Here is a 110,221-nt window from a genome sequence, read left to right as displayed (position 1 = left end):
GCTGCTGCGCTTCTGGATGCAGGCGGTGCGCGTGCGGCCCCCCTCGTCGGTGGCGCAATTCACGTTTCAATTGTCCGACTGGCTGGTGCGCCCCCTGCGCCGCGTGGTGCCGGGCGTGGGCGGGTATGACTGGGCCAGTCTGATCGGCGCCTTCCTGATCGTGCTGCTGGCCAGCTCGGTGCTGTTTATTTCCGGCTATCCCGTCGAAGTGGTGCTGCTCAAGTCGCTGCAACGCTTCCTGCAATGGATACTCTACGGTTTCATGGCCTTGCTGATCATCGAAGCCATCTTCAGCTGGGTCAACCCGCATGCGCCGCTGGCGCCGTTTGTAAGGGCCCTGAACGAGCCGCTGCTGCGCCCGATCCGCAAGGTCGTGCCGCTGGTCGGCAGCCTGGATTTGTCGTTGCTGGTCGCGCTGATCCTGCTGCAGATCGCGCAGGTGCTGGTGGGGATGATTATTGTGGTGCGATGATGGTGGAGTAGGTCGGGTTAGCGTAGCGTAACCCGACATCAGCACTTGCCATGCCAATGATGTTGCCGGATGACGCGCGGGTTACCGCGCTCATCCGAGCTACATATTAATAGCGGTAACCGAACGCCGCTTCGAACTGGTCGGCGATGCTCTCTGGCGTAAACACGTGGTTTTGCGCGCCCTGGGTGGCGATCTTGATGGCGCCCAGCAGGCTGGCCAGGCGGCCGCTGGTTTCCCAGCCCAAGTCGTTGGTGATGCCGAACAGCAAGCCGGCACGGTAGGCGTCGCCGCAGCCGGTCGGGTCCAGCACTTCCTTGGCGGTCACGACAGGAATGTCGATGCGCTTGCCGTCCGTATAGATTTCCGACCCTTTTTCGCCACGCGTGACGATCAGCGCTTCCAGGCGGCCGGCGATGTCCGGCAGGGTCAAGCCCGTGCGTTCCATTAACATTTCCATCTCATAATCGTTGGCCGACACATACGTGGCTTTGTTGATGAAGTCGATCAACTGTTCGCCATTGAAACGTGGCAACTGCTGGCCCGGGTCGAACATGAAGGGGATGCCCAGCTCGGCCAGGTCGGCGGCGTGCTTGAGCATGCCCTGGTCGCCGTCCGGCGAAATGATGGCGACCTTGGCCGGGCCCGCGTTGGCGATCGGGTTTTCATGCGCAAACGACATGGCGCCCGGGTGGAAGGCATTGATCTGGTTATTGTCCGCGTCGGCCGTGACGAAGCACTGCGCGTTGTAGCTGTCGGCCTTGATCAGGATGTTGGCGGTGGAAATGCCCAGCTTTTGCAGGCGCTCCAGGTAGGCGGCGCTGTCTTGCCCCATGACGCCGACGATGCGCGGGTCGCCGCCCAGCATTTTCAGGCTGTAGGCGATATTGCCCGAGCAGCCGCCGAACTCCGTGCGCATGGTGGGCACGAGGAAGGACACGTTCACCTTGTGCAACTGGTCGGCCAGCAGCGATTCGCCGAAGCGGCCGGGGAATTGCATGATGGTGTCGGTGGCAAGCGAGCCGCAGATCAGCGATGTTTTGGTCATGATAGTGTCTGTTAAGGGTAAAAGATGGCGATATGGTAGCCAGACGCCGTGAGCTGGTCTAATGCAAAATACAGTTTGATGGTTTGTTCCGAGCGCGGCGCAAAGCCCTTGTTCACGTCGATATTGGCTGGCAGATAGTCGCGCGGCGCGATCACGCGGCGCAAGACGGGCTTGTCGTTGGCGTCGTTGAGGATCAGTTCGATGCTGGGCCAGGCTTGCACGCTGCGGCTCTGGTTGCGCAGCAGCGAGACGTAGGAAAAGGTTTGATCCTTGATGGTTTGCAATTCGCCTTGCTCGATGGCCAGCGCCTCGATCTGCGCCGGCAAGTCGACCTGGCAGCCGCTGAGCTTGCACAGCGCGACCAGGGTCGGCTTCCACTGCGGGAATTGCGCCGCCAGCGGATTGCGGAAGGTGGTCATTACTTGCAGGAATAATAGCAGCAGCAGTACTGCCGAGCCGGCGGCCGTGGCCATGCGCAAGGCCTTGCCGCTCTGTTCACGGCGCCGTCCCAAGGTCACAAAGGCAGGCTCGTCGTCGGCTGGCGGCAGGACAGGTTCTTCCTGCTCTTCGGCTGGTTCCGGCGCGACGGGTGCGGCGGGCAGCGCTTCGAACGAGTGGTCGGCCAGCGTCGGTTCACGGCGCGCGGGCGCGGGCTTGTCCAGGCTGACTTTCTCGGTCGCGGGCAGCGCCGGCGCGGCGCCAGTTTCCAGATTCGGTTCGCGGCGGCTGTCGCGCAAATACGTGGCGAAGGCGGGCACGTCATCGACCTGGCGGCGCTTGAAGGGCGCCACCGGCTGGGGCAACGGTGCTTCGGGCAGCTTTGCCGGGGTTTCTTCAGGTTCAGGTCTATCGAGCGGTATGTCGAGCGGTGCGGCGGCCGGTACCTCTTCGGGCAGGGCCACGTCGAGGTCCAGCTCGATATGCTCACCATTGTCTTCATCGTCCTTGAGCTGCGCCGTTTCCGGCAAGATGCCGAACGGGTCGAACGAGGTGTCGAAGTCGAGGGAATAAATGGGTTCGTCGTCCGTGGCGGACGGCAGGCTGTTGTCGGCCGGATAACTGGCCGGCAGCGGGGTGGCAGTGCCGGGGGCCGATGTTAAAAACGGCGATGCCGCGGCCGGATCGACCAGCGCGGCATTGCCGTCAAACACTTCCCTGCACGTGCCACAGCGCACGATGCCCCCACGTAACTTCAATTGGTCAGCAGCGACCCGAAATATCGTGTTGCAATGGGGGCATTTGGTGGCGAGGGCCATTGCTGTGCTTATGCACCTTCCGCGCGGGGCGCAGGCGCTTGCGTTGCACCCAGGCGGCCATGCAGCGCCACCCAGCCGTCTTGCTCGGCCCACACGCCCAGTTGGATGAACGGTGCGTAGGCAGCGGCCACTTCTTCCGCCTGGCGTGCCAGCACGCCGGACAGGATGAGCGCGCCGCCATCGGCGACACGGCCGGATAGCATCGGCGCCATCAGCTTCAATGGGCTCGACAGGATGTTGGCGACGACGATGTCAAACTTGGCCGTGGCGTGTGCCGACGTGGCAAACGTGTCTGGCAAGAAATATTCGATGTCGCACTGGTTGCGTTCGGCATTGTCGCGCGCCGATTCGATCGCCTGCGGGTCGATGTCGACGCCGGCCACCGTTTGCGCGCCCAGCTTCTTGGCCACCATGGCCAGGATGCCGGAACCGCAACCGTAGTCGAGCACGGTCTTGCCTGGAGCGGGGTTCGCTTCCAGCCATTCCATGCACAGACGCGTGGTCGGATGGCTGCCCGTGCCGAAAGCCAGGCCAGGGTCCAGTTCCAGGATCAGGCCGTCAGGATCCGGTGCCTCGTGCCAGCTGGGCACGACCCAGATATTCTTGCCGATGTGAATCGGCGCGAATTGCGATTGGGTCAGGCGCACCCAGTCCTGCTCTTCCACGGGGCGCATGGTGAAGGCGGGCACTTCCGTCATGCCGACAGCCTGGGCTGCGGCGGCCACGATGGCGGCCTGGTCGGCGTCGACGTCGGTCAGCGCCACCACGCGGCTGCGTTCCCACGCCGCTTCCTTCGGTTCCATGCCGGGCTCGCCAAACAGGGGCTGCTCGGCATCCGTGCCTTCATCGGCGTCTTCCACCGACACCGACAGGGCGCCCGCTTCCATCAACGCGTCGGACATGGCCTCGGCGTTGTCACGGGCGATTTCGATGACGATTTCCGTCCAGCTCATGCGCCCGCCTTGATTTCGGACTTCTTGGCGATGCTGGGGCTGCCGCCATTCAGGTTCTTGCCCAGGTCCGGCATGTCGGCCAGTTTCTGTTCCAGATAGTGAATGTTGGTGCCGCCTTCGATGAAGCGCGCGTCGATCATCAGTTCGCGGTGCAGGGCGATATTCGTGTTGATGCCTTCGACCACCATTTCGGACAGGGCGATCTGCATGCGGCGGATCGCTTGCTCGCGCGTAGCGCCGTAAGCGATCACTTTGCCGATCATCGAGTCGTAGTGCGGCGGCACGTAGTAGCCGGCGTAGGCGTGCGAGTCGACGCGGATGCCTGGGCCGCCCGGTGCATGCCACGACACGATCTTGCCTGGCGATGGCGTGAACTTGAAGGGATCTTCGGCATTGATGCGGCACTCGATGGCGTGGCCAGACAGCAAGACGTCACGCTGGCGGAAACGCAGTTTTTCGCCGGCGGCGATGCGGATCTGCTCTTGCACGATGTCGATGCCGGTGATCATCTCGGTGACCGGATGTTCCACCTGCACGCGGGTGTTCATTTCAATGAAATAGAACTCGCCGTTTTCGTACAGGAATTCAAACGTGCCGGCGCCGCGGTAGCCGATCTTGCGGCAGGCTTCGGCACAACGGTCGCCAATTTTCTCGATCAGCTTGCGCGGGATGCCCGGCGCTGGTGCTTCTTCGATCACTTTCTGGTGGCGGCGCTGCATGGAGCAGTCGCGCTCGCCCAGCCAGACGGCGTTCTTGTGTTCGTCGGCAAGGATCTGGATTTCCACGTGGCGCGGATTTTCCAGGTACTTTTCCATATACACTTCAGGGTTGCCGAAAGCCGTGCCGGCTTCCGTCTTCGTCATCGCCACGGCGTTGATCAGGGCCGCTTCCGTGTGCACCACGCGCATGCCGCGGCCGCCACCGCCACCGGCGGCCTTGATGATGACCGGGTAGCCGATCTTGCGGGCAATTTGCACGATCGCTTTCGGATCGTCGGGCAACGCGCCTTCCGAGCCCGGTACGCACGGTACGCCGGCCTTGATCATGGTTTGCTTGGCCGATACTTTATCGCCCATCAAACGGATCGATTCGGAGCGGGGACCGATGAAGACGAAGCCCGATTTCTCGACGCGTTCGGCGAAGTCGGCATTTTCCGACAGGAAGCCATAGCCTGGGTGAATCGCTTGCGCATCCGTCACTTCAGCGGCGCTGATGATGGCGGGCATGTTCAGGTAGCTCAGGGACGACTGTGCCGGGCCGATACAAACGGATTCGTCGGCCAGCTTGACGTATTTCGCGTCCTTGTCGGCTTCGGAGTGGACTACAACCGTTTTAATGCCCATTTCGCGGCAGGCGCGCTGAATACGGAGGGCAATTTCACCACGGTTGGCAATCAGGATTTTTTCAAACATGGTAGGTTCGCGTATGTCTGTGAGAGCCGGCGAGCCGGCGAAACAACAAGTGTGAGGGGCTAAAACTGCAAACGGCCGTTGCCGGCCGTGTGGACTGGGTTTTAGCCGATCACAAACAAGGGTTGACCGAATTCGACCGGTTGGCCGTTTTCGACCAGGATCTGGGTCACGACACCGGCTTTGTCGGAGTCGATTTCATTCAGGAGCTTCATCGCTTCGATGATGCACAGGGTATCACCTTCCTTGACGGTAGCGCCCACTTCAACATAGGCGGCGCTGCCAGGAGCGGACGAGCGGTAGAAGGTACCGACCATCGGCGACTTGACCACATAGCCCGTTGGCTCGGCGGCGACCACGACGGCGGCTGCCGTAGCGGGAGCGGCGGCTGGCGCGGCTGGCTGGTATTGGGCTTGCATGCCTTGCGGCTGCATCATGACCATCTGGTTTTGCGGCATGGCCGACGATTTGACGATGCGAACCTTGCTTTCGCCTTCGGTAACTTCCAGCTCTGCGATATCCGATTCGGCGACCAGGTCGATCAAGGTCTTGAGTTTTCGTAGATCCATGTAAAACCCCTAGGAATGTAGTTTGTTTTTTGAGTGATGCGGTGATGTCCAAGAACCTATCGCCGCGCTAAATGCGTGCAGATCGCGTAGATTAACGTTTTTTAAGCGCAAAGTCGATGGCAAACCGATATCCATCGATACCCAGCCCGCAGATCGTCCCCTGCGCGATCGCGCTGAGAAATGAGTGATGTCGAAACGTCTCGCGTTGATAAATATTCGAGATATGGACTTCCACGAACGGGATGGCGACCCCGGCCAGCGCATCGCGCAAGGCAACGCTGGTATGGGTCAGGCCGCCCGGATTGATGACGATGGCATCGATCCCTTCCGCTCGCGCGGCATGGATGCGGTCGATCAGCGCGCCTTCGTGGTTGCTTTGAAAGCAGACCAGGTCGGCGCCGGCCGCCATGGCTTGCGCCATTGCTGCCTGCTCGATATCGGCCAAGGTGCTGGCGCCGTAGACCTCAGGCTCGCGCGTTCCCAGCAAATTCAGGTTGGGACCGTTGAGCAGAAGGAGGTTTTTTGCCATGTATGGAAGACCGTTTTAGCGAAAGTTCCGCATTTTGCCGCCAAAGATACGCATTGGCAAGAGAAAAAAGCACGCTCCGAATTTACAATTTATCCAGATCGGCGCGCAACTGATCAAATTTTAAGCGGCCCAGATAGGTCTTTTTGACTTCGCCATCGGCGCCGATCAGCACCGTAAAGGGCAAACCGCCCGTGGCATTGCCAAAATGGCGCGACAGGTCGGTACCGCTCATGCCGGACACATACACGGGATAGGCGATCTTGACCTTGCTGGCAAAGGTGGCAATATTGCTGGCCGAATCGATGCCGATGCCGATCACCTGCAGGTTTTTCGCCGCATAGTGGCCTTGTACTTCGGATAACTCCGGCATTTCTTCCACGCAAGGCGGGCACCACGGCGCCCAGAAATTGACCAGCAAGTTTTTGCCTTTCCATTGCGACAACGCTTGCGTGGCGCCGGCCGCGTCCGGCAGGGACAGCGCATACAGTTCGTTGACGGGGCCCGTCGCGCCAGGCGCGATGGTGCTCGTCAGCGGCCCCGCTTCTTTGGCTTTTTCCTTGCTCAAACCGACGTAAGCGCCCATGCCGCCAAACATCAGCGCCACGATGGCGCAGGCGATCCAATTCTTTTTTGTCATAACTTTATCTATATCAATGTTAGTCGGCAGCCGGCACGCCATCGGCGAGGCTGGCGGCCAGCAGGCTGCGCAGCCCGGCGATGTCGGTGCGCAGCACCTTGCCGTCCGCCTTGGCTTTCAGCGCGCCGCGCATATCGTCGAGTTCATACATGGCCGCGTGCACGCCTTCGTTTTTCCACAAGAAACTGGCTGTCTCGACCGCATCATAACGCGCTCCCTTGAAATGCGGGCTTTCCGACATATCGAGCACGACATTTTTATTCAGCAGGAAGATGTGGATTTCCTTGGCGCTCTCGGCAAACAGCTGCAAATAGATCTCGTCGTGCGGGCCGGCCGTGCCATTGAGCACGGGACCGCTGAGCAGGGGGTGAAATTGTTGCAACGCTTCCATCACCTGCAGCGCGATCGTGCGCAGCTGGAACAGCCGTGCCGGCTGGCTGTCGGCCAGGAACAGGGCATTGTATTGCCGCACCTGCTCCTCGATCATGTCGTTGTCAGGCAGGATATTGGGCCGGTTCGGCGCGTCGCCGAGGACTTGCCGCGCCGCCTTGCGCTTGGCGCTGCCATAGTCGGCGCCGTCCTGCGCCACGAGGCGCGCGGCAGCGGCGGCGATTTCCAGGCGCAACTGCGCGCTATCGTCAAATGCATCGTTCGTCATGAGCGAGATGATACTCCGAAGCGGAAAAAGTCATGGCGTCAGGTAAAATCCTGCACTTGCTGTTTTTTATCTCACCGTCTTACTTACTTAAGCGTGCGCCTTTCGCACTGATCACATGCATATTCATATTCTCGGCATTTGCGGTACCTTCATGGGCGGCCTGGCTGTCCTGGCCAAGGAAGCCGGCCATAAAGTTACCGGTTGCGATGCCAACGTGTATCCGCCGATGAGCACCCAGCTGGAATCGCAGGGAATCGAACTGATCCAGGGTTTCGATCCGGAACAGACCAAGCTGAACCCGGACTTGTATGTGATTGGCAATGTGGTCTCGCGCGGCAACCCGCTGGTGGAAGAAATCCTTAACCGCAGCCTGCCGTATGTGTCCGGCCCGCAATGGATCGGCGAACACATCTTGCGCAACAAGTGGGTACTGGCCGTGGCCGGCACGCATGGCAAGACGACCACCTCGGCCATGCTGGCCTGGATACTCGAAGACGCGGGCTACGCGCCGGGCTTCCTGATCGGCGGCGTGCCGATGAACTTTGGCATTTCCGCCCGCCTCAGCGGCACAATCGACGGCAAGAGCGCCGATTCCGACTTCTTCGTCATCGAAGCGGACGAATACGACACGGCCTTCTTCGACAAGCGCAGCAAGTTCGTGCATTACCACGCGAAGACGGCCATCATGAATAACCTGGAATATGATCACGCCGACATCTTCCCCGATCTGCACGCGATCGAGACGCAATTCCACCACCTGGTGCGCACCGTGCCCGGCATCGGCCGCCTCGTGTTCAACGGCGACGAAGCGTCGCTGCAGCGCGTGCTGGCGCGCGGTTGCTGGAGTGAAAAGGAAAGTTTTGGTCAAGATGCCAATTGGCAACTGCAAGAACAGGCCGACGGCAGCTTCGATGTGTTCTTCAATGGCAAGCAGGAAGGCCATGTGGCGTGGGCGCTCACGGGCAAGCACAACCGCAGCAATGCACTGGCGGCCATCGCCGCCGCGCGCCACGTGGGCGTGCCCATTGCCCAGGCGTGCGCCTCGCTGGCCACGTTCGAGAGCGTCAAGCGCCGCATGGAAGTGCGCGGCGTCGTCAACGACATCACCGTGTACGACGATTTCGCGCACCACCCGACGGCCATTGCCACCACCGTGGGCGGCCTGCGCCAGAAGGTAGGCAGCGGCACCCGCATCCTGGCCGTGCTGGAACCGCGCTCGAACACGATGAAGCTGGGCGCCATGAAAGATGCGCTGCCGGGCAGCCTCAAGGATGCCGACCTCGTTTTCGGTTTCGGCAGCCAGCAAGCGCTGGGCTGGAGCCTGGGCGATGCGCTGGCGCCGCTGGGCAAGATTGCCAGCGCCTACGAAGACATCGATACCCTGGTGGCGGCCGTGGCGGCAAGTGCGCGTCCTGGCGACCAGATCGTGGTCATGAGCAACGGCGGCTTTGGCGGCGTGCACCAGAAATTGCTGGAGGCCCTGGGCCGATGATTCTGTACCTGCATGGATTTCGCTCGTCGCCCCTGTCGATGAAGTCGCGCTTGCTGGCCGCACAGATGCAGGCGCTGGGCCGCGAAGCACAGTGGCTGTGCCCGCAATTGCCGGCTTCGCCGAAACTGGCCATCGCACTGGCCCTGTCGCTGGTCAAGGATGTGGCGCCGGCCGAGCTGACGATTATTGGTTCGTCCCTGGGCGGCTATTACGCCACCTGGCTGGCCGAGCAGCTCGGTTGCCGCGCCGTATTGCTCAATCCTGCCATCGTGCCCCTGATCGACCTGGAGCAGCATGTGGGCGTGACGACGGAATTCCATTCGGACAAGCCATTCGAGTTCAAGCGCGAATACATCGACGAGCTGCGCACGTTTGCCGTAGAGAAAATTACTGAGCCGCAACGCTATTTCCTGATTGCCGCCACCGGCGATGAAGTACTCGACTACCGCGACATGGTGGCGCATTATCAGGGGGCGCGGCAGTTGGTCATCGATGGCAGCGACCATGGCATCAGCGAATTTGCCGACTACCTGGCGCCCGTGCTGGCCTTTTGCGGCATCGATGCGGACGCTGCCCAGTGAGGCCGGGTTCGCTACGGCAGGCGCAATGGCATGCGCACGTGAACGCTGTCAATGCGCCGCCGGCCTTGCGCCACTGGCTGACGGGCGGGGGTTCGCTGACGGCCAAGCTGAAAGCGCATAGCCAGGCATTTCGCGTGCAATGTTTGCATCAAGAAACGGCACGTTGCCTGAGCGACGAGGCCGCCATCATCGGTTTGCACCGCGCGGGCCGCGTGTGGGAACGTGAAGTGCTGTTGCGTTGTGATGACAGACCGGCCGTGTTTGGCCACACCGTCGTGCCCATGCAGGCGACGGCCACGGACTGGCCCTTGTTTTCCGCGCTGGGCGAGCGTTCGCTGGGCACGACCCTGTTTGGCGACCGCATGGTACGCCGCGGTGAGCTGGAATTTGCCCGCTTGCGCGCCGGGCATCCGCTGGTGCAGCGGGCGCAGGCGGCGCTGGTGCGGGAAGGGCGGCGCGCCGACGGGCAGGCGCTGTTTTTTGCCCGCCGCTGCCTGTATCAGCGTCACCAGGGCTTGCTGCTGGTAACGGAAGTATTTTTGCCGGCGGTGCTGGAGTTGACGTCCGTCACTCGCACCGTTGCAACCGACACATTAATAAACAAAGCATAACAATGAATCTATTTTTTGAAGAATCCGGCGATTTCAAGGTCGGCACGGTCCTGTCGCAAGCGGGTGAAGCGTACCAGGTCGAAATGGCCAGCGGCAAGCGCACCAAGGTCAAGGTCAAGGACGTGCTGTTGCAATATGAAAAGCCGGCCCCGGCCGAGCTGCTCGAGCAAGCCAAGGCGGTTGCCGCCGAGATCGACCTCGATTTCCTGTGGGAAGTGGCGGGCGAAGACGAGTTCGGTTTTGCCGAGCTGGGCGCCGAGTATTTCGGCCACGCACCGTTGCCGCCGGAAGCGGCCGGCCTGATCCTGGCCCTGCATTCGGCGCCCGTGTATTTCTACAAGAAGGGCCGTGGCCGCTACAAGGCGGCGCCGGAAGCATCCTTGAAGGCGGCCCTGGCCGGTATCGAAAAGAAAAAGCAGCAGGCGCTGGTGCAGGCGGGCTATGTGGAAGAGCTGAAACAGAACCGTCTGCCCGCCCCGATGCAGCCCATGGTGCTGCAACTGCTGTTCAAGCCGGACAAGAATACGATTGAATACAAGGCGCTGGAAGCGGCGTGCACGGAATTGCACACGACACCGCCGCGGCTGATGCTGGCTGTCGGTGGTATTGCTTCACCGAAAGACTTGCACCTGTCGAAGTTCCTGTTTGAAAATTTCCCGAAAGGCGCCGGTTTCCCGAGCGTGCCCGTGCCGTCCGTGACGGCCAAGCTGCCGCTGGCCGACGTGGCCGCCTTCTCGATCGACGACGTGACCACGACCGAGATCGACGATGCCTTCTCCGTGCAGCCGCTGCCCGATGGCACCGTGAAAGTGGGTATCCACATCGCCGCGCCGGGCCTGGGCATCCGTCCGGAAGACGTGATCGACAAGATGGCGCGCCAGCGCATGTCGACCGTCTACATGCCGGGCGACAAGATCACCATGCTGCCGGACGAAATCGTCAACGCGTTTACCTTGGCGGAAGGCACGACGTGCCCGGCCCTGTCGTTGTATGCGACCCTGGATCCGAAAGCGGACTGGGCCGTAGTCAGCACGCAGACGCGCGCCGAGCTGGTGCCGATTGCCAGCAATTTGCGCCATAACCAGCTCGACGACCTGGTCAACGAGGAAACCCTGGCCAGCGGCGAAGGCGAGTATCCGCACAAGGCCGATTTTGCCGTGCTGTGGCAATGGGCGCAGCAGCTGGAACAGGGCCGCATGAAGAAACGCGAAGCGTTTGGCCTGAAGCCGGAACAGAATAACCGTGTCGATTTCAACTTCTATGTGGAAAATGACATCGTCACCGTGGCGCGCCGCAAGCGTGGCGCGCCGCTCGACAAGATCGTCGCCGAGCTGATGATTTTTGCCAACAGCACCTGGGGCAAGATGCTGCATGACCATGGCGTGCCCGGCATCTATCGCAGCCAGGGTGGCGGCAGCGGCAATAGCTGGGCGGCAAAGATGCAGGTGCGCATGGTTACCCATGCGGCGCCGCACCAGGGCCTGGGCGTCGATCAATACGCGTGGAGCACTTCGCCCCTGCGCCGCTACACGGACCTGGTGAACCAGTGGCAAATCATTGCCTGCGCCGAGCATGGCGTGACGGCGCCGCTGGTGGCCCCGTTCAAGCCGCGTGATGCGAATCTGTTCGCCATCGTTTCGGCGTTTGACGCCGCGTATGCCGCGTATGGCGATTTCCAGTCGAACATGGAACGCTACTGGTGCTTGCGCTGGCTGCACCAGGAAAACGCGCGCCAGGTCGATGCCGTCGTCCTGAAAGACGAGATCCTGCGCCTGGTCGACATTCCGCTGGTCATCAAGCTGCCGGGCATGCCGTCGGTGGCGCGCGGCGCCCAGGTGAAACTGGACTTGCTGCGCTGGGATGAGGTTGACCTGAGCATCGAAGCGCGCCTGCTGGAAATCGCCGCCGTGCCCGATGCGGCGGCCGATGCCGAGCTCGACTACGAGGAAGAGCCGGGCGACGATGCTGCGGACGAGGGCGACGTGGCGGCCGAGCCATCGCCGGAAGCGGCGAACCAGGTCAGCGACGCCGATGCGGAAGTGGCGGAACTGGCCAGCGAAGACGTGGTCAGCGAGCCCGAGGTCAAATAAGGCGCCAATCAGGCTGCAAAGGCGGTGCTGAAAATTGTTGCCGGCACCGTCCTTTGACGTAGAATTCAGCCATCTTGTATGGTGTGTTTGTTGCGAACTGGGTTGCGCGTGAAGTCTTTCCGAGAGAATCGTTTCCTGATGATAGCCGTGGCGGTATCGCTGCTGGCCCACGGCGCCTTGCTGGCGATGCATTTTGTCGCCCCGGCCCCGCAGCGGGCCGTCGCCACCGATCCCGGCCTGGAAGTGATCCTGGTCAACGCCAAGCATGCGAACAAGCCGCTGAAGGCCGATGCCCTGGCGCAAGCCAACCTCGACGGTGGTGGGCAAGCCGACAAGGGCCGCGCCAAGTCGCCCTTGCCCGACATGCGCAAGGTGGAAGAGGGCGACAGCGTCAAGGCCAGCGCCCGGCGCATCGCCGAACTCGAGCAGAAGCAGCAGGAACTGCTGACGCAGGCGGCCAGGCCGACGCTTTACAGCGCCGCGCCCGTCACGGAAAAGGACAAGCCCAATCCCCTGGCCACCGGCTCGGACTTGATGGAAAGCAGCAAGGCCATCGCCCGCATGGCGGCCGAGATCAGCCAGACCGTGGAAGACCAGAACAAGCGCCCGCGCAAGACCTTCATTACGCCCAGCACGCAAGAGGTCGGCTATGCCATGTATTACAAGACCTTGCAAAAGCGCATCGAGGAAATCGGCACCCTGAATTTTCCGCAAAAGAATGGCCGCAAGATGTATGGCGAACTGGTCGTCTACATCCCCATCTTCCAGGATGGCACGATTTACCAGAAGGAAGGCGGCGCCCGCGTGGAAAAAAGCTCGGGCAATCCGGCACTCGATGCGGCGGCCCTGGCCATCGTGCGCCGCGCGGCGCCGTTTGGCCGTTTCCCACCGAACATGTTGTCGAGTGACAAGGATGACCTGTGGGTGGTGATTACCCGCTTCAAATTTACGCGTGAAGAAAAAATGGAAGCTAACCTGACTGGCGGCAGCAATTGAACAAGCAAGCAATGAATCCTGATCAATATTGTGTCTTCGGCAATCCCATCGCCCACAGCAAGTCCCCCCTGATCCACGCCGCGTTTGCCCTGCAGACGGGCGAGCCCATCGTCTATGACCGCCGGCTGGCGCCGCTCGACGGCTTTGCCCTGGCGGCCCGCACGTTTGCCGCCGAGGGCGGCAAGGGCGCGAACGTGACGGTGCCCTTCAAGCTGGACGCGTGCGCGCTGGCCACCGAGCTGACGCCGCGCGCGCAAGCGGCCGGTGCCGTCAACACCCTGCGTTTCGATGGCGACACGATTCTTGGCGACAATACCGATGGCGCGGGCCTGGTGGCCGACATCGTGCGCAACGCCGGCGTGAAGGTCGCCGGCAAGCGCGTCCTGCTGCTGGGCGCGGGCGGGGCCGCGCGCGGCGTCGTGCTGCCCTTGCTGGAACAGGGACCGCAGGAAATCTTCATTGCCAACCGCACCGTGGCCACGGCCGAGGCGCTGGTGGCGCAGTTTGCCGACGCGCTGGCCCACCCCGGCCAGCTGTGCGCCGGCGGCTTCACGCAGCCCGAAGGCGTTTTCGATATCGTCATCAATGCCACCTCGGCCAGCCTGGCGGGCGACTTGCCGCCCGTGCCGCCCGGTATCTTCGGCAGCCACACCCTGGCGCTGGACATGATGTATGGCGCCCAGCCCACCGTCTTCATGGACTTTGCCGCGCAGCATGGCGCGCACGTGCGCGACGGCCTGGGCATGCTGGTGGAGCAGGCGGCCGAAGCGTTTTACGTGTGGCGCGGCGTGCGGCCGCAGACGCAGGACTTGCTGGCGCAGCTGCGCAGTGCCCTGTGAGCGCCGGCAAGAAGGGCGCCCGCAAAAGCGGTAGCCGCTACGGCTGGATCAAGTGGCTGTTCATCGTCCCCGTGCTGGCCTTTATCGTCGTGCAACTGTATTTCTTCCTGCAAATCTGGTGGTGGGTCGACCATAATCCGTCCAGCACGGCCTTCATGCGCGAACAGTTGTCTGTCTTGCAGGATAAAAATCCCAAGGCCACGATCAAGCACACGTGGGTGCCGTACAACCGCATCTCGAACAACCTGAAACGCGCCATCATCGCTTCGGAAGACGCGAATTTTTCCGAGCATGAAGGGGTGGATTGGGAAGCCTTGCAAAAGGCGTATGAAAAAAACAGCAAGAAGCAGAAGGTCGTGGCGGGCGGCTCCACCATCACGCAGCAGCTGGCGAAGAATCTGTTCCTGTCCGGTTCGCGCAGCTATGTGCGCAAGGGCCAGGAACTGATCATCACGTACATGCTGGAAAACCTGATGGAAAAGGAGCGCATTTTCGAGATTTACCTGAACGTGGTGGAGTTTGGCACGGGCACCTTTGGCGCCGAAGCGGCCGCGCGCCACTATTACCGGGTCAGCGCGGCGGGCCTGAGCGCGGGACAGGCGGCAAAACTGGCCGTGATGCTGCCGAATCCCCGCTTTTACGACCGTCACCGCGATACGGGCTACCTGAACCGGCGCACGGGCGTGATCCTGCGCCGCATGGGGGCGGCGGAATTGCCTTGATGGCAGCGGGCTTTCTTTTCATAAAGTTAAAGCTGCCTGATTGGCACTATTGCGGCGCAGCATCTTAATCGTCCCCCCTTGGTGCAACGCCGCACTTTTTCCGTGAAAAAGCGGTGCCGGGGGTGGTCGTGAAAAGGCCTTTGCGGGTACACTTGCGCTGTTTTCATTTTTGGCGCCAGCGCCAGCACATCACGATAACCCCACATCCGGCTGAGAGCGCGCATGATCAATGTCTTTGTATTACAGAATGGCCGGCTCAACCAGGTGCCGATCGACAGCCGCGCAGACCTCGAAAATGCCGAACCGGTGTGGGTCGACCTGACCGACCCTACCGATGATGAACGGGCCTGGGTCAAGGCCATCTATAACGTCACCCTGCCGGGCGAAGACGAAGTCAAGGATATTGAAGCGTCGGCCCGCTATTACGAAGCGGAAAACGGCGACTTGCACCTGCGCACGGATTTCCTGCGCGAAGAGGACGACGGCCCGTCGCGCGTCATCACCGTGGCTTTCATCCTTGCCCGCAAGATTTTGTTTTCCATGCATACGGACGACTTGCCCGTGTTCCGCCTGGTGCGCATGCGCGCCCGTTCGCGGCCAGGCTCGATTGCCGACTACATGGACGTGCTGCTCGACCTGTACGCCACCGATGCCGAATACTCGGCCGACGTGCTCGAAGGCATCTACCAGAACCTGGAAGAAGTCAGTACGCGCGTGTTGCAAAAGGAATTTACCGATGCGCACGCGGCCGAAGCGCTGAATGCGATTGCCCATGAGGAAGATTTGAACGGCCGTATCCGCCGCAACATGATGGATACGCGCCGCGCCGTGAGCTTTCTGATGCGCGGCCGCTTGCTTAATTCCGAGCAGTTCGAGGAAGCGCGGCAGATTTTGCGCGACATCGAATCGCTGGACGGCCACACCTCTTTTCTGTTCGACAAGATCAACTTCCTGATGGATGCCACCGTCGGTTTCATCAACATCAACCAGAACAAGATCATCAAGATCTTCTCGGTGGCCAGCGTGGCCTTCCTGCCGCCGACCCTGATCGCCAGCGTGTACGGCATGAACTTCAAGCTGATGCCGGAGCTGGAATGGTCGTTCGGCTATCCCTGGGCCTGGGGCTTGATGATTACCAGCGCCATCGCGCCTTTCCTGTACTTCCGCCACCGCGGCTGGCTGAAATAAGCCGTATCGCAGCGTCGCCGGGGCGCTTCCGCGCCCCGGTTGCAGCACGAGCGCAGCAATTTCAAAAATCGGCGATAATCACTGGTACTGCGTGGTATTGAATTGGTATTGTGTATTTGCTGATTCATGCCTGCCGCGTGCTGTGCAGAAAAGTATCGTCATTCAGACATTTTCTGCGTGGTAGCGTCCGCCTGTTCCACCTATGATCGTTACGATGCCGGCCTTGGCCGGCTGGCCGCCGCATTTCCCGTCACCATTGCTTTCTGGAGAGTCCATGCCTGATACCGCCACCACCCCACCGCGCTTTACCCATCTGATCAGCGACTGCGATGGCGTGCTGATCGACAGCGAAGCCGTGGCCCTGCAAGCGCTGCTGGAATTGCTGGGGCCGCGCCTGCCGAACCTGCCCGAGGGCGTCACCCTGCAAGGCTTGATCGAGCCGCGCCTGGGCCAGCGCCTGGTGCCGCTGATGCAGGATATCTACAAGGAACTGGGTTTGCCGCAATTGCCGGCCGACGAGATCATGGCCATCGGCAATGCCGTCGATGCGGCTTGCGACGCGCAATTGCGCGCTGTGCCCGGCGTGGCGCAGGCGCTGGCCGCCATTCCCCTGCCCAAGGCCGTCGCTTCGAACAGCGTCAGCGCGCGCGTGCTGTCGGCGCTCGAGCGCACTGGCATGGCGCCGCTGTTCGACAAGCGCGTGTTTACGCCCGACCTGGTCGGCCACGCCAAGCCGCATCCGGGCGTCTACCTGGCGGCGGCTGCCGCCTTTGGCGTGCCGCCAAGCCAGTGCTTGGTGCTGGAAGACAGCGTCACGGGCGTGACGGCCGCCGTGGCGGCGGGCATGACGGTATTGGGATTCATCGGCGGCGGGCATATCGCGCCCGGCCAGGAAGCGCGCCTGAAGGCAGCCGGCGCGCATGTCGTGTTCAGCGACATGGCCAAGCTGCCGGCGCTGGTGGCCGCGGTGATGGACACCGCGACCGTATAAAACGCTTAGGCGAGAGCGGCAAACACCTTGCGCGCGGCGGCGATGGTGGCGTCGATGACGGCGTCATCGTGCTGCGCCGAGACGAAGCCCGCCTCGAAGGCGGCGGGCGCGAAGTACACGCCTTCGTCCAGCATGGCGTGGAAGAAGGCGTTGAACTTGCTGCGGTCCCCGGCCATCATTTCCGCGTAGCTGGTCGGCGGCGTTGCGCTGAAATAAATGCCGAACATGCCGCCGATGTAGTCGGCGCAGAAGACCACGCCCGCTTCTTTGGCGGCGGCGGTCAGGCCTTCGGCCAGGCGCTTGGCCGTGGCGCCCAGCTGCTCGTAGAAGCCCGGCTGCTGGATCAGTTTCAAGGTGGCCATGCCGGCCGCCACGGCGACCGGGTTGCCCGACAAGGTACCGGCCTGGTAGACGGCGCCCAGCGGCGCCATGTTGTGCATCAGCGCCGCGCTGCCGCCGAAGGCCGCCACCGGCATGCCGCCGCCGATCACCTTGCCCAGCGCCGTGAGATCGGGCTTGATGCCGTACAGCGCCTGCGCGCCGCCCAGGGCCACGCGCAAGCCGCACATGACTTCGTCGAAAATGAGCAGGGCGCCGTGCTGCGTGCACAGCTCGCGCATCGCCTGCAGGAATTCCGGCGTGGCTTTCACCAGGTTCATATTGCCGGCCACCGGTTCGACGATGACGCAGGCGATTTCCGCGCCGAAGCTGTCGAAGGCGTCTTTCAGCTGCTCGACGTTGTTATAGTCGAGCACCAGCGTGTGCTTGACGAAATCTTCCGGCACGCCGGCCGACGTCGGGTTGCCGAAGGTGAGCAGGCCGCTGCCCGCTTTCACCAGCAGCGAATCGGCGTGACCGTGGTAGCAGCCCTCGAACTTGACGATCTTGTCGCGTCCCGTGGCGCCGCGCGCCAGGCGCAGGGCGCTCATGGTCGCTTCCGTGCCGGATGACACCAGGCGTACCTGCTCGATCGACGGTACCAAACGCGTGATTTCCTCGGCCATCAGCACTTCGCCTTCCGTCGGCGCGCCGAACGACAGGCCCAGCGCGGCCGCATCCTGCACCGCTTTCACCACTTCCGGATGGGCGTGGCCGACGATGGCCGGGCCCCAGGAGCCGATGTAGTCGATATAGCGCTTGCCGTCCGCGTCCCAGAAGTACGGACCTTCGGCGCGCGTGATGAAGCGCGGTGTGCCGCCCACGGAGCGGAAGGCGCGCACGGGCGAATTGACGCCGCCTGGCGTGGTTTTTTGTGCGCGGGCAAACAGGATGTCGTTCTGTGAAGTCGTCGTCATGATAATCGTGCCTTGAAAGTGGATCGTTGTCTGTGTCGTCTGGTCTTATTGGGCGCCGCGCTGGCGCTGCTGCCGGAACAGCCGGTTCGGCACCAGCTTGCCCATGCCGTGGCGCTGCGCGTGGGCCAGGGCGCCGGCAGTGAATTCCTGCGCCGCCACGACCACCTGCGGCACATCGTCTTCGTTTTCCGCCAGGGCCAGCAGGGCGGTGGCCGCTGCCGACAGGGTGCTGCCGGCGCCGTTGAAGATGCCGGGCAGGTGCTGCCATTCGTCGTGGCGCACCACGCCGTCTTCGCCGAACAGGGTATTGGCGCGCAACTTGCCTTCGGCCGTGCCGGACTTGCTGGCGTCGGCCGGCATGCCGGTGACGAGCACGTATTCGCAGCCCAGGGCCACCAGGTAGTCGACGTCGTTTTGCAGGGTGTCGTCCGGATCGGCGTCGCGCCAGGTCTCGGCCAGGCGCTCGAGTTCCACCGGCGAGAGCACCAGCAGGGTCGTTTGCGGAATCAGGAGCTGGCGCACGGCCGTCAGGATGTCTTCGTCGTCCATGCCCTGTTCCGGCAGCGCCGAAATGAAGGGATCGAGGATCAGCGGCACGTCCGGATAGTCGGAGACGATTTCGGCGATGGCCGTGACGTTTTCCACGCTGCCCAGCGCGCCGATCTTGATGGCGGCCACGGACATGTCTTCCAGCAGCACGCGCGCCTGGTCGGAAACCCAGTCCGGGTCGACCGCCTGTACGTCTTCCACGCGGGCCGTATCGCTGATCAACAGGCCCGTGGTGACGGACAGGCCATGGCAGCCGAAGGCTGAAAAGGTGGCCAGGTCGGCCTGGATGCCGATCGCGCCGACCGGATCGGACACGCCGAAGCTTAATATGAGGGGAGAAGTTTGGTTTTGCACGGCGGGTAGATTAAGATACCTAATTCAGCATTTTACTTGATTGAAGGGTGGCAGAACGTGAGTAGCAACGAAACAACGCAGCAATTCCAAACGTGGATGTGTCTTATTTGCGGCTGGGTTTATGATGAAGCGGCCGGCTTGCCCGACGAAGGCATCGCTCCCGGCACGCGTTGGGCCGATGTTCCGATGAACTGGACCTGTCCTGAATGCGGTGCGCGCAAGGACGATTTCGAGATGGTGGCGCTGTAATCAATCGGGTTCACGGGATGCCGCTGCCGCACGCAGGTATCGCGGCTGCCTGTGCTATGGTATGAAAAATTGTCGAATAATCACATGACGCGATCGTTCTTGCCCGAGGCGCCGTCCGATGCCGTGTGCGCGAGCGTCACGATACTCGTCATCGACGACAGCGCGACGATACGCAGCGCGGCCGCGAAGATCCTGGGCGAGGCCGGCTATCGCGTGGTGGTGGCGGAAAACGGCTTCGAGGCCCTGGCCAAGATCGCCGACTGCCAGCCGGCGCTGATCGTGTGCGACATCGTGATGCCGCGCCTGGACGGCTACCGCACCTGTGCGCTGATCAAGGCCAGCGCGGCGTATCACGCCACGCCGGTGCTGATGCTGTCGTCGAAGGAAGGTTTGTTCGACCGCGCGCGCGGCGCCATGGCAGGCGCCAGCGCCTGCCTGGTCAAGCCGCTGGCGCGCGAGGCCCTGCTGGAGGCCGTGCGGCTCCACCTGGCCGGGCATTTTGAGTAGTGGTTTATTGATTACAACGCAGCAAGGAAGCAGATGGCCATACACACAATTCTGATCGTCGATGACTCGCCGACAGAACGCTACTACCTGAGCGAGATGCTGGTGCGTGCCGGTTATGCCGTCCTCACGGCGCAGGACGGTGCCGACGCGCTGGCGCAGCTGAAGCAGGCCAGGCCCGACCTGATCCTGATGGACGTGGTGATGCCCGGTGCGAATGGCTTCCAGATCACGCGCGCCATCGCCCGCGATCCGGAACTGCAGGACGTGCCGGTGATTATCTGTTCGAGCAAGAGCCAGGAAACGGACCGCATCTGGGGCTTGCGCCAGGGCGCGCGCGATTATCTGGTCAAGCCGGTGGTCGAAGCCGAGCTGCTGGCCAAGATCGCCGCGCTTTCCTGAGCATGCACACGATGCCAGGTCACGGCGTGCCTACAGCGGCCTTTCCGCCCGCCGCTGCCGCCATGCCATCTTTCGAGACGGGCGCGCGGCAGGGGCGCTTGCGCCAGTATCAGCTGCAATTGATCGAGCGGATACAGGTCGCGCGCAGCGGCGCGCTGGCGGCGCGCAAGGAACTGGGCGTGATGCTCGGTGGCCGGCCTTGCCTGCTCGACCTGACGCAGCTCGGTGAAATCGTCATTGCCGCCGGTGTGCAGGTCCAAGGCGTGCCGCTGGCGCAGGACTGGTACCTGGGCCTGGCGGCCATGCGCGGACGCCTGACGGGGGTCGTCGACCTGGCCCGCTACATGGGCGAACCGGCTTGCGCGCCCGGCAATCACTGCCGCATCATCACGTTTTCTCCGCGTCTGGGCCTCAATTGCGCCTTGCTGGTCGAGCGCGTACTGGGCTTGCGCCAGCTGCGCGCGATGCAATCGGTACCCTTGCCGGATACGCAGCCGTCCTGGGCCGTGCAGACGCTGCGCGACAGCAAAGGGCAGCAGTGGCTGCGCCTGGACCTGGCGCAGCTGGCGCAATCGGAACGCTTCCTCGATGCCGGCTTTGGCGGCCTTGCCGTCCACAAGGATATTGGCTGATGGGCGCCAATTCTCCCATCCTGGCCGCTGGCATGCCCGAAGCGGAGCACGCGCCCGGCGAGCCGGCATCGGCGGCCGACCTGCCGCTGCGCCTGCGCGACGCGCTGGGACGGCGCAAGTCGCTGGCCAGCGCGCCGGTCAGCGACTTGAAGCTGCCGCTGATCGGCCATTTGCCGCTGCAAAAACAATTGAGCATCCTGTCGACGGTGATGGCCCTGAGCCTGGCCGCGAGCCTGCTGTTCGTGGGGCTGAACACGCGCAGCGGCAATATCGCCTCGGCGCAGACGCAGCTGGCCAGCGATGCGCTGATGCATTCGCAGCGCATCGGCAAGGCCGCGCCGAACGCCGTGCAAGGCAATCCGGAAGCGTTCCGCCAGCTCGAGGAAAGCCGCAATGAACTGAACCAGGATTTCCGCCTGATGCTGCGCGGCGGCACGTATCACGGGCGCGATATAGGCGAGTCGCGTTCCGCCCTGCTGGCGGCGGTGGCCGACGCGCGTAAAAAATGGGCCAGCAGCGACCGCGCGGCCAGCACCATCTTGCGGCTGAAACCGGAGCTGGGCGAATTCGACAAGACCTTGCAGCAGTTGAACGCGCTGTCGCCGGCGCTGCTGGCGCAGACCGAGGAAATCGCGGCCTTGAAGGTGCAGCGTGGCGGCAATGCGCGCGATCTGGCCGTCATCGGCCGCCTGATGATGCTGAGCCAGCGCATGAGCCGCAGCGCCAGCGAGTTCCTCTCGTCGGGCAGCATCAGCTCGGAAACGGCGTTTTCACTGGGGCGCGACACGACGTATTTCCGCACCGCCGTCGAAGGCCTGCTCAATGGCAGCGTGTCGCTGCAGCTGGCGCCCACGCGCGACGCCGAACTGCGCGACCGGATGGTGGCGCTGAAAGCCAGTTTCGACACGTACCAGAAGCTGGTGTCGTCGATACTCGACCGCCTGGACAAATTCAGTTCGGCGAAAAGCGCCGAGCAGCTGATCTTCAACGAGAACGAAGACCTGCGCCAGCGTTTGACCTTGCTGCAGCAAATGTATCACGTGAACCAGGAAACCCTGGGCGTCGCTTTCTGGATGATGGTCGGCGGCGTGCTGCTGACCCTGATCGCGGCGGCCGGCATCGGCAGGGTGCTGCTGCAGGACTCCGTCAACCGCACGCGCGACGCCGAGCGGCGGCGCCAGGAAGCGGAAATCCGGCGCCTGCAGTCGCAGGAAAAAGAGGAAGTGGCGAAGGCCAGGAATGAGCAGAACCAGGCGGCCATCCTGCGCCTGATGAACGAATTGCAGAAGGTGGCCGACGGCGACCTGACGGTGCAGGCCACCGTGTCGGAAGACATCACGGGCGCCATCGCCGATTCCGTCAATTACACGGTGGAGGAATTGCGCGGCCTGGTGGGGCGGGTGACGGCGACGGCCGAACAGGTGAACCGCGCTTCGACGCAGGCGCAAAGCATCTCGAGCAAGCTGCTGATCGCGTCGCAGCAGCAGTCGCGCGAAATCCAGGGCGTCAGCGCCACCGTCGTCAAGATGGCCAATGCGATTACCGACGTGTCGAAGTCGGCCAGCGTCTCTGCCGACGTGGCGCGCCAGTCGGTGGCGGCGGCGCAGCAGGGTTCGACGGCCGTGGAAAACGCCATCAAGGGCATGCATGAAATCCGCGAGCAGATCCAGGATACGTCCAAGCGCATCAAGCGCCTGGGCGAATCGTCGCAGGAGATCGGCGAGATCACCGAGCTTATTTCCGACATTACCGAGCAGACCAACGTGCTGGCGCTGAACGCCGCCATCCAGGCCGCATCGGCCGGCGAGGCGGGGCGCGGCTTCTCGGTCGTGGCAGAGGAAGTGCAGCGCCTGGCCGAACGCTCGGCCGCCGCCGCCAAGCAGATCGGCGCGCTGGTGCGCACCATCCAGGCCGATACCCAGGATGCGACGCGGGCGATGGAAACGTCCACGCAGGGCGTGGTCGAGGGCGCGCGCTTGTCCGACGCGGCCGGCGCGGCCTTGAACGACATCAGCCAGGTATCGAAACACCTGGCGGAACTGATCCAGGGCATCTCGTTCGCCACCGGTACGCAGGCCGGTTCGGCCAGCGGCGTGGCCTTGAATATCCAGCATATCCTGAGCGTGACGGAGCAGACCCAGGACGGCACGCAGCAAACGGCGCAGTCGATCCACAAGTTGTCGATGCTGGCACAGGAACTGAAAAATTCGGTGTCGCGCTTCCGCGTCGCCGCCTGAACGCCGCGCCAGTCCAGGGCGAATTCTTTACCGAGGCATGCATGAGCACACCAGATAGTCCACAGCAGTCCAAGCCGTTCGACAGCGAGCCTTTGTCGTGGGTGATGGTGGAAATCCGCGAAGCGCTGAGCCGCTCGAAAACAGCCCTGTTCGAAGCGGGTGGCCGCGAGCGCGAGGAACGCGCCACGGCCCTGCAGCATGCGCGCTCGCACTTGCACCAGGCGCATGGCGCGCTGGTGATGGTGGACGTGGCCGGCGTCATCCTGCTGACGGACGCCGCGGAACTGGCACTGGCGCGCTTTCGCGACGGCAGCCTCGAATACACGCTGGACCATGCGCAAGTGGTCGCCGAACTGTATCAAGCCTTGAGCGAATACCTGGAAGACCTGGTGGCCGGCACGCCGCCGCAGCCGGCGCGTTTGTTCCCCTATTACCGCGATCTGCAAACCATGCTGGGCGCCGAGCGCATCCACCCGGCCGACCTGTTTTTTCCGCCTGCGTCGACGCTGGAAGGGAATGCCATCGCGCTGGCGGAATCACCCCCGGTGCCCGATTACCCGGCATGGCGCGGGCGCTTTGAAAAGTCTTTGCTGCCCTTCCTGAAGGCGCAGGATGACGCAACGCGGCGCCAGCATGCTGGCGACTTGCACGCCACCTTGACCCTGGTGGCCGACGCGCAGCAGGACGCGCCGGCGCGCACCTTCTGGTTCGCCATGCAGGCGTTTGCCGGGCTGGCGGCCAGCGGCGAGGGCATGGGCACGCTCAACGTCAAGCAGTTGTTTGGCCTGATCAATCTGCAGTTGCGCCGCCTGGCGCAGGGCACGGCCAGCCTGCCCGAGGCGATGCTGCGCGACGCCCTGTTCTTCATCGCCGCCGCACGCGAGCCGACGCCGGAGGCACGCCAGCTGCGCGCCGCTTTCGCCCTGGAAGGCATGCTGCCGGCCGACGTGGAAACGCGGCGCTACGGCCAGGTCGACCAGGATGCCTTGCAAGGCGCCCGCACGGCGCTGGCGCAGGCGCGCGCCAGTTGGAGCCGCCTGGCGCAAGCCGACCTTGATCCTGCCCTGGGCACGGATTTCGACGAGGCGCTGCAACAGGTGGCCGCACATGTGGATACGCTGAAGCAGCCGGCCCTGGCCAGCCTGCTGCGCGAATGCGCGGCCGTGGCGCGGCAAGCCGTGGCCAGCGGGCGCAGTGGGGCCCTGGAAAATGAAATCGGCATGGCGCTGCTGTTTGCCGACACGGGCCTGGAGCAGCTGCGCCGCCTGCCCGACGATTTCGCGGGCAATGCGGAAACCATCGCCGCGCGCCTGCAGGCGCTGCTGGCTGGCGAAGCGCCGCCGCCCGTCACGGCGGGCGAGCTGTCGCGCCAGATTGAACAGGGCCAGACGGTGGCCGCGCTGGCCGAGGAAATGAAGACGGGCTTGCGTCAGGTGGAAAAGGTGCTCAACGCGTATTACGCGGATGCGGCGGGTGCGGGGACAGGGACGCTCGATGGCGTCGCGCCCGTGCTGGAGCAGTTGCAGCAGCAGCTGGCCGGGCTGGGACAGGAAGACGCGCGCGCCGCCGTGTTGCAGGTCGATGCGGCCGTGCGGCAACTGGCCGGTGCCGACGCCAAGGCGGATGCCAATGCGGAGGCGCGCGCCGAGGCGCTCGACGAGATCGCGCAAAATGCCAGCGCGCTGGGCTTTTTTGCCGATATGCTGGGCCGCAACGCGCAGGCGGCCAGCGGGCGTTTCCATTTCGATGCGGCCGCCGGCACCTTCCGCGCGCTGCCATTTGAAAAAGTCGCCGCCGCCGGCCCCGTGCCCTTGCTCGACCAGGCATTGGCGCCCGCCGCGCCTGCCGGCATCGATGCCGTGCCGGCGGTGACCGATGTCGACGCGGAGATGCTCGACATCTTCATCGCCGAAGCGCGCGAAGTGCTGGCCTTCATCGACACCACCCTGGCCCTGCCGCGCGAGCAGGCCGCCAGCGGCGACCACCTCGCCATGCTGCGCCGCTCGTTCCATACCCTGAAAGGCAGCAGCCGCATGATCGGCCTGGCGCAGTTTGCCGAAGCGGCCGGCGCCATCGAGCGTGTCATGAATACCTGGCTGGCCGAGGCGCGCCCCGTCAGCGACGACTTGTTTACCTTGCTCAATTACGGCTGGTACCAGCTCAGCGAATGGGTGGCCGAACTGGAAGGCGGCGCTGGGCGCGAGCGCGAGGCCGGCATGCTGCTGATGGCGGCCGAGCGCGTGCGCGAAGGCGGTCCGTTCGAACTGCGCAAGCCTCGCTCGGCATCGGTATCGGCCGCGCCCGTGGCCAGCAATGGCAATGTGATCGGACTTCCCTTGGCCACGGCGCCGACGCTCCACGAAGCGCCGGACGATCACCTCAAGCACGTGGGCGAACTGCGCATCAGTCTTCCCTTGTACAACATCTACCTGGCCGAGACGGATGAATTGCTGCGCGTGCTCACGCGCGATTTCGGCGAATGGCGCCATGAACAGCGTGCCGTCAGCGCGGAGGCGCTGCAAGCCGTGCATACCCTGGCGGGGACGTCGGGCACGGTGGGCTTCCAGTCCCTGCGCGACCTGGCGCACGCGCTTGAAACGGTGATTGAAACGGTGGTGCCGCCGCTGGCCGGCTTGCGCGCCGAACAGCACGACGTGCTGGAACAGGCCACGCAGCGCATCGGGCAAATGCTACAGGCCTTCGCGCTGGGCGACCTGGCGCCAACGCAGCCGGACATGATCGAAGCGCTCAACACCCTGTGGCGTGCCTTGACGGCGCCGCCCGGCGAGAGCAAGGAAGAGCGGCTCGACGCCCTGTTCGCGGACGCTTACGCCAGCATCGTCGGCGCGCCGGCGCAGCCCGCCGAGCCGGTCGCTGAGGTCCCGCTGCCGCAGCTCGAGACGCTGTTCGAGGCGACGTATGCGAGCATCGTCGCCGACGCGCTGCAGCCGGAGGCTGCCGACGTGCCGGCACTGGTGCCGGCGCAGGACACTGGCGCCAGCGACGACCTGTTCGACGCCGGTTTCGAGCACGCACCGCCATTGGAGCATGCGGCGCCGGAAGCGCCGGCGCCCGCCATCATGCCGGCCGATGCGGCCGCGCTGCTGGCGGCCAGCGCCGGCATCAGCGATGAACTCGACCTCGATCTCTTGTCCGTCTTCCTGGAAGAGGGCGCCGACTTGCTGCCGCAGATCGGCGAGGCGCTGCGCAGCTGGCAGCAGCAGCCGCACGACAGCGGCCAGGCGCAGATGCTGCTGCGTACCCTGCATACGGTCAAGGGCAGCGCGCGCATGGCCGGCGCCATGCGCCTGGGCCAGCATGCGCATGAAATCGAGACGCATATCGAAAACATGCTGCACGCGGGTACCGCCACGCCGCAGGCCTTCGAGGAATTGCTGGCCCATTACGACCATGCGCTGCACCTGTTCGAGCAGCTGCAGCAACCGTTGCTGCCCTTGCCGGGCATGGAAGACACGCCGCCCGCCGAACCGAAGGCGGCGCTGGTGCGCGTGCGCGCCGATATCCTCGACCGCCTGGTAAACCAGGCTGGCGAAGTGTCGATCACGCGCTCCAAAATGGAAAATGAAGTGGGCGTGCTCGGCGCTTCGCTGTCCGAGTTTTCCGACAACCTGGCGCGCTTGCGGCGCCAGCTGCGCGAAGTGGAAATGCAGGCCGAATCGCAGATCGCCTCGCGCATGGCCGTCGGTAGCGAGCGCGAATTCGACCCGCTCGAATTCGACCGCTTTACGCGCCTGCAGGAACTCACGCGCATGATGGCCGAAAGCGTCAACGACGTGGCCTCCTTCCATGAAAACCTCAGTCACAGCGTCGATGCGGTGACGGACGACCTGGTGCTGCAGGCGCGGCTGACGCGCGAGCTGCAGCGCGACCTGATGCAGATACGGATGGTGCCGTTTGCCAGCATCGCCGAACGGCTGTTCCGCGTGGCGCGGCAAAGCGCCAAGGAAGTCGACAAGCGCGTCAACCTCGACATCCGCGGCGGCGGCGTGGAAATCGACCGCAGCGTGCTCGAACGCATGGCCGCGCCGTTCGAGCATTTGCTGCGCAACGCCATCGTGCACGGCGTCGAGCCGCGCGACGCGCGCCTGGCTGCGGGCAAGAGCGAGACGGGCGAGCTGCTGGTGCAGGTCAGCCAGCAGGGCAACGAAGTGGCGATCGCTTTTTCCGACGATGGCGCGGGACTTGACCTGGAACGCATCCGCGCCAAGGCGCACGGCGCCGGCCTGGTGGCGACGGACGCGCCATTGACCGACGCGCAGGCGGCCGAACTGATTTTCACGCCCGGTTTTTCCACCGCCGACAGCCTGACGGAACTGGCCGGGCGCGGTTTTGGCATGGATATCGTGCGCTCCGAAGCGCTGGCCCTGGGCGGGCGCGTGGAAACGCTGACGCAGGCGGGCCTGGGCATGCGCTTCACCATCCACCTGCCGCTGACCCTGGCCGTCACGCAAGTGGTGCTGCTGGCGGCCAGCGGCAAGACGTATGCCTTGCCATCGGTGCTGGTGGAGCAGGTGCTGCACCTGAAAGGCGAACAGCTGGAGCAGGTGCGGGCGGCCGGGCGCATCGAGTCGCACGGACAGTCGCTGGCGCTGCACCACCTGTCGGCCATGCTGGGCGAGACGCCGGCGGCGCAGGCCACGCAGCGTTATGCGCCCGTGCTGTTGCTGCGAAATGGCAATGACAGGCTGGCCTTGCAGGTCGATGACGTGGTGGGCAACCGCGAAGTCGTGGTCAAGCACGTGGGCCCGCAACTGGCGCGCATGCCGGGCATCGCCGGCGCCACGGTGCTGGGCACGGGCGATATCGTGCTGATCCTGAATCCCGTGGCGCTGGCGCAGCACTTGGAACACCATCCGGAACTGCTGTCGCAATATGCGCTGGCCAGCAGCGAGCAGCATGCCGCTTCCAGCGCGCTGGCCACGCCAGCCGTGCGCGTGATGGTGGTCGACGATTCGCTGACGGTGCGCCGCGTGATGCAGCGCCTGTTCGAGCGCGAAGGCTACCAGGTGCTGCTGGCCAAGGATGGCCTCGATGCGCTGGAACAGCTGCATGCGCTGGAACCGGCCGCCATGCCGGCCCTGCTGCTGGTCGACGTGGAAATGCCGCGCATGGATGGTTTTGATTTGACGCGCAATGTGCGCAGCGATGACAAGACGCGCGCCATCCCCGTCATCATGATCACCTCGCGCAGCGCCGACAAGCACCGCGCGCACGCGTTCGAGCTGGGCGTGAATGCGTATTTCGGCAAGCCGTTCCAGGAGGAGGAATTGCTGGCGGAGGTGGGGCGGTTGTTGAGCGACGGCGTGGCGTAACCGGCGCCAATGCCAACAATGTTGTCGGATTACGCGGGGCCTTGCCCCGCTAATCCGACCTACGCCTGTTGACTGACGGCGTAACCCGACATCACCGTAATGCCAATCAATTACCCGATTACGCCACCACCTTCACCACGGCATAGCGCTCAAGGGTCTCCTTGCGCGCCTCGTCGTGCTGCACCAGCGGTTCCGGATAATCGCGTCCCAGCACGATGTTTTTTTGCTCGAGCAGCATGCGGGGCACGAGCCAGGGCGCGTGGATTTCCTTGTCGCCCAGCGCCTTCAGCTGCGGCAGGTAGCGGCGGATGAAGCGTCCGCTGGCATCGAATTTTTCCGACTGCGTGACGGGATTGAAGATGCGGAAGTAGGGCTGCGCGTCGCAGCCCGACGACGAAGCCCATTGCCAGCCGCCGTTGTTCGATGCCAGGTCGAAGTCGTTCAGGTGCAGCGCGAAATACGCTTCGCCACGGCGCCAGTCGATGCCCAGATCCTTGATCAAAAAGCAGGCCGTGACCATGCGCAGGCGGTTGTGCATATAGCCCGTCTGGTTCAGCTGCGCCATGGCCGCGTCCACCAGCGGATAGCCGGTGCGCCCCTCGCACCAGGCGGCAAACGCGGCATCGGCGTCAGGCCCCGTTTCCCAGGCGATGGCGTCGTAGGCCGGTTTGAAGGCGCCGCCTTCCACATGCGGGTTCTGGTACAAAATCATGGCGTAGAAATCGCGCCAGATCAGTTCTGCCAGCCACACGGGCGCGCCATCGCCGCCACCGCCCCTGTCCATCAGGTCGACGATGGTGCGTACCAGGTAGCGCAGCGAGACGGTGCCGAAGCGCAGATGCATGGATAAATACGACGGTCCCTTCAGGGCGGGGAAATCGCGCGCCACGTCATAGCGGTCCACGCGCGGCAGAAAATCCTCGAACAGTTGGCTGGCGCCCGCCATGCCGGTGGGGATGGCCAGTTCGGCCAGGTTGCTGGCCTCGAAACCAAGTTCGCCCAGGGTGGGCAGGGGCGCCGGCGTGCCGGCGCGCGGCGGCGCCAGGCTGGCCGCATGCGGCTCGATATCGAATGGCGCCAGACAGCCGGGTTCGGCGCGCATTTTCTTCAGCCAGGCATTCTTGTACGGCGTGTAGACGGTGTAGGGCTTGGCCGAGAGCGTCAGCACTTCGTCCTTTTCAAAAATCACCTGGTCCTTGAAGCTGAACCACAGGCGCGCGTCATGCGTGAGCGCGGCGGCCACCGTGGCGTCGCGGGCGATCGCTTGCGGCTCGTAGTCGTGGTTGGCAAAGATGGCGTCGGCGTTCAATTCGGCGGCCAGGCGCGGGATGGCCTCGGCCGCGTCCGCGTGCAGCACGATCAGGTCGCCGCCGAGCTGGCGCAGCTCATTGGCCAGCTCGGCCACGCTGGCGTGGATGAAGTCGACCCGCCGGTCGCGGCGCGGTAGCGCAGCCAGGATGGCGGTGTCGTAGACGAAGACGCAATGCACGGCCTGGCTCTGGCGCAGGGCGTGATGCAGTGCAGCATGGTCAAACGCGCGCAGATCGCGCCGGAACCACACCAGGGAAGTCTTGATTGTCATTATTTCGCGTGTTCAGGGTCAAAGATAGGCTATTTTTTGCCGCCAACAGGGCTTTATGGCCGCTCGCGTCATGCCTTTGGCGTCGCTGCGGCGGTAATTCAGTGTAAACTAGCGGGTATGTTCGCGGTACTTTATGTGCGACAGCGATTTTGCAATCAATTTTACAATTGGCATTGAAATGCGCCGGCAGGCATAGCGAACTGATCATTAATTTACAAGATAACAAGAATAACGCCTGGCACCACGGTGCGCGCCGCCCAAGATTCGCGGCAGCTTGCGCCAGGCGTACGATAGCGGGGTAAGCGAGACTTGCCAGCAAGCCCACAGAGAGAGCATCGCGTATGAAAAAGAGTAAAATCGACCAGACTCTACCAGGACATCGTCTGATGCAGGGTGTGGGAGAACCGGCCGCGACCGGTTCCTCCACCCTGAATCTGGCCAACCATTTCCTCATTGCGATGCCGGCGATGCAAGATCCGATCTTCGGCGGCACGGTCGTGTACGTGTGTGAACACAATGAAAACGGCGTGCTCGGCGTCGTCATCAACAAACCCACCGACATGACCATGGAAGTGCTGTTCGACCGCATCGACCTGAAACTGGCGGCCGGCAGCGACACGCCCATCATCAACGAACCGATCATGTTCGGCGGCCCCGTGCAGGACGACCGCGGTTTCGTGCTGCATACGCCGGGCGCGCGCTATTCCTCGTCGCTGACGGTGACCGATGAAGTGGCGTTTACCACGTCGATCGACGTGCTCGAAGCCGTCGCCAAGGGCGATGGTCCCGAGCGCATGCTCGTCTCGATCGGCTACTCGGGCTGGAGCCCTGGCCAGCTGGAAGACGAGATCGGCCGCAACGGCTGGCTGACGGTGGGCGCCTCGGCCGACATCCTGTTCGATTTCCCCATCGAGCAGCGCTACGTGGCGGCCATCAAGCTGCTCGGTATCGATCCTCTCATGCTGGCATCGGAAGCCGGACACGCATGAGCGGTGACGCCATCGACACCATCCTCGCCTTCGATTTCGGCTTGAAACGCATCGGCGTGGCCATCGGCAATACCATGATTTGCCAGGCCAAGCCGCTCAGCGTGATCACGGCCACGGCGAACGAGCCGAAGTTTGCCGCCATCGATAGCCTGATCAAGGAGTGGGGCGCGAGCCGCATCGTGGTGGGCTTGCCCAGCCATCCCGATGGCACGGAACACGAGATGAGTGCGCGCTGCCGCCGTTTCGCCAACCAGGTGCATGGCCGCTTCAACCTGCCCGTGGAACTGGTCGACGAGCGCTATTCCTCGGCCGTCATCGCCGCCAAGCGCGGCGAAGTCATCGACGACCGCGCCGCCGCCATTATCCTGCAACAGTATTTCGACGCGAATTATTAATCTGACCCTAGACTCCCTCCCTGAATGATTAAGAACTCTATGCCGCATCCTACGAATCCATCCCAACTCGACGCCGAGGCCCTGTACGGGGTCTTGCTGCAGCAAGTGCAAAGCGGCCTGGCGGGCATCCCCAACGTGGCCATCGTCGGCATCCATTCGGGCGGCGCCTGGCTGGCCGAACGCCTGGCGCGCGACCTGAAACTGCTCGACCGCCTGGGCGTGCTCGACGTCTCGTTCTATCGCGACGACTTCGCCCAGAAGGGCCTGCATGCGGACGTCAAGCCGACGCAGATCAGCTTTGACGTGGCCGGCGCCACCATCCTGCTGGTCGACGACGTGCTGTACACGGGCCGCACCACGCGCGCGGCCATCAATGAATTGTTCGACTATGGCCGCCCGGCCAAGATCATGCTGGCCGCCCTGGTCGACCGCGGCGAACGCCAGCTGCCGGTGGCCGCCGATTTCGTGGCCGCCTTCACTGCCGTGCCGCCGGGCCAGGCCCTGGTCCTGAAGCAAGCCGACGATGGAAAATTCACGCTCACCATAGATACCCACCATGCTTAATCCGCAACTGAATAAACACGGCGAACTGCAACATCTGCTGACGATTGAAGGCTTGCCGAAGTCTATCGTCAACCACATCCTCGACACGGCTTCCTCGTTCGTCGGCATTTCCGACCGCGACGTGAAAAAGGTGCCGCTGATGCGCGGCAAAAGCGTTTTCAACCTGTTCTTTGAAAACTCCACGCGCACCCGCACCACCTTCGAGATCGCCTCGAAGCGCCTGTCGGCCGACGTCATCAACCTGAACATCCAGGCTTCGTCGGCCAGCAAGGGCGAGTCCCTGCTCGACACCATCGACAACCTGTCGGCCATGCATGCCGACATGTTCGTCGTGCGCCACGCGCAGTCGGGCGCACCCTACCTGATCGCCAAGCACCTGATCGACACCAAGCAGCCGCACGTCCACGTCGTCAACGCGGGCGACGGCCGCCATGCGCACCCGACCCAGGGCTTGCTCGACATGTACACGATCCGCCACTACAAGAAGGATTTCACCAACCTGACGGTGGCCATCGTGGGCGACATTTTGCACAGCCGCGTGGCCCGTTCCGACATCCACGCGCTGACTACCCTGGGCGTGCCGGAAGTGCGCGCCATCGGTCCGCACACCCTGCTGCCGGGCGGCCTGGAGCAGATGGGCGTGCGCACCTTCACCAACATGGATGAAGGCTTGAAAGGCGTGGACGTGATCATCATGCTGCGCCTGCAAAATGAACGCATGAGCGGCGCGCTGCTGCCGTCGGCGCAGGAATATTTCAAGAGCTACGGCTTGACGCCCGAGCGCCTGGCGCTGGCGAAACCGGACGCCATCGTCATGCATCCGGGCCCGATGAACCGCGGTGTGGAAATCGATTCGGCCGTGGCCGACGGTCCGCAGGCGGTGATCCTGCCGCAGGTGACGTTCGGTATCGCCGTGCGCATGGCGGTGATGAGTATTTTGGCTGGTAATCAGGGCTGATAGCCCAAGGACGAGTAAGCAAGCATGACGACACTACATATCAAGAACGGCCACCTGATCGACCCTGCCAACGGCATCGATGGCTTGCAAGACCTGTTTATCGCCGATGGCAAGGTGCTGGCCGTGGGCAGCGCCCCGGCCGGCTTCAAGGCTGACACCACGTTCGACGCGGCCGGCCTGGTGGTTTCCCCCGGCTTGGTCGACCTGTCCGCGCGTCTGCGCGAGCCGGGCTACGAATACAAGGCGACCCTGGAATCGGAATTGCAGGCGGCGCTGCAAGGCGGCGTCACGAGCCTGGTCTGCCCGCCCGACACGGACCCCGTGCTGGACGAACCGGGCCTGGTGGAAATGCTGAAATACCGCGCCAAGACGCAGAACAAGGCCCACGTGCACCCGCTGGGCGCACTGACCATGGGCTTGAAGGGCAAGTCGCTGACGGAAATGGCGGAACTGACGGAAGCGGGCTGCATCGGCTTCGCGCAGGCGGAAGAGCCGATCGAAGACACGACCGTGCTGCTGCGCGCCATGCAGTACGCGAACACCTTCGGCTACACGGTCTGGCTACGTCCGCAAGACCCGCATATCGGCCGTGGAGGCATCGCCCACAGCGGCCCGCTGGCGTCGCGCCTGGGCTTGTCCGGCGTGCCCGTGATGTCCGAAACCATCGCGCTGCACACGATTTTTGAATTGATGCGCGCCAGCCGCGCGCGCGTGCACCTGTGCCGCATCTCGTCGGCGGCAGGCCTGGAACTGATCCGCGCGGCGAAAGCCGAAGGTCTCCCTGTCACCTGCGATGTGGGCGTGCACCATGTGCACCTGACGGACGCCGACATCGGCTTCTTCGATCCGAACGCCAGGGTCACGCCGCCGTTCCGCAGCCAGCGCGACCGCGATGCGATCCGCGCCGGCCTGTTCGATGGCACGGTCGACGCCATGTGCTCGGACCATACGCCCGTCGACGACGATGAAAAACTGCTGCCGTTCGGCGAAGCGTCGCCCGGTGCCACGGGCCTGGAACTGCTGCTGTCGCTGGCCCTGAAATGGGCCGACGACTACGCACTGGAGCAGCCGCAAGCGGGCGCACGTCCGCTGGCGCGCGCCGTGGCCAAGGTCACGGCCGACGCGGCCCGTGTCGCCGGCATCCCGGCCGGCAGCCTGGCCGTGGGCGAAGCGGCCGACATCTGCGTCTTCGATCCCGCCGCGCGCTGGACCGTGTCGTCGGCGTCGCTGGCCAGCCAGGGCAAGCACACGCCTTTCCTCGGCTATGAGCTGAGCGGCATCGTCAAGGCGACCATCGTTGCCGGACAGGTGGCGTTTCAGCGTTAATTGCCGCTAGTGCACCAGCGAAGGTGTCGAAGCCGGGGTCAGACCCGCCGGGTCTGACCCCAGATTTTGCTTGGGGTCGAGAGCCTTATTTAATTTGTTGGTGTCATTTGAAACTTCTGCTTACCTACCGCCTCGCGCGCATCGCCATTCACCTGAGCTGCGGCATGGCCAAGAGCGCCGTGCTCTTTCCCTGGCTGGACCTGGAGGGACGCAATCGGCGCATCCGCCGCTGGTCGACGCAGCTGCTCGACATTTGCGGCGTGCACGTGGCGCAGCCGGCCGACAGCGTGCCGGCGCTCGACCATGCGATGGTGGTGGCGAATCACGTTTCGTGGCTCGACATCTTCGTCATCAACGCCGTCCACCCTTGCCGTTTCGTCGCCAAGGCGGAAATCCGCGCCTGGCCGATCCTGGGCTGGCTGGCGGGGCGCGCGGGCACCATCTTCATTTCGCGCGGCAGCAAGCGCGATCTGCGCTTGATCTTCCAGGGTCTGGTGGATAAATTGACGGCGGGCGAGCGCATTGCGTTCTTCCCCGAAGGCACGACCGCCGCGCAAGGGCAGATCCTGCCGTTTCACGCCAATCTGTTCGAGGCGGCCATCGACGCGCAAGTGCCGGTGCAGCCGTTCGCGCTCGTGTATGTCGATGACAAGGGGGCTTTGCATCACGCCGTAGACTTTATCGGCGACATGAGTTTTGCGCAAAGCATGGTGGCGATCTTGAGCGGCCCGCCCATCACGGCGCGCCTGACCTGCCTGGCGCCGGTGGCGACGCTGGACGCGCACCGGCGCGAGCTGGCGGCGGCAACGCAGGCGGCCGTAGCCGCTACGCTGCCGTTGGACAAGGCCGCTTAATTCTTCACATGCAGCCAGCGCGCGTGTGCGGCGCGGGCCAGGTAGTCGAGGATAAAGCCTAAAATCCCGATCAGCACGATGGCGGCCATCAGTTCCGAATACGCGAGGCGGTCGCGCGTGTCGAGGATGAAGTAGCCGAGGCCCGCCGACACACCCAGCATTTCCGCCGGCACCAGCACGATCCAGATGATGCCGATGGCCAGGCGCACGCCTGTCAGAATGTCGGCCGTGATGCCCGGCAAAATCACCTTGAAGACGATTTCGCTGCGCGTTGCCGACAGGCTGCGCGCCAGCAGCAGCCAGTTCGGATCGAGCCGCGCCACGCCGGCCGCCGTATTGAGCAAAATCGGCCAGACGGCCGCAAACGCCAGCAGGAAGTATACGGGCGCGTCACCGACGCCGAGCACCATCACGGCGATCGGCATCCACGACAGCGGCGAAATCATGCGCAGCAACTGGAACAGCGGCATGGCCGCACCGGAAAAGCTCTTCGACATGGCCACCAGCACACCGAGCGGCACGCCGATGACGATGGCCAGTCCCAGGCCCACGGCCACCCTTTGCAGGCTCAATACCACGTGCAGCCAGATATCCGCTCCGCCCACCATCTCCCTGAACGCCAGTGCCGTGGGCAAGGGCGCAAAAGCGGTGGCGATGGGCGTGGATTTCTCCAGCGCCGTCACGCCCATGGACCACAGCAGCAAGGCACAGGCCAGCCCCACGAGGGGCAGGCCGAACTTCGTGAACAGCTTGCTCGCCATCGTCAGACCGCCACGGTTTCGCTGCGCAGCAGGTTGGCCGGCAAGCCGAAGGCGGCAGGGCCGCCGACCGCCGTGATGGCCTTGCGCACGAAGCGGTCATCGACCAGGTCGCGCGCGGCGAACTTCGGATCGAGGTTGGCCAGGAAGCGCGTATCGCCTTCGACCTTGGTGCGGCCGATGGCGCGCACCAGTTCTTCCGTGTACGAGGCGAACGGATACGGCTGGAAGTCGATGCGGCGCTGCTGCCAGTTCTTGTGCACGATCAGGCCCTGCTTTTCGTAGCCGGCGTAATCGGTGGTGGCCAGCACCTTGGTCAGCACCTGCAGCGGATGCGGCGTGTAGCGGTGTTCGCCCACGTTCGACAGCAGCTTGGCCGTGTCGACCTGGTTCGTGCGCGTCCACAGCTGCGCCTTGACGATGGCGTTGGTGACCTTTTGCGCCCATTCGGGACGCGTATTGATGTCGCGCTCGGACAGGAATGTGACGCAGCATGCATGGTTTTTCCACACGTCGCCCGAGAAGCGCAGGATCTTGCCGATGCCGGCGTTTTCCGCCGCCGCATTGAACGGTTCGGCCACGATGTAGCCGGCAATCGACTTGCTGGCCAGGGCGGAGACCATTTCGGCCGGCGCCAGCACGATCAGGTTGACTTCATTCGGCTTGATGGCCGCGTTGCGCGCGCGCGTGACCGGCGTCAAACCATTCGAGGACAGGATTTGCTGCAGCAGGATGTTGTGGATCGAGTACCAGAACGGGATGGCGACCGTGCGCCCGCCCAGGTCGGAAACCTTGTTGATCTCGTTGGCCACCGTCAGCGCGGACCCGTTGACGTGGTTCCAGGCGACGACTTTCGCGGGGAACTTGGCGCCGTAGCGCACCCACAGGGTGGCCGGCGACAGCAGGTGAATGACGTTGACCTGGCCGGCGACGAAGGCTTCGATGATCTGCGCCCAGCTGCGGAACAGCCGCGGCGTTTCCGCTTGCAAGCCTTCCGCTTCGAACAGCTTGCGGGCGTGGGCGACGAGCAGCGGGGTGGCGTCCGTGATGGGCAGGTAGCCGATTTTCACGGGCTGGTCGTCGCCCTTCGGTCCTTGCTGGGCCATGGCGTCGCCGGCGAACAGCAGCGGCGAGGCGACGCTGGCCGTGGCCAGGGCCGACATGCGCAGGAAGTCGCGCCGCGTCAGGCCGCAGTCGCAATCGGACGAGGCGCAGATGTGCAGGGGTTTGTTGTGGTCTTCGAATGTCATGGGAATGTTCCGGTCGATTAATTGGGAGCAAAGGCGGGCGCTTGATCCTGCTTTTGCAGCGCCTGCAGGGCGTCGAGGATGTCCATCTTGAGGGCGATGACGTCGGCGCTGTGGCCGATCCGTGGCTGGTCGATGGCGACGGGCCATTCGCGCACGATGTTGCCCGGCTTGCCGCCCATGAGCAAGATGCGGTCGGCCACGAGGATCGCTTCATCGATATCGTGCGTGACGAGCAGCACGGCCGTGTGCCAGCGGTGCACGACGTCGACCAGCAGCGATTGCATCTCGGCGCGCGTGATGGCGTCGAGCGCGGAAAATGGTTCGTCGGCGAACAGCAGTTCCGGTTCGCGTGCCAGCGCACGGGCCAGGGCCACGCGCTGCGCCATACCACCCGACAGCGCGGATGGATACAGCTTTTCGCGCCCTTTCAGACCGACCGCTTCGATGGCTTGCGCCACGCGCGCCTGGTGCGCCTCGCGCGTGAGCTGCGGCTGGTGCTTGAAGTCCAGGCCGAAGCCGGCATTGCCCGTGACGTTCAGCCAGGGTAGCAAACTGGCTTGCTGGAAGACGAGGGCGCTGCGCGGATCCGGTTCGCGCATGGGAGCGTCGAGGAACTGGATCTCGCCAGTCGATGGCGGCTGCAAGCCAGCCAGCACGCGCAGCAGGCTCGATTTGCCGCAGCCGCTGCCGCCCAGCAGGCAGACGATTTCGCGCTTGCGCACGCCGAGCGAGACGTGCTGGAACACGGGCGCCGTACCGGGGTAAGCGTAACTGAGATCCTGCGCCTGCAAGGCCCAATCGGCAACGCTCATGCCTGCGCTCCCGCTGCCTTGGCGGCCTGCTGGCTGTCGAACAGCTGCAAGGCCGCCTGCAACTGCGTCAGGCTGGGAGTGACGATGGGGATGAACGACGATTCGCGCCAGCGGCGGGCAAAGCCCTGCTGCTCGGCGTTCAGATAGGCGCGCCCGCCCATGGCTTGCAGTTCCAGCATCAGCGCCTGCTGCAGCACGTCGGCCAGCTGTATGCGCAGGCGGAACATGGCTGGCGCCTGCGTCTTGAAGCGGCCATCGTGCACGCCGGCCAGCAGGGTAGCGACGGCGCTTTCCAGTGTCGCTTGCAGCGCTTCGATACGTGGCGTGAGCTGGTTGCGCGAGCCGGCGGAAATTTGCGCCGCCTTTGCCAGGCTGGCGCGCGCCAGGCCGATCGACAGGCCGCACTGCATGCCGAGGAACGATGGACGCACCTGCGGCAGCCAGGCTGGCGCATTGTCGCTGATGATGTCGGCGGCCGGGATGTGCACCTGCGCCAGCTTGACGGATGCCGTATTGCTGCCGCGCAGGGCGATCAGGTCCAGGTCGTCGCTGCGCGTGACGCCTGCGCTGCCGCTGTCGAAGGCGATGATGACGGGTGGCGCGCCGTCGTTCGGCGCCACGGCGGCCGCCGCGACAAAGCCCGCCTTGCGCAAGTTCGTCACCCAGGCCAGGCCGCCGTCGACGAGCAAGCCGTCATCGTGGCGCGCGCCCGTGATTTGCAGCTGCTCGATACCGGACAAGAATTTCATGGCGTTCGACAGGCCGCTGGCGCCTGCCTGCGTGCCTGCCAGCAGGCCGGGCAAGCGGCGCTCGGCCAGGGCGCGGTTCTCGCTTTGCAGCAGGAATTCGATGAAGCAGCGCTGGCCCCAGAAGACAAAGGCCGCCGTCACCGATTGCTCGGCCACTTTGGCGATGGCGTCGATGGCGTCGCGCACGTCGCCGCCCGCGCCGCCGTATTCCTTCGGCACGCCGATGGCCAGCAGCTTGTCGCCGGCGAGGGCAGGTAAAACGGTTTCAGCCAGTTCCGGTGATTGGTCGAGCTGGTCGGCATGCATGTGCAGCCAGTGAGTGAGGTTCGCCATGTCAGACGGCGCCAGGCAGGTAGGGCGTCAATTGCGGATTGACGGGCGTGCCAGCCAGGCTGTTGGAGAAATTGCACAGGGTGGCCAGGCTGATGCCCAGCACGACTTCCAGCGCTTGCTGTTCGTTGTAGCCGGCGGCCAGGAAGGCTTGATATTCGCTGTCGGCCACGGCGCCGCGCGTGGCGATGACGGCCGTGGCGAAGGCGGCGACGGCGTCCAGCTTGGCGTCGTTCGTCGGCTGGCCGTGCTGCAGGGCGCGTACCGTGTCGGGCGTCTGGCCCGCTTTTTTCAGCGAGATGGCGCTATGGCCGGCGATGCAGAAATCGCAGCCATGGATGCGCGCGGCCGTGATTTGCACCACTTCGCGTTCCATTAACGTCAGGCTGGCGCGCGCATTGATGCCGGAGACGGTCAGATAGGTTTCCAGTGCCAGCGGGGCATTGGCCAGCACGCCGATCAGGTTGGGCAGGAAGCCATTGTTGGCGATGGCCTTTTCCACGAAGGGGCGGCTATCGGCCGGGGCGGTATCGAGAGTGTGCAGCGTCAGACGGGACATGGGGTACCTTGCTAAGTTAGTAAGTCACCCGGCCATTATATCGGCCATGCCGTGCACGCAACAGACGTCAGCGTCGTCCTTTTGTGCTCGTTCGTCTGCGATTGTGCGATCCTTGATTTCAGCTGGCGCTTAGCTGGTCAGCTGGCGCAATCGCTGGTCGCGCCGGTAGGCGCCCGGCTGCTCGCCCGTGACCCGCTTGAAGGCGCGCGTGAAGGCGGCGTGCGAGCGGTAGCCCACCAGTTCGGCCGCGCGTTCCACGGAGGCGCCGTCGTGCAGCCGGCGCGCGGCGATCTTCATGCGCAGCAGGAGCAGGAACTGGGCCGGCGAGTGGCCGCTGGCGCTGGCGAAATGCTTGCAGAAGCTGGCGCGCGACATGCACGCCGCCTTGGCCATGTTCTCGATCGACCAGTCGGCGGCGGGCGTGTCGAACATGCGTTCGAGCAGCGGCGAAAATGCGGGCTGGTGCAGCAGCGACAGCAGGCCGGCCGCCACCTGCTCGCCCTGGGCCACATGGCGGATCAGGTAAAAGAACAGCAGCTCGACCAGGCGCGCGATCAGCGGCGACGGCTGTTCCGGATCGCCGCCTGCTTCCGCCAGGATCAGGTCGAACAGGGCGGCGGCCGCGCTGAAGGCGGGCGCGTCGCCGCGTATCAGCAGATATGGCGGAAACGAGTCGACGATCAGCGCGGAGAGGGCGCCGCGAAATTGAAAGAAGCCGCAGGCCAGCGCCGTCGCCGGCTGCTCCGTGGGCGTTTGCAGCGGCAGCATCGCTTGCGCGCTGACCGCCTGCAGCGGGTCGCTGTGGGGGCTGAGAAAGTGCGGCAAGTCGCGCAGCAGGAAGACGCCGTCGCGCGGGCCGAGCGCGATCGGCGCCGCCCCGTCGAGGTGCAGATAGCAGTGGCCATCGAGCACCAGGTGAAAGCTGCCCAGTTCCCGGCCCGCCGTGGACGCGCGCCAGCGGCCGCAGTACTGGCCCACATGCAGGACGGCGGTGTCGAGTTCCAGGCTGCCGAGCAGCCAGCGCGCCAGTCTGTCGGTATCAGGATGCATGGGATGGCAAAAGCAAAAGCTCCATCATACGGGTCAGGCGCGGCATAGCCAACGACCGATTTCGACTAAGCATATGCGCGCCATGGTTGCTACTTAGCGTTTGCCGCTGTGCTGCTGGAACGTGGGGCAGTCGACCTGCAGCAGCGAGCGGTCTTCCAGGCACACGGCCGACAGTTTTCCGCCCCACACGCAGCCGCTATCGAGGCCGATCAGGTGCGGCCGCAATTGCAGTCCCAGCGCCGACCAGTGGCCGAAGACGATGGTGTCGCCGGCGCTGCGCCGGCCCGGCACGTCGAACCAGGGCAGCAGGCCGGAACCGGGCGGCGGGCTGCCGCTTTCCTTCATCTTGAAGTCCATCACGCCGTCCGGCGTGCAAAAGCGCAGCCGCGTCATGGCATTGACGATGCAGCGCAGCCGGTCGGCGCCCTGCAGGTCGTCGCGCCAGGCGGCCGGCTCGTTGCCGTACATGGTGCGCAGGAACGCCACCCAATCGTCGCTGCGCAGCATGGCAGATACTTCCTCGCTCAGGGACAGGGCCTGGGCCGCGCTCCATTGCGGCAGCAAGCCCGCATGCACGAGCACATGGCCATCGTGTTCCAGTGCCAGTGGCCGCTGGCGCAGCCAGTCGATCAATTCCGCGCGGTCGGGCGCATCGAGGATTTCAGCGAGCGTGTCGGACGCATGCTCGGGGCGGATGCCGTTGGCCACGGCCAGCAGGTGCAAGTCATGGTTGCCCAAGACGCTGTCGGCCAGGCCCTGCCGCGCCAGCGCGTGAATGTGGCGCAGGGTGGCCAGCGAGGCCGGGCCGCGATTGATCAAGTCGCCCGCGAACAGCAGGCGGTACGGACCATCCGCTGCCGCCTGGATCCGTTCGATCAGTTCGACGGTTTGGTCATGGCAGCCTTGCAGATCGCCGATAAAATAAGTTTTCATATGTGCCGGGGTGAAGTGGACTACGCGCCTGCATTATAAGCATGCAGGCCTTTGGCGTTGGGGCATTTCTGGCAAGTGCCCGATTGCACGCATGGCCGGCGGGAAGAAAAACACGGGCGCCGATTATTCCGCATGGGGAGTTGATTCTGCTGCATGTCACGCTGCCCCTATATCGGCAATAATCGGCCGGCATGCCACACAGGCATGCGGGAATGCCATGTTATTCATGGTTATTCATTTTCCATGTGTGCTTCCCGTATATTCTTCATTGAATCTTAATGTTGCTCCGCTAAATAAAGCGGTGAGCATAATGAAATTGACGATAGATTATGCAATGGTGCGCAAATGTTTATGCAATGTAGTATATTCCACGTGATTTTATTATTTAAATGAATATAAAGGATGTCCCAATGGATTTGTCTACGATGACGATGCTGGAATTGCGCAAACTGGAAGATAATGTCAAACAGGAATTGAACAGCCGCGAGCGCGAAGACTTGAACAAGGCGCGCGAACAGATCATGGCCATCGCGCAGCAGGCGGGCATTCCGCTGAAACAGCTGATACTCGATGGTTTGCACCCGCGCACGGGCAAAGTCGCTGTGCGTTACCGCCATCCTGACAATGCGACCGAACAATGGACAGGTCGTGGCCGCCAGCCGCTGTGGGTCAGGCAGTGGGTGGAATCGGGCAAGTCGATCGATCTGCTGCGCGTATAATTCGGTATGCTCTTGGCGCAGTAGCAAGCTGCCAGCCGCGCGCTGCACCTTGCCAGGAACCTTATTGACCCTACTTATACCGGCCACACCATGCTTCCATTGTCCCAAACGATCTTCAAGGCCTACGATATTCGCGGCATCATCGCTAAAACCCTCGATGCCAGCGTGGCGCACAAGATCGGCCAGGCATTTGGCCAGGCCGCCCTGGCCAAGGGCGAGCAGCGGGTCGTGATCGGCCGCGATGGCCGTTTGTCGGGACCGGAATTGACGGCGGCGCTGGCGCAGGGCTTGCAAGCGGCAGGCGTCGACGTGATCGACCTGGGCGTGGTGGCCACGCCGATGGTTTATTTCGGCACGAATGTGCTCGACACGCGCTCCGGCATCATGGTCACGGGCAGCCACAATCCACCTGACTACAATGGCTTCAAGATGGTGCTGGCCGGCGAAGCGATCCACGGCGAAGCGATCCAGGCGCTGTACCACAGCATCGTCGCGCACGACGGCAGCGCCAGCGCCAGGGACGTTGCCAATCCGGGCAGCTATGCCACGCACGATATCCGTGCCGCCTACCTCGAGCGCATCCTGGGCGACGTCAAGCTGGCGCGCCCGATCAAGATCGCCGTCGATTGCGGCAATGGCGTGGCCGGCGCGTTCGCGGGCGACCTGTTCCGCGGCATGGGCTGCGAAGTCATCGAACTGTTCTGCGAAGTCGATGGCAATTTCCCGAACCACCATCCGGACCCGGCGCATCCGGAAAACCTGCAAGACCTGATCCGCTGCCTGGCCGAGACGGATGCGGAAATCGGCATCGCCTTCGACGGCGACGGCGACCGCCTGGGCGTGGTCACCAAGGATGGCCAGATCATCTACCCTGACCGCCAGATGATGCTGTTTGCCGCCGACGTGCTGACCCGCCACCCTGGCGCGCAGATTTTGTACGACGTGAAATGCACGCGCCACCTGGCGCCGTGGATCAGCAAGCATGGCGGCGTGCCGCTGATGTACAAGACGGGCCACTCGCTGGTGAAAGCCAAGCTGCGCGAGACGGGGGCGCCGCTGGGCGGCGAAATGAGCGGCCATATCTTCTTCAAGGACCGCTGGTACGGTTTCGACGACGGCATGTACTCGGCCGCGCGCCTGCTGGAAATCCTCACGCGCGAAGCCGACCCTTCGGCTTTGCTGAACTCCCTGCCGCAGTCCGACAGCACGCCGGAACTGCACTTGGAACTGAAGGAAGGCGAGAACGTCGCGCTGATGGACATGCTGCGCCGCGACGCCGTCTTCCCCGGCAATGAACAGATCATCACCATCGACGGCTTGCGCGTGGAATACGCGGACGGTTTCGGCCTGGCCCGCTCGTCGAACACCACGCCGGTGATCGTCATGCGCTTCGAAGCGGAAACGCCGGCAGCCCTGGCGCGCATCCAGGGGCAGTTCAAGAGCGTGATCCTGGCCGCCAAACCTGACGCCGTACTGCCGTTCTGACAGCATGGCCGCTCAACCTGGCGCACAGGCGCCCTTGAAAATCCTGCTGGTGCGCGTGTCTTCGCTGGGCGACGTGCTGCATAACCTGCCGATGGTGGCGGACATCGCCCGCCATTTCCCGAACGCGACCATCGACTGGGTGGTCGAAGAGGGCTACACCAGCCTGGTGCGCCTGAACCCGCGTGTCAATACCATCTTCCCGTTCGCGCTGCGGCGCTGGCGCAAGAGCCTGGGCAAGAAAGAGACGCGCGCGGAAATCGCCGCCTTCTTCCGCAGCCTGCGCCAGACGCACTACGATTATGTGTTCGATACCCAGGGTTTGCTCAAGACGGGCATCATCATGGGCGCCGCGCGCCTGGCGCCGGGCGGACAGAAGGTCGGCCTGGCCAATGGCAGCGAAGGCTCGGGCTACGAAGGCATATCGCGCATTTTTCACACGAAAAGCATTCCGCTCGATCCGCGCACGCATGCGGTAGCGCGCGGCCGCCTGGTGGCCGCCGCGGCGCTCGGCTACACGGCCGACACGCCGGCCGATTTCGGCTTGCCGGAAGTGCCAAGCAGCGAGCCGCGCCCGGACTGGATGGGGGCAGCACCCTACTGCGTGTATTTCCACGGTACGGCGCGCGACGCCAAGAAATGGGCGCCGGAAAACTGGATCGCCCTGGGCCAGGCGCTCGCACCGATGCCGATTTTGCTGCCCTGGGGTTCGCCCAAGGAAAAGGCGGAAGCGGAACAACTGGCGGCCGGATTACCGAACGCGCGCGTGCTGCCGAAGCTGTCGATGGGCGACGCCACCCTGCTGGCGCGCCACGCGGCGCTGGTGGTCGGCGTCGACACGGGTCTGACGCACATCGCGGCCGCCTTTGTGCGCCCGACGGTGGAAGTCTATGCCGATTCGCCGCTGTGGAAAACGGAAGGCAACTGGTCGCCGAAAATCATCAACCTGGGCGATAAAGGCGCGCCGCCCGGCGTGCCGGAAGTGCTGGCCGCGGCACGGCGCCTGCTGGCAGACTATCCTCCCGCCTGACTTTAACATTCAATCATCATGCGACTTCTTTATACCCTTGCCTGGTGGCTGGCCTTGCCCCTGGTGCTGGCGCGGCTGTGGCTGCGCGGACGCCAGGAACCCGGCTACCGCCAGCACTGGGGCGAGCGCCTGGGCTTTTACGGGCGCCAGCCGGCGTCTGCTACAAACACCATCTGGCTGCACGCCGTCTCCGTCGGCGAAACGCGCGCGGCCGAGCCGCTGATCGATGCGCTGCTGGCCGCCTGGCCCGCGTGCCGCATCGTTCTCACGCACATGACGCCGACGGGGCGCGCGACAGGAAAATCCCTGTTCGCCAAACACGGCGCGCGCCTCGTGCAAAGTTATCTGCCCTACGACACGGGCGCCATGCCGGCCCGTTTCATCCGCCATTTCGCGCCGCGCATCTGCATCCTGATGGAGACGGAAGTGTGGCCGAATCTGATCCACCAATGCAATCGCTACAAAGTGCCCGTGGTGCTGGCCAATGCGCGCCTGTCGCAGCGCTCGCTGGGCAAGGCGCAGCGCCTGGGCAAGCTGATTGCCGATGCGGCGCGCGGCATCACCCTGGTGGCGGCGCAGACGCAGGACGACGCCGATCGCGTGCGCCAGCTGGGCGTGCAGGACGTCGTCGTCACGGGCAGCATCAAGTTCGACGTCGTCGTGCCCGAGGCGGCACTGGCGACGGGCACCTGGCTGCGCAACGCCATCGGCCAGCGTCCCGTGCTGCTGTGCGCCAGCACGCGCGAAGGGGAAGAGCAGTTGATCCTCGATGCGTATATTCGTGCCAGCTTGCCGGCGAATGCGCTGCTGCTGATCGTGCCGCGCCATCCGCAGCGTTTCGACGAGGTGGAAAAATTGATCGCGGCGCAGGGCCTGACAGTGCAGCGCAGGTCCGGCCTGGCGCAGGATGCAGCCGTTGCTGTGGGCACGCAAGTGCTGCTGGGCGATTCGATGGGCGAGATGTTTGCGTATTACGCGGCCTGCGATTGTGCTTTCGTCGGCGGCAGCCTGCTGCCGCTGGGCGGGCAAAACCTGATCGAGCCCGCGGCCTTGGGCAAACCCGTGCTGATCGGCCCCCACACCTTCAATTTCGCGCTGGTGACCGAGCAGGCGATCGCCGCCGGCGGCGCCACGCTGGTGGCGGATGCCGATGCGCTGATGGCGCAGGCATCGGCCTTGCTGCAGGATCCGGCGCGTTTATCTTCCATGGGAGAGCGGGCGCTGGCGTTTGCCAACCAGCAGCGGGGGGCCACGCCGCGCACTATCGCGGCCATCAAGCCTTTGCTGCCGTGATGGGCACGCGGCCAACAATGGCGTCGGATTACGCGCGCTGCGCTAATCCGACCTACGTGACTGTAGGTCGGATTAGCTCGTAGAGCGTAATCCGACAGGCGCCTACGTAAACAGCACAGGCAGCTCTTGCGAGCGCTTTCTGAGCGCTTGCTTGGCGCCATCGTAATCGGGATAAATCGATTCCACGGTGGCCCAGAAGCGGGGGCTGTGGTTCATTTCCAGCAGGTGCGACAGCTCGTGTGCCACCACGTAGTCGATCAGTGGCAGGGCGAAGTGGATCAGGCGCCAGTTCAGGCGGATCTTGCGCTCGATGGTGCAGCTGCCCCAGCGTGTGCCGGCCGACGACAGGGATAATGAATCGTAGCGCACGCCCAGCTTGTCCGCATATACGTTCAGGCGCGCCTCGAACAGCTGGCGCGCTTCGTGCTGGAACCAGCCTTTCACTTTTTCCTTCAATTGCTGTTCGCTGCCCGTGGGCGTGACCCATACGTGCAGCTCATTCGTCTCGCGCTGGAAGCTGGCGCGGTGGCGCGGCGCCTGGTGCAACCGCAAGGTGATCTCGCCACCGAGGTAGGGCAGCACGGCGCCATCGACCCAGGCCACGGGCGGGCGCTGCTGGCGCTGCACCTTGCGCTCGCCCCGTTCCAGCAGCTTCGAGACGATCCAGCTTTGCTTGGCGCGGATGGCGTTGTCGATTTCGGCCAGGGTGACGCGCTTGGGGGCCGTCACGCGCAAGCCGTTATCGTCGATCATGAAGCCGATGGAACGGCGCGTGGAGCGGCGCAGCGCGAATTCAACGAGGTGGCTGCCCAGCTGCAGCTGGCGCAATGGCGGGCCATCGGCGCTGCGTGGCGGGGAAGGCAGGGGAGGCGGGGCGGGACGAACGATGGGCGGCGCGGGCGCCACTACCGGTGGCGCCACGGGCGGCGCTGGCGGTGCCGTGGGGCGCACCGCCGGGGGCGTGCTGGTCGAGACGTCATGCGCGAACAAATCCAGTTGCTGGTCGCCGACCTTGATGGTCTTCATCTGCTGGCGCAGCGTCGGCTCCTGGATGACCGCGCTGATGCCGTCTAGCCAGCGTTGTAGGCGTGAGGCGAAATGACGCGCATTTCTGATTCTATCCAATTTTCCACCTGTTGCATCATGCTGTCCGGGGTTTGCCCTTCCGGCGAAATCGGTTTGCCTATCGAGACGGTGATCAGTCCCGGGCGTTTGAGGAATGACTGCTTGGGCCAGCACTCGCCTGAATTGTGCGCAATCGGCACCACCACGGCGCCCGTTGCAATGGCCAGGCGCGTGCCGCCGCTTTTGTACTTGCCCGCCTGGCCCACGGGAATGCGGGTCCCTTCAGGGAACATGATAATCCATTGGCCATCGGCCAGCCGGCGCTTGCCATGCGCGACGACGCTCTTGAACGCATGCTTGCCCTGTTTGCGGTCGATGGGGATCATGCGCAGCAGCGCCATGGCCCAGCCGAAAAAGGGGATGTACAAAATCTCCTTCTTGAACACATACACGAGCGGGCGTGGCAGGCTGGGAAGCAAGAAGATGGTTTCCCATGCCGACTGGTGTTTCGACAGCACGATGGCCGGCGCGTCGGGGAAGTTCTCGGCGCCCTTGACTTCATAGCGGATGCCGCAAATGACCTTGGCACACCACAGGATAAACACGTTCCAGCGCGAGGTGACCCAATAGCGCTTGTTGTAGCTCAATGGCGCGGCAAAAAAGCACACGCAGGCCCAGACGATGGTGGCCACGATCATGATGATCATGAACAGCAGTGATCGCAGGAACAGGGAAATATTACGCAATGCGGTTCTCCGAAAATTAGATACTCAATGCTACGGTGGGCGCCGGTGCCGCTGGCGCCTTGAGCAGGTGGCTGACGACGGCCGCCAGGTCGGGGAAGACCTGGGTGCCGGGGGGCAGGCCACCCGTCTCGTTGGTTTTTTCGCCCTTGCCCGTCAATACCAGGTAGGGCACGCAGCCGCTGATGAAACCGGCCTGCAGGTCGCGCAGGGAATCGCCGACCGTGGGCACGCCTTTCAGGCTGGTGTTGTAGCGCTGCGAGATTTCATGGAACATGCCCGGTTTCGGCTTGCGGCAGTCGCAATTGTCCGCGCCCGCGTGCGGGCAAAAGAAGATGGCGTCGATATCGGCACCGACCTGCTGCGCCAGCGTGTGCATCTTCTGGTGGATCGCGTTCAGCACCGTCATGTCGAAGTATTCGCGCGCGATGCCCGACTGGTTCGAGGCGATGACGACGCGATAGCCGGCCTGGTTCAGGCGGGCGATCGCTTCGAGCGAGCCGGGGATCGGCAGCCATTCGGCCGGCGACTTGATGAAGTCCGGCGAGTCATGATTAATGACGCCGTCGCGGTCGAGAATAATCAGTTTCAGCGCCGGAGTACCCATTATGCCGCCAGCTTGGAAATGTCGGCCACGCGGTTCATCATGCCGTGCAGGGACGACAGCAAGGCCAGGCGGTTGTTGCGCAGGGCGACATCCTCGGCCATCACCATCACGTCGTTGAAGAAGCCATCGACGTCGTCGCGCAGCTGCGCCAGGGTTTGCAGCGTGCTGGTGAAGTCGCCCTTGGCAAAGGCCGCGTCGACTTCCGGCTGCACGCGCGAGACGGCGGCGGCCAGTTTTTTCTCCGCTTCGTCCTGCAGCAGCGCCACGTTGACGCCGCCGGCGGCAACCTGGCTCACGGCTTCCTCGTTCTTTTTCAGGATGTTCGTGATGCGCTTGTTGGCGGCCGCCAGCGAGGCGCTTTCCGGCAGGGCGGCAAATGCCTGTACGGCTTCCAGGCGCTGCACGATGTCGTCCAGGCGGTCCGGATTCTGTGCCACGACGGCTTCGATTTCATTCGGCGAGAAGCCGCGCTCGCGCAGGATGCCACGCAGGCGGTCCAGCATGAAGGTGGTCACATCCGCGACCGGGTCCTTGAAGCCGGGCACCGCTGCGAACTGCGCTGCCGCATCCGCCAGCAAGCCCTGGATCGACAATGGCAAACGTTTTTCCAGCAGCATGCGCAGCACGCCCAGCGCGTGGCGGCGCAGCGCGAACGGGTCCTTGTCGCCCGTGGGCGCCAGGCCGATGGCCCAGATGCCGACCAGGGTTTCCAGCTTGTCGGCCAGGGCCACGGCGGTGCCGGTGGCGGTGGACGGCAGGCTGTCGCCGGCAAAGCGCGGCTGGTAGTGTTCGGAGGCGGCCAAGGCCACTTCTTCCGGTTCGCCGTCATGGCGCGCGTAGTACGTGCCCATGATGCCTTGCAGTTCGGGGAATTCGCCGACCATGTCGGTCAGCAGATCGGCCTTGGCCAGCAGGGCGCCGCGTTCGGCCAGGGCCACGTCGTACTGCAGCTTGGCGGCGATGGCGCCGGCCAGCGACTTGACGCGCTCTGTGCGTGCCGCTTGCGTGCCCAGCTTGTTGTGGTAGACGACGTTGGCCAGCAGCGGCAGGCGCGATGCCAGGGTCTTCTTCTTGTCCTGCTCGAAGAAGAACTTGGCGTCAGACAGGCGCGGACGCACGACGCGCTCGTTGCCGCCGATGATGTGCTCGGGCGTGTCCGTCTCGATGTTCGAGACGATCAGGAAGCGCGAGCGCAGCTTGCCTTCGCTATCGGTCAGCGCGAAATACTTCTGGTTCGTCTGCATGGTGAGGATCAGGCATTCCTGCGGCACGGCCAGGAATTCTTCCTCGAAGTGGCATTCATACACGACCGGCCATTCGACCAGGGCCGTCACTTCATCGAGCAGCGCTTCGGGCATCAGCACCTGGTCGGCACCGGCCTTGTCCAGCAGCTGGGCGCGGATGCGTTCCTTGCGTTCCTCGTTGCTGGCAATGACGCTGGCGTTGAGGATCAGCGATGGCGCATAGTTTTCCGCGTGCGCGATGGCGATCGGTTCGCCGTCGGTCAGGAAGCGGTGGCCCAGGGTGCTGCGGCCGGCCGTGAGGCCCAGCAGGGTCAGGGGCAGGATATTGATGCCGTGCAGGGCGATCAGGCTGTGGGCAGGGCGCACGAATTGCACGGTGGTGCCGTCCGGGCGCTGATAGCTCATCAGCTTTGGAATCGGCAGCTTGGCGGCCGATTCGGTCAACGCCGCTTGCGCGCCGGCGGCGAGCTGGCTGCCTGGCGCCGTGTAGGTGTAGAAGAAGCTTTCAGCCTTGCCGTCGACGGCACGTTCCAGGTCGGCTACCGTCAGATCGGGGAAGCCCAGCGCGGCCAGTTTCTTGGCCAGCGGCGGCGTGCCGTTGCCGTTCGCGTCCAGCGCCACGGAGACGGGCAGGACTTTTTCGCGGATCGACTTATCGGGCGAGACTTCGCGCACGTTGGTGATGGAGACGGCCAGGCGGCGCGGCGAGGCGTAGCTGGTGGCGACGCTGTCGGCTTCGAGGAAGTCGCGTGATTTCAGGCCGTTGACGATGCCGGCCGTGAAGGCGGCGCCCAGTTTGGCCAGCGCTTTCGGCGGCAGTTCTTCGGTCAGCAGTTCGATGAGCAGTGTTTGGTTCATGGTGTTCTTGTCAGGTACGGCGGTGTAGAGGCTCGAATTAGGCGGCGGCTTGGTCTGCGGCGGGCAGCATCGGGAAACCGAGGCGTTCGCGCGAGTCGTAATACGCTTGTGCCACCAGGCGCGACAGGGTACGCACGCGGCCGATGTAGGCGGCGCGTTCCGTCACCGAGATGGCGCCGCGCGCATCGAGCATATTGAAGCTGTGCGAGGCCTTCATGATCTTTTCGTAGGCGGGCAGGGTCAGTTGCAGCTCGATCAAACGCTTCGCTTCCGCTTCATAGTTGCCGAACTGTTCGAACAGCAGGTCCGTATTCGCGTGCTCGAAGTTGTAGGTCGATTGCTCCACCTCGTTCTGGTGGAAGACGTCGCCGTAGGTCAGTTTTTTTGTGGTACCGTTTTCTTCCCACTCGGTCCACACCAGGTCATACACGTTTTCCACGCCTTGCAGATACATGGCCAGGCGTTCGATGCCGTAGGTGATCTCGCCCAGCACGGGCTTGCAATCGAGGCCACCCACTTGCTGGAAGTAGGTAAATTGGGTCACTTCCATGCCGTTCAGCCAGACTTCCCAGCCCAGGCCCCAGGCGCCCAGGGTCGGGCTTTCCCAGTCGTCTTCGACGAAGCGCACGTCATTCTGTTCCAAGTCCAGGCCCAGCGCGGCCAGCGAACCCAGATACAGGTCGAGGATGTTTTCCGGCGCCGGCTTCAACACCACCTGATACTGGTAGTAATGCTGCATGCGGTTCGGATTTTCGCCATAGCGGCCATCTTTCGGGCGGCGCGACGGCTGCACATACGCGGCGCGCCAAGGTTCCGGGCCGATCGCGCGCAGGAAGGTGCCGGTGTGGAAAGTGCCGGCGCCGACTTCCATGTCGTAAGGCTGGAGCAGGGCGCAACCTTGCTTGTCCCAATAGGTTTGCAAGGTCAGGATAATTTGTTGAAATGTGAGCATCGTATGAGTTCGCCGCGCGGGAGGCTGCGCTTTGTTAAGGTTTGCTTGAAGCCCGGACGCATGCTTGGCAGCGCGTCCGGGCCGGGGTTTTGCTAATTTTAGCGGTTTTTACGGGCCCACTGTGACTCTTCGGGCAATATCGGCCGCTTATTGCTGCGCGGCGCGGCCACGGCGGGCGGCGCGCGACAGCAGGAAGGCTGTCAGCAGGGCCAGCGCGGCCAGGGCCAGCACCAGTTTATTGCCGTACAGAATGTATGGCGTCATGCCGCCCATGCCTTGCACCTTGGCCGCCAGGGTCGCTTGCTGTTCCGGTGGCAGCAGGCTTTGCACTACGCCCTTGCCGTCGATGACGGCGGTGGCGCCCGTGTTCGTCGAGCGCAGCATGGGGCGGCCCGTTTCCAGGCTGCGCATCTGCGAAATCTGCAGATGCTGCGGGATGGCGATCGAGTCGCCAAACCAGGCCAGATTCGAGATATTGAGCAGCACGGACGCCGACTGCTTGCCATGGCGGTGGGCGCTGGCCAGCTGGCCGGCGATTTCTTCGCCAAACAAGTCTTCGTAGCAGATATTCGGCAGCACCAGCTGGTCGCGCACGGGCAAAGGCGCTTGTACTTCCGCGCCGCGGCCCATGTCGCCCAGCGGGATGGCCATCATGGCGACAAACCAGTGCAGGCCGGGCGGCACGAATTCGCCGAATGGCACCAGATGGTGCTTGCGATACTGGTAGTAGGGGCCCGGCGTGCCGTTGGGCGTGATCCCCACGGCCGCATTGTAGAAGCGCTGCTGTTCGTCGAGCACGGGCATGCCAACCAAAATCGTGCTGCCCGTCTGCTGCGCATAGGTGCCCAGGCTATCCAGATAGCCTGGCGGCAGCTGGTGCGGCAGCACGGTAACGGCTGTTTCCGGCGTGGCGATCAGGTCGGCCGGCGCGCTGGTGATGGCGCTCTGGTACATCTGCAGGGCGCCCAGCACGAAGCCGGGGTCGAATTTCTGCTGCTGCGGCACGTTCCCCTGCAGCAGGCGCACGGTGATCGGGCGTCCGACAGGGTGGGTCCACGCCACATACTGCAAGCCGATGCCGGCCGCGTACAGCGCGATGACGCCGCCCAGCGCAAACCAGCGCGTGCGGTGCGTGAGCAAGAGCAGGGCGCCGGCCGACAGCGCCGCCAGCCAGCCCAGGCCATACGAGCCGATGATGGGGGCAAAGCCGCCCAGCGGGCTGGTATTGTGGGCGTAGCCGGTGGCCAGCCACGGGAAACCCGTAAACAGCCAGCCGCGCGTCCATTCGAACAGGGTCCACGTGGCGGGCAATACCAGCAAGGTCATGGCGGGCAGGGACAGCACCCAGCGCTGGCGCAGCCAGGCGGCCGCGCCCATGGCCATGGCCACGTAAATGGCCATCAGGAGGGCCAGCAGGGCCACGGCGATGGCGGCGATCGGCGCTGCCATGTCGCCATAGCGGTGCATGGAAATATACAGCCAGTGCGTGCCGGCCGCGCACCAGCCGAAGCCGTAGGCCCAGCCGATCAGCGCGCCGGCCTTGACGTTCGATGCGCGCAGCACCTGGTAGAACAGCACGCCCAGGCTGAGGATTTGCAGCGGCCAGTAGCCGAAAGGGGCGAACGCCAGCACCGCGACGGCGCCGGCGATGGCGGCAGTCAGCATGCGCGCCCACGTGCTGCGGGGCGGTTTGGCGGGGGCGTTGGGGTCGGCGCGTCTGAAACGCATTTACAGCACGCGCATGTCAGAGTTCCAGTTCCGGCACGTTGGGCAGGCGCTCGACGAGCAGCACGTGCACCTGGCGCGCATCGGCGCGCAGTACCTCGAAGCGCAGATTGCCCAAGTCGAAAATATCGCCCTTGTGCGCCATGCGGCCCAGATACTTCGACACGAGGCCGCCGATGGTGTCGACGTCGTCGTCGACCAGGTGGCTGCCCACTTCTTCGTTGAACTGTTCGATCTCGGTCAGCGCCTTGACACGCCAGCGGGGGCCGAACTGGCCTTCCTTGAGCGACAGGATATTGTCCTCGGCTTCGTCGAAGTCGTATTCGTCCTCGATGTCGCCGACGATCTGTTCCAGCACGTCTTCGATGGTGATCAGGCCGGCGACGCCGCTGTATTCATCGACGACGATGGCCATGTGATTGTGGTTGGCGCGGAAATCGCGCAGCAGCACATTCAGGCGTTTCGATTCGGGGATGAAGATGGCGGGGCGCAGCATGTCGCGCACGTCGAAAGTTTCTTCTGCGTAATAACGCAGCAAGTCTTTCGCCAGCAGGATGCCGATGACCTTGTCGCGCTCGCCTTCGATCGCGGGGAAGCGCGAGTGGGCGGTCGACAGGACTTCCGGCATCCATTCCTCGATCGGCTTGCTGATGTCGATGACATCCATTTGCGAACGGGGAATCATGATGTCGCGCGCGCAGAGATCCGATACCTGGAACACGCCTTCGATCATCGACAGGGCGTCGGCGTCGATCAGCTTGCGTTCATGCGCATCGTGTAGAACTTCGAGCAATTCTGCACGGTTCTCTGGCTCGGGGGAAATGAGTGCGGTCAGGCGTTCAAACAGTGACCGGTGGGGCTTGACGTCAGTTCTGACGCCACTAGGGTGCTCGGGCATAGGAGGCGTGAGCCGTTGTTGCGAAGGGATATAGGATACACCAAAAGTGGGGCCATACCGGATTTCCCCGCTTTTGATGCAAATTTAATACGTTGAAGTGCGCCGTTGCGCGATGTTTTACGCCGCTTCCTGGCCCAGCACGCGTGTGCGCAAGGCCGCCACGTCGGCCTGCCAGTCGGCGAAATGCTCGCTGTCCTGCCACAGCTGGCGCAGTTCCGACGATTCGGCCGTGATGCGCTCGAAGGCCAGGCGCGCTTTTTCCAGCAGCGGCGGCGTGACTTTCTTCTTGCAGGCGGCCACCCATTCGTCTACTTCCGCGGTGGCCGGGTCGTCCTCGCCTGGCTGGCCCTGCAGGCGCGCGATCACTTCCAGCGCGGCCAGCGCTTCGGCGGCGAACGGCGCTTCCAGTTCCGCTTCCTGGCTGTCGATGACGTTGTCGAGCGTCGTCTCGACCAGTTCCAAGGTTTTATATTCGTGCAAATCCTGCGCCCAATCCATGGCGTAGTCGTTGCCGAAGGCGTCGGTGGCCCAAGTGCCCATAGTGTGTCCTTGTTGCGTGTGTGGTTGATGGTGCTATTGTGGCACGCAGGTCAGACGTTGCGGTGCTCCGGTTAAGTTGTTGGGTGTTGTCGGGTTACGCCCTGCGGGCTAACCCGACCTACCCGACCTACGCGGTTTATTTTTGGTCCGCGTAGGGATCGCTGATGCCGAGTTTTGCGAGGATTTCCGTTTCCAGACCCTCCATCTCGGTGGCTTCCTCGTCATCCATGTGGTCGTAGCCTTGCGCATGCAGCACGCCGTGGACGATCAAATGGGCCGTGTGCTCTTCCACGCTCTTCTTTTGTTCCGCCGCTTCCTTTTCCAGCACGTCCGTGCACAGGATGATGTCGGCGCGCGTCGGTTCGTCGTCGCCCAGTTCTTCGCCTTCGTTGTAGGCGAACGTCAGCACGTTGGTGGCATAGTCCTTTTCGCGGTAGTCGCGGTTCAGGGTGCGGCCTTCTTCCGCGTCGACGAAGCGGATGGTGAATTCGGCTGGCGCGAACAGGGCCGCCTTGACCCAGCGGCGCACTTTCGGGCGCGTGATCAGGGCTTCCAGGCGGGTGTCCGGGTATTGCACGGACAGGGACAGTTTATTTTTTTCGGACATTTTTGGCGGCAGCTGGTTTCAATAAGGAGGGCAGGTGGGCGGCGTCGGCATTGTCCGCCTGCGCCGTTTCATAGGCATCGACGATGCGCGCGACGAGCGGATGGCGCACCACGTCGGTGCTGTTAAATTGCGTGAAGCCGATGCCGCGCACGTCTTTCAACACGTGCACTGCGTCGATCAAGCCGCTCGTCTGGCTCTTGTGCAGGTCGACTTGCGTCACGTCGCCCGTCACCACGGCCTTGCTGCCAAAACCGATGCGCGTCAAAAACATCTTCATCTGTTCGACGGTGGTGTTTTGCGCTTCATCGAGGATGACGAAGGCGTGGTTCAAGGTGCGTCCGCGCATATAGGCCAGCGGGGCGATCTCGATCACCTGTTTTTCAAATAGCTTCTGCGTGCGGTCAAAACCCAGCAAATCGTACAGCGCGTCGTACAGGGGACGCAGATACGGGTCGACCTTTTGCGCCAGGTCGCCCGGCAAGAAGCCCAGGCGCTCGCCCGCTTCGACGGCGGGGCGCGTCAAAATGATGCGCTTGACGGCGTCCCTTTCGAGCGCGTCGACGGCGCAGGCGACGGCCAGATAGGTTTTGCCCGTGCCGGCAGGACCGACGCCGAAGCTGATGTCGTGTTCGAGGATGTCGCGCAGGTAGGCGATCTGGTGCGGCGTGCGCCCGCGCAGGTCGGAGCGCCGCGTTTTCAGCACGGGGCTGGCGATGTCCGGCTCGACGAAGGTGCTGGCGGGCGCGTTGGCATGGTGTTCGGAGGCGGCGGACAGGCCCGCGCGCTGTTCCACCAGGGCCAACTGCACTTCTTCGAGCGGCACGACCTTGTTGGCGATGGCGTAGAACTGCTCGAGGATTTCCACGGCGCGTTCGGCATTGCTGCCGCCGACGATGAATTTTTCGCCGCGGCGGAAGATCGTCACGTCGAGGGCGGCGGAAATCTGGCGCAGGTTTTCATCGAGCGGTCCGCACAGGTGCGCCAGGCGCGTGTTATCAAGCGGCTCGGGGATGAAGTAATGCGGCTGTATCGGGGCTTTGGTTTTCAACTGGCTCTTTTCAATGCGGGTGCGCTGGCGACCAATTCGCCGCGCAGGGTGTAGGAATGGCTTTCGGTGATGCGCACGTCGACCAGCTGGCCGACCAGCTGCAAACCGTCCGGGCCGGCGTCGAAGTTGACCACGCGGTTGTTCTCCGTGCGGCCTTGCAGTTCACTGTCATCGGTGTCCTTTTTGGAGCGGCCTTCGACGAGGATGGTTTGCACCGTGCCCACCATGGCCAGGCTGTACTTGCGCGTGTTGGCGTCGATGGCCGCCTGCAACTGCTGCAAGCGGGCCAGTTTCACTTCATGCGGCGTGTCGTCTTCCAGGCTGGCGGCCGGCGTGCCGGGGCGCTTGCTGAAGATGAAGCTGTAGCTGTTGTCGAAGCCGACGTCCGCGATCAGCTTCATCATGGCGTCGAAGTCGGCTTGTGTCTCGCCGGGGAAACCGACGATGAAGTCGGACGAGATGGCCATGTTCGGGCGCACGGCGCGGATGCGGCGGATGATGGACTTGTATTCGAGGCCCGTGTAGCCGCGCTTCATGGCGCCCAGCACCTTGTCGGAGCCGTGTTGCGCCGGCAGATATAAATGGTCGACCAACTGCGGGATCTTCGCGTAGGCGTCGATCAGGCGCTGCGTGAATTCCTTCGGGTGGCTGGTGACGAAGCGCATGCGCTCGATGCCGGGAATGTCGGCCACGTATTCGAGCAGCAGGGCGAAGTCGGCGATCTCGCCGCCTTCCATCGCGCCCCGGTAGGCGTTCACGTTTTGCCCCAGCAGTGTGATTTCCTTGACGCCCTGGGCGGCCAGGCCCGCCACTTCCGTCAGTACGTCCTCGAAGCGGCGCGACACTTCCTCGCCGCGCGTGTAGGGCACGACGCAGTAGCTGCAGTATTTGCTGCAGCCTTCCATGATGGAGACGAATGCCGAAGCGCCTTCCACCTTGGCCGGCGGCATGTGGTCGAACTTTTCGATTTCCGGGAAGCTGATGTCCACTTGCGCATCGCCGCTGGCGCGGCGCAGTTCGATCATCTGCGGCAGGCGGTGCAGGGTTTGCGGGCCGAAGACCATATCGACATACGGCGCGCGCTTGACGATGGCGTCGCCTTCCTGCGACGCCACGCAGCCACCCACGCCGATCAACAGGTGCGGCTTGGCCAGTTTCAGCTCGCGCAGACGGCCCAGGTCGGAAAACACTTTTTCCTGCGCCTTTTCGCGCACGGAGCAGGTATTGAGCAGGATCACATCGGCATCTTCCGGCGTGTCGGTGCGTACCAGGCCATCGGAGGCGCCCAGCACGTCGGCCATCTTGTCCGAGTCGTACTCGTTCATCTGGCAGCCGAAGGTTTTAATGAATACTTTTTTCTGCATGGAGTCAGGCGCTTATCGGTAAATGTGGCTGCAAATAAGTGTGGCGGAAAATAAGCTGGGCAGGCGGCTTGCGCCGTGCGCCGCTCGGGGCGGGAGGCGGTGGATGACCGGCCGGGCGCCTCTGGCTGCCCGGTGGCAGGCTCGCTGCAAGTTCAGGCCATAGTTTAGCGTAAATCGCGGGCACGGGCCATGTCGTGCTGACCTTGCCGACAAGGTTGCCGCTTGTATATGCCGCCATGTGTCGTGATGCTCAAAAGCATTTATTGCCGTACGTCACCATTGATTTGTAACAAGTTGCTGCAAAGCCTTGTGTGCGCCCGCTGGCATCCTAATGTGTTGAAATAGCATCGTTGCCAAGCCAACCAGCAGCTTGATTGATATTTAACAATCAGGAAGTTTGCGCGAGGCGCAGATGCCGCGTGTTTGGGCTAGTATATTGTCTTATATGCAATTCATTTTGGTGTATTGCAGTGCTTTTTACTCACGCGGCAAATTGCGTACGTTGGCTGGGCGTGGCTGTGCGAGTCCTGTGCGGGCAGTGCGATAAGGAGGAAGGGCGGGGGAAGGCTGAATCAGTGGGAAAGACGTTTATTTAAACACTCTAAGCCAGCCTTAAGTTCGTATCGGCATTATTTTCTACATTCACCAGACGAGGAAAAATCATGGCACATCATGCATTAGCATCGCAAGAGAGTTACAACCCGAACCACCTGCTGGATATTCTGCTGAGCAAGATGCAGCTGAAGAACGATGCAGCCCTGTCGCGTCTGCTTGAGGTGGCGCCACCGGTCATCAGCAAGATCCGCCACCACCGCTTGCCGGTTGGCGCTTCGCTGCTGATCCGCATGCACGAAGTAACGGGCATGAGCATCCGCGACCTGCGCGACTTGATGGGCGACCGCCGCACCAAGTATCGTCTGTCCGACGCCCAGGGCCGTCCAAAAGCGGAAGACCGCGGCGATGCGCAAGAATCGAATTACGCGCACTGATGTGGCGGTTACGCGCTGACTGTGCCGCTTGCATAGCTGCTGGCGGCAACAGGCTGGCGTGGACCGGGCAGCATGGACCGACCGTAGTATCCAGAACGGCTTTCGCTTCGCAGCGAGAGCCGTTTGCGTTTGCGGCGTTGTTTAGCTGAGCAGTGCCGAGGTGATTTCATCGTAGCGCAGCTCCGTTTCGCGGAACAGCTGCAGATACGCGTCTTCGCCCAGGCCCAGCGCATCCCAGGCCACCGGCGAGACGCGCGGCACCATGTCGTCGCCCGCCTGCGCCAGGTCGAGCGCGCAAACAACCGCATTGGCCACGTGGATCAGCGACGCGAGAAAGCCTGCCCCCGGCGTTTCCGGCTGCAGGTAGTTGCCCAGCGCCAGGCGCATGGTGTCGGAAAAATTCCAGTGTTCGGCCAGGGCCACGCCCGCCTGCACGTGGTCCACGCCCAGCACGGCCTGCTCCGCTTCGAGCAGGCTGCAATCGTGCGCGGCCTGGTGGGCGATGGCTTGCGCGTAGTGCGCGGGAAAGCTGCTGACCAGCACCAGGCGGCCGATGTTGTGCAGCAAGCCGGCCGTGAACGCGTAATCCTGGTTGAAGCGGATCTGCCGCGCCAGCACTTTGGCGCAGGCGGCCGTCGCCACCGAATGACGCCAGAAGGCCTTGTCGTCGAAACCGGGGCAGCGTCCTTCCGGGAAGCAACCGGTGATGGCGGCCGACGTGATCAGGCTGCGCGTCGTCTGGAAGCCCAGGTAGGTGATCGCCTGCTGGATGGTGGTGGCCTTCACTTGCAAGCCATAGTGGGACGAGTTGGCCAGGCGCAGGGTTTTCGCCGTCAATGCCTGGTCGTACGACACTTTTTTGGCCAGCACGGAAATATCGACGTCTTCCTGGTCGATGCTGTTGAGCAGTTCCATGACGACGGCGGGCAGCGAAGGCAGGTCATCGAGGTGGGCGACGATATCGTCGAGCGTCAGCTGCGTGCTCATGCGGCCTCTCCCGTGCCCAGGCGGTACACCGTGACATAGCTGCGCAGCAAGGTGGTGGCCGCGTCTAGGGGATCGTCGGGATCATGCTTGCGGAACAGGTAGGCCAGCCGTTCGCTGTCGGCCGCCTGCTGCGCGGCGATTGCTTCCGGCGAAGGGGGCGGCGCCTGGATGGGCAGCATGTCGATGTTGTGGCGGGGCATCAGGGCCAGCATGTTTTCCGTCAATACCGCGCCTTGCGGCAACAGCACTTGTCCATGCGCATCAAGCAAGACATCCGACAAGATCATGCCGGGACGAACTTGTTCCAGGGGTAGATGTTGATGCGTGACCGCCATGACGACTCCTTAGATGATTGCGGGATATTACCATTGCCATGCCGCAATGTCTCAACCTGCATCAAAGTCTCTATCGAAAGTGGGAATACTGTAAATCTTGCCAATAAGCATGTCATACCGTACATTTGATTCAGGCCCTTGTATTGCCGACGTATCTACGCCCGCGCCGCGGGCCGGCGGCTGGCCTGGCCCGGGGAGTGTTGATTGATGGCGAGTATCCAAGTCCGGCTGACCCTGCTTTTTGTCGTGATCGTCACCTTGGTGCTGGGCATTTCCGGCAGCTATACCCAATATACACTGAGCCAAGAACTCGAATCGGGCAGCGCGCGCTTGCGTAGCGGCGTGCTCACGCGCTTGCAGACCAGCTTGCCTTCGGCACTGTGGGACCTCGACAAATCCAAGGTCGACAGCATCGTCGCGGCTGAAATGCTGCCGCCGGAACTGGTTGGCATCCGCGTCTACGACGCCTCGGTCGGCCTGTTCGCGGGCGAGGTGCGCGACGCGGGCGGCACCCTGGTGCCTTTGAGCGCCGACGTGGCCATGGGCGGCACGCCCGTCGAGGCGCCGCTGGTGTTTCGCGACGCCGTGGCGGCGGCCACGGGCGGCAAGCCGGTGATCGTCGGCAAGGTCATCGTCAACTTCAGCCGTGCGCAGATCGATGCGGCCCTGCATGCCGAAGTGCGGCGCAAGGTGCTGGAAGTGCTGCTGCTGGATATCATTCTCGTGGGCGCCCTGGCGCTGAGCCTGCGCATCGTCTTCGAGCCACTGAAACAGTTGCGCGACGGCTTGTTCGACCTGGCCACGCGCGGCAGCGATGACGTTGAAGAGCTGCCGGAAAACCGGCGCGACGAATTGGGCGACGTGATCCGCGGTTTCAATGCCGTGCAGCGCAAGCTCAAGTCCATCATCGAAGGCAGCCGCGAGGCGGAAGACATGGCGCGCCGCTCCCAGCAGGCAACGGCGCAGGCCATGGACGAGCTGCGCCGCGCGCAGGAATCGTTGCTGCAATCGGAACGCCTGGCTTCGCTGGGCAGCCTGGTGGCCGGCGTGGCGCATGAAATCAACACCCCGGTCGGCATCGCCCTGACCAGCGCCTCGGTGCTGAAGGAAGCCACCGATGACATCAGCGCGGCCGTGGCCGGCGGCAGCGTGAAGAAGACCGACATCGTGCGCTACCTGGAAACGGCCGGCGAAAGCGCGCGGCTGATCATGAACAATGCCTACCGCGCCGCGCACCTGATCCACAGCTTCAAGCAGATCGCCGTCGACCAGGTCAGCGAGGCGCGCCGTTTGTTCGAATTGCGCGACTATATCGGCGAGGTGATCTCGAGCCTGCAGCCGACCCTGAAAAAGACGCGCATCAGCATCGATATCGATTGCCCGCCAGACATCATGCTCGACAGCTATCCGGGCGCATTGGCGCAGGTGCTGACCAACCTGGTGTTGAACTGCGTCGAGCATGCGTTTGATGCGGACATGGCCGGCAACATCCATATCGGCGTGCGACGCGATGGCGACGCGATCGCCATGCAGGTGCGCGACAACGGCCGCGGCATCGCGCCCGACATGCTCGACCGCGTGTTCGATCCGTTTGTCACCACGCGGCGCGGGCAGGGCGGCACGGGACTGGGCTTGAATATCGTGTTCAACTTGATTGCCAAGCAATTTGGCGGCACCATCACGGTCAGCAGCACCTTGGGGCAGGGTGCGACGTTCCTGCTGCGCCTGCCCACGGTGACGCCGTTGCCGGAAAGCAGCAGCCAGGCATAGGCAAGGAGACAGCATGGCACAAATAGAAAACAGTCAGCAAGTGGCGCTGTTGCGCGGGATTAATGTGGGCCGCGCCAAGCGCGTGGCCATGGCCGACCTGCGCAAGCTGCTGGGCGACCTGGGGTTTGCGCAAGTGCGCACGGTACTCAACAGTGGCAATGTCGTGTATGACGGCGGCAAGGTAGCGCCGGCCGAGGCCGCTGCTCGCATCGAGGAAGCGCTGGTGCTGAAACTGGGCGTGGCAGCCAGGGTGACGGTGCTGTCGGCCAGCCAGTTTGCCGAGCTGGTCGAACAAAACACCCTGGCGCCGGCGGCCGATGCGGCCCGCTTGCTGACCCTGGTGCTGAACAACCCGGCCGACGTCAAGCGCCTGGCGCCGCTTTTGCAGCAGTCGTGGCAGCCCGAAGCGCTGGCGCTGGGGCGCTGGGCCGCATATGCGTGGTGTCCCGATGGCGTGCTGGCCAGCAAGGTGGTGGCGGCGCTGGGCGTGCTGCTGGGCGACGGCGTCACGTCGCGCAACTGGGCCACCATGCAAAAACTGCATGCGCTGCTGAGCGGACCCGATGCGGCAGCCACCTCTTCATTTTCCAAGGAGCACTGATGCCTTCCATTACCGGTACCTTCGACGTCACCATTACCCCGGAAACCTTGTCGGACACGGCCGCGCAATCGGGGCTGGGACGCTTGTCGCTCGACAAACGCTACCACGGCGCCCTCGAGGCCAGCGCGCAGGGCGAGATGCTGAGCGCGCGCGCCAGCGTGACGGGCTCGGCAGGCTATGTGGCGCTGGAACGGGTGGAAGGCAGCCTGGACGGGCGCCACGGCAGTTTTTATTTGCAGCACAGCGGCACGATGACGCGCGGCGTGCCCGCCTTGTCGGTGACGGTGGTGCCCGATACGGGAACGGAGCAGTTGCAAGGACTCAGGGGCAGCCTGGCCATCCGCATCGAGGACGGCAAGCATTATTATGACTTTACGTATGACATTGTTGAGACGCAATGAACTGGGATATCGTCAAGGGTGTCTTGATCGTGCTTGTCGCCATCAGCGTGGTGGTGACGGCCTTCGTGCTCATTTCCGCCTCGGGCCCGGACAAGGCGGGCTGCATCGCGCGGGCCCTGAAGTCGGGCATTCCGGTGGGGAACATCGAACGGGTCTGCCGCCTGCTGGACAAATGATGGCGCCATAACAAAACATTCCGCACCAGGCGGAATGTTCTTCAGCAGCACCTTGCCAGTGCAGGCGCCGTCAGTTATCGAATTTTTCCTGTTTTTCGCCGTGCAGGCTCAAGGCCACCAGGCCCAATCCCACCAGCAACATCGAGTACATGCTCGCTTCAGGCACGGGGGCCGGCACGTTGGCTTGCTGTGCGGGTGCGGCCGTCATGGGCCTCGGTGGCGCCAGGGCCACATGGCGCGCGCCACTGGTGCTCCAGTGCGGTGCCGCCGTCGCGCTGCTGCTGGCCAGCAGGCGTGCATACGGCAAGTCCGGCGTTTCCCAGCCGGGATTATTATTCAAGCTGATGCTTTCATCGATCGTCACGCGTTCGCCAGCTTCCTGCAGCTTGCCGGCTGTCGTGTCGCTGACTGCCGCCATGCTCCATGTGCTGGCCGACAGCGCCAGCAAGGCCATGCATAGCGACTGATAGATTCTCATCGTGCTCTCCCTGTTGTTCACCGTGCGGCGCAGCCGACACCGGTTAGCGCATGGACGGACAATTCGCCCGTACGGGGGCGTATCATGGTTTTTCTGCTGTTCTCCCATTACAGCATAGATCGTGACAATTTTGATACGCTTATTTCCTCTTTATTACGAATATTTGTCATTTTGATAGCGTAAACATGATCGCTGCCGCACACTTTGCATAAGGATGCTATCGACGAAAAAACACTGTTGTTTTTTTGCGTGAATCGCCAGCACGAAAACAATATATTGATTAGTATATTGTTTATCGCACGCTATTCAACATGACCGCCTGTGGGAGGGCAAGATGGAGACAGTCGCAACACAACACGCCGAATACAACCTCGACGCCATGCGTGGCTCGGCCTACAAGGCCAGCTCGCTGCTCAAGGCCATGGGCAATGCCGACCGTTTGATGCTGCTGTGTCAGCTATCGCAGGGTGAGCATTGCGTCAGCGACCTCGAGCAAAAAGTGGGCATCGGCCAGCCGTCCCTGTCGCAGCAACTGGGCGTGCTGCGCGAAGAGATGCTGGTGGCCACGCGACGCGACGGCAAGCAGATTTATTACCGCGTCGCCAGCGCGCCCGTGCTGGCCGTGCTGCAAGTGCTGTACGCGCAATTTTGCGCGCCGCGCGCCCCGTTCAACGACGAAGCGGACTGACCCTGCCATGACCATAGACTGGCAGCACTTCACGCCGTGGGCCTCGCTGGCCGGCGGCATGCTGATCGGCCTGGCGGCTGCGCTATTGATCCTGTTCAATGGCCGCATCGCCGGCATCAGCGGCATCGTCGGCGGCTTGCTGCGCCCGCGCAGTGGCGACCTGGGCTGGCGCATCGCCTTTCTTGCCGGCCTGATCGGCACACCCTTGCTGTACCCGATGTGGCAAGCCTTGCCGCCCGTACAGATCGACGCAGGCACGCCCGCCCTGATCGTCGCGGGCTTGCTGGTGGGCGTGGGTGTGCGCTATGGCGCCGGCTGCACCAGCGGCCACGGCGTGTGCGGGCTGTCGCGCCTGTCTCCGCGTTCGCTGGCGGCCACTTGCGCCTTCATGGCGGCCGGCTTCCTCACCGTCTATCTGTTGCGCCACGTATGAACAAACTGATTCTTTCCCTGTTAAGCGGCCTCGTCTTTGGCTTGGGCCTCATCGTCTCCGGCATGTCCAACCCGGCCAAGGTACTCGCTTTTCTCGACCTGGCCGGCGCCTGGGACCCGTCCTTGGCGCTGGTGATGGGCGGCGCCATCGGCGTGGCCTTGCCGGCCTTCTGGCTGGCCCGGCGGCGCAGCAAGTCGCTGCTGGGCGAGCCCATGCAGTTGCCGGCATCGCGGCGCATCGACCGGCGCTTGCTGCTGGGCAGCCTGGCCTTTGGCGCGGGCTGGGGTATCGCCGGTTTCTGTCCCGGTCCCGCCCTCGTGTCGCTGCTGGCGGGCCAGCCGAAAGCGTGGATGTTTGCCGGCGCCATGCTGGCCGGCATGGCCGTGTTTGAAGTGCTGGAGCGCCGCAAGCTGCCCGCGCCGGCCTGAGACGGTACAATCTGGCGCATCGCCACTTTGGATACCGCTTACATGAAGACCGAGATTTTCCGTGCCGGCGCGCGCGCCACCCTGCTGTGCAGCGTGCTGGCGCTGGCCGCCTGCGGCAGCCTGCTGAAGAAGGAAGCCCCGCCCGCTCCCGCGCCGGTGGCTGACGCCTTGCCCAATCCGCAAGTGCTGCTGCTCGGTGAAGTGCATGACAATGCGCAAGGCCAACGCCTGCGGGTCGCAGAATTGCAGCGCCGGCTGGCGGCCGGCTGGCGTCCCGTGATCGTCATGGAGCAGTTCGACCGCGAAAACCAGGCCTTGCTGACGCGCGCCGCGCGCGAGTGCGCCGACCCCGATTGCATCATCCGCGTGATGGAACAGCCGCGCTGGGACTGGAGCGTGTACCGTCCCGTGCTGGACCTCGTCATCAGCTACCAGCTGACCCTGGTCGCCGGCAATTTGTCGCCGGCCGATGCCTCGCGCATCGTGCGCGACGGCATCCAGTGGTCGATGCCGCCCGCCATGGTGGCCACGTACCTGGCCGCGCCCGTGCCGGCCGATATCCTGGAAGGGCAAAAGAAGGAAGTCCAGGCGGCCCGCTGCAATATGCTGCCCGACATGATGGTGGGTGGCGTCGTCAACGCCCAGGTGGCGCGCGATATCTGGATGGCCAAGCTGATCCGCGACCAGGCGCCGCGCGACGTGGTGCTGATCGCCGGCAATGAGCATGTGCGCAAGGATATCGGCGTGCCCCGCTGGCTGAAGCTGGCCGACCCGCAACTGAACGTGCGCAGCATCGGCTACCTGGAGCAGGGGAACACCGGCTACAAGGGCACGTTCGACCTGACGCAAAAGATGCCGGGGCAGCCGCGCCCGGATCCGTGCGCCAAGTTCAAGAAATAATCACTGCTGCACCCGCACCAGCGCGCTGACCCGGCTTGCCGTATCGAGCAGTTTCGGCAAGCTGTGTTCCAGCAGATGCGCCACGGACGGCCCCGCCGTCTGGCCGCTGACGTTGATCGCCGCCACCACCTTGCCGGCCCGGTCGAACACGGGCGCGGCCAGGGCGATCAAGCCCTGTTCCAGCTCCTCCTGTACCAGGCACCAGCCCTGGCGCCGCACTTGCGCAATCTCTTCCATCAAGACGTCGATATCGACCTTGGTCGCCGGCGTGATTTTCAGCAGCGCCATCTTCGACAGCCGTTCGCGCAGCGCGTCGGGCGTGAGGCCCGATAGCAACACTCTGCCCATCGAGGTGCAATAGGCGGGCAGGCGGCTGCCGATGCCCAGGTTGATCGACATGGTGCGGTGCGCGGACAGGCGCACGACATACACGATGTCGTCGCCGTCGAGCACTGTGGCCGAGCACGACTGGCGCAAGGTCTGCATCAATTCTTCCAGCAGCGGCTGCGCCTGCGTCCACACGGGCAAGGATGACAGGTAGGCGTAACCGAGATCGAGCACCTTCGGCGTCAAACGGAACAGCCGCCCATCCGCTTCCACATAACCGAGATGCAGCAAGGTGTGCAGGATGCGCCGCGCGCCCGCGCGCGTCAGCTGCGCCCGTTCCGCCACTTCGCTCAGGGTCTGTTGCGGCGCGTCCGCGCCAAAGCTGCGCAGCACGGCCAGGCCCCGCGCGAACGATTGCACATAGCTGTCGCCGGGACGCGGCGCGCCGTCGGCATCGGCGGTTTCTTCGGCGGAAAGGGAGGTGCTGCTGCGTGCGGTCATGGCAATTCCAATTGATCAAGGTGGCAATTATAGCCATGGCGCTGGCGAAAACGGCAAATTGACAAGCGCCCCGATCAGGCATATTCTCACGAATAAGTTCTAAATACGAATATTTGTTCGCTATGCGAACAAATGGCAAATGGATTTGATTGGGAGGAGACCGCAATGATCGACAAACTGCGTTCCAGCGTGCTTGATGCGCTGGCCGATATCCACGATGGCGCCACCGTCATGATTGGCGGCTTTGGCGGCGCGGGCCAGCCGGCCGAGCTGATCGACGGCTTGATCGCCCAGGGCGCGCGCGACCTCGTCATCGTCAACAACAATGCGGGCAATGGCGACACGGGCTTGGCGGCCCTGCTGAAAAACGGGCAAGTGCGCAAGATCATCTGCTCGTTCCCCCGCCAGGCCGATTCGCACGTCTTCGACGCGCTGTACCGCGCGGGCAAGCTGGAACTGGAACTGGTGCCGCAGGGGAATCTGGCCGAGCGCATCCGCGCCGCCGGCGCCGGCATCGGCGGCTTTTTCACGCCTACCGGTTATGGCACGGACTTGGCCAAGGGCAAGGAAACGCGCGAGATCGATGGCCGCATGTATGTGTTCGAGTCGCCGATCCACGCCGATTTCGCGCTGATCAAGGCGGAGCAGGGCGACCGCTGGGGCAACCTGACTTACCGCAAGACGGCGCGCAACTTCGGCCCGATCATGGCCATGGCCGCCAAGGTCAGCATTGCTTCCGTGCATGAAGTTGCTGAACTGGGCAGCATCGACCCCGAGCACGTCGTCACGCCGGGCCTGTTCGTGCAGCGCATCGTGCAAGTGCCGCGCACTGCCACCGGCCCCGCCGGCTTCAAAGCAGCCTGAGGAGTATCAAGTGAACAAATGGAATCGAGACCAGATGGCGGCCCGCGTGGCGGCCGACATCCATGAAGGCAGTGTCGTCAACCTCGGTATCGGCTTGCCGACCCTGGTGGCGAACCACTTGCCGGCTGGCGCGGACATCATCCTGCACAGCGAAAACGGCGTGATCGGCATGGGCCCCGCGCCCTCGCCCGGCGAGGAAGACTACGACCTGATCAACGCGGGCAAGCAGCCCGTCACCCTGCTGCCCGGCGGCAGCTATTTCCACCATGCCGACAGTTTCGCCATGATGCGCGGCGGCCACCTCGACATTTGCGTGCTCGGCGCGTTTCAAGTATCCGCCACGGGCGACCTGGCCAACTGGCACACGGGCGCGCCGGACGCCATTCCCGCCGTAGGCGGGGCCATGGACCTGGCCATCGGCGCGAAAAAAACCTGGGTCATGATGGAATTGCTGACCAAGACCGGTGAAAGCAAGCTGGTGCAGGCCTGCACCTATCCGCTCACGGGTATCGGCTGCGTCAGCCGCATCTACAGCGACCTGGCCGTGCTCGATTTGTCGGCCGCTGGCGCCACGGTCGTCGAACTCGTCGATGGCTTGAGTTTTGAACAGCTGCAAGCGTTGACGGCCGTGCCGCTGACGGACGGACGTTAATTCAGTATCAATACGCAAACCACTTTCTTGGAGGAAAGAACATGACCCACGCTTATATCTGCGATGCCCAGCGTACGCCCTTCGGCCGCTATGGCGGCGGACTTGCCGGCGTGCGCGCCGACGACCTGGGCGCCGTGCCCATCCGTGCCTTGATGGCGCGCAATCCGGACGTGGACTGGACCGCCGTTACCGACGTGCTGTACGGCTGCGCCAACCAGGCTGGCGAGGACAACCGCAACGTGGCGCGCATGGCCGCCCTGCTGGCAGGCTTGCCCGACAGCGTGCCGGGCGCCACCCTGAACCGACTGTGCGGCTCGGGCCTGGACGCCATCGGCAGCGCCGCCCGCTTCATCAAGAGCGGCGAAGCGGGATTGCTGATCGCCGGCGGCGTGGAAAGCATGAGCCGCGCGCCATTCGTCATGGGCAAGGCGGACAGCGCCTTTTCGCGCGGCATGAAAATGGAAGACACGACCATCGGCTGGCGCTTCATCAATCCGCTGATGAAGGCGCAGTACGGTGTCGATTCGATGCCGGAAACGGCGGAAAACGTGGCGTCCGACTTCGGTATCAGCCGCGCGGACCAGGATGCGTTCGCCCTGGCCAGCCAGGTCAAGGCCCTGGCGGCGCAGCAGGCGGGCGTGTTCGACAGTGAAATCTGCCCCGTCAGCATCGCGCAAAAGAAAGGCGAGCCCGTCATCGTTGCCCGCGACGAGCATCCGCGCGCCACCACCCTGGAGACCCTGGCCAAATTGAAACCCGTCGTGCGCGCCGATGGCACGATTACCGCCGGCAACGCATCGGGCGTCAACGATGGCGCGGCGGCGCTGCTGCTGGCCGACGAGGCGAACGCGGCCCGCTTTGGCCTGACGCCGCGCGCGCGTGTCGTGGCCATGGCCACGGCCGGCGTGGCGCCGCGCATCATGGGCATCGGCCCCGCGCCCGCCACCCTGAAAGTGCTGGCCATGACGGGTTTGACCCTGGCCGACTTCGACGTCATCGAACTGAACGAAGCGTTTGCCGCGCAAGGCCTGGCCGTGCTGCGCCAGCTGGGCTTGCCCGACGACGATGCGCGCGTCAACCCGAACGGCGGCGCGATTGCCCTCGGTCACCCGCTGGGCGCCTCCGGCGCGCGCCTGGCCATGACGGCCGTCAACCAGCTGCACCGTACGGGCGGCCGCTATGCGCTCTGCACCATGTGCATCGGCGTGGGCCAGGGTATTGCGCTGGTGCTGGAACGGGTCTGATTCCACGCGCCCGCAGGCGAAAAATAGTTGCCACCGATACGTATTAACCCGTATGCCGGGCGGCTTTTTGACCCCGATCAAGGGCGTATGATGCAAAACCAGCCCGGGCAACCGGGCTGGCGTTGGCTTTTTCACACGAACAAAAAGACTGATATGACATCCCACGATACTCCGCATGACGTTGCGCAGCTGACTTCCCAGCAGCGCATCAAGGCCATCATTGGCGCTTCCTCCGGTAACCTGGTCGAATGGTTCGACTTCTACATTTATTCGTTCTGCGCGCTGTACTTTTCGCACGCGTTCTTCCCCTCCGGTAACCCGACGACGCAGCTGCTGCAGACGGCTGGCATCTTCGCCGCCGGCTTCCTCATGCGCCCGGTGGGCGGCTGGCTGTTCGGCCGCATCGCCGACAAATACGGCCGCCGCCAGTCGATGATGATTTCCGTGCTGATGATGTGCGGCGGTTCCCTGATGATCGCCGTCCTGCCGACCTATGAAACCATCGGCGCCTTCGCGCCCTTCCTGCTGCTCGTGGCACGCTTGTTCCAGGGCCTGTCCGTGGGCGGCGAATACGGTACCAGCGCCACCTACATGAGCGAAGTGTCGGAATCGGGCAAGCGCGGTTTCTTCGCCTCGTTCCAGTACGTGACCCTGATCGGCGGCCAGCTGCTGGCCTTGCTGGTGCTGGTGGTCTTGCAGCAACTGCTGACCCTGGAAGAGCTGCGTGCCTGGGGCTGGCGCATCCCGTTCGTCTTTGGCGCCCTGGCGGCTCTCGTGTCGCTGAACCTGCGTAAATCGCTGACGGAAACGACTACCGCCAGCGAGCGCAAGGACAAGGATGCGGGCAGTTTGCGCGGCTTGCTCAAGCACAAGCGCGCCTTCATCACGGTGCTCGGCTTTACGGCCGGCGGCTCGCTCGTGTTCTACACGTTTACCACCTACATGCAGAAATACCTGGTCAACACGGCCGGCATGGATACCAAGACGGCCAGCGCCGTCATGACCTGCGCTCTGCTCGTCTACATGATTCTGCAACCGGTGTTCGGCGCCTTGTCCGACCGCATCGGCCGCCGTACCTCGATGCTGTTCTTCGGCGGCCTGGCCACCTTGTGCGTGCTGCCGATCATGCATGCCCTGAAAGACATCACCAGCCCGTACGCCGCGTTTGGCCTGATCGTCATTGCGCTGGCCATCATCAGTTTCTACACGTCGATCAGCGGCTTGATCAAGGCGGAAATGTTCCCCGTCGAAGTGCGCGCGCTGGGCGTGGGCCTGTCGTATGCGGTCGCCAACGCCATGTTCGGCGGTTCGGCCGAATACGTGGCGCTGCAGTTCAAGGCCTGGCACGTGGAAGAGTATTTCTATTGGTACGTGACCGTCATGTGCCTGATTTCCTTCATCGTCGCCATCCGCATGCCGGACCCGAGCCGCTCGGGCCTGCTGAAGTAAGCTTGTCGTAAAATGGGGGACACTGCGGTGTCCCTTTTTCATCACCGCTTTTTTATCGTGCCGATCAGGAGTTTTCATGTCGTATGTCATTCCCGCACCGATCCAGCCCAGCGTTCCCGTCACGGGCAGCGCCGACAGCTTTCCCGTCCACCGCATCTATTGCGTGGGCCGCAACTACGTCGACCACGCCAAGGAAATGGGCCACACGGGCCGCGAGGCGCCGTTTTTCTTCATGAAACCAAACGATGCCGTGCTGCCCGTGCCTGACGGCACGACGGGTGAACTGCCGTACCCGGCGCAGACGCAGGATTTCCAGCACGAGATGGAACTGGTGGTGGCCATCGGCAAGGGCGGTAGCGACATCGGCGTGGCCGACGCGCTGAGCCATGTGTGGGGTTATGCGATCGGCCTGGACATGACGCGCCGCGACGTGCAGGGCGCCGCGAAAAAACTGGGCCGCCCGTGGGACACGGGCAAGGCCTTCGAGCACTCGGCGCCCATCGGCCCCATCACTCCGGCCGCGCAGGCGGGCGACATTGGCCATGCCGCCATCACCCTGCACGTGAACGGCGAGCTGCGCCAGGCGAGCACCATCGACATGCTGATCTGGAACGTGGCTGAAACCATCGCCGACCTGTCGACCTATTTCACTTTGCAGCCGGGTGATCTGATCTACACGGGTACGCCGGCCGGCGTGGCGGCCGTGCAGCGCGGCGACGAGCTGGTGGGCGCCATCGATGGCCTGGGCACTTTGCGCGTGAAAGTGGTCTAAGTTCTCAAGGAGACTGACATGATGAACGACACGTATTCCGTAGCGCAACCGACGCGCGCCGAGATCGACGCCTTGACCGGGCCGGCCCTGCTGGAATTCGGCACGGGCTGGTGCGGCCACTGCCGCGCCACCCAGGCGCCGCTGGCCGCCGCGTTTGCGCAGCACCCCGGGGTGCCGCATATCCGCGTGGAAGACGGCCCCGGCCGCGCGCTGGGACGCGCGTTCCGGGTGAAGCTGTGGCCGACCCTGGTTTTTTTGAAGGATGGCCAGGAAGTGGCGCGCCTCGTGCGCCCGCTCGACAGCCGCGAGATTGAGCAGGCTTTTGCATTGATTGATGCGTAGGTCGTTTTAAACCCAACGGCAGATGCCGGGGTCGGACCCTGAGGGTCCGACCCCAGTCCTTGCTGTTGGGGTTTGCACTGCATCATTTCTTGCCGCACCGCACCACTGCGCGTATCATAAGCCGCTTACAGCAAGATCAACCGCATCCTGAGTGATGCAGCGCGATCATCGCCGGCCCGCTCCACCCGGAGGGGCCGCAGGCAAGGACTCACCACAAATGACCGATGCCGCGATGCCGACGCGCGGGTCTGGTACGGAATGCCTGGCGATACGCCGGGCCTGATACACGTCGCCCACCCCCTGACGCCTTTCCTGCCGTGCCCCGGGTAACCGGATGGCGCACGACCGTTGTTTCTCTAAATCAGCACTGATCACGGCGCGATAGCGCGCGTTGGTACACCGTTGTCTGCCGTTAACAACGGCGTGTTGCGGCGTGGAATTTGTTTGCGAATTTAATAGCAAATTCGCAGCAATTACGCCCGAGCACAGCTATGATATGTGAACCGCGCGCCTAGACAACGTGCTGTGCTGCTGCCTGAAAAAACATCCAGAGAATGGCCTTTAGACACCCTCCCCAAGGAGCGCAGTAAATGAGCACCCCCCCCAAGAAAAATTCCCCCGGCACGGTGCTGTTCGCCAGCCTGATCGGCACTACCATCGAGTTCTTCGACTTCTATATCTACGCCACCGCCGCCGTGCTGGTGTTCCCGAAACTGTTCTTCCCGGCCGGCGACCCGTCGGCCGCCGTGCTGCAGTCGCTGGCCACGTTCGCCATCGCCTTCTTCGCCCGCCCCATCGGTTCGGCCGTGTTCGGCCACTTCGGCGACCGCATCGGCCGCAAGGCCACCCTGGTCGCAGCCTTGCTGACCATGGGTATTTCCACCGTCATCATCGGCTTGCTGCCGACGTATGCCGCCATCGGCACCCTGGCGCCGCTGCTGCTGGCGCTGTGCCGTTTCGGCCAGGGCCTGGGCCTGGGCGGCGAGTGGGGCGGCGCGGTGCTGCTGGCCACGGAAAACGCGCCACCGGGCAAACGCGCCTGGTACGGCATGTTCCCGCAGCTGGGCGCGCCGATCGGCTTTTTCCTGTCGGGCGGCATCTTCCTGCTGCTGAGCGAAACCATGACCGATGAACAGTTCTTCAGCTACGGCTGGCGCATCCCGTTCCTGGCCAGCGCGCTGCTGGTCATCGTCGGCCTGTATGTGCGTCTGAAGATCACGGAAACGCCGGACTTCCAGAAAGTCATCGACAAGAACGAAGTCGTCAAACTGCCGGTGGCCACCGTGTTCCGCCAGCATGGCCGCATGCTGTTCCTGGGCACCATCATCGCCCTGGCCACCTTCGTGCTGTTCTACCTGATGACGGTGTTCGCGCTGAGCTGGGGCACGACCAAGCTGGGCTTCACGCGCAAGGAATTCCTTATCGTGCAGCTGTTTGCCGTGTTGTTCTTCGCCCTGACGATTCCATTCTCGGCCGTGCTGGCCGACCGCCGCGGCCGCCGTTCGACTCTGATCTGGGTCTCCGTCGCCATCGCCATCTTCGGCCTGGTGCTTGCGCCGATGTTCGGTTCGGGCGTGACGTGGGAAGTGACGCTCTTCATGGCCGTCGGCCTGGGCCTGATGGGCATGACCTACGGACCGCTGGGCACGATGTTGTCCGAGCTGTTCCCGCCCGAAGTGCGCTACACGGGCGCTTCGCTGACGTTCAACCTGGCTGGCATCCTCGGTGCCTCGCTGGCGCCGTACATCGCCACCTGGCTGGCCACCAACTACGGCTTGCAATACGTGGGCTACTACCTGTCGCTGGCGGCCGTGCTGACCCTGGGCGCGCTGCTGATGGTGGGCAAGCCGCGCGCGGGCAAGGAAGCCTGGCAGTAACTGCTTGCTACACGATGGTCGAAAGCCGCCAGTTGCATAAGCTGGCGGCTTTTTTTGTGCCTACGGCGTTGCCACGTGGCCGTAGCAGGCTTTCAGTCCCGCATAGTCGTAGAAGACGCTGCCGGGCGCGATGCGCGCGCCGTCGCAAGCGGCCTGGAACGGCGTTTCCTTTTCGTTGTACAGCAGGCGCACGATCAGTTGTCCTGCGCCGTTGCGGTACACATCCCACTGCATGTTGGCCGCCAGCGGCGAGATGCTCTGGCCGCGCCATCGAGGGCCGGCATGGCTGTCGCTGGCCGATGCCGGCAGCGGTGCCAGCGCCTCTTTCAAGCCCATGGCCGAAGCGAGCGGAATGATCATCTCGGCGTGCGTGAAGCGCAGCTTGGCGGCGTGGCGTAAATCCCCCTTGGCCAGCGCATCGACTTCCTTGAAAAAATCGTCGCGCAAGGCCAGCGCGAAGCGCCAGGTCACGCCGGGGCTGGTCGTGGTGCCCGGCCCTTTCTGGTAAAAATCCTCGTGGTCGGCGATATAAGCGTAGTAGCGCGCATCCTCGGCGGGCATGTAGCGGCTGAAATCGGCCGGCGCTTCATGGCGCATGCCGGCGGCGATCGCATACAGTTCATATAGTTTTGTCGCGGCCGCATTCAGGCTGCGGATGACGGTCTTGCCGCTGCCCGTCATGGTGCGCGTGAGCTGGCCGTCCGCGCTGGTGAAGGTGTAGCTGCCCGTGTCCGCATAGCTGGCGGCGCCGCGCTCCAGCTGGACGAGGAAGGCGGGTGCAAACAGCCGTTCGAGCACGTGGCGCGCATGCGCGGCCGCCGCAGGCAGCCTGGCGGGGGCATCCATCAGCGCATGCAGCTGCTTGGTTCTTTCGTAGTACTGGTAGGCCTGGCTGGCGGCGTAGGTGGCGAAATACGGGCTGGCACGATCGGCGACAAGATCCGTCTGCGGCGCCAGCTTGTGCGCATACAGCAGGAAGCGGTTGACGCCATCCGCTTGCGGTACCGCCTTGCGCCCCTGCGGATACGGCGCCGGGGCGGGCGGCATGTAGAGCAAGGGCGCCAGCGCGGGCGCGTGCTCGAGCAGCGACTGCGTGAAAAAGCGGGCGCTGTCGCGCGCGCGGTCCACGCCGGAATCGATGGTGACGAGCTGGCGCGGTGCCGTGGCCGCGTCCTGGCCCACTTGTGCAAACAGGGCGGGCAGGCGCGCCAGCATGCGCACGGCCAGTTGCCGGTGTTCCTCGATGCCCGTCTGAGACAGATTGCCGTAGCCGGGTTTCTCGATGCCGGCCACGCCATAGCCAAGCAGCGCGTTGGCCTTCATCAGGGCTAGGATGTCGGGGCCCAGTTCGCGCCCCAACGGCGTGAGCGCATCCTGCGCGGCGGCCTGCTGCCACATCGCATACAGGGCCGCGTCGCTCTTCATGCCGGTCAATCCGCGCGACCCGTGGCGCGCCACCAGTTGCGTATAGATGGGCTGGAAGCCGGCCGGCGGCGCGGCATAGGTGGCCGGATCCTGCTGCGGCGCATATGGCGTCTTGGTCTGGTAATGGCCTTCGACGGCCAGGACGGGACTGGCGTGCAGGGCAAGGGCCAGCGCAATGCTGGACAGTGGGAACAGTAAGGGCATGTTTTTTCGTGGTGAATATTTCTCGTACGCCAGCCTAGCACTGAACGAAAAAAAACGGAAAAAAAGGCGGGCACGGCTGAATGCCGGCCCGCCTGTGCTGTCAGCGCAGCGCGTCAGCCTACCACTTCGGCGTGTACTTCAGGGTCAGCTGCACGTTGCGCGGGTCGCCGAAGTGGTTATTGCCGCCCGTGTCGTTATACGACGGGATCACGTAGCGCTTGTCGAACAGGTTGTTGACGTTGACGGCCAGCGACAGCTGCGGCGTGGCTTGCCAGGCCAGGCGCGCGTTCCACAGCGAGAAGCCGGCCACGTCGAACGAGCGGCCGAAGTCCAGCGTGTGGCTTTGCATGTTCACGCCGGCGCCGACGCTGAACTTGTTCCACTCGCCGGGCAGGGTATAGCCGGACCACAGGCGCAGCATGTGCTTCGGCGTCCACGTCGAAAAGACCTCGCCCTTGTTGTCCGGGTCGTCGAGGTAGGTCGTCGTCGTGTAGGCATAGCCGGCCGACAGCTGCAGGCCGCGCGCCACTTCGCCCGACACTTCCGCTTCCAGGCCCTGGCTGCGCACTTTGCCCGAGGCGCGCGAGCAGTACCGGCCGTCGCAGGCGAAACCGGCGGCGTAGTCGTTGACGGCGCGGTCCTTGTGCTCGTAACGGAAGACGGCCAGCGAGGTATTGACTTTGCCGTCCAGCAGCTCGCCCTTGACGCCAGCTTCATAGCTGTCGCCCGTGACCGGTTTCAGGACCTGGCCCGCCGCGTTGCGGTTCGTCTGCGGCTGGAACACGCCCGCATAGCTGGCGTAGGTGGACCATTGCGGCGTCAGCGCATACATCAGGGCCGCCGATGGCGTGAACTTGGCCGTGACCCTGGTGCTGTCCGCCGTGCCGCCCTTGGGGGCATACTCGAAGTCATACCAGCTGAAACGCCCGCCCAGCAGCGCTTTCAGGTTGCTGGTCAGCTGGCCGTTCCAGGTGCCGTACAGGCCTTTCTGGCGCATGTCGTAGGTGCTGCTGGAGCTCACGCCGCGCGCGGCGATGGTGTCGAAGTCCTGCCATGGACGGTGGTGGTTGATATTGAAGATTTGCGCGCCTTGCGTCCAGGCGCGCGCAGAGCGGTCGTCGGAGTGGAACTTCACATAGCTGGCGCCCATGACGACTTCCTGCGCGATGCCCAGGCCATCGAATTTGCCGCGCACGAAGGCGTCGATGCCGCGCTTCTGGTTCTTGAAATCGGTGGAGAAGTCGCCGTACATGGAACCGCTGCCATTGGCCTTGATGGTGCCGGCCATGCGCTGGTGGGTCGAATTGGTGCGTTCATTGACGCCCAGCGCGGCCGTCTTGAAGGTCCACCGGCTGTTGAAGTGGTGCTCGAGGTCCAGGTTGACGGTGGTCTGTTCCACCTTGCTGCGGTTCCAGTCGGCGCCCGTATAGGTCGAACGGGGCAATCCCAGTTCGCTGCCGTCGGCGTAGCGCGCCAGGCCGATGTACATCGGACGGCCGCGCCCGTTGACATTGCTCACGGCCAGGCCCACGGTGGTGGCGGGACCGAGGTCGTAGTCGAGCGCCGCATACACGGTGCGGTTCTTGCTCCAGACCTGGTCGATGAAGGAATGGCTGTCGTCTTCATCGATGATGGCGCGCCCGCGCAAAGTGCCTTCCGCATTCAGCGGCGTGCTGACGTCGAGCTGCGCGCCGTAATGGTCCCACGAACCGGCGCGGCCCGTGAGCGCGACCTGGCGCGTCGCCAGCGGGCGCTTGCGCACCAGGTTGACGGAGCCGCCCGGGCTGCCCGTGCCTTCGAGCAGGCTCGATGCCCCGCGCAGCACTTCCAGGCGGTCGTAGATGACCATGTTTTCCTGGCCCCAGTTACCCAGCGCATAGGTGTTGCGGTTGATCGGCACGCCGTCGTACTGCCACTGGTCGATCTGGAAGCCGCGCGAAGTGATCACCACGCCCGCGCCCACGCCATGCACGCCCACCACGCCGGTGACGTTGTTGACGGCTTCGCGCAAGTCCGTGATGCCCTGGTCGTCCAGGCGCTGGCGCGTCAGCACGCTGACCGATTGCGGCATGTCCTTCATCGACTGCTCGCCCTTGCCGAGGGTGATCTTGCGCGCCGTGTAGGAGCCGCTGCCTTCCGTGGTGGCGCCTTGCTCGGCCTGGCCGACGATGGTAATCGAGGGCATGGTGCGCTCGGCCGCCGAGGCGGCGCTTGCCGCTGCCGTGGGGGCGGATGCCGGCGCGGCCACCAGCACATAGCCGGTCGCCGTCTTGCCGATGGCGTAGCCGCTGCCGCGCAGCAGCACGGCAAAGCCGTCGTCGATGGCGTAGCTGCCCTGCAGGCCGGCCGTCTGCAGTCCCTGCACCTTGGCCGCGTCGACGACGATGGATACGCCCGCCTGCTGCGCATAGCGGTTCAGGGCGCCTGCCAGCGGACCGGCGGGGATGGCGTAGCTGGCGGTGGCTAGGCTGGCCTGCGCCTGGGCGGCTGCCTGGACGTGCATGCCGGCGCCAGCCAGCAGCAGGGCGGCCAGGGCCAGGGGATGCAGCCGCGTGCGCAGCGCGCGCGGCGAGGAAACGGTAAGGATACGAGCGGACATGGTGACAGCCTTTTTTGATTGATCTCAGCTGCCTTGACGCACGAGATGCGCAAAGTGGAACCGCGAATGCAAAAAATATTTACTTTTTGGCGGGGGCGTCGACCATCACCAGGTAGCGCGTCAGCATGCGGATGCGCAGCTGGGGGAAATTGTCGATCAGCAGCTGCAGCGCCTTGTCCGTGTCGTCCAGCGGCAGCACGGCCGCCACGCGAATGCCGGCGATCTGCGCGCGGTCGTAATGCAGCTGGCCGGGACGGTGGCGGGCCAGCTCGTCGAGCACGTCGGCCAGCGGCAAGTCGTCGACCACCAGCTGGTGCGCGCGCCATGCTTGCTGCACGCTGGCCGCATCGATGCTGGTCAGTGGCCCGACGCCATCGTCCGTGATGCGCGTGCGCTGGCCTGCCTGCACCACGACGGCCCGATGCTGTGGCACCTGCGCCGATACTGCCGATTCGAGCATGCTGAGGATGGTGGCGCCATCTTCCCTGCGCACGGCAAAACGCGTGCCCAGCGCGCGGATCGCCGCCTGCTTGCTGTCGACGATGAAGGGGCGCTGCGCATCCTTGGCCACGTCGACGAGGATGTCGCCACGCACCAGTTCCACATGCCGTTCACCCGCATTGAAGCGCACGTTGACGGCGCTGCCGCCGGCCAGAGTCAGGCGGCTGCCGTCGGCCAGGGTGTGCGTCTGCCATTGCCCCGTGGGGCTGCGCAGGTCGGCCAGCAGGTAGGCGGGGCGCTCGCCGAGGACCAGTGTGCCGGTCAGCACCAGCATGGCCACGGCGCTGGCTGCGGCCAGCTGGCGCAGACGCTGGCGCTTGGGCGCGATGGCGGCCAGTGCGGCGCGCGCGGGGCGATGGTCGCCGCCGGCCGGCTCGCGCACGGCATGCAATTGGCGCAGCAGGTTTTCCATGCCGGCGGCCACTGTCGCGTGCAGCGGATCGGCCGCCTTCCACGCGGCGAAACCGGCCCGCGCCATGTCGCGCTCGGCCGGGTCGTCGGCACTCAACCGCACGATCCAGCGGGCAGCCTGCTCGGCGGCGATATCGGTGCGCGTGCCGCTCATGCCGCCATGGCCGGGCAGGCGTGGCGGCAGGCCAGCAAGGCTTGCACCAGGTATTTTTGCACCATGCGCGTGGAGACGTTCAGCTGCGCGGCGACGGCGGCCTGCGGCTGCTCTTCCAAGTAGTGCAGCAAAAAGGCGTCGCGCGTCTTGGCGGATAATCCGTCCAGCGCCGTGGCGATCTGCCCGAGCGCCTGCACGGCCATCAGGATTTCGTCCGGCGAGGGCGCGCCTGGCAGGCTGTCGGCCAGCAGGGCCAGTTCCGCCAGGTAGCTGCGTTCGAGTACTTGCCGGCGCGCGCGGTCGAGCAGCAAGCGCTTGGCCGTCGTCGACAGATAGGCGCGGGGCTCGCGCATGCCGAACAGGGCGTCGCGCGAGGCGATGATGCGTAAAAAGGTGTCTTGCGCCACGTCGGCCGCGCCATGCGGGCAACTGAGTTTCTTGCGCAGCCAGCCGACCAGCCAGCCGTGATGCTCGCTGTAGAGCGACTGCACTTGCTGTTGCAGGCTGGGCTGGATGGCGGACATGGGTGATGAATAATATAAATGAGAATTATTCTCATTGTAAGCGGCAGAGGCGACTTGTCACAATCCCCGATTGCATGTGGATGGGACAGTTGTTGCGCGCAGGCCGCATGCGCGGTGCTGCCGGAAATGAAAAAACCCGCCGCTGCACGGGGCAGGGGCGGGTTCTTCATACTGCAAATTCTTGGTGGTGATAGGTGGACTTGAACCACCGACCCCAGCATTATGAATGCTGTGCTCTAACCAACTGAGCTATATCACCAAACAGACCGGTCAGACCGGATGCTCGTTTTGACCAGAGGAAACCTGATCGATGTTCTTTGGTGGTGATAGGTGGACTTGAACCACCGACCCCAGCATTATGAATGCTGTGCTCTAACCAACTGAGCTATATCACCCAACAGCCGAGCATTATCCAGTCTTCCCATTTCCTTGTCAATGCCGGCGCAAAAAAAATGTGCGGTTTTTTCACGCACCGGCGCAGGCATGATTATTTCAATAACGGCTGGATCTGCGCCAGCATGGACGAGGCCGGATCAGGGCCCAGGCAGTCGATGACGATGCGTTCCGGCATCGAGCGTAACCAGGTCAGCTGGCGTTTGGCCAGCTGGCGTGTGGCGATGATGCCCGTCTCGCGCAAGGCGGCGCGGTCGATGCGGCCATCGAGGTAGTCCCAGGCCTGGCGGTAGCCCACGCAGCGCATCGAGGGCAGACCCGGGTGCAGGTCGCCGCGCCGGCGCAACCCATCCACTTCATCGAGCAGGGCGTCGTTTTTCAGCATGAGGTCGAAACGCGTGGCGATGCGCGCATGCAGCACGGCGCGGTCGGACGGTTCCAGCGCGAACGATTGCAATTGAAACGGCAGCACGGTCTTTTCGCGGCGGTCCAGCAGGGCCGACATGGGCTGGCCGGACAGGGCGATGATTTCCAGCGCGCGGCCGATGCGCTGCGCGTCCTGCGGCGCCAGGCGCGCGGCCGTGACGGGATCTTGCTGCGCCAGGCGCGCATGCATGGCGGGCCAGCCGATGGCGGCCGCGTCTTCTTCCAGCTGGGCGCGCAGCACGGGATCGGCGCCGGGCAAGTCGTCGAGGCCATCGGCCAGGCCTTTAAAATACAGCATGGTGCCGCCGACGAGCAGCGGCAGCTTCCCGCGCGCCGAGATCTCCGCCACCAGGCGCAGGGTGTCGTTGCGGAACTGCGCCACGGAATAGGCGTCCAGCGGGTCGATGATGTCGATCAGATGATGCGGTACGGCGGCCAGTTCTTCCTGCGACGGCTTGGCCGTGCCGATATCCATGCCGCGGTAGACGAGGGCGGAATCGACGGAGATGATCTCGGACGGAATCGCTTGCGCGATGGCCAGCGCACTGGCCGTCTTGCCGCTGGCCGTGGGGCCCATGATGGCGACGGCCAGGGGGAGGGTATGGGTGTTTGTCATGATGCTTTTTTGATGTGCTTGCGATGGGGGCCCCAAGGCAAAGGCTGGGGTCAGACCCGGCGGGTCTGACCCCGGAATTTTATTGGCCGCGCAGGAACAGTTTATCGAGCGCGTTGATCTCGACCTGCACCCACGTCGGCCGGCCATGGTTGCACTGGTCGGCGCGTTCCGTGCTCTCCATCTGGCGCAGCAGGGAGTTCATTTCCTGCACCGACAAGATCCGGTTGGCGCGCACGGCCGTGTGGCAGGCCAGGGTGCCCAGCAATTCGTTCTGGCGCTCGATCAGCACGCGCGAGCCGCCGTATTCGCGCACGTCGCGCAGCACGTCGCGCGCCAGGGTTTGCGCGTCCGCGTTTTTGAGCAGGGTCGGCACGCTGCGCACGGCCAGCGTGGTGGGCGACAGGGCCGCGATGTCGAAGCCCAGCGCTTTCAACGTGTCCTGGTTTTCATTCGCCGTCGACACCTCGATGGCATCCGCGTAGAACGTCACGGGGATCAGCAAGGATTGCACCTGCATGTCCTGGCCCGAGACCTGCGCCTGCAGCGCGTTTTTCAGCTGCTCGTACAGGATGCGCTCGTGCGCCGCGTGCATGTCGACCAGCACCAGGCCCTTGGTGTTCTGCGCCAGGATGTAGATGCCATGCAGCTGGGCCAGGGCAAAGCCCAGCGGATACTCTTCGCGCGCCATCGCTTCGGGCGAGGCGATGTAGGGTTCCACTTGCGTGATCGGCGAGTTGGCGGCAGCTGCGCCGCCGCCGAACAGGGCGCCATAGGCTGCCGTGTCCTGGGCCACACCTGGCGCGTCGGCAAAGAAGGGAAGGTTCGCGCCGGGCGAGGCGGGCGCAAAGGTATTCGTGAATTGCGCGCCGAACAACGTCTGCGTCTGCTCGCGGCGCCAGATGCCGGGGCCGCCCAAACCCGCGCCGGCGGTATCGCCGCCCAGGCTGGAAGCGGCCGGCAGGGGCGCCGGCACGCTGCCGAAGGCCGTGGCGGACGTCTGCGCCAGCGCGCGCTGCACGGCGTGGAAAACGAACTGGTGCACGGAACGGCTGTCGCGGAAGCGCACTTCGATCTTCGACGGGTGCACGTTGACGTCGACCAGGGCCGGGTCGAGGTCGAGCGCCAGCACGTACGATGGAAAACGGTCGCCATGCAGCACGTCCTGGTAGGCCATGCGCACGGCGTGCACCAGCAGCTTGTCGCGCACGAAGCGCCCGTTGACATAAAAGAACTGGCCATCGGCGCGCGCCTTCGACGCCGTCGGCAAGCCGGCAAAACCGTGGATGCGCAGGCTGCCGGCCGATTCGTCCAGCGCCAGGCGCGCTTCGGCGAAGTCGTTACCGAGGATGTGGGCGCTGCGCTTGGCCAGTTCGCTGATATTCCACTGGTCGATGGTGCGGCCGTTGTGCGACAGCGAGAACGATACGTCCGGCCGCGCCAGCGCGATGCGGCGCACGACTTCGGCGCAGTGGCCGTATTCCGTCTGCTCGGATTTGAGGAATTTGCGCCGCGCAGGCGTGTTGAAATACAGGTCTTGCACATCGACCGTGGTGCCGTGCGCGCCCGACGACGGCGAGACGCTGCCATTGTGCGAGCCGACGATTTCCCACGCATGGGCCGCATCCATCGTGCGCGACGTCACGGTCACGGCGGCCACCGAGGCGATCGAGGCCAGCGCCTCGCCGCGAAAGCCCAGGGTGCCCACGTTTTCCAGGTCGTGCAGCGAGGCGATCTTCGACGTGGCGTGGCGCGCCAGGGCCAGCGGCAGCTGATCCTTGTCGATGCCGCGGCCGTTGTCGGTAATGGCGATGCGTTTCACGCCCCCTTCTTCCAGCCGCACCGTGATCTGCGTGGCGCCCGAGTCGAGCGCGTTTTCCAGCAGTTCCTTGACGACGGCCGATGGCCGCTCGACCACCTCGCCGGCGGCGATTTGCGAAATCAACTGGTCAGGCAGAGCCTGGATCGGGCGGTGGGGCGTGATGGGAGCGTTCATGCGCTGATTATAACGGGTTCGCAAGGGGAGGCGCTGCTGTGCTGATGCCCGAAACCCAAAACGAAGGCCGGGGTCGTACCCTGAGGGTACGACCCCGGAACTTGCCTTTCGGGTCGCTTTATTTCCCCACCTCCCGCACCGGTATCGGCGCATTGCACACGTCGACGTGGCCGGCCGTGACCTTGCTCCACGGGCCGCCGCGGTGGCGCTGGGCTTCCAGCACGGCCTGGTAGGCGGCGCTGTCGGTGCGCATCACTTCCAGCTTGCTGCGCTGCTCGGGGGGCACGCTGGCGGCCAGGCGGATGGACTTGATCGGCACGTTTTTCTCGGGGCTGTCATAAAAGCCCATGGGCCCCGTGCCCCTTGGCAGGGTGGACAGCAATGGCATGCCGGAGACGACCCTGCCGACGACGGTGATGTCGCGGTCCAGGTGGCGCGGCGACTGGCCGATGACGGCGTACAGCTCCGTGCCGCCGCCGCTGTCGCTGGCGCTGTCGCGGCCCACGCCCACGGTGGCATAGCAATGCGTGAGCCAGGCCGTGCCGGTTTTCGGATCGCGCGCGGATGGGAAACCGTTCGAATGGCCCACTTGCGGCGCATAGCCGTCGACGTCCGGCAGGCGCGTGAAGCTCTTGATGGTTTTCAGGGGCACGGTGAATTCGCCGGGCAGGGTGCGCTGCGCATGCTGGATCGGCTTGGGATTCTTCTCGTTCGGATCGCCCCACTGCGCCACCCAGTTGTCCTGCGCGCGCGTGATGGCCAGGCCGTCGTAATACTGTTCCGCCACCAGGGCCTTGATGTTGGCCACGTGCTTGGGCGCGAAGTCCGGTGCCAGTTCGATCACCACGCGGCCGGCGGGAATGTCGAGGTACAGGGTGTTGTCCGGGTCCAGCGGACGCCAGTCGGACGGCTTCGAGGCCTTGATCACGTCGGCCAAGGTCGCCTTGGCGGGCAGTTCGGCGGGCGCCTTGATCTGGACGGGCGCGGCGTGGGCAGCCAGCTGTGCAAGGCCCAGTACGGTGGCCATGGTCAGGCCGCTCAGTGGGTGTCGATACATGTTTTCTCCTGGTCGACGCGGGTTGCGTTGTGCAGAAAGTGTATACCGGAATGGCAATATTTCGTCGTAAAAACATTGCATACCGTAATCCTGACAGTTGCCTGCCGATATGGCGTTTCCTTAACCTTTACTTAAATTGCCACACGCGCAAGGGCGACGCATAATTAATCCAGAAATATCGGCCCGGGGACTGCCGTTGCGCGGGCCGGGTGGTGTATGATTCCGCCGCTACCTTTAGGGAAAAATATATGGATTTTGTGCAATTCCTCGACATGATCGTGCATGTCGACAAGACGTTGGGTATCTTGATCGAGCAGTACGGCACCCTCGTGTATGCGGTGCTGTTCGCCATTATTTTTTGCGAGACAGGCCTCGTGGTGCTGTTTTTCTTCCCTGGGGATACCTTGCTGTTTATCGCCGGCGCGTTTTGCGCGACGGGACAGATGCACTTGGGCTTGCTGATCTTCCTGCTCGTCACGGCGGCCATCACGGGCAATACGCTCAATTACTGGATAGGCGAGGCCATCGGGCAGAGGGTGTTTACCCACGATTACCGCTGGATCAACAAGGACGCCATGCGCCGCACGCATGAATTCTTTGAAAAGCACGGTGGCAAGACCATCATCCTGGCCCGTTTCGTGCCGGTGGTGCGTACCTTTGCCCCGTTCGTGGCCGGCATTTCCGACATGACGCATGCGCGCTTCCAGATGTACAACATCACGGGCGCCCTGTTGTGGGTGGTCGGTCTGGTCACGGCCGGTTACTTCTTCGGCAATATCCCGTGGATCCGCGACCACCTGACCTTGATCGTGCTGATCGGTGTCGGCGCCGCCGTCGTGCCGGTGGTACTGGGCGGCATGTGGAAACTCTACAAGCGCATGGTCGGCAAGTCGGCGTAATTGCTGCAAAGATCCAGGGCAAGCATGCTGCGGCGCCGTCCGCAGCTGGCCCTGGATCTCGTTTTCTCTTCGGTACTTCTGTTTTGCTCCTGCCCTGATTCAAGTTTTGTTGCTTTACAGCCGTAAACCAGAAGGTATTCTCACTTTCTGGATTTCCATGCGACATTTGAGCGCCCTGTTAGCTTGCAGCCTTGCCGTGATGACGGCCATGGCAAGCGCCAAAGATGCCCCCGCCCCGGCGAGCGCCACCGCATCCGCACCCATGTCGGCCTCGGCGCGCGCGGCCGCCATGAAAACCCTGACCGAGTCGGTGAAGGGCAAGGAGGCCAAGGCGCCTGTCGTCGTCGCGCCCACGGCGCGCGAAAAGGAGGAAGCGGCCGAAGTCGACCTGTCCGAACGCATCGCCGCGCGCCTGGCGGAAATGCGCGCCACCCAGGCGGCCCGTGCCGCCGCCCGCGCCAAGCGCGCCGCTGTGGTGAAGGCCGCGCCGCCACCGCCACCGCCCGTGGCGCGTGGCACGCACTGGTCGTACGAGGGCGACAGCGGCCCGGCCAACTGGAGCAAGATCAACGTCGACTGGGGCAAGTGCGGCAATGGCAGCCGCCAGTCGCCGATCGATATCCGCGACGGCATGAAGGTGGAGCTTGAGCAGATCAGCTTTGACTACCGCCCGTCGTCGTTCAATGTGGTCGACAATGGCCACACGGTGCAGGTGGGCGTGAGCGGCGGCAATTACATCACGGTGCAGAACCGCATGTTCGAGCTGCAGCAATTCCATTTCCACCGCCCGTCCGAAGAGCGTATCAATGGCAAGGCGTTCGAGATGGTGGTGCACCTGGTGCACCGCGACGCGGAAGGCCGGCAAGCCGTGCTGGCGCTGCTGCTGGAACGCGGTGCGCCGCAAGCGACCATCCAGACCGTGTGGAACAACCTGCCGCTGGAAAAATTCGAAACCATGCAGCCGACCATCCTGCTCGACCCGGCCGAAATGCTGCCGGCGCGGCGCGACTACTACACGTATATGGGATCGATGACGGAGCCGCCTTGCAGCGAAGGCGTGCTGTGGATGGTGATGAAGCAGCCGGTGCAGGCGTCGCCGGCGCAGATGGCGTTGTTCAGCCGTCTGTATCCCTTGAATGCGCGCCCGATTCAGCCGACCAATGGCCGCATCATCAAGGAATCGAATTAAACGAATGCGAGGCGCTGGCGCCCGGTCCATTCGGCGCCGGCGGCAAGCAGGTCGGGCTGGATCAGGGCAGGTTCGATGCAGATGAAGCGCGGCTGCTCGTCGTCGGCCAGGTCGGGCAGGGCGGCCGCATCTTGCGCGCCCGGGTTCCACACGACGGCGTCCGTAAAGCCCTGCTGCTCCAGGCGCAGGGTATGGCGGCCAGACTGCACGGTCAAGGCGCCCGGCAGCTGGTAGTAGATGCGGTCGAGCTTGTCCGAAAATTGCAGTACTTCTTCCGCCTGCAAGGCATCTTGCGGCGTCTCGTCCGAATAGCGCACGCGCTGCAAGCCTTTGATGCGCGCTTCGCTCAAATCATCAATCGAAAAATACGTATGCAGGGCGGCCGAGAACGGGAACGCCTGCTCGCCCGTGTTGTGCACGGACAGCTCCAGTTCCAGCGCCTGCGCCTTGACGGCCACGCGCAGGCGCAAGGTGAAGGCCCAGGCCCAGCTGGCGGCGATCGCTTCGGGCAAGTCGGCCTGGGTCAGGACAAATTGCGCCCATGCGGCACCATCGCTGTCGCCGCTCGATTCCAGCTGCCACGTCGCCACGCGCGCAAAGCCGTGGCGCATGCCCGTGCCGCGCGCGCCGAACTGCGGGAAGATCACCGGCACGCCGCCCCGGATGGCGCGGCTGCCGTCGAGGCTCGATGCGCTGCTGCAGAACAGGCGCTCCTGGCCATCGCTGGTCTGCCACGAGACCAGATGGCCGCCGTACAGGGTGACGGTCGCCTGCGCGCCATCGGCCGCGCGGATGGTCACGGCCGGCAGCTCGCCAAAGATACTCTCGCTCATGCTAGGCTTTCATGTCAGGTCAGGCGGCTTTTCGCCAGCGGCGGATTCTTTGCAAAATAATTCTTGATGCCCGTGACGATGGCGTCGGCCATCTGGTCCTGGTAGCCGTTGTCGGTCAGCTTGGCTTCTTCTTCCGGATTCGAAATAAAAGCTGTCTCGATCAGGATGGAAGGGATGTCCGGCGCTTTCAGCACGGCGAAGCCGGCCTGCTCGACGGAACCCTTGTGCAGGCGGTTGATGCCGCCGATTTCGCGCAGCACGGCCTTGCCCAGCTTCATGCTGTCATTGATCTGCGCCGTCGTCGACAGGTCGAGCAGCACGCTGGCCAGCTGCTTGTCGTGGTTCTTCACGTTCACGCCGCCGATCAGGTCGGCCTGGTTTTCCTTGTTGGCCAGCCAGCGCGCGGCCGTCGAGGTGGCGCCCTTTTCGGACAGCACGAACACGGACGAACCGCGCGCCGTCGGCTGGATGAAGGCGTCGGCGTGGATCGAGACGAACAGGTCGGCCTGCACCTTGCGCGCTTTTTCCACGCGCATGCCCAGCGGGACGAAGAAGTCGGCGTCGCGCGTAAGCATGACGCGCATGTTCGGCTGCAGTTCCAGCTTGGTCTTGAGGCGCTTGGCAATGGCCAGCACCACGTCTTTTTCGCGGCTGCCCCGGCTGCCCATGGCGCCCGGGTCTTCGCCGCCGTGGCCGGGATCGAGGGCGATGGTAATCATGCGCACCACTTTCTGGCCAGGCAGGGGGCGCGCTTCGGGGCGCTGTTCCGGGCGTACGTCGGGAACGGGCGGAACGATCGGCGTTGCCGGTGTGACGGCGGCCACGGGCGGCTTGCCGCTCTCGGGCAGAGGCAGCGCGGGCGGCGGCGTATGCGTATCGGCCATCGGTGGCTTGGCCGGGTCGCTCGACCAGTCGCCCTTCTCGATCATCTGCGCGATCAGGTCCGGCTCGCGCACGGGATACAGGTCGAAGATCAAACGGTGGTTATAGGAGCCGGCCGGCGGCAGGGTAAACAGCTGCGGCGTGATTTCCTCTTTCAGGTCGAACACCAGGCGCACGACGTTGGGCCGATTCTGGCCCACGCGCACCTGCTTGATGTACGGGTCGTTCGACTGGATCTTCGCCACCAGGCCCTTCAGGGTGGGATTGAGTTCCAGCCCTTCGATGTCGACCACCAGCCGTTCCGGGTCCTTGACGATGAAGTGGGTCGCCTTGAGGATGCTGTCGTTTTCCAGGGTGACGCGCGTGTAGTCCTCGGCCGGCCAGACGCGCACGGCGAGAATTTGCGCCGCCATCGCCGACATGGGCGCGAACACGGACAACAGCAGGGTGCCGCCGGCCTTGAGGACCGTGCGCCGGGTGATGGGCGAGGAGATCAAAGGTTCGGGGCGAATTTGAGACGGTGAAGGCATGACAGACCCAATTCAGAAGACGCTTGCAATTCTACATCACGTCCTGTACCCGCAACGTTCAAATAAATATTCAGGTCGGCCGGCGGCAGTACCGGTTCGGCTTTCTCCGGCCATTCGACGATGCAGATATTGCGGCCGTCGAAGTCTTCGCGAAAGCCCGCGTCGAGGAATTCCTCGGCGCTGCCCATGCGGTACAGGTCGAAGTGGATGACGTTGACGCTCTGGCCGTCGAGCTGCACCGTGTACGGTTCGGACAGGGTATAGGTGGGGCTTTTCACGTGGCCCGCATGGCCGGCCGCGTGCAGCAGGGCGCGCGTGAGGGCCGTCTTGCCGGCACCGAGGTCGCCGTGCAGGTAGATCGCCAGGCCCGGCGCCAGCGCGCGCGCCAGCGCGGCGCCCAGCGCGGCGGTGCCGGCTTCGTCGTGGAGGTGGGCTTTGAAGTGTTCGGTCATTATCTTCGGTATCGCATAAAATGGAGGCTGCTGTCATTGTAACCGCCCGCGCGCCTGCCGTTTTCCGTAAAGTCCCCTATGTCCGCCACCGTCACCGATCTCGCCGTCCTGGCGCGCACCATCAAAGAATGGGGGCGCGAGCTTGGTTTTGCCGAGGTGCGCATCGCCGACGTCGACCTGTCGTACATGGAAGCGCCGCTGCAAGCCTGGCTAGCTGCAGGGTATCACGGCGAAATGGATTATATGGCCAGCCACGGCATGAAGCGTGCGCGCCCGGCCGAACTGGTGCCGGGCACGGTGCGCGCCATCAGCGCGCGCATGAATTATCTGCCGCCGGCGCTGGGGCCTGACTGGCGCGAAAGAGAGGCGGCGCGCGACGCCGATCCCGAGGCGGCCGTGATCTCCGTGTATGCGCGGGGCCGCGATTACCACAAGGTGATGCGTTCGCGCCTGCAGCAGCTGGCCGAGCGCATCAAGGGCGAGATCGGCGACTTCGGCTACCGCGTCTTCAGCGATTCGGCGCCCGTGATGGAAGTCGAGCTGGCGCAAAAAGGGGGATTGGGCTGGCGCGGCAAGCACACCTTGCTGATCAACCGCCAGGGCGGCTCCTTCTTTTTCCTTGGCGAGATCCTCATCGACGTGCCGCTGCCCGTCGACCCGCCGGAAACGCCGCGCTGCGGCCAGTGCTCGGCGTGCATCACTGTGTGCCCGACGCAAGCGATCCTGGGACCGTACCAGCTCGACGCGCGCCGCTGCATCTCTTACCTGACGATCGAATTGAAGGGCGCCATTCCCGTCGAGATGCGGCCCCTGATCGGCAACAAGGTGTATGGCTGCGACGATTGCCAGACCGTCTGCCCGTGGAACAAGTTCGCCCAGCGCGCCGTCGTGCCGGACTTCGACGAGCGCCACAGCCTGGGCAGCGCCGGCATGGTGGAGCTGTTCGCCTGGACGGAAGAGGAATTCAACCGCCGCATGGAAGGCAGCGCGATCCGCCGCATCGGCCACGAACGCTGGCTGCGCAACCTGGCCGTCGGCATGGGCAACGCGGCCGCCAAGGCCAAAGGCCAGGCCGATATCGTCGCGGCCCTGTTGTCGCGCCGCGAGCACCCGTCGGCCATCGTGCGCGAACACGTCGAATGGGCGCTGGCCTTGCACGGCATCGCCTAGACCGTCCTTACACCTGCTTCAGGCGCAGCGCCGACCAGCCGGCGTCGATGGCGACCATCGCCACGCTGTCGAGTCCTGATTCCTGCGCATACAGGCGAATATCGTCGCGGTGGATGTCGCTGCCCGCCTTCACGCCGCCCTTGCGGTACGCCACCCAGAGGGCGCCGCCCGGCGCCAGGCGCGCTTGCGCTACCGGCAGGAACTGTTCCAGTTCCGCGCGGCTGCGCGCGAACAGCAGGATCCAGTCGGCATTGTCACCTTCCCGTACCACCCGCTTGGCCGGCAACTGCGCCAGCAATGCCCCATGCTCGCCGCCGTCATTGAGCACGGCCAGGGCCGTGGCATTTTTCACGTACATTTTGTCAACGGCGGTTTTGTCGGGCATGGCATCGGCGTGTCGATTGGGAAAAGACGAGCATAACAAATTTCTCCTTGACTTATCGATATATCGTTATAAAATAGCGATACCTACTAACGATATATCTTTAAAGAGAAAACATGAGAAACTCACACCACGCAGAACACGGCCACGGCGGCCATCATCATCACGGCCATTGCGGCCAGCATCACCACCACCACCATGGCGAGCATCGCCACGAATACTCCATGCATGGCCGCGGCCCGCGCGGCTTCGACGAGCGCGGTGATGGCATGGGCGGTGGTCCTGGCGGGCGCGGTGGGCGCGGCGAGCGGGCCGAGCGCGTTTTCGGCCGCGGCGACTTGCCGCTGATCGTGCTGGCGCTGATTGAAATCAGCCCCCGCCACGGCTATGAAATCATCAAGGCCATCGAAGAGCGTTGCGGCGGCGCGTACGCCCCCAGCCCGGGCGCCGTGTATCCGACCTTGACCCTGCTGGAAGAGCAGGACCACGTGACGTCGTCCGAAAGCGCCAGCGGCAAGAAGCTCTACACGATCACGGACCTGGGCCGCGCGTATCTGGACGAGAACCGCGCCCAGGTCGATGGCATCCTGGCCCGCCTCGACATGTTTGCCCGCGTCCAGGCGCGCAAGGCCTTGCCCGAGCGCGTGCACCAGGCCATGCATACCTTGAAGCATGCGCTGCTGCTGAACAAGACCAATTGGAGCGACGCGGAAGCCGAGCGTGTCTCCGCCGTGCTGGAACAGGCGGCGAACGCCATCGTCGACGGCCACTGAGCCCACTTTACAAGGACAAGCAATGACTAGTGTATCAACTACAGCACCACGCCCGCACGCCATCGAGCGCGTGCGGCATGACTTGACACTGCGCGTGCTCACCGTCGTGCGCACCGAGCAGATCACGCCGCACATGCGCCGCATCACCCTGGCGGGCGGCGACCTCGATGGCTTTGTCTCGCCGGCGCACGACGACCACGTGAAACTGTTCTTCCCCGCACCCGGCGAGACCACGCCCGTGTTCCCCGTGCTGGGCAATGGGCCGAATCCCATCCAGTACGCGGAAGGCGCGCGCCCCATCGCCCGCAACTACACGCCGCGCCGCTACGACGCCGCGCGGCGCGAGCTGGACATCGACTTCGTGCTGCATGGCGACGGCCCCGCAGCCAGCTGGGCGGCGCAAGCCGCGCCCGGGCAGACCCTGGGCGTGGGCGGCCCGCGCGGCTCGATGCTAGTGCCGCTCGACTTCGACTGGTATGTGCTGGTGGGCGACCAGACGGCCTTGCCGGCCATCGCCCGCCGCCTGGAGCAGTTGCCGGCCACGGCGCGGGCCATTGCCGTGATCGAGATCGTCGAAGACGGCGAGCAGATCGCGCTCGATTGCGTGGCGCAACTGGACGTGCGCTGGGTCGCGCGCAATGGCCGCAAGGGACCGCTGCTGCTGGAAGCGCTGGCGCAGGTCGCCTTGCCGCAGGATGGCGACGGCTATGTGTGGGTGGCGTGCGAGCATGCGCAGGTGCAGGGCTTGCGCGGGCACTTCATTGATGCCGGGGTGCCGAAGCAGCATCTGCACGTGGCCAGTTACTGGAAGCATGGGGCGGCGGAGCATCATGAACACCATGATGAGTGATGGTGGTGGTGTCGGCTTACGCGCGTTGCGCTAAGCCGACCTACGCCGACCTACGCCGGCCTATATTGCAACGTAGGTTGGATTAGCGGCGCGCGAGCGCCGCGTAATCCAACATCAGCGTCATTACTTCAACAACCCCGCCAGCTCCACCGCCGTCTTGACCTGCATCTTGTCGAAGATATGCGCGCGGTGCACTTCCACGGTGCGCATGCTGATGCCCAGCTTGTCGGCCACCACCTTGTTCATCTTGCCCGCCAAAATCAGGTCCAGCACTTCGCGTTCGCGCGTCGACAGGGTGGCTAGGCGCGCGTGCACGGCGGCCAGCTCGCCGGCCTGGCGCGAGTTGGCCAGGCCTTGCTGCACGCGGTCCATCAGGTCGTTGTCGTTGAACGGCTTTTCAAAGAAATCGAAGGCGCCCCGTTTCAGGCTGTCGACGGCCATCGGCACGTCGCCGTGGCCGGTGAGGAAGATCACGGGCAGGCGCGCCGTCAGGTCGCGCTTGACCAGCTGGTCGAACATGGCGATGCCGTTCATGTCGGGCATGCGCACGTCGAGCAGCACGCAGTCGCCGGCGGCGTCGAAGCTGCCATCGAGGCTATCGAGAAATTGCTGGGCGCTGGCGTAGCTGCGCGCCTCGATGCTGCGCGAGGCGGCCAGCCAGGACAGGGAGTCGCGTACGACCTCTTCGTCGTCGATGATGTGTAGCATGGTGTCTCCGGCTTGTCGTTATGCGTTATTAGTTAATGCGAGTGCGGCGCGCTTGGCGCGGCCGGCACGCTGAAGGTAAAGATCGTTCCGCCAGCGGGGTTGGCGCCGAAGGTCAGCGCGCCGCCGTGAAATTCGATGGCGGTGCGGCAGATGTTCAGGCCCATGCCCATGCCTTCGGACTTGGTCGAGAAAAACGGCGAAAACAGCCGTTCGGCCACGTCCTGGGGAATGCCATGGCCATGGTCGATCACGTCCACCGTCACCATGCCCTGCTGCGCGTCGTGGCTGGCCCGCAGGCGCATGATACGCCGTCCCGGCGCCGCATCCTGCATGGCCTCGATGGCGTTGCGCGTCAGGTTCAGCAGCACTTGCTCGATCATCACGGGATCGGCGCGCAGCAGAGGCAGGTCCGGCGGCAGCTCTTCCTGGATGGTGACATAGTATTTGCGCGCCTGCAGGTCGATCAGCGCGCGGATGCCGTCGATCAGGGTGCGGATGGCGATATCCTGGCGCTGTGGCTCGCTCTTGCGCACGAAATCGTGCACGCTGCGGATGATCTGGCCGGCCCGCTGCGCCTGCGCGCTGGCCTGTTCCAGCGCCGGCTTCAAGGTGCCCGGATCGACGGGGGCGTCATGGTCGATGGCGCGGCGGATCAAATTCAGGGCGCCTGTCGTGTAGCTGGAAATGGCCGCCAGCGGCTGGTTCAATTCGTGCGCCAGCATCGACGCCAGCTCGCCCATGGTGGCCAGGCGCGAGCTCGTTTGCAGCTTTTCCTGCTGCTGGCGATTCAGTTCTTCGACGCGCTTGCGGTCCGAGATGTCGAGCACGGAACCCATCCAGCCCGTCTGCTGGCCATTCTTGTCCACCAGGGGCGCCTCGAAGATCAGCACGGGCACCCGCGTGCCGTCCGGGCGCTGGAAATAGGTTTCGAACTGCGGCGTGGGATTGCCGGCCAGGGCCTTGACGAAGCGCTGCTGGTATTCCTCCAGCGCTTCGGGTACCCAGTAGGGCATGGGCGGCAGGCGCCCGAGGATTTCCTCGGGCGGATAGCCGACGATCTGGCAAAACGCGGGATTCACGTACGTGACTCTGCCTTCCAGGTCGCGCGCGCGCATGCCCGTCACCAGCGAGTTTTCCATCGCCGTGCGAAACAGCATCTGCTGGCGCAGCGCGCCTTCTGCCACCAGGCGGCGCGAAATATGGCGCCACAGGGCCAGCAAGCTCCACAGCAAACCCAGCGACAGTGCGATGACGGAGCCGACCAGCAGATTGGGCAGCAGCTTGGGCTGGCTTTTCACGCTGTCGGTAAACAGGGTGATGCTGGCGCCGGGCACGTCGAGCGCGCGCTTGTGCGTGTACACGCCGTGGCCGGGGCCGGCGGCGGCGCGCCGCGCCAGCACCTTGTCGTCGCGGTCGATCAGCGAAATCTGGTTATCCTGGGCGAACCACCACGGCACCATTTCATCGAGCAGGCTGCTGATCTGGTAGGTGGCGACCAGGCTGCCCACGTAGCGCTGGCCATCGAACAGGGGCTGGTGGTAATCCATCAGCATGGCGCCCGGCGGCGCGTCGGGAAAGCCCGTCTGCTGCGAAGGCTGGGCGTACTGGCCCCGGTGCAAACGGCGCGCATTGTCGGCCGCCGTCAGCGAGGCCGGAGAAAACGAGAGCGCGTGCGGCAGGCTGTTGTCGCTGGTGGCCAGTACCTTGCCGCTGGTGTCGAGCCACAGTACGCGCTGCAATTCGCGGCCATTGCGCAACATCTGCTGCAGCCGTTCGTGCACTTTTTCCGCCGACAGGGAGCCGCTGGCGATGTCCACGCCAAGATTGAACAGGCTTTCCTCGTTGCGCGCCAGCTGGAAGCGGATGGTCTGCTCCACCCACAGGGTGTCGGCGATCAGCTGCTCCTGGCGCTCGTTGCTTTCCATCTGGCGCGCCTGCCAGGGCAGCCAGAACAGGATGGACAGGAACAGCAGCAGCAGGATGACGGGCAGCAGCCAGCGCATCGGGCTCGATAGCTTGAAGCGGCGCGCAAGGGTGGGGGGAGTCGGCATGGCTGGCAGGGTAGCGGCTTATCGGGAACCGGCTATTGTGGTTAACCACAATAGCCGAAGCAGTTTCTTTGGCACAATATTCAAGTAGACAAATAATAAAGTTTTTTCAAAAACCATCCAGGAGACAAAAATGCAGATGAAAACCATGTTCGTCGCGCTGTGCGCGGCCATCGGCGCCACCGCCGGCGTCCACGCTTACGCGCAAGCCCCCATCGTCATCAAATTCAGCCACGTCGTGGCGACCGACACGCCGAAAGGCCAGGCCGCCGAGCGCTTCAAGCAGCTGGCCGAAAAAGCCACGAACGGCAAGGTCAAGGTCGAACTGTACCCGAACAGCCAGCTGTACAAGGACAAGGAAGAACTCGAAGCGCTGCAGCTGGGCGCCGTGCAGATGCTGGCACCGTCGCTGGCCAAGTTCGGCCCGCTGGGCGTGAAGGAATTCGAAGCGTTCGACCTGCCCTACATCTTCCCCACCAAGACGGCGCTGTACAACGTCACCGAAGGCGAAATCGGCAAGAGCCTGCTGAAAAAACTCGAACCCAAGGGTATCACGGGCCTGGCCTACTGGGACAACGGCTTCAAGGTGATGTCGGCCAACAAGCCGCTGCACATGCCGGCCGACTTCAAGGGCCTGAAAATGCGCATCCAGTCGTCGAAGGTACTCGACGCGCAGATGCGCGCGCTGGGCGCCAATCCGCAAGTGCTGGCCTTCTCGGAAGTGTATCAGGCGCTGCAGACGGGCGTGGTCGACGGCACGGAAAATCCGCCATCGAATATGTACACGCAAAAGATGCATGAAGTGCAAAAGCACGTGACCGTGTCGAACCACGGCTACCTGGGCTATGCCGTCATCGTCAACAAGAAATTCTGGGATGGCTTGCCGCCCGATATCCGCGGCCAGCTGGAAAAAGCCATGCGCGAGGCGACCACGTTTGAAAAAGCCATCGCCCAGCGCGACAACGACCAGGCCCTCGAGGCCATCAAGAAAGCGGGCAAGACGCAGATCTATACCCTGACGGTGCAGGAACAGGCCGAGTGGCGCAAGGCGCTGGCGCCCGTGCAGAAGGCCATGGAAGCGCGCATCGGCAAGGATCTGATCTCGGCGATCAACAAGGAAAGCGCGAAGTAATCGCGCTGGCCACGCCACCCGGCGAGGCTGTCAGGGGCATCCCTGTCTTTCTGTAGCAACGGCACCTGCGCGTCCTGCGCGGGTGCCAGCGTACCCGCATTCTTTGAAAGTCCACCATGAAATTTCTGGATCACCTGGAAGAGTGGCTGATCGCGACCCTGATGGGCGCGGCCACCTTCATCATCTTCGTCGCGGTCGTGCACCGCTACCTGGCGGGCCTGCCGATACCGGGCCTGCAAGACTTCCTGATTCAAATCAATACCAGCTGGGCCCAGGAACTGTGCATCTACATGTTCGTCTGGATGGCCAAGTTCGGCGCCGCATATGGTGTGCGCACGGGCATCCACGTGGGCGTCGATGTGCTGATCAACCGCATGAACCCGCGCTGGCGCGACCGTTTCATCGTCTTCGGCCTGGCTGCCGGTGCCCTGTTTACGGGCATCGTCGGGACCCTGGGCGCCAGCTTCGTGTGGTCGATCGGCCACACGGACCAGACTTCGGCCGACATGGAAGTGCCGATGTGGCTGGTCTACCTGGCCGTGCCGCTCGGTTCCTACCTGATGTGCTTCCGCTTCCTGCAAGTGATGGTGCATTTCATCAAGACGGGCGCCTTGCCGAAACACGACCACTCGCATGTCGAGGGGCTGGAAGATGAACTGACGGCTGAAGAAAAAGGAGCCAAGGCATGAACGCGCTGATCATTTTTGTGTTGCTGCTGGCGCTGATGCTGACCGGCATGCCGATTTCCATTTCGCTGGGCCTGACGGTACTGACGTTCCTGTTTACCATGACCAGCGTGCCCATCGAATCGGTGGCCCTGAAGATTTTCACGGGCATCGAGAAATTCGAGATCATGGCCATCCCCTTCTTCATTTTGGCCGGCAACTTCCTCACGCATGGCGGGGTGGCGCGGCGCATGATCAACTTCGCCAGCTCCATGGTCGGCCACTGGCACGGCGGCCTGGCGCTGGCCGGCGTGATGGCGTGCGCGCTGTTTGCGGCCGTCTCCGGCTCCAGCCCCGCCACCGTCGTGGCGATCGGCTCCATCATCCTGCCGGCCATGGTCAAGCAGGGCTATCCGCGCGGTTTCGGCGCCGGCGTCATCACCACCTCGGGCGCGCTGGGCATTTTGATTCCACCGTCGATCGTGATGGTGATGTATTCCGTCAGCACGAATACCTCGGTGGGCAAGCTGTTCATGGCCGGCGTGATTCCCGGCATGATGCTGGCCATGCTGCTGGGCCTGACGACGTGGTTTTTGGCGCGCAAGCACAACTATCCGCGCATGCAGAAGGCCAGCTGGGGCGAGCGCTTCGTCACGTTCAAGAAGAGCGCCTGGGGCTTGCTCTTGATCGTCATCGTCATGGGCGGCATCTATTCGGGCGCCTTCACGCCGACGGAAGCGGCCGCCATGGCTGCCGTGTACGCCTTCATCATCGCCGTCTTCGTCTACAAGGACTTGAAGATCAAGCAAGTGGGCAAGGTCTTGCTCGATTCGGCCGCCATGTCGGCGATGCTGCTGTACATCATCACGAATGCCGTGCTGTTCTCGTTCCTGATGACCAGTGAAAACATCCCGCAAGCGATGGCCGAGTGGATTACGGGCAAGGGCCTGGGCGTGATCAGCTTCCTGCTGGTGGTCAACGTGCTGCTGTTGTTGGCTGGTAACGTCATGGAACCGTCGTCCATCGTGTTGATCATGGCGCCTATTCTGTTCCCCGTCGCCATGAAGCTGGGCATCGATCCCGTGCACTTCGGTATCCTGATCGTGGTCAACATGGAGGTCGGCATGTGCCATCCGCCCGTGGGCTTGAACCTGTACGTGGCGTCCGGCATCACGAAGATGGGCATTTCGGAGCTGACCGTGGCCGTGATGCCGTGGCTGCTGACGATGCTGGCCTTCCTGGGCCTGATCACCTACGTACCACAAATCTCGCTGTGGCTGCCAAATTTAATTTACAACTAAAACAGTTGTCCCCGTCATGGTGCAAAAAAAGTCGATCCGGCCGAATAAATGCGCTATGATGGGCAGCCTCAAGGGGAAACACGTATATGCATATGCGCCCCGGTAGCAAGGCTGAAATACAGAATTGGTAACAAGGTTAGTGGGGGAGTGGTCTATAAAAACGGTATTGATACCGGGGATATATTGAGGAGACACACGTTTCACAGAAGTTGTTGAGTCATAGCTGTCTGCGGCCACAAGCCGGCACCGGCGGACCCAAACGACCGGGAACGTGAAGCAATATTTGAAGCGCACCGACTGGTGCGCTTTTTTTTCGTGCGCAGGAAACGTCCGCCGGCACGCCCAAAGTCGGTGCATAATTCCCGTGGCGCGGTTTCCGGCGCCGGCAGGTTGCATATATGCCACACTTGAATAATGATCAGCAGATGAAAAAACAACAGGGCAGTGAACTGTTCAGCGCCATCGTGGCCGCGCCATTCGGCGCCATGGGCGTGCGCGCGCAGGATGGCCAGGTATGCGAACTGGTGTATCTGCCGCCGCACTTTGCGGAAAAAGACGCGCAGGATGCCGTCTCCGAGCGGGCCTGCCAGCAACTGGCGCGCTATTTCCGTGACCCCGATCATGTCTTCGACTTGCCGCTGGCCGCTTCGGGCAGCGCCTATCAGCAACGGGTGTGGACGGCGATCAGCGGCATTGCGCGCGGCCAGGTGCGCACGTATGGCGACGTGGCGCGCCTGATCGGCTCGGCACCGCGCGCCGTGGGCCAGGCCTGCGGCGCCAACTGGTTTCCCGTGGTGATCCCCTGCCACCGGGTCACGGCCGCTGGCGGCCTGGGCGGCTTTGCCCACCATGACGATGCGACGGGTTTCCACCTGGGCGTCAAGCGCTGGCTGCTGGCGCATGAAGGCGTGGCGGCTTACCTATGATGAACAGCCTGCTGGCGCCCGACAACGCTACCCTGATCGATGAATTCTGCGACAGCCTGTGGCTCGAAGACGGCCTGTCGAAAAACTCGCTGGACGCCTACCGGCGCGACATGCGGCTGTTTGCGCGCTGGCTGGAAGTGGCGCGGCCCGGGCGCGAGGGCCTGTACGAAGTCTCCACGGCCGACATCGAAGCGTATTTCGCGGCCCGCCACGACGAGAGCAAGGCGACGTCGTCGAACCGGCGCCTGTCCGTGCTCAAGCGGTTTTACCAGCTGGCCCTGCGGCACAAGCATATCGCCGCCGACCCGTGCCTGAAGATGGTCTCGGCCAAGCAGCCCGCGCGCTTCGTGCATACCCTGAGCGAAGCGCAGGTGGAAGCCTTGCTGGCGGCGCCCGACGTGAGCACGCCGCTGGGCCTGCGCGAACGCACCATGCTCGAACTCATGTATGCGAGCGGCTTGCGCGTGTCGGAACTGGTGGACTTGAAATCCGTGGAACTGAGCCTCAACGATGGCGTGCTGCGCATCACGGGCAAGGGCAGCAAGACGCGGCTGGTGCCGTTCGGTGAGCAGGCGCGGCTGTGGATCGAGCGCTACCTGAAGGAAGCGCGCGGCATCATCCTCGACGGGCAAATGGACGACGCGCTGTTCGTCACGCGGCGCGGGGGCGCCATGACGCGGCAAATGTTCTGGGTCATCATCAAGAAACATGCGCTGAGCGCCGGCATCACGGCGCCGCTGTCGCCGCACACCTTGCGTCACGCGTTCGCCACCCATTTGCTCAACCATGGAGCGGACTTGCGTGTTGTGCAATTGTTACTGGGGCACTCCGATATTTCCACCACGCAGATTTACACGCATGTGGCCCGCGAACGGCTGAAACTGCTGCATGCGCAGCATCATCCACGCGGCTAAACATTTGGTGTTTGCTCCAACTACGTCATAATGTGCCTTATATGCTTATCTGTAACATCTAAAAACTAAAGAGGTAGTAAATGGCCAAGACAAATTTCCAATACGAAAAACGGCAAAAAGAGCTGGAAAAGAAGAAGAAAGCCGAGGAAAAAGCCAGGCGCAAGCTGGAAGCGAAGAACAATCCGAAGCCGGCCGAAGGCGAAGAGGGTGCCGAGGGTGAAGAGCCCGAAGCGGACGATGCGGACGACGCTACCGACGCGCCAGCCCAGCCCCAGTAATTCCCCGTGCTTGACGACCGGTGCGGCACCATCGCCGCGCCGGTAACTCCTCGTTCTACTTTCTCCCCGCTACAAGCTCGGCCGCTGGCCGATCGCCAGTTGCAGCTGCGTGCTGGCGATGGCCGCATCGGCGCGCGCCTGCACATAGCCCTGGTAGGCCTCATCGGCCGAACGCTGCGCCGCCAGCCATTCCAGCAGCGAAGCATTGCCACTGAAGTAGGACAGGCGCATGCCATCGACCACCTTCTGCGCATCGATCAGCACGCCGTCGCGGTAGCGCGCCAGCCTGTCCCGCGCCGCACGCAGCTGCCGCTGCGCCGTGCGCACCTGAGTTTCCGCCGTCAGTTCCGCCTGGCGCAGGGCCAGCGTCGCCTGCGTGACACTTGATTCCGCCTGCACGATGTCGCCCGTGTCGCGCCGCGACAGGGGGATGGGAATGGCCAGCGAGATGGACAGGGCGCGCGAGCGGGCCGCGCCTTCGACGGGATTGCCGCTGGCGTCAAAGCCGTCATGGTAGCCGCGCGCGGCGGCCAGGCCCACGGTGACGGTCGGATCGACGGCGCGGTTGGCACGCACGAGCGCCGCGCCGTCGCGCAGATTGTCCACGGTGGCGCGGGCGATGCGCACGTCGCTGCGGGCCTCGAGCGCTTGCGGCAGCAGCACCCTGGCATCCTTGTCCTCAAATGCGGCGAAGTCGCAGGCCAGCTGCGCGTCCGGAAACAGCGTGTCGAACTGGCGGCCCAGGGGCGGCGACAAATTCAACATGGCGCTGTCCGCCTCGCTGCGCGCCTGCGCCAGCTCGGCCTGGAACTGGTCGCGCTCCACGCGCGACTGCAGCAGCTCGATGCCGCCCACGTCGCCCGCCTTGCGCCGCACGGCGTTTGCCTCGACCACTTTTGACAGGGCCGCCATGGTCTGCTCCTTGCGCGCGAGGACGTCGCGCGTGCGGCACGCTTCCGTGAACGCGGCGGCGGCCGTGCCATACAGCTCGCTCTTGAAGCCGGCCACCGTTTCCTCGGCCAGCGCGACATTGCTGTGCGCGGCCTTCAAGCGCGCGGCCCGCTTGCCGCCCGTCTCGATGGCCATGCTGATGGCCGGGTTCCACGTGACGGGACGGTGCTCGGCGCTGCGCACGGTTTCGCGCGTGGCGCCCAGAGTGAACTCGGGATCGGGACGCAGGCCGGCGATGCCGATGCCGGCCTTGGCCGAGACGATGCCTTCCTGCTGCGCCTGCAGTTCCAGGCTGTGGCTTTCGACAGCGGACAAATAGGCCTCGAAAGTCAACGGGGCGGCGCTGGCGAAGGGCATGATCAGCCAAGCCGCCAGCAGTACATTAAAACGCGTCATGGGGTTCTCCTTCGGTATGCGTCTGGCGTTTTTGCAGGTACGCCTCGATCAGGTAATACAGGGCCGGCAACAGCAACAAGGTCAGTGCCGTCGCCGTCACCAGGCCGCCCACGACGACGGTGGCCAGCGGGCGCTGCACGTCGCTGCCCAGGCCCGTCGCCAGCATGGCCGGCGTCAGGCCCAGGGCGGCCACGGTGGCTGTCATCAGCACGGGGCGCATGCGGTCGCGCGCGCCTTCGAGCACGGCGTCGCGCAAGCTCTTGCCCTCGTCGGTGCGCAAGCGGTTGATTTGCGCCAGCATCAGGACGGCATTCAGGACGGCCACGCCGAACAGGGCGATGAAGCCGACGGCGCTCGACACATTCAAGGTCATGCCGCGCAGGTGCAGCGCGGCCAGACCGCCCAGCATGGCCAGCGGCACGGCCAGCAAGACCAGCGCGGGCTGGCGCAGGTTGCGGAACTGGCCAAACAGCAGCAAAAACATGGCGCCCAGGGTCATCGGCAGGATCAGGGCCAAACGGCTTTGCGCGCGCTGCAGGTTTTCGAACTGGCCGCCCCATTCCACGCTGATGCGCTGGTGCTCGCCTGCCACCGTTTGCGCCACCAGCGGACGCGCTTCGGCCAGGAAGCCGGCCAGGTCGCGCCCGCGGGCGTTGAGGCGCACGATGATGTGGCGTCGTCCCATCTCGCGCACGATCACGCTCTCGCCCGAGGTGGTGCTGATGGTGGCCACCTGCGCCAGCGGGATCTTCGCGCCGTTGGCTGCCGCGAGCTTCAGGCTGGCGATGGCGTCGGGGCTGGAACGCGTGGCGGGCGGAAAGCGCACGGCGATGTCATAGCTTTTCTCGCCCACGTAGACCTGGCCGATGGGCGCGCCGCCGATGCCGGTGGAAATCAGGTCGGCCACGTCGGCCGCATTGATGCCGTAGCGCGCCGCCTTGGCGCGGTCCAGTTCCACCTTCAGGTTGGGCAAGGGCGGCTCCACGTCCACGGCCACGTCGGAGGCGCCGTGGACGGTTTTCAAAACATTAGCCACCTTGCCGGCGATGGCGCGCACTTCATCGAGGTCATTGCCGAAGATTTTCACCGTCAGGTCGCTGTGCGCGCCCGACAATTTATCCTGCACGCCATCGATCATCGGCTGCATGAAGGCCACCGTAACGCCAGGCATGCGGGCGAAGCGTGCATTCATTTTGGCGATCAGCTGCTGCTTGCTCATGCCCGACTTCCAGCTTTTGTACGGATGCAGCCCCACGCTCGCTTCGATGTGCGACGGCGTCCAGTAATCGGTGCCGTCGTCGTTGCGCCCCGTTTGCGTGACGATGGTCGACACTTCCGGGAATTCCAGCGCGGCGCGCCGCAGTTCGCTGGCCATTTCGGATGCCTTGTCGAGCGTGATCCCGGGCGGCATCTGCACCTGCAGCCACAAGGAGCCCTCATCGAGGTACGGTAAAAAGTCGCGCCCGATGCTGCCGCCCAGGATGGCAAGCGCTGCGAGCGATCCTGCGCACACCATCGCCACCCAGCGCTTGCTACCCACCATGCGATCGAGGAAGCGGCCATACGCGCCCGCCAGCGTGTCCAGCGCGCGGTTGTGTGGCATGCGGCGCGGCTTGCGCAAGGCCAGCCAGGCCAGGCCCGGGATCAACACCAGCGCCACCACGAGCGCACCCACGAGCGCGGCGCCCACCGCATACGCCATCGGCGAGAACAGCTTGTATTCGATGCGCTGGAAAGCGAACAGGGGCAGATAGGCGGCGATGATGACGGCCATGCCGAACATGATGGGGCGCGCCACTTGCAGGGTCGCGTCGATGGCGTCTTGCAGGGTGAGGGGCCGCTCCTGATCCCGTTCGCGGCGGCGCAGCATGTTCTCCAGCACCACCACGGAACCGTCGACGAGGATGCCGAAGTCGATCGCCCCCAAGGACAGCAAATTGGCTGGAATCCTAAAATGGTGCATGAAGATAAAGGCGATCAGCAGGGCCAGCGGGATCGTCAGCGCGACGATGGCGGCCGCGCGCGGGCTGCCCAGGTACAGCAGCAGCACGAGGGCGACGAGCAGCATGCCTTCGCCCAAGGTAAATCCCACCGTGTGCAGGGTGGCGTCGATCAGCGAGCTGCGGTCCAGGTAGGGCACGATCTTGACGTCCTTCGGCAGCACGTTGGTGTTCAAGTCGTCCACGGCCGCATGGATGCCGGCCAGCGCTTCGGACGGATTGAAATCCTTGAGCAGCAGGGTGATGCCTTCGATGGTGTCGGGGTTGTCGTCCTTGCCCAGGATGCCGCGCCGCTCCACGTTGCCGTAAGCGAGCTTGCCCAGGTCTTTTACCAGCACGGGCACGCCATCCTTGCTGCTGACGACGACGTTGCCCATGTCGTCCAGCGAATGGAGCAAGCCCACGCCGCGCACCACGTACGATTGCTGGCCGCGGTCGATCACGCTGCCGCCGCCGCTGATGTTGTTGGCGTTGATGGCGTCCTTGACCTGCGCCAGCGAGAAGCCGTAGCTGTCCAGCTTTGCGGGATCGAGTTCCAGCATGAACTGCGTCGTCAGGCCGCCGAAATTGCTGACGTCCGCCACGCCGCGCACCTGCTGCAGGCGCGGGATCACGGTCCAGAACTGCAGCTCGGACAGTTCGCGCAGCGAGCGTGTTGTCGACTCCAGCGTGTAGCGGTAGATCTCGCCCGTGGGCGAGGTATAGGGGTCGAGCCCCGGCTTGGCATCGTAGGGCAGGTTCACGCTGGCCAGGCGCTCCTGCAGCCGCTCGCGCGTGAAGTAGCCGTCGCTGCCATCTTCGAACACCACGGTGATCAAGGACAGCGCGAACAGGCTGCGCGTGCGCAGCACGTGCATGCCCGGCGTGCCCAGCAGCGCGCGTTCCAGTGGAATCGTGATCTGCTGCTCGATTTCCTCGGCGCCCAGCCCCGGCACCTGCGTGACGATTTGCGAGGTGACGTCGGCGATGTCGGGATAGGCTTCGATGGGCAGCTGCTTCCAGCAATAGATGCCGTAGGCGGCGACGAACAGCAGCACGAGCCAGACGATGCCGCGCCGCTGGCAGCAGGTGGCGATGAAACGGTCAATCATTGAGCAGCACTCCTTCCTTGACGACGATGCGTTCACCCGCGCGCAAGCCCGAGACGATTTCCACCTGCTCGCCATGGCTGGCGCCCACCTGCACCGTGCGCGGTTCGAAATGCAGCGGGCTGCGTTCCACCATCACGCGCGTCGATGGTCCGCTTTGCAGCACGGCGGCGGCCGGCACGAGCAGGGCGCGGCGGGAAGCGCCGGCAAATCCCGCGTGGGCGAACATGCCCGGCTTGAAGGCGCCGGCGCGGTTGTCGATGGCCACGCGTACTTTCACCGTGCGCGTCTCGGGATCGAGCACGGCGCCGACATAGGCGACCTTGCCTTCGAAAGTCTTGCCGGGCCAGGCGTCGATGGAGATGCTGGCCGTTTGTCCCACGGCCACCTGCGCCAGGTCCCGCTCGGCCACGTTGGCCGACAGCCACACGGTGGAGAGGTCTGCCACCGTCATGACGGGTGCGTTGATATCGTTCCAGTAGCCGCCCTGGGCGCCTTCCATGGCGATCACGGTGCCGGCGATCGGTGAACGCAGCACATAGTCGCGGCGGGTGCCGCGCGCGTCGGCGCCGTACTGGGCCAGCTTGTCGGCGCTGGTCCGGGCGTCGCTGCCGGCCTGGTCGTAGGCTGCCTGGGCCGCTTCGTACTCCTTGCGCGCGGCGATTTCCGCGTCGAACAGGGTCTTCTGGCGCTCGAGTTCCTGGCGCGCCTGCAGCAGGGCGGAGCGCGCCTTGCTGTCGTCCGCGTAGGCGGCGCTCAGTTCCGCCGAATCGAGCGTGAACAGCGAGTCGCCCGCCTTCACGCTGTCGCCCAGCGCGCGCTGCAAGCGCGTGATCCGGCCTGCCAGCGGCGGCGTGATTTTCACCAGTTTTTCCGGCATCGCTTCGATGCTGCCGGGCGCCTGCGTCTGCGTGGCGATGTCCTGTTCCTGCACGGCGGCGATCTGCAGGCGCTGGCGCAGCGGCGACATCTTGTCGACGGCGATGCTGCCGTCGTCCAGGTGCATCGATTGGGCGGGCGGCGTGGCTGCCGGCGTCGGCTTGGCGCAGCCGGCCAGGGCCGAACAGGCGAGAGCGAGGGCGCAGCTGGCGCCCAGGGCGTTGCGGGTGGTCGTGTTCATCCCGTGTTTCCTTGTTATTGATGGTGATGGGGCATGCGTGGATGCCGTGCCCAGGCGGGCGGTCAGAGGGGAGTGCAAGCAGCGTCACAGTGTCACTACAGCGCCGGGAAAGCATAGCAATGTGCTCCTGAAGAAGCGCCCAAGAATGCCTGAATCATTCTTCAGGTTCGGTGCGTGCGCGGTGCGGCGCGGTAAAATGCCAGCATGGAAAACAAGGTGCGACGCGAAAGGCAGGCATGAGAATCCTCCTGGTGGAAGATGACCGCAAGGCGGCGCGTCTGCTGGCCCGCGGCTTGCAGGAAGAAGGTTTTGTCGTCGACGTGGCGCACAGCGCGGAAGAGGGCGAGGATGAAAGCTACGCCGTCGATTACGACGCGATCGTGCTGGACTGGATGTTGCCGGGCAAGCAGGGCATCGATTTTTGCCGCGACTTGCGCGCGCGCGGCATCCAGACGCCCGTGCTGATGCTCACGGCGCGCGACGCCACGGCCGACCGGGTGGCGGGCCTGAACACGGGCGCCGACGATTACCTGACCAAGCCGTTCGAATTCGAGGAGCTGCTGGCGCGCATCCGCGCCTTGCTGCGCCGCTCCGACATCAGCCGCCCGCTGGTGCTGGCGCTGGCCGATCTGACGCTCGATCCCGTCAGCCACCAGGCGACGCGGGCCGGCGCGCCTCTGGTGCTCACTCCCAAGGAGTATGCGATTCTGTTGATCCTGCTGCGCCAGGCGGGCGAGGTGGTCAGCCGCGCGCGCCTGGCCGAGCAGATATGGCAGGCGGACCTGATCGGCATCGATAATCTGATCGACGTCCACGTGCGCAACCTGCGGGGAAAAGTGGATGCGCCGGGTTTGCCGCCCTTGATCCACACGGTGCGCGGACGCGGTTTCCGCCTGGCGGAAAACAACGGTGGCTAGCTTTCGCAAACGCTTGCTGCTGGTGCACCTGGCCGTCATCCTCGCCATCGTCGCCTGCACGGCGCTGGCCGGCTACTGGGGCCTGTCGCGCGCCGTGCACGGCCAGCTCGATGCGGCCCTGCTGGCGCTGGGCGAGACGGAAATGGCCATGCTGCCGGCCGCGCCGCGCCAGCCCGTGCAGGTGCACGAGGTGGCGCCGGGACTGGCGCCGCCGTCGTTGACACGGCTCGACCGCCTGGTGCAGATCATCGATGGCGAAGGCCGCGTGCTGGCGCGCAGCCGCAACCTGGAGGCGGCGCAGCTGCCCGCGCCTGCCGCCCTGCTCACGCGCCTGGCGGCCGGCGAGACCGTCTTCGAGACCCTGCCCAAGTTTGGCGAAGAGCCGTTGCGCATGGTGTCGATCCCCGTGCCCTCGTCCGGCGCGGGTTTGGCCGTGCAGGTGGCCGGCTCGCTCGACGACACCAACCATGTGCTGGCAGCGGCCACCGTGCTGTTTGGCGCCATGGCGCTGGCCTTGCTGGCGGCCGTGGGGCTGGCCGGCGAAATGCTCACGCGCCGCGTGCTGGGCGCCATCGACGATGTGGTGGACCAGGCCCATTCGATCGGCGAAGCCAGCCTGCACCAGCGCCTGCCCCATCCCGGCACGCAAGACGAGATTGGCCGCCTGGTCGACACCCTGAACGCCATGCTGGACCGCCTGGAGCACGGCTACGATGCGCAGCGCCGCTTCACGGCCGACGCCTCGCATGAATTGCGCTCGCCCCTGTCGCGCCTGCGCACGGAAATCGAAATTACCCTGCGCCGCCCGCGCGAAGCGCCCGAATATGTCGATGCGCTGGCGTCCTGCCTCGATGAAGTGCAGCGGCTGACGACCCTGGTGGAAGAACTGTTGATGCTCACGCGCCTGGACGTGGGCCAGGAGCGCAATGCCGTGGAAACCATCGCGCTCAATCCCCTCGTGCGGGCGGCCGCGCAGCGCCTGGAAAAGGCGGCGGCGCAGCGCGGCATCCGCATCGTCTTCGATGACAATGTGGCCGTGCAGGCGCGGGTGGCGGCCGGTCCCGTGGATCTGGTGCTGGCCAACCTGCTCGATAACGCCGTCAAGTTTTCGCCGCCCGACAGCGTCATCGCCGTGCACGTGGCGCGCGATGGCACGCATGCGGTCGTCGGCGTGGCGGACGCGGGGCCGGGCATCGGCGTGGAAGACTTGCCGCATCTGTTCGAGCGTTTTTACCGTGGCGCCCAGGCGCGCGCGGGCGAGGCGCCCGGTTTCGGCCTGGGCCTGGCCCTGTCGCAAGCGATCGTGCACGCGTATGGCGGCAGTATCGAGGCGCAAAACCGCCCGCAAGGCGGCGCGCTGTTCCTCATGCGCCTGCCGGCGTCAGATTGACGGCGCGACGCCTTCCCAGCGCACTTGCCGCACTTGCGGCCAGGCGCCCGCGCGGTTGACGAAGCGCACCAGCACGGCGCGCTGCACGGCCTGGCACAGCACCGTGGCGATCAGCTGCACCACCTGTCTGGCCTCGTCCCAGCTGCGCAGCATTTGCGACGGCGCCAGGCCCGCGCCTTTCAGTTCGGCCAGCAGCAGGCGCACGACGTGGTCGGCTTGCGCCGCGGGGCAGGTGACGGTCAGGCGGTAGGTGGCCACGACAGGACCGCGCCGGGCAAACCAATGCAAGATTTTTTTCATCATCACACTCCCCGTTCTGCGACAAATTCCGCATTGTTCACCAGCGCCCAGCGCACGGCCGAGACGCTGCCTTCCAGGCTCACCTGGCTGACGATCTGCTCCAGCAATCCCAGGCTGGACAGGGGCGTGAGCAGGTCGGCCCGCACTTCGATGCGCCCCGCGTGCGCCGCATCCTCGCTGTGCAAGGATTGCAGCATCAGGGCCGGCATGCCGCTGATCAAGCGCAGCATCAGCTTGCGCACCTGGACTTCCTGCTCCGCCTCGCATACGGCCGTCACGCGGTAGATGCTTTCCGTCTCGATGCCCGCTTCGCTGCCGTGCGCGTTGATGCGCTGCGCCAGGTGGCGCAGCACGAGGTTGGCGATCAGCACGAAACCCGTGCCGATCGCCGCTTCCAGCGCAAACCCCAGGCCGCACAGGATGCCGATGGCGGCCGAGCACCACAGGGTGGCGGCCGTGTTCAATCCCCGCACCGTCATGCCTTCGCGCATGATGACGCCGGCGCCCAGAAAGCCGATGCCCGACACCACCTGCGCGGCGATGCGCATGTGGCCAGAGACATCGCCTTCGAGCACGGAAACCATCACGAACAGCGAGGCGCCGACGGACACCAGCGCGTTCGTGCGCAGGCCCGCCATGCGCTGGCGCAGCTGGCGTTCGGCGCCGATCATGGCGCCCAGGGTCAATGCCGCGGCAACGCGCAGCGCAAAGTCAAATACCACCATCATTTCTCCCGGCTGGGGAGGAACAGGCGAGTGCACAAGGCGAAGACTATCCGCCCGGAAGGGGGCAGCAGACGACAACGGTGGAACGATGAGGGGGAAGTGGCGGCGAGAGAGTACTGCCGCTGGTAAAACCGCACCTTGCCGAGGGCAAGGCGGGCGGAATGCGCGCGTCTTGCCTAAGGCCGATCGCCGATGGTCAATCGACTACTGTCACTGGAACAAGCACCCACGAGTTACTCCATATCATTGATAACGTGGGACAGTCTAGCCAGTGGGGCAGCTTTGGTCAACTGAAGCTCTCTTCAGGAAGCCGCCGCGTCGTCCCCGCCAATGCGGGGACGGTGAAGGCGACCGGTGGATCAGTGGGCGTGTGCCTTGGTGTCGTCGGCATCGGCGTGGGCATGCTCGCCGCCGCCAAAGAAGCGCGCGGCGCGCTTGCCCAGGCTATCGAGATAGGTGTAGGCGACGGGCACCACCACCAGGGTCAGCAAGGTCGAGGTGATCACGCCGCCGATGACGGCGCGGCCCATCGGCGCCTGCGATTCGCCGCCGTCGCCCATGCCGATGGCCATCGGCAGCATGCCGAAGACCATCGCCAGGGTCGTCATCAGGATGGGGCGCAGCCGCACTTGCCCCGCTTCCATCAGCGCCTCGAACTGCCCCAGGCCTTCGCGCTGGCGCTGGTTGGTAAAGTCGACCAGCAGAATCGCATTCTTGGTGACCAGGCCCATGAGCATGATGAAGCCGATCACGGAGAAGATGTTCAAGGTGCTGCCCGTGATCAGCAGCGCGGCCAGCACGCCGATCAAGGAGAGCGGCAAGGACACCATGATGGCGATCGGCTGCAGGAAGCTGCCGAACTGCGAGGCCAGCACCAGGTAGATGAAGATCACGGCGATCCCCAGCGCCATCATCGCGCCGCCCATGGTTTCGGCCATCTGCTGCGCATTGCCGGCCACGTCGAAGCGCACGCCCGGCGGCAGGTCGATCGATTGCATCGCCTTTTGC

General features: G+C 64.1%; 107 protein-coding genes and 2 tRNA genes (2 of these 109 cut by a window edge). 55 read left to right on the top strand and 54 right to left on the bottom strand.

Annotated features, from left to right (window positions below):
* Positions 1-472, top strand: the 3' portion of a protein-coding gene (locus MRBLMS1_RS20350) for a YggT family protein (protein WP_034780256.1). The gene continues 62 nt to the left of window position 1, outside the view; only the last 472 of its 534 coding nucleotides appear in the window; its start codon lies beyond the left edge, outside the window; it ends in the stop codon at positions 470-472.
* Positions 473-578: 106 nt separating this feature from the next.
* Here the strand turns inward: MRBLMS1_RS20350 and MRBLMS1_RS20345 are convergent, their stop codons facing one another.
* The 8 genes from MRBLMS1_RS20345 to MRBLMS1_RS20310 all read right to left on the bottom strand — a co-directional run bounded on the left by MRBLMS1_RS20345 (position 579) and on the right by MRBLMS1_RS20310 (position 7,528).
* Positions 579-1,517 (bottom strand): carbohydrate kinase family protein, encoded by a 939-nt coding sequence (locus tag MRBLMS1_RS20345; protein WP_139090755.1) that lies wholly within the window; start codon positions 1,515-1,517, stop codon positions 579-581.
* A gap of 11 nt (positions 1,518-1,528) precedes the next feature.
* A complete protein-coding gene (locus tag MRBLMS1_RS20340) occupies positions 1,529-2,773 on the bottom strand; it encodes a DUF3426 domain-containing protein (RefSeq protein WP_485881457.1) in 1,245 nt (414 codons plus the stop codon).
* Positions 2,774-2,781: 8 nt separating this feature from the next.
* Positions 2,782-3,726 (bottom strand): 50S ribosomal protein L11 methyltransferase, encoded by a 945-nt coding sequence (gene prmA, locus MRBLMS1_RS20335; protein ID WP_128141922.1) that lies wholly within the window; start codon positions 3,724-3,726, stop codon positions 2,782-2,784.
* The gene (gene accC / locus MRBLMS1_RS20330) at positions 3,723-5,138 is read right to left on the bottom strand and encodes an acetyl-CoA carboxylase biotin carboxylase subunit (RefSeq protein WP_034746622.1); all 1,416 of its coding nucleotides are present in this window, start codon (positions 5,136-5,138) and stop codon (positions 3,723-3,725) included. The genes prmA and accC overlap by 4 nt, the downstream gene beginning before the upstream one ends.
* A gap of 101 nt (positions 5,139-5,239) precedes the next feature.
* The gene (gene accB, locus MRBLMS1_RS20325; protein ID WP_485881454.1) at positions 5,240-5,704 is read right to left on the bottom strand and encodes an acetyl-CoA carboxylase biotin carboxyl carrier protein; all 465 of its coding nucleotides are present in this window, start codon (positions 5,702-5,704) and stop codon (positions 5,240-5,242) included.
* Between the two features lie 91 nt (positions 5,705-5,795).
* Complete coding sequence (gene aroQ, locus MRBLMS1_RS20320) at positions 5,796-6,233, bottom strand: type II 3-dehydroquinate dehydratase (protein ID WP_034746628.1); 438 nt, start codon at positions 6,231-6,233, stop codon at positions 5,796-5,798.
* 82 nt (positions 6,234-6,315) lie between these two features.
* A complete protein-coding gene (locus MRBLMS1_RS20315; RefSeq protein ID WP_230518879.1) occupies positions 6,316-6,870 on the bottom strand; it encodes a TlpA family protein disulfide reductase in 555 nt (184 codons plus the stop codon).
* Positions 6,871-6,889: 19 nt separating this feature from the next.
* Positions 6,890-7,528 (bottom strand): hypothetical protein, encoded by a 639-nt coding sequence (locus MRBLMS1_RS20310; protein WP_128141924.1) that lies wholly within the window; start codon positions 7,526-7,528, stop codon positions 6,890-6,892.
* A 115-nt stretch (positions 7,529-7,643) separates the two neighbouring features.
* On the opposite strand from MRBLMS1_RS20310, the gene mpl reads away from it, so the two are divergent.
* The 9 genes from mpl to MRBLMS1_RS20265 all read left to right on the top strand — a co-directional run bounded on the left by mpl (position 7,644) and on the right by MRBLMS1_RS20265 (position 17,038).
* On the top strand, positions 7,644-9,020 hold the full coding sequence (gene mpl / locus MRBLMS1_RS20305) for a UDP-N-acetylmuramate:L-alanyl-gamma-D-glutamyl-meso-diaminopimelate ligase (protein ID WP_128141925.1): 1,377 nt from the start codon (positions 7,644-7,646) through the stop codon (positions 9,018-9,020).
* A complete protein-coding gene (locus tag MRBLMS1_RS20300) occupies positions 9,017-9,601 on the top strand; it encodes a YqiA/YcfP family alpha/beta fold hydrolase (RefSeq protein ID WP_058048308.1) in 585 nt (194 codons plus the stop codon). Before mpl ends, MRBLMS1_RS20300 begins: the two co-directional genes overlap by 4 nt.
* Positions 9,598-10,212: a chorismate--pyruvate lyase family protein gene (locus MRBLMS1_RS20295; protein ID WP_456130005.1), complete on the top strand. Its 615-nt coding sequence runs from the start codon at positions 9,598-9,600 to the stop codon at positions 10,210-10,212. Before MRBLMS1_RS20300 ends, MRBLMS1_RS20295 begins: the two co-directional genes overlap by 4 nt.
* 2 nt (positions 10,213-10,214) lie before the next feature.
* Positions 10,215-12,302: a ribonuclease catalytic domain-containing protein gene (locus MRBLMS1_RS20290; RefSeq protein WP_485881449.1), complete on the top strand. Its 2,088-nt coding sequence runs from the start codon at positions 10,215-10,217 to the stop codon at positions 12,300-12,302.
* A gap of 138 nt (positions 12,303-12,440) precedes the next feature.
* A complete protein-coding gene (locus tag MRBLMS1_RS20285; RefSeq protein ID WP_485881877.1) occupies positions 12,441-13,298 on the top strand; it encodes an energy transducer TonB family protein in 858 nt (285 codons plus the stop codon).
* An 11-nt stretch (positions 13,299-13,309) separates the two neighbouring features.
* Positions 13,310-14,137, top strand: a complete 828-nt coding sequence (aroE, locus tag MRBLMS1_RS20280) for a shikimate dehydrogenase (protein WP_485881447.1) — start codon at positions 13,310-13,312, stop codon at positions 14,135-14,137.
* Positions 14,134-14,859, top strand: coding sequence for a monofunctional biosynthetic peptidoglycan transglycosylase (gene mtgA / locus MRBLMS1_RS20275; protein ID WP_034746655.1), 726 nt, complete (start codon positions 14,134-14,136; stop codon positions 14,857-14,859). Before aroE ends, mtgA begins: the two co-directional genes overlap by 4 nt.
* Before the next feature lie 222 nt (positions 14,860-15,081).
* Positions 15,082-16,047 carry a magnesium/cobalt transporter CorA gene (gene corA / locus MRBLMS1_RS20270; protein ID WP_034746658.1) on the top strand — a complete coding sequence of 322 codons (966 nt, stop codon included), beginning with the start codon at positions 15,082-15,084 and terminating at the stop codon, positions 16,045-16,047.
* 274 nt (positions 16,048-16,321) lie between these two features.
* Complete coding sequence (locus MRBLMS1_RS20265; protein ID WP_456147708.1) at positions 16,322-17,038, top strand: HAD family hydrolase; 717 nt, start codon at positions 16,322-16,324, stop codon at positions 17,036-17,038.
* A gap of 5 nt (positions 17,039-17,043) precedes the next feature.
* On the opposite strand, the gene hemL is transcribed toward MRBLMS1_RS20265, so the two are convergent.
* Positions 17,044-18,333, bottom strand: coding sequence for a glutamate-1-semialdehyde 2,1-aminomutase (gene hemL / locus MRBLMS1_RS20260; RefSeq protein WP_230518887.1), 1,290 nt, complete (start codon positions 18,331-18,333; stop codon positions 17,044-17,046).
* A gap of 45 nt (positions 18,334-18,378) precedes the next feature.
* Positions 18,379-19,236: a bifunctional hydroxymethylpyrimidine kinase/phosphomethylpyrimidine kinase gene (thiD, locus tag MRBLMS1_RS20255; protein ID WP_034746671.1), complete on the bottom strand. Its 858-nt coding sequence runs from the start codon at positions 19,234-19,236 to the stop codon at positions 18,379-18,381.
* Positions 19,237-19,332: 96 nt separating this feature from the next.
* On the opposite strand from thiD, the gene MRBLMS1_RS20250 reads away from it, so the two are divergent.
* The 6 genes from MRBLMS1_RS20250 to MRBLMS1_RS20225 all read left to right on the top strand — a co-directional run bounded on the left by MRBLMS1_RS20250 (position 19,333) and on the right by MRBLMS1_RS20225 (position 28,593).
* Positions 19,333-19,485 (top strand): rubredoxin, encoded by a 153-nt coding sequence (locus MRBLMS1_RS20250; protein ID WP_128143240.1) that lies wholly within the window; start codon positions 19,333-19,335, stop codon positions 19,483-19,485.
* Between the two features lie 84 nt (positions 19,486-19,569).
* A complete protein-coding gene (locus MRBLMS1_RS20245; protein ID WP_128141932.1) occupies positions 19,570-19,992 on the top strand; it encodes a response regulator in 423 nt (140 codons plus the stop codon).
* Between the two features lie 33 nt (positions 19,993-20,025).
* Complete coding sequence (locus MRBLMS1_RS20240) at positions 20,026-20,391, top strand: response regulator transcription factor (RefSeq protein WP_034746677.1); 366 nt, start codon at positions 20,026-20,028, stop codon at positions 20,389-20,391.
* Positions 20,392-20,417: 26 nt separating this feature from the next.
* Entirely contained in the window at positions 20,418-21,023 is a 606-nt protein-coding gene (locus MRBLMS1_RS20235; RefSeq protein WP_485881442.1) for a chemotaxis protein CheW, read from the top strand.
* Positions 21,023-23,260 carry a methyl-accepting chemotaxis protein gene (locus MRBLMS1_RS20230; protein WP_485881440.1) on the top strand — a complete coding sequence of 746 codons (2,238 nt, stop codon included), beginning with the start codon at positions 21,023-21,025 and terminating at the stop codon, positions 23,258-23,260. The genes MRBLMS1_RS20235 and MRBLMS1_RS20230 overlap by 1 nt, the downstream gene beginning before the upstream one ends.
* Positions 23,261-23,301: 41 nt before the next feature.
* Positions 23,302-28,593, top strand: a complete 5,292-nt coding sequence (locus MRBLMS1_RS20225; protein ID WP_485881438.1) for an Hpt domain-containing protein — start codon at positions 23,302-23,304, stop codon at positions 28,591-28,593.
* A gap of 118 nt (positions 28,594-28,711) precedes the next feature.
* On the opposite strand, the gene MRBLMS1_RS20220 is transcribed toward MRBLMS1_RS20225, so the two are convergent.
* A complete protein-coding gene (locus MRBLMS1_RS20220; RefSeq protein ID WP_485881436.1) occupies positions 28,712-30,175 on the bottom strand; it encodes a cryptochrome/photolyase family protein in 1,464 nt (487 codons plus the stop codon).
* Positions 30,176-30,561: 386 nt separating this feature from the next.
* Here MRBLMS1_RS20220 and MRBLMS1_RS20215 point away from each other — a divergent pair, with 386 nt between their 5' ends.
* The 6 genes from MRBLMS1_RS20215 to MRBLMS1_RS20190 all read left to right on the top strand — a co-directional run bounded on the left by MRBLMS1_RS20215 (position 30,562) and on the right by MRBLMS1_RS20190 (position 35,261).
* Positions 30,562-31,164, top strand: a complete 603-nt coding sequence (locus tag MRBLMS1_RS20215) for a YqgE/AlgH family protein (RefSeq protein WP_034746689.1) — start codon at positions 30,562-30,564, stop codon at positions 31,162-31,164.
* Positions 31,161-31,559 (top strand): Holliday junction resolvase RuvX, encoded by a 399-nt coding sequence (ruvX, locus tag MRBLMS1_RS20210; protein ID WP_223278885.1) that lies wholly within the window; start codon positions 31,161-31,163, stop codon positions 31,557-31,559. Before MRBLMS1_RS20215 ends, ruvX begins: the two co-directional genes overlap by 4 nt.
* Before the next feature lie 39 nt (positions 31,560-31,598).
* Entirely contained in the window at positions 31,599-32,123 is a 525-nt protein-coding gene (gene pyrR / locus MRBLMS1_RS20205; RefSeq protein ID WP_128141936.1) for a bifunctional pyr operon transcriptional regulator/uracil phosphoribosyltransferase PyrR, read from the top strand.
* Entirely contained in the window at positions 32,116-33,081 is a 966-nt protein-coding gene (locus MRBLMS1_RS20200) for an aspartate carbamoyltransferase catalytic subunit (protein WP_034746695.1), read from the top strand. The genes pyrR and MRBLMS1_RS20200 overlap by 8 nt, the downstream gene beginning before the upstream one ends.
* Before the next feature lie 24 nt (positions 33,082-33,105).
* Positions 33,106-34,407 (top strand): dihydroorotase, encoded by a 1,302-nt coding sequence (locus MRBLMS1_RS20195; protein WP_128141937.1) that lies wholly within the window; start codon positions 33,106-33,108, stop codon positions 34,405-34,407.
* Between the two features lie 107 nt (positions 34,408-34,514).
* Positions 34,515-35,261 (top strand): lysophospholipid acyltransferase family protein, encoded by a 747-nt coding sequence (locus MRBLMS1_RS20190; RefSeq protein WP_485881432.1) that lies wholly within the window; start codon positions 34,515-34,517, stop codon positions 35,259-35,261.
* Here the strand turns inward: MRBLMS1_RS20190 and MRBLMS1_RS20185 are convergent.
* The 7 genes from MRBLMS1_RS20185 to MRBLMS1_RS20155 form a co-directional block, all read right to left on the bottom strand.
* On the bottom strand, positions 35,258-36,022 hold the full coding sequence (locus MRBLMS1_RS20185) for an ABC transporter permease (protein ID WP_139090767.1): 765 nt from the start codon (positions 36,020-36,022) through the stop codon (positions 35,258-35,260). The genes MRBLMS1_RS20190 and MRBLMS1_RS20185 overlap by 4 nt on opposite strands.
* 2 nt (positions 36,023-36,024) lie before the next feature.
* Positions 36,025-37,269 carry an ABC transporter substrate-binding protein gene (locus MRBLMS1_RS20180; RefSeq protein ID WP_034746706.1) on the bottom strand — a complete coding sequence of 415 codons (1,245 nt, stop codon included), beginning with the start codon at positions 37,267-37,269 and terminating at the stop codon, positions 36,025-36,027.
* A 17-nt stretch (positions 37,270-37,286) separates the two neighbouring features.
* Entirely contained in the window at positions 37,287-38,081 is a 795-nt protein-coding gene (locus MRBLMS1_RS20175; RefSeq protein ID WP_485881428.1) for an ABC transporter ATP-binding protein, read from the bottom strand.
* Positions 38,078-39,163 carry an acyl-CoA dehydrogenase family protein gene (locus MRBLMS1_RS20170; RefSeq protein WP_485881426.1) on the bottom strand — a complete coding sequence of 362 codons (1,086 nt, stop codon included), beginning with the start codon at positions 39,161-39,163 and terminating at the stop codon, positions 38,078-38,080. The genes MRBLMS1_RS20175 and MRBLMS1_RS20170 overlap by 4 nt, the downstream gene beginning before the upstream one ends.
* Before the next feature lies 1 nt (position 39,164).
* Positions 39,165-39,719, bottom strand: a complete 555-nt coding sequence (locus tag MRBLMS1_RS20165; protein ID WP_485881424.1) for a carboxymuconolactone decarboxylase family protein — start codon at positions 39,717-39,719, stop codon at positions 39,165-39,167.
* A gap of 129 nt (positions 39,720-39,848) precedes the next feature.
* Positions 39,849-40,769 carry an AraC family transcriptional regulator gene (locus MRBLMS1_RS20160; RefSeq protein WP_485881422.1) on the bottom strand — a complete coding sequence of 307 codons (921 nt, stop codon included), beginning with the start codon at positions 40,767-40,769 and terminating at the stop codon, positions 39,849-39,851.
* A 93-nt stretch (positions 40,770-40,862) separates the two neighbouring features.
* The gene (locus MRBLMS1_RS20155; RefSeq protein ID WP_485881420.1) at positions 40,863-41,702 is read right to left on the bottom strand and encodes a symmetrical bis(5'-nucleosyl)-tetraphosphatase; all 840 of its coding nucleotides are present in this window, start codon (positions 41,700-41,702) and stop codon (positions 40,863-40,865) included.
* Positions 41,703-42,112: 410 nt separating this feature from the next.
* Between MRBLMS1_RS20155 and MRBLMS1_RS20150 the strand changes: the two genes are divergently transcribed.
* The 4 genes from MRBLMS1_RS20150 to waaA all read left to right on the top strand — a co-directional run bounded on the left by MRBLMS1_RS20150 (position 42,113) and on the right by waaA (position 46,226).
* Complete coding sequence (locus MRBLMS1_RS20150; RefSeq protein WP_077408468.1) at positions 42,113-42,421, top strand: H-NS histone family protein; 309 nt, start codon at positions 42,113-42,115, stop codon at positions 42,419-42,421.
* Positions 42,422-42,511: 90 nt separating this feature from the next.
* The gene (locus tag MRBLMS1_RS20145; protein ID WP_485881417.1) at positions 42,512-43,906 is read left to right on the top strand and encodes a phosphomannomutase/phosphoglucomutase; all 1,395 of its coding nucleotides are present in this window, start codon (positions 42,512-42,514) and stop codon (positions 43,904-43,906) included.
* Positions 43,907-43,910: 4 nt separating this feature from the next.
* Positions 43,911-44,933: a lipopolysaccharide heptosyltransferase I gene (waaC, locus tag MRBLMS1_RS20140; protein WP_485881416.1), complete on the top strand. Its 1,023-nt coding sequence runs from the start codon at positions 43,911-43,913 to the stop codon at positions 44,931-44,933.
* Positions 44,934-44,951: 18 nt separating this feature from the next.
* Positions 44,952-46,226: a lipid IV(A) 3-deoxy-D-manno-octulosonic acid transferase gene (waaA, locus tag MRBLMS1_RS20135; RefSeq protein ID WP_485881415.1), complete on the top strand. Its 1,275-nt coding sequence runs from the start codon at positions 44,952-44,954 to the stop codon at positions 46,224-46,226.
* A gap of 102 nt (positions 46,227-46,328) precedes the next feature.
* Here the strand turns inward: waaA and MRBLMS1_RS20130 are convergent, their stop codons facing one another.
* From MRBLMS1_RS20130 to miaB, 11 genes are all read right to left on the bottom strand, one after another.
* Complete coding sequence (locus MRBLMS1_RS20130) at positions 46,329-47,252, bottom strand: M48 family metallopeptidase (protein WP_485881874.1); 924 nt, start codon at positions 47,250-47,252, stop codon at positions 46,329-46,331.
* 44 nt (positions 47,253-47,296) lie between these two features.
* Positions 47,297-48,037: a lysophospholipid acyltransferase family protein gene (locus MRBLMS1_RS20125; RefSeq protein ID WP_034746739.1), complete on the bottom strand. Its 741-nt coding sequence runs from the start codon at positions 48,035-48,037 to the stop codon at positions 47,297-47,299.
* 16 nt (positions 48,038-48,053) lie between these two features.
* Entirely contained in the window at positions 48,054-48,641 is a 588-nt protein-coding gene (gene gmhB / locus MRBLMS1_RS20120; protein WP_152253092.1) for a D-glycero-beta-D-manno-heptose 1,7-bisphosphate 7-phosphatase, read from the bottom strand.
* A complete protein-coding gene (glyS, locus tag MRBLMS1_RS20115; RefSeq protein WP_485881413.1) occupies positions 48,641-50,743 on the bottom strand; it encodes a glycine--tRNA ligase subunit beta in 2,103 nt (700 codons plus the stop codon). Before glyS ends, gmhB begins: the two co-directional genes overlap by 1 nt.
* Before the next feature lie 37 nt (positions 50,744-50,780).
* Positions 50,781-51,695 carry a glycine--tRNA ligase subunit alpha gene (gene glyQ / locus MRBLMS1_RS20110; RefSeq protein WP_485881411.1) on the bottom strand — a complete coding sequence of 305 codons (915 nt, stop codon included), beginning with the start codon at positions 51,693-51,695 and terminating at the stop codon, positions 50,781-50,783.
* A 147-nt stretch (positions 51,696-51,842) separates the two neighbouring features.
* Entirely contained in the window at positions 51,843-53,423 is a 1,581-nt protein-coding gene (lnt, locus tag MRBLMS1_RS20105; protein ID WP_223278941.1) for an apolipoprotein N-acyltransferase, read from the bottom strand.
* 16 nt (positions 53,424-53,439) lie between these two features.
* Positions 53,440-54,318, bottom strand: a complete 879-nt coding sequence (locus MRBLMS1_RS20100) for a CorC family transporter (RefSeq protein WP_034746750.1) — start codon at positions 54,316-54,318, stop codon at positions 53,440-53,442.
* Between the two features lie 117 nt (positions 54,319-54,435).
* Positions 54,436-54,858, bottom strand: coding sequence for a DUF4259 domain-containing protein (locus MRBLMS1_RS20095; protein WP_485881408.1), 423 nt, complete (start codon positions 54,856-54,858; stop codon positions 54,436-54,438).
* A gap of 136 nt (positions 54,859-54,994) precedes the next feature.
* Positions 54,995-55,465, bottom strand: a complete 471-nt coding sequence (ybeY, locus tag MRBLMS1_RS20090) for an rRNA maturation RNase YbeY (protein WP_485881406.1) — start codon at positions 55,463-55,465, stop codon at positions 54,995-54,997.
* Complete coding sequence (locus MRBLMS1_RS20085; protein ID WP_485881404.1) at positions 55,449-56,513, bottom strand: PhoH family protein; 1,065 nt, start codon at positions 56,511-56,513, stop codon at positions 55,449-55,451. The genes ybeY and MRBLMS1_RS20085 overlap by 17 nt, the downstream gene beginning before the upstream one ends.
* Positions 56,510-57,877, bottom strand: coding sequence for a tRNA (N6-isopentenyl adenosine(37)-C2)-methylthiotransferase MiaB (miaB, locus tag MRBLMS1_RS20080; protein ID WP_485881403.1), 1,368 nt, complete (start codon positions 57,875-57,877; stop codon positions 56,510-56,512). Before miaB ends, MRBLMS1_RS20085 begins: the two co-directional genes overlap by 4 nt.
* 662 nt (positions 57,878-58,539) lie before the next feature.
* On the opposite strand from miaB, the gene MRBLMS1_RS20075 reads away from it, so the two are divergent.
* A complete protein-coding gene (locus MRBLMS1_RS20075; RefSeq protein WP_034746769.1) occupies positions 58,540-58,866 on the top strand; it encodes a hypothetical protein in 327 nt (108 codons plus the stop codon).
* Positions 58,867-59,007: 141 nt separating this feature from the next.
* On the opposite strand, the gene MRBLMS1_RS20070 is transcribed toward MRBLMS1_RS20075, so the two are convergent.
* Together MRBLMS1_RS20070 and MRBLMS1_RS20065 are read right to left on the bottom strand one after the other, a co-directional pair.
* A complete protein-coding gene (locus MRBLMS1_RS20070) occupies positions 59,008-59,853 on the bottom strand; it encodes an HDOD domain-containing protein (RefSeq protein WP_070301229.1) in 846 nt (281 codons plus the stop codon).
* Positions 59,850-60,188 (bottom strand): hypothetical protein, encoded by a 339-nt coding sequence (locus MRBLMS1_RS20065; protein ID WP_485881400.1) that lies wholly within the window; start codon positions 60,186-60,188, stop codon positions 59,850-59,852. Before MRBLMS1_RS20065 ends, MRBLMS1_RS20070 begins: the two co-directional genes overlap by 4 nt.
* Before the next feature lie 207 nt (positions 60,189-60,395).
* Here MRBLMS1_RS20065 and MRBLMS1_RS20060 point away from each other — a divergent pair, with 207 nt between their 5' ends.
* From MRBLMS1_RS20060 to MRBLMS1_RS20045, 4 genes are read left to right on the top strand one after another with little or no spacing between them, the layout of a single operon-like run.
* A complete protein-coding gene (locus tag MRBLMS1_RS20060) occupies positions 60,396-61,958 on the top strand; it encodes a sensor histidine kinase (RefSeq protein WP_485881398.1) in 1,563 nt (520 codons plus the stop codon).
* Positions 61,959-61,971: 13 nt separating this feature from the next.
* A complete protein-coding gene (locus MRBLMS1_RS20055) occupies positions 61,972-62,559 on the top strand; it encodes a DUF1697 domain-containing protein (RefSeq protein WP_128141957.1) in 588 nt (195 codons plus the stop codon).
* Positions 62,559-62,960 (top strand): DUF3224 domain-containing protein, encoded by a 402-nt coding sequence (locus MRBLMS1_RS20050; protein WP_485881396.1) that lies wholly within the window; start codon positions 62,559-62,561, stop codon positions 62,958-62,960. The genes MRBLMS1_RS20055 and MRBLMS1_RS20050 overlap by 1 nt, the downstream gene beginning before the upstream one ends.
* Positions 62,957-63,136 carry a hypothetical protein gene (locus MRBLMS1_RS20045; protein ID WP_034746783.1) on the top strand — a complete coding sequence of 60 codons (180 nt, stop codon included), beginning with the start codon at positions 62,957-62,959 and terminating at the stop codon, positions 63,134-63,136. Before MRBLMS1_RS20050 ends, MRBLMS1_RS20045 begins: the two co-directional genes overlap by 4 nt.
* A 70-nt stretch (positions 63,137-63,206) precedes the next feature.
* Here MRBLMS1_RS20045 and MRBLMS1_RS20040 read toward each other — a convergent pair whose 3' ends face one another.
* Positions 63,207-63,614, bottom strand: coding sequence for a PEP-CTERM sorting domain-containing protein (locus MRBLMS1_RS20040; RefSeq protein ID WP_128141959.1), 408 nt, complete (start codon positions 63,612-63,614; stop codon positions 63,207-63,209).
* Between the two features lie 334 nt (positions 63,615-63,948).
* On the opposite strand from MRBLMS1_RS20040, the gene MRBLMS1_RS20035 reads away from it, so the two are divergent.
* From MRBLMS1_RS20035 to MRBLMS1_RS20020, 4 genes are read left to right on the top strand one after another with little or no spacing between them, the layout of a single operon-like run.
* Positions 63,949-64,302 carry an ArsR/SmtB family transcription factor gene (locus MRBLMS1_RS20035; protein WP_485881393.1) on the top strand — a complete coding sequence of 118 codons (354 nt, stop codon included), beginning with the start codon at positions 63,949-63,951 and terminating at the stop codon, positions 64,300-64,302.
* A 7-nt stretch (positions 64,303-64,309) separates the two neighbouring features.
* Positions 64,310-64,735: a YeeE/YedE family protein gene (locus MRBLMS1_RS20030; protein ID WP_485881391.1), complete on the top strand. Its 426-nt coding sequence runs from the start codon at positions 64,310-64,312 to the stop codon at positions 64,733-64,735.
* Positions 64,732-65,163, top strand: coding sequence for a DUF6691 family protein (locus MRBLMS1_RS20025; RefSeq protein ID WP_485881389.1), 432 nt, complete (start codon positions 64,732-64,734; stop codon positions 65,161-65,163). The genes MRBLMS1_RS20030 and MRBLMS1_RS20025 overlap by 4 nt, the downstream gene beginning before the upstream one ends.
* 42 nt (positions 65,164-65,205) lie before the next feature.
* Positions 65,206-66,063: a ChaN family lipoprotein gene (locus tag MRBLMS1_RS20020; protein WP_485881387.1), complete on the top strand. Its 858-nt coding sequence runs from the start codon at positions 65,206-65,208 to the stop codon at positions 66,061-66,063.
* On the opposite strand, the gene MRBLMS1_RS20015 is transcribed toward MRBLMS1_RS20020, so the two are convergent.
* A complete protein-coding gene (locus tag MRBLMS1_RS20015; RefSeq protein WP_485881385.1) occupies positions 66,064-66,891 on the bottom strand; it encodes an IclR family transcriptional regulator domain-containing protein in 828 nt (275 codons plus the stop codon).
* 165 nt (positions 66,892-67,056) lie between these two features.
* On the opposite strand from MRBLMS1_RS20015, the gene MRBLMS1_RS20010 reads away from it, so the two are divergent.
* From MRBLMS1_RS20010 to MRBLMS1_RS19980, 7 genes are all read left to right on the top strand, one after another.
* Positions 67,057-67,755, top strand: a complete 699-nt coding sequence (locus MRBLMS1_RS20010) for a 3-oxoacid CoA-transferase subunit A (protein WP_070301237.1) — start codon at positions 67,057-67,059, stop codon at positions 67,753-67,755.
* A gap of 34 nt (positions 67,756-67,789) precedes the next feature.
* A complete protein-coding gene (locus tag MRBLMS1_RS20005; protein ID WP_485881872.1) occupies positions 67,790-68,407 on the top strand; it encodes a 3-oxoacid CoA-transferase subunit B in 618 nt (205 codons plus the stop codon).
* A 41-nt stretch (positions 68,408-68,448) separates the two neighbouring features.
* On the top strand, positions 68,449-69,651 hold the full coding sequence (pcaF, locus tag MRBLMS1_RS20000; protein ID WP_485881383.1) for a 3-oxoadipyl-CoA thiolase: 1,203 nt from the start codon (positions 68,449-68,451) through the stop codon (positions 69,649-69,651).
* A gap of 153 nt (positions 69,652-69,804) precedes the next feature.
* Positions 69,805-71,100, top strand: a complete 1,296-nt coding sequence (locus MRBLMS1_RS19995) for an MFS family transporter (RefSeq protein ID WP_070301475.1) — start codon at positions 69,805-69,807, stop codon at positions 71,098-71,100.
* 76 nt (positions 71,101-71,176) lie between these two features.
* Entirely contained in the window at positions 71,177-71,872 is a 696-nt protein-coding gene (locus tag MRBLMS1_RS19990) for a fumarylacetoacetate hydrolase family protein (RefSeq protein ID WP_485881381.1), read from the top strand.
* Positions 71,873-71,893: 21 nt separating this feature from the next.
* Positions 71,894-72,214: a thioredoxin family protein gene (locus MRBLMS1_RS19985; RefSeq protein ID WP_072455185.1), complete on the top strand. Its 321-nt coding sequence runs from the start codon at positions 71,894-71,896 to the stop codon at positions 72,212-72,214.
* A gap of 590 nt (positions 72,215-72,804) precedes the next feature.
* Complete coding sequence (locus MRBLMS1_RS19980) at positions 72,805-74,091, top strand: MFS transporter (protein WP_485881379.1); 1,287 nt, start codon at positions 72,805-72,807, stop codon at positions 74,089-74,091.
* A 60-nt stretch (positions 74,092-74,151) separates the two neighbouring features.
* On the opposite strand, the gene MRBLMS1_RS19975 is transcribed toward MRBLMS1_RS19980, so the two are convergent.
* The 9 genes from MRBLMS1_RS19975 to MRBLMS1_RS19935 form a co-directional block, all read right to left on the bottom strand.
* Positions 74,152-75,720: a histidine-type phosphatase gene (locus MRBLMS1_RS19975; protein ID WP_485881377.1), complete on the bottom strand. Its 1,569-nt coding sequence runs from the start codon at positions 75,718-75,720 to the stop codon at positions 74,152-74,154.
* Positions 75,721-75,838: 118 nt separating this feature from the next.
* A complete protein-coding gene (locus MRBLMS1_RS19970) occupies positions 75,839-78,319 on the bottom strand; it encodes a TonB-dependent siderophore receptor (RefSeq protein ID WP_485881375.1) in 2,481 nt (826 codons plus the stop codon).
* A gap of 79 nt (positions 78,320-78,398) precedes the next feature.
* The gene (locus MRBLMS1_RS19965; protein ID WP_485881373.1) at positions 78,399-79,385 is read right to left on the bottom strand and encodes a FecR family protein; all 987 of its coding nucleotides are present in this window, start codon (positions 79,383-79,385) and stop codon (positions 78,399-78,401) included.
* A complete protein-coding gene (locus MRBLMS1_RS19960) occupies positions 79,382-79,909 on the bottom strand; it encodes a sigma-70 family RNA polymerase sigma factor (protein ID WP_485881371.1) in 528 nt (175 codons plus the stop codon). Before MRBLMS1_RS19960 ends, MRBLMS1_RS19965 begins: the two co-directional genes overlap by 4 nt.
* A gap of 182 nt (positions 79,910-80,091) precedes the next feature.
* Positions 80,092-80,168, bottom strand: a tRNA-Met gene (locus tag MRBLMS1_RS19955).
* A 59-nt stretch (positions 80,169-80,227) separates the two neighbouring features.
* Positions 80,228-80,304, bottom strand: a tRNA-Met gene (locus MRBLMS1_RS19950).
* Between the two features lie 92 nt (positions 80,305-80,396).
* Positions 80,397-81,344 carry a tRNA (adenosine(37)-N6)-dimethylallyltransferase MiaA gene (miaA, locus tag MRBLMS1_RS19945; protein WP_485881369.1) on the bottom strand — a complete coding sequence of 316 codons (948 nt, stop codon included), beginning with the start codon at positions 81,342-81,344 and terminating at the stop codon, positions 80,397-80,399.
* 79 nt (positions 81,345-81,423) lie between these two features.
* Positions 81,424-83,337 carry a DNA mismatch repair endonuclease MutL gene (gene mutL, locus MRBLMS1_RS19940; protein WP_485881367.1) on the bottom strand — a complete coding sequence of 638 codons (1,914 nt, stop codon included), beginning with the start codon at positions 83,335-83,337 and terminating at the stop codon, positions 81,424-81,426.
* 118 nt (positions 83,338-83,455) lie between these two features.
* Entirely contained in the window at positions 83,456-84,394 is a 939-nt protein-coding gene (locus MRBLMS1_RS19935) for a peptidylprolyl isomerase (RefSeq protein WP_485881365.1), read from the bottom strand.
* A 248-nt stretch (positions 84,395-84,642) separates the two neighbouring features.
* Between MRBLMS1_RS19935 and MRBLMS1_RS19930 the strand changes: the two genes are divergently transcribed.
* Complete coding sequence (locus MRBLMS1_RS19930) at positions 84,643-85,293, top strand: VTT domain-containing protein (RefSeq protein WP_139091208.1); 651 nt, start codon at positions 84,643-84,645, stop codon at positions 85,291-85,293.
* Between the two features lie 157 nt (positions 85,294-85,450).
* Entirely contained in the window at positions 85,451-86,482 is a 1,032-nt protein-coding gene (locus MRBLMS1_RS19925; RefSeq protein WP_189396620.1) for a carbonic anhydrase family protein, read from the top strand.
* On the opposite strand, the gene MRBLMS1_RS19920 is transcribed toward MRBLMS1_RS19925, so the two are convergent.
* Genes MRBLMS1_RS19920 through tsaE form a run of 3 tightly spaced genes read right to left on the bottom strand, consistent with a single transcriptional unit; the run spans position 86,479 to position 89,179 of the window.
* On the bottom strand, positions 86,479-87,315 hold the full coding sequence (locus MRBLMS1_RS19920; RefSeq protein ID WP_485881362.1) for a D-hexose-6-phosphate mutarotase: 837 nt from the start codon (positions 87,313-87,315) through the stop codon (positions 86,479-86,481). The two genes, MRBLMS1_RS19925 and MRBLMS1_RS19920, sit on opposite strands and share 4 nt — an antisense overlap.
* 14 nt (positions 87,316-87,329) lie before the next feature.
* Positions 87,330-88,727 carry an N-acetylmuramoyl-L-alanine amidase gene (locus tag MRBLMS1_RS19915; RefSeq protein WP_128141978.1) on the bottom strand — a complete coding sequence of 466 codons (1,398 nt, stop codon included), beginning with the start codon at positions 88,725-88,727 and terminating at the stop codon, positions 87,330-87,332.
* Complete coding sequence (tsaE, locus tag MRBLMS1_RS19910; protein WP_034780043.1) at positions 88,691-89,179, bottom strand: tRNA (adenosine(37)-N6)-threonylcarbamoyltransferase complex ATPase subunit type 1 TsaE; 489 nt, start codon at positions 89,177-89,179, stop codon at positions 88,691-88,693. The genes MRBLMS1_RS19915 and tsaE overlap by 37 nt, the downstream gene beginning before the upstream one ends.
* A 78-nt stretch (positions 89,180-89,257) precedes the next feature.
* Here tsaE and queG point away from each other — a divergent pair, with 78 nt between their 5' ends.
* Entirely contained in the window at positions 89,258-90,349 is a 1,092-nt protein-coding gene (gene queG / locus MRBLMS1_RS19905) for a tRNA epoxyqueuosine(34) reductase QueG (protein WP_485881359.1), read from the top strand.
* Between the two features lie 7 nt (positions 90,350-90,356).
* On the opposite strand, the gene MRBLMS1_RS19900 is transcribed toward queG, so the two are convergent.
* Entirely contained in the window at positions 90,357-90,734 is a 378-nt protein-coding gene (locus MRBLMS1_RS19900) for a DUF3052 family protein (RefSeq protein ID WP_485881358.1), read from the bottom strand.
* A gap of 221 nt (positions 90,735-90,955) precedes the next feature.
* On the opposite strand from MRBLMS1_RS19900, the gene MRBLMS1_RS19895 reads away from it, so the two are divergent.
* Together MRBLMS1_RS19895 and MRBLMS1_RS19890 are read left to right on the top strand one after the other, a co-directional pair.
* Positions 90,956-91,504: a PadR family transcriptional regulator gene (locus tag MRBLMS1_RS19895; RefSeq protein ID WP_034746852.1), complete on the top strand. Its 549-nt coding sequence runs from the start codon at positions 90,956-90,958 to the stop codon at positions 91,502-91,504.
* Between the two features lie 22 nt (positions 91,505-91,526).
* Positions 91,527-92,354 (top strand): siderophore-interacting protein, encoded by an 828-nt coding sequence (locus MRBLMS1_RS19890; RefSeq protein ID WP_485881355.1) that lies wholly within the window; start codon positions 91,527-91,529, stop codon positions 92,352-92,354.
* Positions 92,355-92,477: 123 nt separating this feature from the next.
* Here the strand turns inward: MRBLMS1_RS19890 and MRBLMS1_RS19885 are convergent, their stop codons facing one another.
* Together MRBLMS1_RS19885 and MRBLMS1_RS19880 are read right to left on the bottom strand one after the other, a co-directional pair.
* Entirely contained in the window at positions 92,478-93,062 is a 585-nt protein-coding gene (locus MRBLMS1_RS19885; RefSeq protein WP_072455109.1) for a response regulator transcription factor, read from the bottom strand.
* A gap of 32 nt (positions 93,063-93,094) precedes the next feature.
* Positions 93,095-95,113 (bottom strand): sensor histidine kinase, encoded by a 2,019-nt coding sequence (locus tag MRBLMS1_RS19880; RefSeq protein ID WP_485881353.1) that lies wholly within the window; start codon positions 95,111-95,113, stop codon positions 93,095-93,097.
* 136 nt (positions 95,114-95,249) lie between these two features.
* Between MRBLMS1_RS19880 and MRBLMS1_RS19875 the strand changes: the two genes are divergently transcribed.
* The 6 genes from MRBLMS1_RS19875 to MRBLMS1_RS19850 all read left to right on the top strand — a co-directional run bounded on the left by MRBLMS1_RS19875 (position 95,250) and on the right by MRBLMS1_RS19850 (position 100,326).
* Positions 95,250-96,242, top strand: a complete 993-nt coding sequence (locus tag MRBLMS1_RS19875) for a TRAP transporter substrate-binding protein (RefSeq protein WP_436835987.1) — start codon at positions 95,250-95,252, stop codon at positions 96,240-96,242.
* Between the two features lie 116 nt (positions 96,243-96,358).
* The gene (locus tag MRBLMS1_RS19870) at positions 96,359-96,931 is read left to right on the top strand and encodes a TRAP transporter small permease (protein ID WP_099409695.1); all 573 of its coding nucleotides are present in this window, start codon (positions 96,359-96,361) and stop codon (positions 96,929-96,931) included.
* Positions 96,928-98,208, top strand: a complete 1,281-nt coding sequence (locus MRBLMS1_RS19865; RefSeq protein ID WP_070223052.1) for a TRAP transporter large permease — start codon at positions 96,928-96,930, stop codon at positions 98,206-98,208. The genes MRBLMS1_RS19870 and MRBLMS1_RS19865 overlap by 4 nt, the downstream gene beginning before the upstream one ends.
* 425 nt (positions 98,209-98,633) lie before the next feature.
* Positions 98,634-99,134, top strand: coding sequence for a methylated-DNA--[protein]-cysteine S-methyltransferase (locus MRBLMS1_RS19860; RefSeq protein WP_485881350.1), 501 nt, complete (start codon positions 98,634-98,636; stop codon positions 99,132-99,134).
* Entirely contained in the window at positions 99,131-100,048 is a 918-nt protein-coding gene (xerD, locus tag MRBLMS1_RS19855; RefSeq protein WP_225242529.1) for a site-specific tyrosine recombinase XerD, read from the top strand. The genes MRBLMS1_RS19860 and xerD overlap by 4 nt, the downstream gene beginning before the upstream one ends.
* 80 nt (positions 100,049-100,128) lie before the next feature.
* A complete protein-coding gene (locus MRBLMS1_RS19850) occupies positions 100,129-100,326 on the top strand; it encodes a hypothetical protein (protein ID WP_070301258.1) in 198 nt (65 codons plus the stop codon).
* Between the two features lie 69 nt (positions 100,327-100,395).
* Here the strand turns inward: MRBLMS1_RS19850 and MRBLMS1_RS19845 are convergent, their stop codons facing one another.
* Genes MRBLMS1_RS19845 through MRBLMS1_RS19835 form a run of 3 tightly spaced genes read right to left on the bottom strand, consistent with a single transcriptional unit; the run spans position 100,396 to position 105,881 of the window.
* Positions 100,396-101,673: a TolC family protein gene (locus MRBLMS1_RS19845; RefSeq protein WP_485881347.1), complete on the bottom strand. Its 1,278-nt coding sequence runs from the start codon at positions 101,671-101,673 to the stop codon at positions 100,396-100,398.
* Positions 101,660-104,764 (bottom strand): efflux RND transporter permease subunit, encoded by a 3,105-nt coding sequence (locus MRBLMS1_RS19840; protein ID WP_485881345.1) that lies wholly within the window; start codon positions 104,762-104,764, stop codon positions 101,660-101,662. Before MRBLMS1_RS19840 ends, MRBLMS1_RS19845 begins: the two co-directional genes overlap by 14 nt.
* The gene (locus tag MRBLMS1_RS19835) at positions 104,757-105,881 is read right to left on the bottom strand and encodes an efflux RND transporter periplasmic adaptor subunit (RefSeq protein WP_485881343.1); all 1,125 of its coding nucleotides are present in this window, start codon (positions 105,879-105,881) and stop codon (positions 104,757-104,759) included. The genes MRBLMS1_RS19840 and MRBLMS1_RS19835 overlap by 8 nt, the downstream gene beginning before the upstream one ends.
* Before the next feature lie 236 nt (positions 105,882-106,117).
* Here MRBLMS1_RS19835 and MRBLMS1_RS19830 point away from each other — a divergent pair, with 236 nt between their 5' ends.
* Together MRBLMS1_RS19830 and MRBLMS1_RS19825 are read left to right on the top strand one after the other, a co-directional pair.
* Entirely contained in the window at positions 106,118-106,798 is a 681-nt protein-coding gene (locus MRBLMS1_RS19830; protein ID WP_035821962.1) for a response regulator transcription factor, read from the top strand.
* On the top strand, positions 106,791-108,188 hold the full coding sequence (locus tag MRBLMS1_RS19825) for a sensor histidine kinase (protein ID WP_485881341.1): 1,398 nt from the start codon (positions 106,791-106,793) through the stop codon (positions 108,186-108,188). The genes MRBLMS1_RS19830 and MRBLMS1_RS19825 overlap by 8 nt, the downstream gene beginning before the upstream one ends.
* Here the strand turns inward: MRBLMS1_RS19825 and MRBLMS1_RS19820 are convergent.
* The 3 genes from MRBLMS1_RS19820 to MRBLMS1_RS19810 all read right to left on the bottom strand — a co-directional run.
* A complete protein-coding gene (locus MRBLMS1_RS19820; RefSeq protein ID WP_485881339.1) occupies positions 108,180-108,491 on the bottom strand; it encodes a hypothetical protein in 312 nt (103 codons plus the stop codon). The two genes, MRBLMS1_RS19825 and MRBLMS1_RS19820, sit on opposite strands and share 9 nt — an antisense overlap.
* On the bottom strand, positions 108,491-109,210 hold the full coding sequence (locus MRBLMS1_RS19815; protein ID WP_485881869.1) for an MgtC/SapB family protein: 720 nt from the start codon (positions 109,208-109,210) through the stop codon (positions 108,491-108,493). The genes MRBLMS1_RS19820 and MRBLMS1_RS19815 overlap by 1 nt, the downstream gene beginning before the upstream one ends.
* A 362-nt stretch (positions 109,211-109,572) precedes the next feature.
* Positions 109,573-110,221 carry the end of an efflux RND transporter permease subunit gene (locus tag MRBLMS1_RS19810; RefSeq protein WP_485881337.1) on the bottom strand. The gene runs 2,468 nt beyond the window's last position, so the window shows 649 of its 3,117 coding nt (coding positions 2,469-3,117); the start codon falls outside the window, past its right edge; its stop codon occupies positions 109,573-109,575.

It is taken from the genome of Massilia sp. LMS1-1-1.1, assembly GCF_040815535.1.
In the GTDB taxonomy this organism is placed as follows: domain Bacteria; phylum Pseudomonadota; class Gammaproteobacteria; order Burkholderiales; family Burkholderiaceae_D; genus Janthinobacterium; species Janthinobacterium aestuarii.
Note: the sequence above shows the minus strand (reverse complement) of the source record. Positions and strands in the feature narration are given on the sequence as shown.

Excerpts from the sequence above, each read along its gene's own strand:
- MRBLMS1_RS20345 (WP_139090755.1), bottom strand. The coding sequence starts at position 1,517 with ATGACCAAAACATCGCTGATCTGCGGCTCGCTTGCCACCGACACCATC.
- MRBLMS1_RS20340 (WP_485881457.1), bottom strand. The coding sequence starts at position 2,773 with ATGGCCCTCGCCACCAAATGCCCCCATTGCAACACGATATTTCGGGTC.
- prmA (WP_128141922.1), bottom strand. The coding sequence starts at position 3,726 with ATGAGCTGGACGGAAATCGTCATCGAAATCGCCCGTGACAACGCCGAG.
- accC (WP_034746622.1), bottom strand. The coding sequence starts at position 5,138 with ATGTTTGAAAAAATCCTGATTGCCAACCGTGGTGAAATTGCCCTCCGT.
- accB (WP_485881454.1), bottom strand. The coding sequence starts at position 5,704 with ATGGATCTACGAAAACTCAAGACCTTGATCGACCTGGTCGCCGAATCG.
- aroQ (WP_034746628.1), bottom strand. The coding sequence starts at position 6,233 with ATGGCAAAAAACCTCCTTCTGCTCAACGGTCCCAACCTGAATTTGCTG.
- MRBLMS1_RS20315 (WP_230518879.1), bottom strand. The coding sequence starts at position 6,870 with ATGACAAAAAAGAATTGGATCGCCTGCGCCATCGTGGCGCTGATGTTT.
- MRBLMS1_RS20310 (WP_128141924.1), bottom strand. The coding sequence starts at position 7,528 with ATGACGAACGATGCATTTGACGATAGCGCGCAGTTGCGCCTGGAAATC.
- mpl (WP_128141925.1), top strand. The coding sequence starts at position 7,644 with ATGCATATTCATATTCTCGGCATTTGCGGTACCTTCATGGGCGGCCTG.
- MRBLMS1_RS20300 (WP_058048308.1), top strand. The coding sequence starts at position 9,017 with ATGATTCTGTACCTGCATGGATTTCGCTCGTCGCCCCTGTCGATGAAG.
- MRBLMS1_RS20290 (WP_485881449.1), top strand. The coding sequence starts at position 10,215 with ATGAATCTATTTTTTGAAGAATCCGGCGATTTCAAGGTCGGCACGGTC.
- MRBLMS1_RS20285 (WP_485881877.1), top strand. The coding sequence starts at position 12,441 with ATGATAGCCGTGGCGGTATCGCTGCTGGCCCACGGCGCCTTGCTGGCG.
- aroE (WP_485881447.1), top strand. The coding sequence starts at position 13,310 with ATGAATCCTGATCAATATTGTGTCTTCGGCAATCCCATCGCCCACAGC.
- corA (WP_034746658.1), top strand. The coding sequence starts at position 15,082 with ATGATCAATGTCTTTGTATTACAGAATGGCCGGCTCAACCAGGTGCCG.
- MRBLMS1_RS20265 (WP_456147708.1), top strand. The coding sequence starts at position 16,322 with ATGCCTGATACCGCCACCACCCCACCGCGCTTTACCCATCTGATCAGC.
- hemL (WP_230518887.1), bottom strand. The coding sequence starts at position 18,333 with ATGACGACGACTTCACAGAACGACATCCTGTTTGCCCGCGCACAAAAA.
- MRBLMS1_RS20250 (WP_128143240.1), top strand. The coding sequence starts at position 19,333 with ATGTGTCTTATTTGCGGCTGGGTTTATGATGAAGCGGCCGGCTTGCCC.
- MRBLMS1_RS20245 (WP_128141932.1), top strand. The coding sequence starts at position 19,570 with ATGACGCGATCGTTCTTGCCCGAGGCGCCGTCCGATGCCGTGTGCGCG.
- MRBLMS1_RS20240 (WP_034746677.1), top strand. The coding sequence starts at position 20,026 with ATGGCCATACACACAATTCTGATCGTCGATGACTCGCCGACAGAACGC.
- MRBLMS1_RS20230 (WP_485881440.1), top strand. The coding sequence starts at position 21,023 with ATGGGCGCCAATTCTCCCATCCTGGCCGCTGGCATGCCCGAAGCGGAG.
- MRBLMS1_RS20225 (WP_485881438.1), top strand. The coding sequence starts at position 23,302 with ATGAGCACACCAGATAGTCCACAGCAGTCCAAGCCGTTCGACAGCGAG.
- MRBLMS1_RS20220 (WP_485881436.1), bottom strand. The coding sequence starts at position 30,175 with ATGACAATCAAGACTTCCCTGGTGTGGTTCCGGCGCGATCTGCGCGCG.
- MRBLMS1_RS20215 (WP_034746689.1), top strand. The coding sequence starts at position 30,562 with ATGCAGGGTGTGGGAGAACCGGCCGCGACCGGTTCCTCCACCCTGAAT.
- ruvX (WP_223278885.1), top strand. The coding sequence starts at position 31,161 with ATGAGCGGTGACGCCATCGACACCATCCTCGCCTTCGATTTCGGCTTG.
- pyrR (WP_128141936.1), top strand. The coding sequence starts at position 31,599 with ATGCCGCATCCTACGAATCCATCCCAACTCGACGCCGAGGCCCTGTAC.
- MRBLMS1_RS20200 (WP_034746695.1), top strand. The coding sequence starts at position 32,116 with ATGCTTAATCCGCAACTGAATAAACACGGCGAACTGCAACATCTGCTG.
- MRBLMS1_RS20195 (WP_128141937.1), top strand. The coding sequence starts at position 33,106 with ATGACGACACTACATATCAAGAACGGCCACCTGATCGACCCTGCCAAC.
- MRBLMS1_RS20185 (WP_139090767.1), bottom strand. The coding sequence starts at position 36,022 with ATGGCGAGCAAGCTGTTCACGAAGTTCGGCCTGCCCCTCGTGGGGCTG.
- MRBLMS1_RS20180 (WP_034746706.1), bottom strand. The coding sequence starts at position 37,269 with ATGACATTCGAAGACCACAACAAACCCCTGCACATCTGCGCCTCGTCC.
- MRBLMS1_RS20175 (WP_485881428.1), bottom strand. The coding sequence starts at position 38,081 with ATGAGCGTTGCCGATTGGGCCTTGCAGGCGCAGGATCTCAGTTACGCT.
- MRBLMS1_RS20170 (WP_485881426.1), bottom strand. The coding sequence starts at position 39,163 with ATGGCGAACCTCACTCACTGGCTGCACATGCATGCCGACCAGCTCGAC.
- MRBLMS1_RS20165 (WP_485881424.1), bottom strand. The coding sequence starts at position 39,719 with ATGTCCCGTCTGACGCTGCACACTCTCGATACCGCCCCGGCCGATAGC.
- MRBLMS1_RS20160 (WP_485881422.1), bottom strand. The coding sequence starts at position 40,769 with ATGCATCCTGATACCGACAGACTGGCGCGCTGGCTGCTCGGCAGCCTG.
- MRBLMS1_RS20155 (WP_485881420.1), bottom strand. The coding sequence starts at position 41,702 with ATGAAAACTTATTTTATCGGCGATCTGCAAGGCTGCCATGACCAAACC.
- MRBLMS1_RS20150 (WP_077408468.1), top strand. The coding sequence starts at position 42,113 with ATGGATTTGTCTACGATGACGATGCTGGAATTGCGCAAACTGGAAGAT.
- MRBLMS1_RS20145 (WP_485881417.1), top strand. The coding sequence starts at position 42,512 with ATGCTTCCATTGTCCCAAACGATCTTCAAGGCCTACGATATTCGCGGC.
- waaC (WP_485881416.1), top strand. The coding sequence starts at position 43,911 with ATGGCCGCTCAACCTGGCGCACAGGCGCCCTTGAAAATCCTGCTGGTG.
- waaA (WP_485881415.1), top strand. The coding sequence starts at position 44,952 with ATGCGACTTCTTTATACCCTTGCCTGGTGGCTGGCCTTGCCCCTGGTG.
- MRBLMS1_RS20130 (WP_485881874.1), bottom strand. The coding sequence starts at position 47,252 with ATGAAGACCATCAAGGTCGGCGACCAGCAACTGGATTTGTTCGCGCAT.
- gmhB (WP_152253092.1), bottom strand. The coding sequence starts at position 48,641 with ATGGGTACTCCGGCGCTGAAACTGATTATTCTCGACCGCGACGGCGTC.
- glyS (WP_485881413.1), bottom strand. The coding sequence starts at position 50,743 with ATGAACCAAACACTGCTCATCGAACTGCTGACCGAAGAACTGCCGCCG.
- glyQ (WP_485881411.1), bottom strand. The coding sequence starts at position 51,695 with ATGCTCACATTTCAACAAATTATCCTGACCTTGCAAACCTATTGGGAC.
- lnt (WP_223278941.1), bottom strand. The coding sequence starts at position 53,423 with ATGCGTTTCAGACGCGCCGACCCCAACGCCCCCGCCAAACCGCCCCGC.
- MRBLMS1_RS20100 (WP_034746750.1), bottom strand. The coding sequence starts at position 54,318 with ATGCCCGAGCACCCTAGTGGCGTCAGAACTGACGTCAAGCCCCACCGG.
- MRBLMS1_RS20095 (WP_485881408.1), bottom strand. The coding sequence starts at position 54,858 with ATGGGCACTTGGGCCACCGACGCCTTCGGCAACGACTACGCCATGGAT.
- ybeY (WP_485881406.1), bottom strand. The coding sequence starts at position 55,465 with ATGTCCGAAAAAAATAAACTGTCCCTGTCCGTGCAATACCCGGACACC.
- miaB (WP_485881403.1), bottom strand. The coding sequence starts at position 57,877 with ATGCAGAAAAAAGTATTCATTAAAACCTTCGGCTGCCAGATGAACGAG.
- MRBLMS1_RS20075 (WP_034746769.1), top strand. The coding sequence starts at position 58,540 with ATGGCACATCATGCATTAGCATCGCAAGAGAGTTACAACCCGAACCAC.
- MRBLMS1_RS20070 (WP_070301229.1), bottom strand. The coding sequence starts at position 59,853 with ATGAGCACGCAGCTGACGCTCGACGATATCGTCGCCCACCTCGATGAC.
- MRBLMS1_RS20065 (WP_485881400.1), bottom strand. The coding sequence starts at position 60,188 with ATGGCGGTCACGCATCAACATCTACCCCTGGAACAAGTTCGTCCCGGC.
- MRBLMS1_RS20060 (WP_485881398.1), top strand. The coding sequence starts at position 60,396 with ATGGCGAGTATCCAAGTCCGGCTGACCCTGCTTTTTGTCGTGATCGTC.
- MRBLMS1_RS20055 (WP_128141957.1), top strand. The coding sequence starts at position 61,972 with ATGGCACAAATAGAAAACAGTCAGCAAGTGGCGCTGTTGCGCGGGATT.
- MRBLMS1_RS20050 (WP_485881396.1), top strand. The coding sequence starts at position 62,559 with ATGCCTTCCATTACCGGTACCTTCGACGTCACCATTACCCCGGAAACC.
- MRBLMS1_RS20045 (WP_034746783.1), top strand. The coding sequence starts at position 62,957 with ATGAACTGGGATATCGTCAAGGGTGTCTTGATCGTGCTTGTCGCCATC.
- MRBLMS1_RS20040 (WP_128141959.1), bottom strand. The coding sequence starts at position 63,614 with ATGAGAATCTATCAGTCGCTATGCATGGCCTTGCTGGCGCTGTCGGCC.
- MRBLMS1_RS20035 (WP_485881393.1), top strand. The coding sequence starts at position 63,949 with ATGGAGACAGTCGCAACACAACACGCCGAATACAACCTCGACGCCATG.
- MRBLMS1_RS20030 (WP_485881391.1), top strand. The coding sequence starts at position 64,310 with ATGACCATAGACTGGCAGCACTTCACGCCGTGGGCCTCGCTGGCCGGC.
- MRBLMS1_RS20025 (WP_485881389.1), top strand. The coding sequence starts at position 64,732 with ATGAACAAACTGATTCTTTCCCTGTTAAGCGGCCTCGTCTTTGGCTTG.
- MRBLMS1_RS20020 (WP_485881387.1), top strand. The coding sequence starts at position 65,206 with ATGAAGACCGAGATTTTCCGTGCCGGCGCGCGCGCCACCCTGCTGTGC.
- MRBLMS1_RS20015 (WP_485881385.1), bottom strand. The coding sequence starts at position 66,891 with ATGACCGCACGCAGCAGCACCTCCCTTTCCGCCGAAGAAACCGCCGAT.
- MRBLMS1_RS20010 (WP_070301237.1), top strand. The coding sequence starts at position 67,057 with ATGATCGACAAACTGCGTTCCAGCGTGCTTGATGCGCTGGCCGATATC.
- MRBLMS1_RS20005 (WP_485881872.1), top strand. The coding sequence starts at position 67,790 with ATGGCGGCCCGCGTGGCGGCCGACATCCATGAAGGCAGTGTCGTCAAC.
- pcaF (WP_485881383.1), top strand. The coding sequence starts at position 68,449 with ATGACCCACGCTTATATCTGCGATGCCCAGCGTACGCCCTTCGGCCGC.
- MRBLMS1_RS19995 (WP_070301475.1), top strand. The coding sequence starts at position 69,805 with ATGACATCCCACGATACTCCGCATGACGTTGCGCAGCTGACTTCCCAG.
- MRBLMS1_RS19990 (WP_485881381.1), top strand. The coding sequence starts at position 71,177 with ATGTCGTATGTCATTCCCGCACCGATCCAGCCCAGCGTTCCCGTCACG.
- MRBLMS1_RS19985 (WP_072455185.1), top strand. The coding sequence starts at position 71,894 with ATGAACGACACGTATTCCGTAGCGCAACCGACGCGCGCCGAGATCGAC.
- MRBLMS1_RS19980 (WP_485881379.1), top strand. The coding sequence starts at position 72,805 with ATGAGCACCCCCCCCAAGAAAAATTCCCCCGGCACGGTGCTGTTCGCC.
- MRBLMS1_RS19975 (WP_485881377.1), bottom strand. The coding sequence starts at position 75,720 with ATGCCCTTACTGTTCCCACTGTCCAGCATTGCGCTGGCCCTTGCCCTG.
- MRBLMS1_RS19970 (WP_485881375.1), bottom strand. The coding sequence starts at position 78,319 with ATGTCCGCTCGTATCCTTACCGTTTCCTCGCCGCGCGCGCTGCGCACG.
- MRBLMS1_RS19965 (WP_485881373.1), bottom strand. The coding sequence starts at position 79,385 with ATGAGCGGCACGCGCACCGATATCGCCGCCGAGCAGGCTGCCCGCTGG.
- MRBLMS1_RS19960 (WP_485881371.1), bottom strand. The coding sequence starts at position 79,909 with ATGTCCGCCATCCAGCCCAGCCTGCAACAGCAAGTGCAGTCGCTCTAC.
- miaA (WP_485881369.1), bottom strand. The coding sequence starts at position 81,344 with ATGACAAACACCCATACCCTCCCCCTGGCCGTCGCCATCATGGGCCCC.
- mutL (WP_485881367.1), bottom strand. The coding sequence starts at position 83,337 with ATGAACGCTCCCATCACGCCCCACCGCCCGATCCAGGCTCTGCCTGAC.
- MRBLMS1_RS19935 (WP_485881365.1), bottom strand. The coding sequence starts at position 84,394 with ATGTATCGACACCCACTGAGCGGCCTGACCATGGCCACCGTACTGGGC.
- MRBLMS1_RS19930 (WP_139091208.1), top strand. The coding sequence starts at position 84,643 with ATGGATTTTGTGCAATTCCTCGACATGATCGTGCATGTCGACAAGACG.
- MRBLMS1_RS19925 (WP_189396620.1), top strand. The coding sequence starts at position 85,451 with ATGCGACATTTGAGCGCCCTGTTAGCTTGCAGCCTTGCCGTGATGACG.
- MRBLMS1_RS19920 (WP_485881362.1), bottom strand. The coding sequence starts at position 87,315 with ATGAGCGAGAGTATCTTTGGCGAGCTGCCGGCCGTGACCATCCGCGCG.
- MRBLMS1_RS19915 (WP_128141978.1), bottom strand. The coding sequence starts at position 88,727 with ATGCCTTCACCGTCTCAAATTCGCCCCGAACCTTTGATCTCCTCGCCC.
- tsaE (WP_034780043.1), bottom strand. The coding sequence starts at position 89,179 with ATGACCGAACACTTCAAAGCCCACCTCCACGACGAAGCCGGCACCGCC.
- queG (WP_485881359.1), top strand. The coding sequence starts at position 89,258 with ATGTCCGCCACCGTCACCGATCTCGCCGTCCTGGCGCGCACCATCAAA.
- MRBLMS1_RS19900 (WP_485881358.1), bottom strand. The coding sequence starts at position 90,734 with ATGCCCGACAAAACCGCCGTTGACAAAATGTACGTGAAAAATGCCACG.
- MRBLMS1_RS19895 (WP_034746852.1), top strand. The coding sequence starts at position 90,956 with ATGCATGGCCGCGGCCCGCGCGGCTTCGACGAGCGCGGTGATGGCATG.
- MRBLMS1_RS19890 (WP_485881355.1), top strand. The coding sequence starts at position 91,527 with ATGACTAGTGTATCAACTACAGCACCACGCCCGCACGCCATCGAGCGC.
- MRBLMS1_RS19885 (WP_072455109.1), bottom strand. The coding sequence starts at position 93,062 with ATGCTACACATCATCGACGACGAAGAGGTCGTACGCGACTCCCTGTCC.
- MRBLMS1_RS19880 (WP_485881353.1), bottom strand. The coding sequence starts at position 95,113 with ATGCCGACTCCCCCCACCCTTGCGCGCCGCTTCAAGCTATCGAGCCCG.
- MRBLMS1_RS19875 (WP_436835987.1), top strand. The coding sequence starts at position 95,250 with ATGAAAACCATGTTCGTCGCGCTGTGCGCGGCCATCGGCGCCACCGCC.
- MRBLMS1_RS19870 (WP_099409695.1), top strand. The coding sequence starts at position 96,359 with ATGAAATTTCTGGATCACCTGGAAGAGTGGCTGATCGCGACCCTGATG.
- MRBLMS1_RS19865 (WP_070223052.1), top strand. The coding sequence starts at position 96,928 with ATGAACGCGCTGATCATTTTTGTGTTGCTGCTGGCGCTGATGCTGACC.
- MRBLMS1_RS19860 (WP_485881350.1), top strand. The coding sequence starts at position 98,634 with ATGAAAAAACAACAGGGCAGTGAACTGTTCAGCGCCATCGTGGCCGCG.
- xerD (WP_225242529.1), top strand. The coding sequence starts at position 99,131 with ATGATGAACAGCCTGCTGGCGCCCGACAACGCTACCCTGATCGATGAA.
- MRBLMS1_RS19850 (WP_070301258.1), top strand. The coding sequence starts at position 100,129 with ATGGCCAAGACAAATTTCCAATACGAAAAACGGCAAAAAGAGCTGGAA.
- MRBLMS1_RS19845 (WP_485881347.1), bottom strand. The coding sequence starts at position 101,673 with ATGACGCGTTTTAATGTACTGCTGGCGGCTTGGCTGATCATGCCCTTC.
- MRBLMS1_RS19840 (WP_485881345.1), bottom strand. The coding sequence starts at position 104,764 with ATGATTGACCGTTTCATCGCCACCTGCTGCCAGCGGCGCGGCATCGTC.
- MRBLMS1_RS19835 (WP_485881343.1), bottom strand. The coding sequence starts at position 105,881 with ATGAACACGACCACCCGCAACGCCCTGGGCGCCAGCTGCGCCCTCGCT.
- MRBLMS1_RS19830 (WP_035821962.1), top strand. The coding sequence starts at position 106,118 with ATGAGAATCCTCCTGGTGGAAGATGACCGCAAGGCGGCGCGTCTGCTG.
- MRBLMS1_RS19820 (WP_485881339.1), bottom strand. The coding sequence starts at position 108,491 with ATGATGAAAAAAATCTTGCATTGGTTTGCCCGGCGCGGTCCTGTCGTG.